Here is a 115,343-nt window from a genome sequence, read left to right on the forward strand (position 1 = left end):
GCGCGACCCTGGCCGCGCTGCTCGCCTGAGCCGACTCGTCAGAACCGTGTCGGTCATGATTCCCTGACATCGTCCCACCATCCGGACGCCGGGGGCCGCCGTGACAGCCAGGTCGCCCCTCGACGCGATCGCGCGGATCGATACCAATCGTTTGACGTATGACGTATTACCCGCTAATTTTCACCCCGCGGACCACCCGGTCACCGGGAGCCAGGACGTCGCATCGCCTGGGATCGGCGCGGCCTGCCACGAAGCCCGGATCGTGGCGTCGCCATCGCCATCGACGTACGCCGTTGACGGCGGGTTGCCCGCACGACACCCCCAGACGTGCTGACGCCACCACCACGACGCCGGCACGCACGCCAGGGCACGCGCGGGCGCTCTCGCTCGTGGGTGACCCCGATCGAAGGAGTGGACCATGAAAGCCCTCGGTGAGGCTCGTCCCGCCTCTCGACAAAGATCTCGCTGGCGGTCAGGGTTGGCTGCGGCGGCGGCCGCGGTCATGGCAGCCAGCACACTCGTCGCGGTCAACGCGGCACCCGCGGCGGCGGCAACCGTCGACACCAACGCCTCCTACGTGTTGGTGAATCGCAACAGTGGCAAGGCGTTGGACCTGTACGCGTCGGCAACCAACGACGGGGCGCGGATCAGCCAGTGGACGCGTAACAACGGTGCGAACCAGCAGTGGCAGTTCGTGGACTCCGGGGGTGGCTACTACCGGATCAAGTCGCGGCACTCGGGCAAGGTGCTCGACGTCAGTGGCTTCTCCACCGCTGACGGTGGCGCGATAGTGCAGTGGGCCGATCTCAACGGGACGAACCAGCAGTTCCGGCTGGCGGACTCCGACGGTGGTTACGTTCGGCTGATCAACCGCAACAGCAACAAGGCCGTCGAGGTGCAGGGCGCGTCCACCGCCGACGGTGCGAACGTGGTGCAGTACGCCGACTGGGGCGGCACCAACCAGCAGTGGCAGCTCGTCCGCGTCGACGGCGGGACCGACCCCACGACGCCACCCCCGTCGGGTGGCAGCGGGTGCGGCAAGGCACCGACGCTGGCCAGCGGCACACACACGATCCAGAGCAACGGCAAGAGCCGGACCTTCATCCTGCGGGTGCCCGCCAACTACAACAACAGCAACCCCTACCGGCTGATCTTCGCCTTCCACTGGCGGGGCGGCACCATGCAGGAGATCTCCTCCGGCGGCACCAGCGGAACCGCCTGGTCCTACTACGGGCAGCAGGAGCAGTCGAACAACAGCGCGATCCTGGTGGCGCCCCAGGGATTCGGCAACGGCTGGGGCAACTCCGGCGGTGAGGACATCACCTTCGTCGATGACATGATCAGCCGGATCGAGAGCAGCCTCTGCGTCAACCCGAGGCAGCGGTTCGCGCTCGGCTTCAGCTGGGGTGGCGGCATGAGCTACGCCGTCGCCTGCGCGCGAGCCAACGTCTTCCGGGCCGTCGCCGTCATCTCCGGCGCGCAGATCAGCGGGTGCAGTGGCGGTACGCAGCCGATCGCGTACTTCGGGCTGCACGGCATCACGGACAACGTCCTGAACATCTCCCAGGGCAGGGCGCTGCGGGACACCTTCGTCCGCAACAACGGTTGCACCGCCCAGAGCCCGCGCGAGCCGGCCGGCGGCAGTCGCACCCACATCACGACCGCCTACTCGGGTTGCCGGGCTGGTTACCCCGTGCAGTGGGCGGCGTACGACAACGGCCACATGCCCGGCCCGGTGGACGGCACCTACGCCGAGAGCGGCATCACCACCTGGACCAAGGGTGAGATCTGGAGGTTCTTCGCCCAGTTCTCGTGACCCTTGGCGGCCACGGCTGGCGGCGCCTGCTCCCGTACCTCGGGGGCGGGCGCCGTCCGTTTCCCGAGACGGTCAGCGTTCGAGGCGGACCGGGCTCCCCGAGCCACTGCGACGGACCAGCCAGGCCTCGGTGATGTGGGTGAACATCGCCTCGGCGGCGCCGTTGGGGTCGTGGGCCGCGATGCGTTCGTAGATGCGTCGGTGCCCCTGGTTGGACGCCACGCACAACGCCCGTTCGGTCCGGCCCATGTATCGCGCGGTGTTGATGACCTGGCTCTCCAGCGCGCGTACGACGCCGCGGGCGATGCGGTTCCCGGACGTCTGCATGATCGTGTCGTGGAAGGCCCGGTCATGGTCGTGGTAGGTGACGTGGTCGTCGACGAGTTCGTCCATCCGGTCCACCATGGCACGCAGTCGATCGACGGTCTCGCTGTCGGCGAGGCGGGCCGCGACGTTCGCCATGTCGGACTCCAGCACCCGCCGGGTGACGACCAGGTCGTCGAGGATGGCGAGGCTGTCGTCCACCGCGATGGTGGCCGCGAGGACCAGTTCGTCGAGCATGTCCCAGTGAGCCGGCGGGGTGACCATGGTGCCGGCGCCCTGGCGGACCTGCACCAGGCCCTTCTCCTGAAGGATCTTCACTGCTTCCCGGACGACGGTCCGGCTCACGCCGAAGGTCTCGCAGAGGATCGGCTCGGGGGGTAGAGACGTCCCGGACGGGTGTACGCCGCGGACGATGCGCTCCACCAGTTCGGCGGTGACCGCCCTGGCGAGGTTGGTCGGCCGACGCACCCACGCCGGGGTCGCCGGGCTGTTCAGGGCTGTCTCCTGCGGTGGCGTCATGTCCCCCTCCGAATGGCTCGCCGTGGCACGACGTCTGGGCCAGTGTACGGCCGACTGTTGACGTCACACGTCATACGAGTTACCTTCCGGTCAACATTTGGCTCGCGGGACACCCGCCGGCCACCCCCCATATAGAGGTGACAATCGATGAGACAGCGCGCAATATGGTCGGCCGTCCTCGTTGTGGGCCTGGCCCTGGCCGGTTGTGGAAGTGCTAGCGATTCGGGCAAGTCAACCAGCTCGGACGGCAAGTTGGTCGTGTGGGACTGGAAGTCCGGCGAGCCGTTCGCCAAATCCTATCTGGACAAGGCCAAGGCTGACTTCAAGAAGAAGCACAGTGACGTCGAGGTTGAGTTCGTCGCACAGCCCTTCGACCAGTACTACACGCTGCTCGGTGCGGCGATCCAGGCCGGCAAGGGCCCGGACGTCATGATGTTCAACGGCGGCGGACAGATCCGCGACCGGGTGGACGCGCTGGTGCCGATCACCGACTACGTGGCCGAGGACAAGCAGCGGCTGGCCGGCTGGGAGGCGTTCAGCAAGGACGGCAAGATCTACGCCACCCCGGTGACGCTGCAGGGCTACCCGATCTACTACAACAAGACGATCTACCAGAAGGCGAACCTCGACCCGGCGAGCCCGGCCACCACGTGGGACAAGTTCGTCGCCGACTGCGACGCCATCGCCAAGGCCGGCTCCAAGTGCTTCGCCCTCGGCAACAAGGAAGGTGTCGGCATCCAGTTCTGGATGTCGAGCATGGGCTCGACCACCCTCACCGCCGCCGAGTACGACGCCTGGATCGCCGGCAAGCGCGACTGGAACTCGCCGAACGTCAAGCGGCTCTTCCAGCTCTGGAAGGAGACCGGCGACAAGAAGATGAACAGCGACGGGGCCAACTCGACCGCCATGTTCAACGACTCCTTCGCGTACTTCCAGTCCGGTAAGGCCGCCCACGTCATGGGTCTGATGTCGGACGTCGGGCACTGGCAGGACTTCAACGAGTTCCTGACCCCGGAGAAGCTCGGCGTGATGAAGGCCCCCGTCGTCACCGCCGGCACCACGCCGAGCCTCCCGTACGACGGTGGCATCGGATACGCGGTCGCCAAGTGGACGAAGGACCCGAAGATGGCCGCCGACCTGGCGCGCTCCCTGAGCTCGGCCGAGGCGTTGAAGTCCTTCTACGCCGACGCCGGCGCGATCGCCGCCGACACCACCATCGACGTGTCGCAGGCCGGGCCGGCCGTCGCCACGATCGTGGGCGAGCTGAAGAGCGGCAAGCCGGCTCTGCACGTGGCGCTCTCCTCGAAGACGATCGACCTGATGGGGCGCCTCTCCCAGCAGCTGCTCAGCGGTTCGATCACCGTCGACGAGGTGGTGAAGCAGTTGGCCGCTTCCGACCAGGCGGGCTGACCTCGTGCCGATCGGAGACACGCAACCGTCGGTCCGTCCGGCTTCGGCCGGACGGGCCGGCGGGGCGGCGGTCGCCCCCGCCGCGCATCGCAGTGGCACACGACCCCGTCGCACCCGTGGCGGCCTTGGGGCCGAGCGCTACGCGCCCTACATCCTGGTCCTCCCGGCCGTCCTGATCATCGTGCTGCTGCGGCTCTACCCGCTGCTGCTGGGCGTCAACTTCTCCTTCACCGGTGACGGCGCGCAGAACGGGACCTCGGTCGGATTCGGCAACTACCGCGAGCTGTTCGGAGATCCGCTGTTCCGGACCGCGCTGAGCAACGTCGGCCTGCTGGTGCTGTTGCTGCCGGTGGCGGTGGCGATTCCCGGTCTGCTCGCGACGTTCATCTACCTTCGGGTGCCCGGCCACCGCTTCTACCGCAGCGTCTACTTCTTTCCCGCCGTGCTCTCGCCGGTCATCGTCGGGGCGATCTTCAACCTGTTGCTCGCCTTCGACGGCCCGCTCAACGCCGTGCTCGGGTCGTTCGGTGTCGGTCCGGTGGACTGGCTCGGGGACCCCGACATCGCGATGTTCATGGTGGTGGGAGTGCACATCTGGGCCACCTTCGGGATGGCGCTGGTGGTGTTCCTCGCCGGCTTTGCCACGCTGGACGCCGCGCTCCTGGACGCGGCCCGGGTGGACGGGGCGTCGCTGCGCCAGGTCGTCTGGCACGTGATCATCCCGAGCCTCGCCCGGACCATCCAGTTCGTCTTCGTGACCACGATGATCGGGATGCTGACCTCGATGTTCGGGCTGCTCTTCGTGATGACCAGCGGCGGGCCGGAGGGGTCGACGTACCTGCCGGAGTACTACATCTGGATCCAGCAGGGTCAGATGAACCGTCCGGCTCTCGCGTCGGCGGCCTCGACGATCCTCTTCATGATCATGCTCGTCGTGGGGCTGTTGCAGATCAAGTTGCTCGAACGATCCGGAAAGGAGGATTGATGTCTCGCCTCCGCCTGGGACGGTGGCTGATCGCCATCCCCATGTCGCTGCTCGCCCTGGCGACGATCTACCCCCTGTTGTTCACCGCCAACGTCGCGATGAAGACGCGGCGTGACTACATCCTCGACCGGTTCGGCCTGACCGACACGCTGCGCTGGGAGAACATCAGCACGGCGTGGACCAGCGTCGGCATGGGCCGCTACTTCGTCAACTCGCTGTTCGTGGTGACGATGTCGGTGCTCCTGCTGCTGCTGTTCGGCTCGATGGCCGGCTTCGCCCTGAGTCAACTGCGGTTCCGCGGCTCGTCGGCGTTGTTCCTGGGTTGCCTGGCGGGGCTCTTCATCCCGTTCCAGGTGATCATGGTGCCGCTCGCCCGGATCATGGCCGACACCGCGCTCATCGACACGTACCCGGGCCTGATCCTGGTCTATGTGGCCCAGTTCCTGCCCTTCACCGTCTTTCTCATGACGAGCTACTACAAGGGCATTCCGCCGGAGATCGTCGACGCCGCGCGGATCGACGGCAGCACGGTGTACGGCGTGTACCGCCGGATCATGCTGCCGCTGGGCACTCCGGCGCTGCTGTCGGTCGGCATCCTCAACGCCCTGTTCTGCTGGAACGACGTCCTCATGGCGCTGGTGATGATGCCATCGGCCGATCACCGGACGCTCATGATCGGGGTGACCTCGCTGCGCGGGCAGTACTCCGACAACATCCCCACGTTCGCCTCCGGGGTGCTGATCGCCGCGATACCCGTCCTGTTGGTCTACCTGTTCCTCCAGCGCCAAATTGCCGACGGCGTAGCCGCCGGTTCCACGAAGGGTTAACATGCGGATCACGGGATATCGGACGCTCTCCACGGTCCAGGAATGGGGCCGACCGGTCGGCGACGCCAACGGTGTGTTCGCCGACGGGGTGGTCCCGGTCTCGATCGTCATCGTCGACACCGACGAGGGCATCTCGGGAGTGGGCCTCGGGCCGCACGTCGAGATCGAGCGGATCTTCCCAGCCATCGAGGGCGAAGACCCCCGTGCCGTGACGTCCCTGTACGACCGCATGTTGCGGCACACCTTCAAGGCCGGCCACGCCGGGCCGGTGTTCGGCACCATCGGGGCTCTGGACACCGCACTCTGGGACATCAAGGCGCAGGCCGCCGGCGAACCGCTGTGGCGGCTGCTGGGCGGACGGGACCGGCGGGTGACCGCCTACGCGTCCGGTCTGGACATCGGGCTCACCGACGACGAACTCGTCGCGGAGTACGAGGTCTACGCGAGCCACGGCCTTCGGGCGGCCAAGCTCAAGGGCGGCCTCGACATCGAGCGCGATCGGCACCGCCTGAGCCTGGTCAGGGAGGTCCTGACCGAGGCCGGGCACGGCCGGCGGCCGGGCCTGATGCTCGACGTCAACGAGGCGTGGACCCGCAAGCAGGCCGTCCGGCACGTCTGCGAGCTGGAACGCACCCTGGACCTCATCTGGATCGAGGAGCCGGTCCGACGCTGGGACGCCGAGGGTCTGGCCGCGGTCAGCCGAGGCGTGTCCGCGTCGGTGGCCACCGGTGAGAATCTGACCGGGCTCGAACAGTACCGTCCGCTGATCGCGGCGGGCGCGGTCGACATCGTCCAGATGGCGGCCGTCTGGGGGGTCACCCACTTCCTGAGGGCGTCCGCGCTGGCCCACGCCCACGACCTGCCGGTCAGCCCGATCGGCAACAGCCCGGTCGGGCTGCTGCACGCCGCGACCTCGGTGCCGAACCACCTGACCAGCGAGTTGCAGGACCTGCACACACCAGTTGGCGTCTCCATCGACCTGCACGTCGAGGATGGCGCCTTCATCCTCGGCGACACACCCGGGCTTGGGGTCCGGGTGGACGAGGAGCGGATCCGGGCGGTCAACCGCCGCCCGCAGGCGCAGACGGCCGACAGCCCCAATGTTCGGCCGGAGCGGGCCGGACGACGGCTGCTGGCCGGAGTCGACGGGGTGATCCCCACCCGCCAGGTGCCTGTCGTGGCGCTGAACTCCCGCAACGAGGTGTCGCCGACCGTACGGCACTGAGCTGACCATTGGAACCGGAAGGGCGTGGGTGCATCGCGGCGGCGGTGCACCCACGGCCATGCCCGGTCGGCACGACCGACGTACCGACCGTCGAGACGGAGGAACGATGAAGGCAGTCGTCTACCGGGGAGCGCGAGACCTCGGGATCGAGAACCGCGACCCGGAGCCACCGGGCCCCGGCCAGGTACGGATCGAGGTGGCGTACACCGGGATCTGCGGTACGGATCTGCACATCTACCACGGGGACATGGACGCCCGGGTCGGTGACTCCGCGATCATCGGGCACGAGATGTCCGGTCGGATCGCGGCCGTCGGCGAGGGCGTGACCGGCTGGAACATCGGTCAGGCCGTCACCGTGATGCCGACCCGACCCTGCGGACGGTGCGCCGCCTGCCAGCGGGGCAACTCCCACGTCTGCCACGCCATGAACTTCCTCGGCATCGACTCACCGGGCGCCATGCAGTCCTCCTGGACCGTGCCGGTGGAGCTGGTTCTGCCGCTTCCGGAGGAACTGCCCCTCGACCACGCGGCGCTCGTCGAGCCGGTGGCGGTAGCCGTGCACGACGTACGCCGGGGGAACGTGAGCGCCGACGACCAGGTGGTGGTGGTCGGTGGTGGACCGGTCGGCGTCCTGATCGCCACCGTCGCGCGGGGTCGCGGCGCGCGGGTGCTCCTCGTCGAGCCGGACCCGTTCCGACGCGAGGTGGCCGAGGGGATCGGGATCGAGGCCGTCGATCCGCGAGCGACCGACGTGGTGGCGCTGGTGAACGAGCGTACCGATGGCGCGGGCGCCGACATCGCCTTCGAGGTGTCCGGCTCCCCGGCCGGCGTCACCACGGCGGTGGACGTCCTCACCACTCGCGGGCGGCTGGTCATGGTGGCGATCCACCCTCAGCCCCGCGAGGTCAACCTGCACCGGTTCTTCTGGCGTGAGCTGGAACTCCTGGGTGCCCGGCTGTATCAGCGCGACGACATGGTGGAGGCGATCCGGTTGGTCGCCTCGGGTGCGATCCCGGCACAGCAGCTGATCTCCCGGGTCGAGCCGGTCGAGGCGGCCAGCGCGGCCTTCGAGGCGCTGGAGGGTGGCGGCGTCATGAAGGTGCTGCTCGATGTGCGGGAGGGTAACAAGTGACGGCCCTGTTCGACCTGTCCGGTCAGACCGCTGTCGTGACCGGGGCCCGGCGCGGTATCGGCCTCGCCATGGCCGAGGCCCTGGCCGTGGCCGGCGCCGACATCGTGGGCGTCTCCGCCCAGCTCGAAGCGGAGGGCAGCGAGGTCGAACGCCGGGTGCGCGCCACCGGCCGCCGGTTCACCGCGCTGCGGGCGGACCTCGGCGACCGGGCGGCAGTGCACCGGTTGGCCAGCGACATCACCGCCCTCGGGCCGGTCGACATCCTGGTGAACAACGGCGGCACGATCGCCCGGACCCCGGCCGCGGAGCACCCGGACGAGATGTGGGACCACGTGATCGAGGTGAACCTCAGCAGCCAGTTCATCCTCAGCCGGGAGATCGGCCGGACGATGGTCGAGCGCGGCCGAGGGAAGATCATCTTCACCGCGTCCCTGTTGAGTTTCCAGGGCGGCATCACCGTCCCCGGCTACGCCGCGTCGAAGTCGGGCGTGGCCGGCCTCACCAAGGCGTTGGCGAACGAGTGGGCGGCCCGCGGGGTGAACGTCAACGCCATCGCACCCGGCTACATCGCCACCGACAACACCCAGGCGCTGCGCGACGACCCCGACCGCAACGAGGCGATCCTCGGCCGGATCCCGGCCGGGCGGTGGGGCCGGGCCGACGATCTCGGCGGCGCCACAGTGTTCCTGGCCTCGACAGCGTCGGACTACGTCAACGGCGTCGTGCTGCCCGTCGACGGCGGATGGCTGGGCCGATGACTGGGGCGCAGGGGCCCGGGCGAACCGGGATCGTCGACGCGCACCACCACCTCTGGGTCCGCGCCCGGCACCCGCAGCCGTGGATCGACCCGGTGACCATGGCGGCCATCGACGCCGACTTCGAACCCGCCGATCTCGCGCCACTGGCCCGGGCGGCCGGGGTCACCGCGACAGTGGTGGTGCAGTCCGTCGCCTCCGACGCGGAGACGGTCGACCTGCTGGGCGTGGCGGCCGAGGACACGATGGTCCGCGGAGTCGTCGGCTGGGTGGACCTGACCGCCGACGACGTTGCGGAGCGCCTCGACGCTCTGCGGGCAGCCCGAGGTGGGGAACGCCTCGTCGGCATCCGCCACCTCGTGCAGTCCGAGAGCGACCCGGCGTACCTGGACCGTCCCGACGTCCGCCGGGGGATCGCGGCGGTGGGCGCCGCCGGCCTCGTCTTCGACCTGCTGGTACGCCAACACCAGCTCCCCATGGCCACGCGTCTCACCCGTGACCTGCCCGAGGTGAGCTTCGTCCTCGACCACCTGGGCAAGCCCGCGATCGGTAGCCCGGAGATGGCCGGGTGGAGGCGGGACCTGCTGTCGTTGGCGGCCTCACCCAACACGACGGCGAAGCTCTCCGGGCTGGTGACCGAGGTGCCGCTCGCGCAGTGGACGCCGGCTGACCTTCGGCCCGCCGTCGAGGACGCCCTCGACGCGTTCGGGCCGGACCGACTGATGTTCGGCTCGGACTGGCCGGTTTGTCTGCTCGCCAGTTCGTACCAGCGGTGGGTCGACACAGTGGCGGAGCTGCTGGAGGGTCAGGACGGTCCCGGCCGGGCGTCGGTCTGGGGCGAGACGGCACGCCGCGTCTACGGGCTGGGGCCCTCATGATGGCGCGCGCACTGCCGCGCCGCCCGCAGCTACGGCTCACCGAGCTGGGCTTCGGCGCGGCCCAGGGGGGCAACCTGTACCGGACGACGACGGACGAGGAGTTCGCCTCGGCGGTCGACGCCGCGTGGGAGGCCGGCCTCCGGTACTTCGACACCGCGCCGCACTACGGTCTCGGGCTGTCCGAGCGCCGCCTCGGTGCCGCGCTGCGCCAACGGCCGCGCGACGAGTACGTGGTGTCGACCAAGGTCGGGCGACTCCTGGTGCCGTCGCCTCAGGACGCGCACCGGCGGGACTCCGACGGGTTCGATGTGCCAGCGGCCCACCGGCGGGTGTGGGACTTCAGCCGCGACGGCGTGCTCCGCTCCATCGAGGCCAGCCTGGAGCGGACCGGGCTGGACCGGATCGACATCGTCTACCTGCACGACCCGGACGACCACTGGGAGCAGGCCGCGTACGAGGCCGTACCCGCCCTGGTCGACCTGCGGGACCAGGGCGTCGTGGGTGCCATCGGCGCCGGCATGAACCAGTCGGCGATGCTGGCGCGGTTCGTCCGGGAGACCGACGTCGACGTGATGATGTGCGCCGGGCGGTACACCCTGCTCGAACAGGGAGCGGCCACCGACCTGCTGCCGGCCGCCGAGAACCGGGGGGTGGGCGTGGTCATCGCGGGCGTCTACAACTCGGGGCTGCTCTCGCGGGACCGGCCGCCGGCCGACGCCGTCTACAACTACCAGCAGGCCCCGGCGGCGCTGATCGAGCGGGCGCGGCGGATCGCCACCGTCTGCGAGACGTACGGGGTGACCCTGCCGCAGGCGGCCCTCGCCTTCGTCCGCCGGCACCCGGGGGTGGTGTCGACAGTGGTCGGCGTCCGCGACGAGGCGCAGGCGGTCGAGACGGTGCGACGCTCCGGGGTCGTCGTGCCGGAGGAGCTGTGGGACGACCTGGCGGCGGCCGGGCTGCTCGCCGCGTCGCCCGGTCAGCCTGCCTGATCGACGACGACGTCCCGGCCGGGACCGGCTCCGTTACTTGGATACCGGTCCCGACCGGGACGTCATCTGTTACCGCGACAGCCGCAGGTCAGAGCGCGGTGAAGCGCCACTGCTGGTTCGTCGCGTTGCTGCAGGTCCACTGCAACACCCGGGCGCCGTCGGCCGTGGAAGCGCCGTTGACGTCCAGGCAGAGCCCGCTCAGCACACTCTTCACCGTGTACACGCCGGAGGTGCCCGTCGCGGTGGCGGTGAACTTCTGCTGGTTGCCGTTGTTGCAGGTGGCCTGCTGGAGGAAGGCACCCGCCGCGGTGGAACTGCCAGTCACCTCGACGCACTTGCCGCTGTGCACCGCCTTGAGGTAGAGCGCGCCGTTACCGGCGTCGACGGCCTGCCACTTCTGGTTGTTGCCACCGGTGGACGCCCACTGGGTGATCTGGGCGCCGTCGGCGGTGGAGACACCGCTGACGTCCAACAGCTTGTTGCTGTGCTGCGCCGTGACCGTGTAGGTCTTGCCGGCCAGGCCGGTGCCGGTGCCGGTGCCGGGTGTCCCGACGCCGTTGCCGCCAAAGGTGTGCGAGTCCAGATCGAAAGAGTTGTTGCTGTTCTTGAACACCATGTAGAGCGTGTGCGTACCGCCGAGGGCGGTGACGCTCACCGGTGTCGTGGACTGGTAGTTGTCCCAGCCACCGGTGCTGGGCACCGTGGTGGTGGCCAGCAGGGTGCCGGTCGGCGAGTCGGCCCGCAGCTCGATCGAGCCGCCGCCGGACGGCGACGACAGCCGGTAGCTGACCGTCGAGATCCCCGACAGGTTCATCGGGTTGAACGCGATCCAGTCGTTGCTGGAGATGTCACCGACGCGCTTGGTGCTCTCCGCGGCAGCCTGGTCGACCACCCGGATGCCGGACTGGCTGCTGAAGTACTCGGACTGCTTGTGCTTCGGTTGCAGGATCGCCTGTGCGGTGCCGGTGAGCGGGGACCCGCCCCCCGAGCCGCCGTTGTCGGTGTACCGCGCGTTCAGCACGTAGAACAGGTTGGCGCCATCCGGGTGCCCACCGAGCAGGTCGGTGGAGATGGTGCCCGAGCAGCCCGGGTACTCGGTGGTCTCGTGCGCGTGGTCGTCGTGACCCAGCGCCGGGTTGAGGAACACCTTCGAGCAGTCGACGGTGCCACCGTCCGGGTCGGTAACGGTGATCTGGTACGACACCTTGTCACCGAAGGTCAGCATGCCACCGTTGCCCGGTGTGGTGATGGTGACCACCGGGGCGCTGTTGCCGACGGTGATCGGGACGTTGGCGAAGCCGGTCTTACCGGTGCTGTCGGTGACCTTCAACTGGGCCGTGTAGTTGCCGTTGGAGGTGTACACCTTCGACGGGTTGGCAGCCGTGGAGGTGGTGCCGTCGCCGAACGTCCACAGGTAGCTCAGCGTGTTGCCGTCCGGGTCGGACGTGCCAGCGCTGCTGAACTGGACGGTCAGCGGTGCGCTGCCGCTGGTGGGCGTGCCGGTGGCCTTGACGATCGGTGACCGGCCGCCCTGGATGTAGTCGATCCGGTAGAGCCCGGAGTCGCTGTTGCCGCCGCCGAAGTTGGTGCCCCACTCCAGCAGGTAGAGCGAGCCGTCCTTGCCGAACTCCATGTCCATCGGCTTGTTGAACCCGCCGCCGGGCAGGAACGGGTTGGTGCGGGTGACAGCCGTGGAGGAGTCGAAGTGCACCTCCTTGATGTAGTTGCGCGACCACTCGTAGAAGAAGTGCACCCCGTCGTAGTAGGGCGGGAACTTCGTCGCGGACGGGTTCGACGCGTCGTACCGGTAGACCGGGCCACCCATCGGCGCGGAGCCGCCGGAGCCGAGCTCCGGGAAGGTCGTCGAGGTGGGGTAGCCATACCAGATGTTGGGCATGACGACCGGCTTCAGGCTGGTCAGACCGGTGTTGTTCGGCGAGTTGTTCACCGGCGCCGAGCAGTTGAACTTCGAGCCGACCACGCCGGTGTCGGGGTTGTACGGCGCGTACGGCTGGTTGTTGCCGTGGCAGAACGGCCAGCCGTAGTTGCCGGGCGTCTTGATCACGTTGAGCTCGACCAGGCCCTCCGGGCCACGGTTGGTGGTGGGCGGGTTGCGGTCCGGCCCGTAGTCGGCCAGGTAGACCCAGCCGGTGGCCGGGTCGATCGAGAACCGGAACGGGTTGCGGAAGCCCATCGCGTAGATTTCCGGCTTGGTCTGCGCGGTGCCCTGGGGGTAGAGGTTGCCGGACGGGATGGTGTAGCTGCCGCTGGCTCCGGGGCGGATACGCAGCAGCTTGCCGCGCAGGTCGTTGGTGTTGCCAGCGCTGCGGGCCGCGTCCAGGTTGGACTTGCCCGAGCGCCAGTCCAGCGGGGCGTAGCCCTGCCAGTTGGGGTCGAGGTTCGGCGGCGTGTCGTCACCCGTGCCGATGTAGAGGTTGCCGTCCGGGCCGAACTCGATGTACCCGCCGGTGTGGCCGGGCTCCGGGAACGTGCGGTCCCGGTACGCCGGGATGTCGATGATCGTCACGCCGCTTGACGTGTTCAGCGTGTCGCCGCTCATCGTGAAGCGGGAGACCCGGTTGACGTCGGTGCTGCTGCTCGCCGGCGAGTGGTACAGGTACACGTACCCGTTGGTGGCGAAGTTGGGGTCCAGTGCCATACCGGTGAGCCCGTCCTCACCACCGGTGTAGACGCTCAGCGTGCCGGCGGTCACCGTGCTGTTCGTGGAGGGCTTGAAGATCTTCAGCTGCCCGCCGCGCTGGGCGTAGAACACGCGCCCGTCCGGGGCCACCGCCATCGCCATCGGGTCGACCGTGTTGTCGTCAAGGGTGCGCTTCTCGAAGTTGCCCCAGACGGTGCCGCCGCAGTCGCCGGGAGCGTTGCCGGCGGCCCACTTGATGCCACCGAGCACGTGGTTGCGGAAGTTCGTCTCGCTGTAGGAGTCGATCGCGTGGCCCATCGCGGTGGCCCACACCCGCCCGCCGGCGGTGTCCCGACACCAGGAGATCGGGTGGTCCGGGCCCATCGCCCGGGAGCCCGGGTTGTAGGTGCGCTCGTCGGCGGTCACCAGAACGTGCACCTTGCCGCGCGGGTTGGTGTCGAAGTTGTACCACTCCTCGCTGCGGTTCCACCGATCCGGCAGCCCGGCCGTCGACGGGTGCTGCTTGTCGGCGACGATAGCGGTGCCGGGCAGCACTCCGGGGGAGTGCTCGGGCATGTGCGCGCCGCCGTTGATGGTCTGGTCCCACCACGGGTACTCGGACTCGATGCCCATGTCGGTGGCGTTGTGGATGGCGACGATGCCCTTGCCGCTGGCGAGGTAACCCTCCACCGCCTGGCGTTGCGCCGCCGAGGTCCAGACCATGCCGGAGGTCTGGAGCATGACGATCACGTCGAAGGTCGCCAGGTTGGCGGCGGTGAAGACGCTCGAGTCCTCGGTCGCCACCATCTCGAAGTTGTTCGCGGAGGCCTGCTGCTGGAGCATGCTGATCCCAGCCGGGATCGAGTCGTGCCGGTAGCCGGTGGTCTTGCTGAACACCAGGGCCCGGAAGGCCGGGGCCGCCGAAGCGGGTGGAGCGAGTCCGAGCGCCAGCAACAGGCCGGCGATCACTGAGATGAGCAATGTGTTGCGACGCATGCCGTCTCCTAGGTTGGGCGGGCGTAGGGATTGCGACCACGGGCCCTACCACGCGTCAGGTCGGCCCTGGACACGTGCGGGGACACGGGCGCGCTGGTCTGTCCTCGTGCCGTTCGCCGCAACGGCAGTCAGACCTGCGAGACGTCACACAGCGTGATGGTGGCTGTGGTTCTCGTCCCGTGGTCCACGAGGTCAGGATGAGCCAGAGATCGAAGACTGTCAATCAACAAAGTAACGTCCGACGTCCTGCCCGGTGAACGACGTCCGTGCTCGGCTCCCTTGCTGCGGCGCCGCCTGTCGATCCCGGCCCGACCTGGCAGTCGGACTTGATCGAGGATTGCGGACCCGCATCCAAACATCTATCTTCATACGTGTGATGTTTCGTCGATGTCAAGGGAATGTTTGCACCGCAAGAACGTAAGTCGTGGTTGTTGCCACGAAAGCTTGTTGTTCAGCGCCTTGAAGCCGCCGTAGTGTGGCATCCAAATATATCTATAATTTACTGTCTGTGAGGGCCTTCGGGATGTCAGATCCGCCGCCGACGCCGCTTCTCACCCTTCGGGGCATCGGCAAGTCCTTCCTCGGAGTCCGCGTTCTCGACGGTGTCGACCTCGATGTCGCGCCGGGCGAGGTGCACGCCGTCGTCGGTGAGAACGGTGCCGGGAAGTCGACCCTCATGAAGATCGTCTCGGGCGGGTACGCCCCGGACGGCGGCACTGTCGAGTTCGCCGGTGCGACACGTACCTTCCGTGGTCCACGCGACGCGCAGCGGGCCGGCATCGGCATCATCCACCAGGAGTTCAACCTGCTCCCGGAGCGCACCGTCGCGGAGAACGTCTACCTGGGGCACGAGCCGGTCCGACGCGGGCTCGTCGATCGTCGCGCAATGCTCGACCGCACCACGCGGCTGCTGGCCTCGATCGGTGAGACCACGTTGCCGGCCGACGCCCGGGTCGGGCAGTTGGGCGTCGCGCAGCAGCAGGTCGTCGAGATCGCCAAGGCGCTCGCCCTGGACGCGCGGCTGCTCATCATGGACGAGCCGACCGCCGCGCTCGCCGACCACGAGGTCGAGTTGCTCTACGGGCTGGTACGCCGACTCCAGGAGCGGGGCATCGGGCTGCTGTACGTCTCGCACCGGCTCGCCGAGGTCTTCGACCTGTCCGGTCGGATCACAGTGCTCAAGGACGGCCGCCGGGTCACCACGGTGGACACCGCGAGTACCAGCGCCGACGAGTTGGTGCGGCACATGGTCGGCCGGGAACTGTCCAGCTACTACCCGGACCGGGCCGCCCCCGAGGACCGGGGCCCGGTGCGGCTCAACCTCCGCGACGCGGGCAACCGGAAGCTGCGGGACGTCAACCTCCAGCTGCGCGCCGGCGAGGTGCTCGGCATCGGCGGCCTCCAGGGTTCCGGACGCTCGGCGCTGGCCCGCGCGATCTTCGGGGTGTCGCCGTTCACGACCGGCGACGTCACGCTCGACGACCGGCCGGTCCGGCTGCGCTCACCCCGCACCGCCATGCGGGCCGGCATCGCCTACGTCACCGAGGACCGCAAGGGCGAGGGGATCGTCCCCCGGCAGTCGGTACTGGACAACGCGCTGCTCGCCAGCCGGGCCGTCTTCGCCGCCCGGTCCGGCCGGGCCGCGAGGACCGCCCGGGTACGCGAGTTGCTGGCCGCCGTGGAGATCCGCGGCGCCGGCGACGATCAGGAGATCCGCTTTCTGTCCGGCGGCAACCAGCAGAAGGTCGTGCTGGCCCGATGGCTCGCGCTCAACCCGCGGATCCTGCTCTTCGACGAGCCGACCCGGGGCATCGACGTGGGCGCGAAGTCAGCCATTCACGACCTCGTCCGCCGCCTCGCCCGTGACGGCGCGGCCGTGCTGATGATCTCGTCCGATCTACCGGAGCTGCTGGGGATGAGTGACCGGATCGTCGTCATGCGGGACGGCCACGTCGCGGGCGAGCTGCCCGCCGGCGCGACCGAGGAGGAGGTCGTCGCGTTGGCGGTCGGCGCGGTACGGGAGAAGGCCCAGTGAGCGCTCTGTCGCTGTTGCCGGCCCGGCGTTCCGTACCGGGCGTGTTCGTGGCCCTGACCCTGACCCTGGCGATCGGCTGGCTGGTCGTCCTGCTCGACGGTGGGCAGCTCTTCAACCAGTCGACGACTGTGAGCCTGCTGCACGTCGCCGCCGGCCTCGGTTTGGTCGCGGTGGGGCAGACCCTGGTCATCCTGGGGGGCTCGCTCGACCTCTCGGTGGCGTACGTGATCAGCCTCAGCACCCTCGTCGCCGCCGAGACGATGAACGGCAGCGACGGCGCGGTGCTGCCGGCGATCGGCCTGGTGCTCGTCGTCAGCGCTGGCGTCGGGCTGCTCAACGGGCTCCTCGTGACCAGGTTCCGGGTCAACGCGTTCATCGCCACCCTCGGCGTCGGGCTGCTGCTCAAGGGCTACCTCGACAACGGCTACGACGGTCCGGCCGGCACCACTGCGCCCTCGCTGGTGCAGGCGCTCGGTTACCAGCGCGTCGGGCCGGTGCCGGTGTCGTTCCTGCTGCTGATAGCGGTCACCGCGGCGGCCTGGTTCGCGCTCTCGCGGACCCGCTTCGGTCACCACCTGGTCGCCGTCGGCGGGGATCCGGAGGTGGCCCGGCTCTCCGGCGTCCGCAACGACCGGGTCCTCGTCACCGCCCACATGCTGTGCTCGATGTGCGCGGGGCTCGCCGGCATCTACCTCGCCAGTCGGCTCGGCTCGGGCGCCCCGCGCGTCGGCACCGAGGGCCTCTACGACCTGGAGTCGATCGCCGCTGTGGTGATCGGCGGTACCGCCCTCGCCGGTGGGCGTGGCGGTGTCATCGGCACTGTCGGTGGCGTGGTGCTGCTGGCCAGCATCGACGCCATCTTCAACCAGCTCGAGGTCGACGCCTTCTTCAAGCAGGTGATCCGGGGCGTCATCATCATCGCCGCGGTCGCCGTCTACGCCCGCCGGGCCATCCGAAAGGCGGCCTAGCCATGCAGACCGTCCAGCCCCGTTCCCTGCCGCTGCGCCTGCCGCGGGTGCGTCCCGGTGGTGTCCTGCCGATCCTCGCGATCCTCGCGGTGCTCCTGGTGCTCGTCGGCATCCGGCAGCCCGACTTTCTGGCCCCGCAGTCGCTGATGTCCTTCCTCGGCCGTTCGGCGCCGATCATCCTGCTCGCCGCCGGCCAGTACTTCGTGATCGTGTCCGGCGAGTTCGACCTCTCGGTCGGTTCCCTGGTCACCGCTCAGGTGGTGGTCGCCGCCCGGCTGATCGACAGCGACCCGTCGCGTACCTGGCCGGTGGTGCTGCTCCTGCTCGCCTTCGGGGCGCTGGTCGGGCTGGTCAACGGTCTGATCACGACACGGCTGCGGGTGCCGTCGTTCATCACCACCCTCGGCATGTTCCTGATCCTCGTCGGCGCTGTCTACCTGTGGTCCGACGGCGCACCGAAGGGCGGGCTCTCCGAGGAGTTCCGGCGGTTCGGCCGGCGGGCCTTCGAGGACGTGCCGCTGCTGGGCCGTGTGCCGTACGCGCTGCTGGTCCTGGTGGTCCTGGCGGTGGCGGCCGTGCTGCTGATGCGTTCCGACTTCGGCCGGACGCTGGTCGCCGTCGGCGACAACCCGCGTACCGCCGAACTCAGCGGCGTACGCGTGTGGCGTACCCGGACCTTCGCCTTCATCCTCAGCGGGCTCGCGGCGGCGGTGGCGGCGATTCTGCTGGGCGGCTACAGCGGCGTGTCGTTCCAGGCCGGCGCGGGTCTGGAGTTCGGCGCGATCACCGCTGTCGTCCTCGGTGGGGTGGCCCTCGGCGGGGGTCGCGGCGCTGTCGTCGGGGCGATGCTCGGCGCGCTGACCCTCGAACTGCTGTTCGCCCTCATGAATTTCTACGGCGTCTCCGGCGCCCTCAGATCGACCGTCCAGGGAGCGATCATCCTGCTCGCCGTGGCGGTCTCGGCAACGCGTTCTTCTTCGAGATAAAGGGGAAACCATAGTGCGACGTTCCATGGCGGCCATTGCCGCTGTCACAGTGCTGTCCCTCGCCGCCTGTGCCACCGACGAGCCGGCCGCCAGCCCGTCGGGAAGTGCGTCCGCAGCCACTGGCTCCGGCACCGGGGACCAGTCGAAGTTCTTCGTGCAGGCCGACTACGACGCCGAGTTGGCGCTGCTCGACGCGGCACCGACGGGCCCTGCCGACAAGCCGTGGGAGCAGGTGCTCAACCCCACGATGGTCGACACCGCCAAGTTCAAGAAGGCCGGTCCACACAAGATCTGTTTCTCGAACGCGGCGCTGAACAACCCCTGGCGGCAGGTCGGCTTCAAGACCATGCAGGCAGAGGTCGAGGCGCAGAAGAGCCGGATCAAGGAGTTCGTGCACGTCGACGCCGAGGGCAAGGACCAGAAGCAGATCGCGGACATCAACGATCTGCTCGGTAAGGGCTGCGACGCGCTCATCGTCTCGCCGAACACCACCGCCACCCTCACCCCGGCCGTCGAGGCAGCCTGCAAGGCCGGGCTGCCGGTCGTCGTCTTCGACCGTGGGGTCGACACGAAGTGCCCGGTGACGTTCATCAACCCCATCGGCGGTTACGGCTTCGGCCACGTCGGGGCCGAGTTCGTCAGCCAGAAGATGAAGCCCGGCGGCAAGGTCCTCGCCCTGCGGATCCTGCCCGGCGTCGACGTCCTGGAGACCCGCTGGTCGGCGGCGAAGGTGGCGTTCGACAAGGCGAAGGTCGACGTCGTCGGTGTCGAGTTCACCGATGGCGATCCGGCCAAGACCAAGAAGATCGTCGACGACTACATCCAGCGGTACGGCACCATCGACGGCGTCTGGATGGACGCCGGAGCGGTGGCCGTCGCGGCGGTCGAGGCGTTCCAGGACGCGGGCAAGCCGGTTCCTCCGATGAACGGCGAGGACCAGCTCGACTTCCTGAAGATCTGGAAGGACAAGAAGCTCACGGCGATCGCGCCGACCTACCCGACCTACCAGTGGCGTACGCCGATCATCGCGGCGCTGCGGATCCTCGACGGTCAGCAGGTGTCCAACCCGTGGAAGCTGCCGCAGCCGACCGTCACCCAGGACAACCTTGACCAGTACCTCGACGCGGGCATGCCGCCGCTGCACTACGCGATGTGCGGCTGCACCGACCTGCCCGGTTACCCGCAGCGCTGGAAGTAGGAGTCCGATGTACGCCATCGGCGTCAACCCCTGGGTCTGGGCCTCGCCGGTCGACGACGAGGCCCTGGCCGAGCTGATTCCGCGGATCGCCGCGTTCGGCTTCGACGCGATCGAGTTGCCGATCGAGCAGCCCGGCGACTGGGACCCGATCCGTACCCGGGACCTGTTGGCGGCGCACGGCCTCGTCGCCGCCGGTGTCTGCGCGGTCACCCCGCCGGGGCGGGACCTGGTCGACGCGGCACCGGCGGTCGTCGAGTCGACGGTGGCGTACCTCAAGGGCTGCGTGGCGAGCGCGGCGGCCGTCGGCGCTGGTTGCGTCGGCGGCCCCGCGTATGCCTCGGTCGGCCGCACCTGGCGGATGTCGGCGGCGGCCCGCGCGGCCTGCTACGCGGATTTCCGGCGGGCCCTGGCGCCGGTAGCCGAGCAGGCCGGCGAGGTGGGCGTGAGCATCGGTGTCGAGGCGTTGAACCGCTACGAGACGAGCGTCGTCAACACCATCGAGCAGACGATCGAGTTGATCGACGGGCTACCGCCGAACGTCGGCATCATGATCGATACGTACCACATGAACATCGAGGAGGCGGACCCCTACGCGGCCCTCGCGGTCGCCGGCCCGCACATCAAGCACGTCCAGGTCAGTGGCACCAACCGGGGCGCTCCCGGCGCTGACCACTTCGACTGGCCCCGCTTCTTCGCCGTCCTGCGGGACACCGGCTACCAGGGCGCGATCTGCATCGAGTCGTTCACTGCGGAGAACGATGCCATCGCCACCGCCGCGGCGATCTGGCGTCCGTTGGCCCCCTCGCAGGACCGTCTCGCCACGGACGGCCTGCGTTATCTCCAGGAGATCCTCGGATAACCGCCCCCGACCAGCCACCCCCCGCACTGGTCGGGGCCGTTGCACCACCCCCACCCCGTTCTCACGTCAGGAGCACCGTCCCGTGTCCTCGTCCCTTTCGTCGCTGCGCCGACTGCTGGCCGGCGCCGCCGCGACAGCGGTGACCGCAGTGGTCGCGGTGACCGCCTCGGCCTCCCCGGCCCTCGCGGCCACCACCACCCTCTACGCGTCGCCCTCCGGCACCGGCACCACGTGTTCCGCCAGCCAACCGTGTTCGTTGAGCGCCGCCCAGAGCGCGGTGCGGGCGATCAACAGCGCGATGTCCGGTGACATCGTCGTCGAGTTGGCGAACGGCGCCTACCGGCTCTCGTCGCCGCTGCGGTTCACAGCCGCCGACTCGGGCAACAACGGCTATCAGGTGATCTGGCGGGCGGCCTCCGGCGCACGTCCGACGATCACCGGCGCCCGGGCGGTCACCGGCTGGTCGCTCGTCGACTCCGGCAAGAACATCTGGCGGGCCAACGTTCCCGCCGGGCTCGACTCCCGTCAGCTCTACGTCAACGGGGCCGTCGCCACCCGGGCGCGCACCGCCGTGAACCGTTCCGACTTCACCTTCACCACGTCCGGCATGCGGTTCACCAACAGCGCGCTCAACTACCTCAACAACCTCGGCAACCAGAACCGGGTCGAGGTGGAGAGCGTCGGCTCGTTCACCGACCGGTACTCGCCGGTGCAGAGCATCAGCGGCAACTTCCTGACGATGCAGCAGCCCGCCTGGAACAACAACACCTTCGGCTTCGACACGCTGTCGCGCCCGCACCGGGCGGGCCCGTTCTACCTGGCCAACGCGTACGAGTTCCTGGACTCGGCGGGGGAGTGGTATCTCAACCCGAGTAACGGCCAGCTCAACTACATCCCGCTCAGCGGACAGAACATGAGCTCGGTCAGCGTGGAGCTGCCGCAGTTGCAGTCCCTGGTGAACGTCGGCGGCACCTACGACGCGCCCGCGCACCACATCTCGTTCAGCGGGATCACCTTCACCGGCACCAGCTGGCTCGGCCCGAGCAGCAGCAACGGCTTCGCCGACCAGCAGACCGGCGCGCACATCGTCGGTTCCTGGGCCCGCCCGTCGGACGCGCTGACCTCCTGCCAGGAGGGTTGCCCGCTGTTCGAGGCCACCCGCCCGAGCTGGGCGCAGATGCCGGCCGCGGTGCAGGTCTCCGCCGCCAACACCATCAGCTTCAGTGACTCCCAGTTCGTCAACCTCGGGCAGACGGCCATCGGCATCGGCAACGACGCCAACGCCCACGCCAGCGGCGTCGGCCTGGGGGCCAACAACATCACCGTCACCCGCTCGGAGATCGCCCGCAACTCCGCCGGTGGCGTCGTGGTCGGCGGCGTGCGCGCCGACGCCCACCACCCCAGCGACCAGCGGATGGTCAACCGCAACGTCACCATCAGCAACAACAAGGTGCACGATCTCGGTCTGGAGTACCGGGGTGTCGTCTCGATCCTGACGACCTACGTGAACACCTCGCTGGTCTCGCACAACGAGGTCTACAACATGCCGTACACCGGTCTGTCGGTCGGCTACGGCTGGGGCGCCAACGACGCCGGCGGTAGCCAGCACTACGCCAACCGTGGCCTCTACAACTACCAGCCGCGGTACACGACGGCGACCACCGCTGCCAACAACCAGGTCGTCGGCAACTACGTGCACGACGTCATGCAGCAGATGACCGACGGCGGGTGCATCTACACGCTGTCGGCGAACCCCGGTGGGTCCATCACCCAGAACTACTGCCTGCGGACCAACGGCTGGTTCGGGCTCTACTTCGACGAGGGCTCGCGCTACTACACCGCCCGTAACAACGTGTTCTCCTCCACCGGCACCTGGGCGACCGCCAACTACTACTACGCCGAGAACATGGGCAACTTCACCGTTACCAACAACTGGTCGACCAACGGCAGCACGAACGTGACGAACGGCGACCGCGGCAACGTGGTCAACAGCAACGTCACTGTCAGCAACGGCAGTTGGCCGTCGGGCGCGCAGACGGTGATCAACACGGCTGGCGTGCAGAGCGGCGGCAGCACCAACCCGACGAACGTGCAGATCGTGGGCGCCCAGTCGGGCCGCTGCGCCGAGATCGGCAACTCCAGCACGACAAACGGCACGCAGGCCCAGATCTGGGACTGCATCAGTAACGTCGCCAACCAGCGGTGGACCCACACCGCGAGCCGGCAGCTCATGGTCTACGGCACCAAGTGCCTGGACGCCTCCGGCCAGGGCACCACCAATGGCACCGCAGTGGTGATCTGGGACTGCAACGGCGGCACCAACCAGCAGTGGAACGTCAACGCCAACGGCACGATCACGGGAGTGCAGTCGGGTCTCTGCCTGGACGCCAACGGCGCCGCTACGGCGAACGGCACGAAGTTGATCCTCTGGGCCTGTAGCGGCGGCACCAACCAGCAGTGGCAGCTGCGCAGCTGATCCAGTAGCTGGACACCGACGGGTCCGGGCCGGGGCGTGACGCCTCCGCCCGGACCCGTCCGGTTCAGCGCGCCACGTTCGCCCTCGCCGGGTCCACCGTCAACCCGGTGGTGGCCTGGTAGCGGACCGGGATGGGATCGGTGATTTCCCCGACGAACGTTTCGTCGACGTGGTCGAGGAAGCCGATGAGGGACCAGCCGTCGGCGGGTCCGGGGACCAGCCGGGGCGCGTACAGGTGCGGGTGGGCGAACGGCTGGGCGGACTGGATGTCCCACGGCCCGAGGGTGGTCTCACCGGTCGCCACCCAGATCCGGTGCTCGTCGTGCCGAGCGCTGCCGGTGGCCTCGGCGGAGAAGAGCAGCAGCGGCTGCCCGTCGAGGACCGCCACCTGGGGCACCTCCAGGTGACCGAAGCCGGCCGGCGTCGACAGCGGCGGCGCGACGGTCCAGGTGACCAGGTCGGTGGAGGTGGCGTGGCCGACGACGCCACGGGTGTTCGCCGGACCGGTGTTGGCGCGGGCGGTGATGAGCATGTGCCACCCCTCGCCGTCGGGGTCGGGAAACACCCACGGGTCACGCCACGCCTGCTCGTACCACAGCTCCTTGTCCAGCAGCTCGTACCAGGTGGGGTCGGCCTGGACGACCGGTTCGGCGCCGTGCCGGTGCCAGGTCACGAGGTCGTCGGAGACAGCAAGTCCGATGCGTTGGACGAGCCCGTCCTCCGCACGACTGACCCCGGTGTAGAAGAGGTACCACCGTCCGTCCGGCCCGTGGACCGTGCAGCCCGTCCAGGTCGCCAGGTCGTCCCAGCTGGGCGCGTCGGCGGGGACCACGGCGTCGGAGACCAGGCGCCACGAGCGCAGGTCCGTCGAGACGGCGTGGCCGATGCTGGCCCGGCGGTGGCGGCGGTGCGGGTCGTGCAGGGCGCGGGACGCGCGCAGGAAGAACACGTGCCAGAGGCCGTTGTCGTCCCGCGCGTACCAGCTGTCCCACACCCAGTGGTCGGGTAGACGAAGCATGGACGGAAACCTAGCACTAAACCGTTTTAGCGTCGGTCAGAGCCAAACCGTCGGCACGGCTCGGAGGGCCGGTGGTCAGCCGGCCGGTGGCGCGAGGGACCGGCGTCGGCGCAGGGGCATCGAAACGAGCGAGGGTTCGGCGGCGCCCCCGTCCAGGAGCAGCTCGACAGCTCGCCGCCCCATCTGCTCGTGCGGTAGCGCGGTGGTGGCCAGGCTGGGACGCAACCAGGCGGCGATCGGGTCGTCGTCGAACGAGATGACCGAGATGTCCTCCGGGACGGTCAGCCCCGCCTCGCCGAGTGCCTGGTAGGCGCCGAAGGCCAGCCGGTCGTTCATGCAGATGATCGCGCTGGGTCGCTTCGGCTTGCCCAGCAGGCTGCGCATGGCCGCGTACCCGTGCTCGGGCAACCACTCGGTGCAGAAACACTCGGCCAGGAGGCGGACCTTCGCCTCGTCCAGCGTCTGTTGGATGCCGTGCAGGCGGGCGCGGGCGGCGAGGGAGACCTCCGGGTCGTCCTCCTTGAGTCGGTTGCGCCCGATGAGCGCGATCGCGTCGCGGTGGCCGAGCTCCAGCAGGGCGCTGGCGACGGAGCGCCCGGCCCCCTCGTCGTCGGGGACCACGCTGGGCAGGCCGTCGGGGCTGGTGGCGTTGAGCAGCACCACCGGGCCGCCGAGGATGGCCGCGGGCACCGTCAGCCGTCGGGTCGCCATCGCCGCGTAGATCACCCCGTCGACCTGCCGGTCCAGGACGGCCTCGATGGCGTACTGCTCGAAGGTGGCGTCGCCCTGCGTCTCGGTGATGAGCAGGACGTGGTCGCGTTCGCGGGCCGCGTCGAGGGCGCCGCGGATGAGGTCGCCGGCGAACCGGGTGGTGGCCACGATGTCGGAGACGAACGCGATGGTGGCCGTCTTGCGGGTGCGCAGGCTGCGCGCGGCGAGGTTGGGCCGGTAGCCGAGTTCCTCGGCGGCGGCGAACACCCGCTGGTGCGCCTCGGCCGAGAGTCGGGTGCCCTCCCTGCCGTTGAGCACCATCGACGCGGCGGTCTTGGACAGCCCGGCTCTGCGCGCGACGTCGGCGAGTGTTGCTCTGTTGCGGCCCATCAGTCCTCCGAATCAGGCGCGGTGCCACAGGCGCCGCTCCCGCCCATCATGATGCGTCGCCGTCCGGGAACGAGCGCCGGTCACGTCGGCATGGTGTGAACCCGACGTTTCCGCACCGTTGCCAAGTTGTCCTTGACAGCTCCCCGTGCCACGCGCATGCTCTGCTAAATCAGTTTAGCGACCACTTCTGGTGCATCCAGAGGCGCCTTCGGTGGCCGTGCCCGGTTCTTTTCTGCTGACGGTACGGGTGCTGCGCCCGGGCGACAGGTCACGGCGTACGTGTCGTGGCGGCCACCCGGTCGCGGTGGTCCCGGTGGAGCCGTCGCGCGGCCGTGGGTCGCGGGACGCGTGGAGATGTCAAGGAGTCATGAAATGGCAGAATTGCTGACAAAGTTTCCGCGACGGAGAACTGTGCTCCTCGCGTCGCTGCTCGCGGTCGGGATGACCGCGACGGCCTGCAGCGCGCCGGGCGAGGACCGGTCGTCGACCCAGAAGTCCGATGCCGCCGTCAAGACGGAGCTGGGCACCGACCCGATCACCCTGGACATGTACGCCGAGACCGGCTTCCCGCTGGCCAAGGCGTTGGCCGACGAGTTCTCCAAGCAGCACTCGAACGTCAAGTTCAACATCCGTGAGGACCAGTTCACGGTGATCGTGGAGAACGCGCCCCGGGTGATGGCCTCGGACAACTCGCCCGACATCATCCGGCTCCCGACCATGGTCGACCTGGTCAAGGACGACCTGCTGAAGAACCTCGACCCGTACTTCACCGCGTACGGCTGGGACAAGTTCCCCGCCTCGCAGCTGATGCAGTTGCGCGTCGGCGAGAACACCCGGGGCACCGGCTCGCTGTACGGCATGGGACTCGGCTACAGCGTCACCGGCGTCTTCTACAACAAGAAGCTGGCCAGCCAGATCGGCATGACCCAGCCGCCGGCCACTGTCGCCGAGTTCGAGGAGCTGCTGGCCAAGGCGAAGACCGGCGGGGTTCAGCCGATCATGCAGTTCAACAAGAACACCGCGGGCATCAACTTCCCGCACCAGGCGCTACAGAACCAGTTCGGCGACCCGACCCAGGTCGCCGACTGGATCTTCCAGAAGCCGGGCGCCACGTTCGACACCCCGGCCGCCCTGAAGGCCACCCAGACCATCCAGAAGTGGGCCCAGGCCGGCTACTTCACCAAGGACGCCAACGCCCTGGACTACGCGGGCATGGTGGGGGAGTTCCAGAAGGGCAACGGCCTGTTCATGTTCAACGGCGACTGGGAGTCGGCCAACCTCGACAAGTCGATGCCCGGCAACGTCGGCTTCTTCCTCTTCCCCACCGAGTCTCCCGGTGCGAAGCACGTGGCGATGTCCGCCCCCAACACATTCGGCGTCTCCGCCAAGGCCAAGAACCCGGACGCCGCCGCGTACTTCCTGAACTGGGTGCACACCAACGCCAAGGCCCGCGAGATCTCGGTGACCGTCGGCGGCTCCAGCCCCGGCGGCCCGAGTGACCTGCCGGTGCCGAGCGCCGCCCCGAACACGGTGCTGGCCGAGACCCTGAAGGCGTCGCAGCAACTCGGCGCGGAGAACGGCGCTGTGGACTTCACAGCGAACGCGACCGGCGGCATCTTCGCCGCCGCGATCACGCCGGAGATGCAGAAGCTGATCGCCGGTCAGCAGACGCCCGAGGGGTACGTGAAGGCGGTCCAGGCCGAGTATCAGAAGGAACTGTCCCGATGACGTCTGCCCTCGGCAGCGCACCAACCGGGCGTGACGATCGTCGGGCCCGCCCCACCCCCACGCGGGCCCACCGATTCCGGTGGGCCCGCGCGGCCGGGACCGGCTGGTTGTACGTCCTGCCCGCCCTGGTGATGTACGCGGTGTTCGTGCTGCGCCCGCTCGTCCTGACGCTTCAGTACTCGCTCTACGACTGGAACGGCATCGGGGTCGCCCGCTGGGTGGGCCTTGACAACTACCTCACCGTCTTCACCGACAGCGACCTGCTGAAAATCATCGGCAACGCGATAGTGCTGATCGTCTTCTTCAGTTTCATTCCCGTCGCGCTGGGGCTGTTGGTGGCGAGCATGGTTCGCCGGATCACCACCGGCGCGTTCGGCACCGTCGTCCGGACCATCCTGTTCCTGCCGCAGGTCATCCCCCTGGTGGCGGCGGGCATCGCGTGGAGCTGGCTGCTCTCGTCGAACGGCCTGGTCAACCAGGCGCTGCGCGCGGCCGGGCTGGGTGGCGTCGCCCGCGCCTGGCTCGGCGACTTCGACACGGCGCTGCCCGCCGTCGGCGTCATCGGGGCCTGGGTCCTGCTCGGCCTCTGCACGATTCTGCTGGTCACCGGCATGAGCAAGATCGATCCGGCGTTGTACGAGGCCGCCCGCCTCGACGGCGCCGGTCCGGTCCGCGAGTTCCTCGCCGTGACTCTGCCCAGCTTGCGCCAGGAGATCGGCGTCTGCCTGACCGTCACGATCATCGCGGCGCTGGCGAGCTTCGACATCGTCTACATCTCCACCAGCGGCGGCCCCGGCCTCCAGACCACAGTGCCGGGCCTGGAGATCTACCGGCTGGCCTTCTCGCAGCGGCAGGTGGGGCTCGCCTCGGCGCTCGCTGTAGTGCTCATGCTGCTCGTGCTGGCGTGTGTGCTGCCGATCCAGCGCCTGAGCCGAGGGGAGAAGCCGTGAACCTGAGCCGACGCGAACAGCTGACCGGCCGGGTGTTCCTGATCGCCCTGATCGTCGTCACCCTGCTGCCGTTCGTGAGCATGCTCTCGGCGGCGTTGCAGCCCCGGGGCACAGTGCCCAGCGGCCTGGAGTGGCCGTCGGACCCGCAGTGGGGGAACTTCGCCGACGCCTTCACCGCCGCGAACATGGGCGCTCTGCTCCGCTCCAGCCTGCTGATCGTGGCCGGTGTCGTACCGGTGTCGGTGCTCATCGCGACCATGGCCGGCTTCGGGCTCGGTCAGCTGCGGGTCCCCGGTGGCCGCCTCGTCTTCGGTCTCTTCCTGCTGGGTCTGACCCTGCCGTTCGAGGCCGTGGTCACGCCGCTCTACTACCAGATGCAGGACCTCGGGCTGCTCAACACCCGCTGGGCCATCATCCTGCCGCTGATCGGGCTGTACATGCCGTTCGCGGTGTTCTGGATGCGGGCGCACTTCACCAACGTGCCCGTCGAGTTGTCCGAGGCGGCCCGGGTCGACGGCAGCAGCACGTGGCAGTTGTTCTGGCGGGTCCAGGTGCCGCTCGCCCGGCCGGCGATCGCCTCGCTGACGATCCTGATGTTCCTCTGGACGTGGAACCAGTTCCTGCTCGCCATCGTCCTCGTGGACGACGCCAGCAAACGCACGATGGCCGGGGCGCTCGGAGCGTTCCAGGGCCAGTGGGGCACCGACCTGGTGCTGCTGTGTGCCGGGTCGCTGCTGATCCTCACCCCGACCCTCATCGTGTTCCTGATCTTCCAGCGACAGTTCATCAAGGCCCTGATCCAAGGGTCAGTGAAGGGGTAGGCAGTGGTCACACAGCCGCAGATCCACGGCGACGTCGACGATCGCTTCGGGCGCGTCGCCGACGTCTTTCGCGACAACTTCACCTCCCGGGGAGAGGTCGGCGCCGCGGTCACCGTCTACGCGCGGGGCCGCAGGGTCGTCGACCTGTACGGCGGGGTGGCCGACACCCGTACCGGGCGGCCGTGGGACGCGCACACGCCGGTCGTCGTCTTCTCCTGCACCAAGGGGATCCTGGCGATCTGCGCCTACCTGCTGGCCCAACAGGGCCGGCTCGACCTCGACGCTCCGGTGACGCGCTACTGGCCGGAGTTCGGACAGCACGGCAAGGCGGACATCCCGGTGCGCTGGCTGCTCACGCACCAGGCGGGTCTGCCCGCTGTGGACCGACCGCTGACCCTCGACGAGGTGCTGGCGTGGGATCCGGTGGTCAAGGCGATCGAGGCGCAGGCCCCGCTGTGGGAGCCGGGTACGGCGCACGGGTACCACTCGATGACCTACGGCTGGCTGGTCGGCGAGGTGATTCGCCGCATCACCGGCCAACTGCCCGGCGCGTTCTTCGCCGACACCGTCGCGGACCGGCTCGGGCTGCACACCTGGCTCGGGTTGCCCGCCGCCGAGAGCGACACCGTCGCCTGGGGCCTGGCACCGCCCCCGGACGCTGACCCGTTCGTGGACCCGGTCGCCGAACGCGGCATCACCATGGGGGGCGCCTTCGCCTTCCCCGCCGACGCCGACGGCCTGGTCAGCTTCAACGACGACGCCATCCGGGCCGCCGGTGTTCCCGGCGCGGGCGCGGTGAGCACCGCCGAGGGCCTCGCACGCCTGTACGCCGCCTGTGTGTCGGACCTTCAGGGTGGAGCACTGCTCACGGCGGCCTCGGTGGACGACGCGGTGGTCGTCCGCTCAAGTGGCCAGCAGCGACACGGCCCGCCGGACTCAGGGCAGCGCTGGGGGACCGGCTTCCTGCTGCACTCGCCACCGGCTCGGCCGTTACTGGGGGAGCGCAGCTTCGGTCACGACGGCGCGGGCGGGAATCTGGCCTTTGCCGACGCTGAGCACCAGGTGGGGTTCGGCTACGTGGTCAACCAGATGCGTGGGATGGGCGACGAGCGCGCCAACCGCCTCACCGCCGCCGTCCGCTCCTGCCTCGAAGCCTGACCTCCGGCGCCCCCGCGCCACCTCGGTTGATCATGAAGTTGTTGCCCTGACACGCCGTGGGCGGTGGCAACAACTTCATGATCACCGAGGCTGGGGGTGGTGCGGGGTGAGGGTCCACTGTGGAGGGTGGGTGGTGTTACGGGGATAGTTCGGGCACGTTTCATTGATAGTCTTGACAGGCGTTGTTAGCGATAACACTATGGCCTTCACGCCGCTCTCGCGTTTGGAGCTCGTCTTGGTCGTGTCGGTCCGCTCGGGTGTCCTGAACATCGCCCGCGAATCCGCTGTGAACAGCCTGAACGCCGCCACCAACCACGCCAGCACCACGTTGACCCGACTGGCGTCCACAGTGCTCGCGGATCGTCTCCGTTCACTGTGCGCGCTCGCATCGACGGCCGTTCTGGTCGGTGCGATCCTGGTGGCCACGCCCGCCGCCGCGCACGCTGCCGACGGATGGTCGCCCCGATCGTCGTACACCTCGACCGACACCGGCGCCGGCACCTACTCAGTGCCGCTGCTCAACGCCGACGTGCCGGACATCAGCGTCGAACGGGTGCCGGCCGCCGAGAACGACGAGGGCCGCGACATCTACTACATGATCAGTACGACGATGCACCTGAGCCCTGGTGCGCCGATCATGAAGTCGTACGACCTCGTCAACTGGGAGATCGTCAACTACGTCTTCGACCGGGCGAGCATCGGCGACTCCTTCTCACTGCGCAACGGCCAGAACTCGTACGGCCAGGGCCAGTGGGCGTCGTCGCTGCGCTACCACGACGGCACGTTCTACGCGGTCTTCAACACCAACAACCTCAGCGGGGCGTACCTCTACCGCACCGACGACATCGAGAACGGCCCGTGGCAGCGCACCGCCCTCGGCCGCGGCCTGCACGACCCGTCGCTCTTCTTCGACGTCGACGGCACCCCGTACATCTTCTACGGCTCCGGCGGCACCAGCGCCGTACGCCTCAACGCCGGCCTGACCGCCATCGCGCAGGACTACCCGAACATCTTCACCGCCGGCAACTACGCCGGGCAGCCGTTCATCGGCGGCCTGTTCGAGGGCGCCCAGGTCTACCACATCGACGGCTGGTACTACGCCGTCATCATCACCTGGCCGTCCGGGCAGGGCCGCCAGGTGGTGATGTTCCGGTCGAAGGACCTGCTCGGGCGCTACACCTCGGCCGGTGGGGTCAACACCTACGAGGCGCGCGGAGTGCTCAACTCCAACGGCTTCGCGCAGGGCAGCCTGGTGCCGATCAGCCGCGCGGGCGGCGGGACCGACTGGCACGGCATGTTCTTCCGGGACACCTTCCCCATCGGTCGGATCCCGGCACTCATCCCCGCCACCTGGCAGAACGGGTGGCCGACCTTCGGCACCAACGGGGTCGTACCCGTGAACGGCCTGTTCGACAAGCCGATCCGGCTCAGCCCGGCCGAGGAGCTGTTCGAGCGGCAGAAGAGCATCGTCGCCTCGGACGACTTCGCCAACGACGCGCCGCACAAGGCGTACCAGGACGAGCAGTGGACGGTCCCCGCGCCGCTCGACCCGGCGGAGATCGCCCCCAACGGGTCGCGGCTGGACCTGGCGTGGGAGTGGAACCATGCCCCGGACAACCGGTACTGGTCACTCACCGACCGCGACGGCTGGCTGCGGTTGACGGCCGGCTCCGTGGTCACCGGCCAGTACGTCTACACGAAGCTGTCCAACCGGGCCGAGCTGGCGTGGTTCGAGGAGGCACGCAACACGCTCTCGCAGCGGACGTTCGGGCCACGACAGTCGGTCCAGACCCGGATGGACATCTCCGCTATGAAGAACGGCGACGTCGCGGGCCTGGCGGCCTACAACCGCGGATTCTCGTACGTGGCGGTCAAGCGGGTCGGTGACGTCAACACCCTCGGCGTCGTGAACCGATCGCAGCCGTTCGCTGTCGACCTCGACCAGTCGACGCTGGAGAACTTCGTCGCCGGCACGACAGTGTCGCTGGGCGACGCGAGCGAGGTGCACGTGAAGGCGGACCTCGACTTCTCCTCGTCGGTCGGGCAACTGTGGACGACGTTCTACTACAGCCTCGACGGAATCCAGTGGACCCGGCTCGGCAACCGGGTGGGCCCGCAGACGCTCGACGGCAGCCTCGCCCACTTCATGGGTCACCGGGTGGGCCTGTTCAACTACGCGACCCAGGAGACCGGCGGGCATGTCGACTTCGACGACTACCTGCTCAGCGACGTGCTGACCGCGCAGGCCCGGCCGCTGGACACCACAGCCCTCGACGCGGCAGTCGCCCACGCGCAGACGCTCGACCCGCGCCACTACCCGGCCGACGCCTGGGCCGCGACGCAGTCCGCGCTGGCGGCGGCGACTGCGGCACGGGCCGGCCAGTTCGGCACCCAGAACCAGATCGACGCACCCGAGCGGGCACTCAGCTACCAACTGGCCCGACTCGCGGTGCTGGCGGCGCTGCCGGTGACGGCCACCGCCCAGGCGCGTTGCCTGAGCGGCAGGACCTACCTGGCGGTGCAGGCGCGCAACGACTCGGACGAGCCGGTCGACATCACCGTCGAGACCCCGTACGGAAACCGGTCGTTCGCCGCCGTCGGGCCGGGGGCGACCGTCTACCAGTCGTTCAACACCCGCGCGTCGTCGGTGCCGGCCGGCTCGGCGACGGTCCGGGCCACCGGGGCGGTCGCCGGCCGGGACGTGACCACCGTCCACGCCGCCCAGCACGCCGCCAACACCTGCCACGGATAACCCCACCACGAGCCCTCGGCTCACCGACCAGCACCACCGGCGACGGTCGCGCGGCGCGGAACAGCGGACCTGTCCCGCGCTGCCGGCCACTGTCGGACCGGTGGCGGCCGTCGACCCCCTGATGTCCGGACCACCCACGGAAGCGCACCCACCGATCCCCCGTACACCGATGACCGCACGTCAGAGATGAAGGAGGATGTCTCGTGGAACAACGAATGCGACGGGCGACCCGAGGACGGGTCGCAGCGCTCGCGACGGTCGGCCTGATGCTGACCACGGGGTTCGTCGCCCCGGCGGCGCCGGTCCAGGCCGCCGACACGAACCTCGTCGTCAACGGCGGGTTCGAGGACGGCCTGACCAACTGGTTCGTCAACAACGGAAACGCCGCCGACGGCGCCCAACTGTCGGCCACGTCGGACGCCTACTCCGGCGCGAACGCGGCGCTCGTCACCAGCCGGACGACCACCGGGTCCGGCCCGATGCAGGACCTCAGCGGCAAGGTGCAGGCCGGCCAGGCGTACACCCTCACGGCCCGCATCAAGTACGAGAACGAGAGCGGACCGGCGACGAAGCAGTTCTTCGCCACCATGCACTACGGCGGCGGCACCTACACCAACCTCGTCAGCGTGACGGCGACGAAGGGCCAGTGGGCGCAGTTCAACGGAACGTTCACGATCCCGACGACGCAGAGCGTGTCAACGGCGCGCCTGTTCTTCGAGACCCCGTGGACGAGCACGCCGTCCACCGACCCGGCGGTGCACCTGATGGACTTCAAGCTCGACGACGTGTCAGTGATCGGCGCCGCGCCGCCCGCGCCCGCGTCGAAGACCATCGAGGTGGTCGGCAAGCTGCCCGGGGAGCACAACCCGTTGATCGGGCACAAGTTCGGGGCTGACGGTTTCGGCCTCGTGCACGACGGCCGGGTCTACATGTACATGACCAACGACACCCAGGGCTACGCCCCGAACCCGAGCACTGGCGTCTCGCCGGGGATCAACTACGGCGACATCAACCAGATCACGGTGATCTCCTCCGAGGACCTCGTGAACTGGACGGACCACGGTGAGATCCAGGTCGCCGGCCCCAACGGGGTGGCCCCGTTCACCGCCAACTCGTGGGCGCCGGGCATCACCAAGAAGGTGGTGAACGGGGTGGAGAAGTTCTTCCTCTACTACGCCAACGGCGGTGGCTCCAGCAACGTGATCACGGGTGCGTCGCCGCTCGGCCCGTGGACCAGTGAGCGCACCAGCACGCTCATCGACGGTCGTACCCCCGGCGCCGAGGCCGTCGCGTGGAAGTTCGACCCGGCCCCGTTCGTCGACGACGACGGCCAGCCGTACCTGTACTTCGGTGGTGGTCCCGCGTCGACGAGCATGCCGCCGGCCGAGCGCTTCAACAACCCGAAGAACATCCGGTCGATCGAACTCGGCGACGACATGGTCTCCACCGAGGGAACGGCCGCTGTGGTCGACGCCCCGGTCGCCTTCGAGGCGGGCCACGTCTTCAAGCGCCAGGGCAAGTACTACTTCTCGTACTCCTCGCACTTCGGCGGGAACGACTTCGGCGGCAGCCAGCAGCCGCTCCCCGGTTACCCAGGGGGTGGCCAGATCGGCTACATGATCTCCGACGGGCCGATGTCGTGGCCGAAGGAGACGTACGCCGGGGTGCTCTTCCCCAACCAGTCGCAGTTCTTCGGGGCCGGCACCGGTGGCAACAACCACCAGTCGGTGTTCGAGTTCGGGGGCAGGTACTACTTCACGTACCACGCCCCGACACTGAACAAGCGCATCAACGGCAACACCACCCAGGGGTACCGCAGCCCGCACATCCAGGAACTGACCTTCAACCCGGACGGCACCATCCAGCAGGTCGTCGGCACCTACGCCGGCGTCGAGCAGGTCCGCGACTTCGACCCGTACCGCGTCTTCGAGGCCGAGACCTTCGGCTGGAGCAAGGGCGTCGCGACCACGAAGGTCGAGGGCAGCTCCGCCCAGTTCGGCGGCGCGGCACCCAACCTCGTGGTCCGGGACATCGACAACGGGGACTGGACGGCGCTGTCCTCGGTGAACTTCGGCGACAACGGCGCGCAGAGCCTGACGGCGCGGGTGCGTGCGCTCGCCGCCGGCGGGCAGATCCAGGTCCGGTTGGACGACGTCGACGGTCCCGTCGTCGGCACTGCCACTGTGGACAGCCCGGTCGGCCAGTGGGCCGAGGTGACCGCCGAGCTTGCCGGTGTCAGCGGCGTGCACGACGTCTACTTCACCTACACCGGCCCGGCCGGCGTCGACCTCTTCGAGATCGACAACTGGGCCTTCGCGGCCGCCAGCCTCGACCTGCCCGTCACGGTCACCGCCTCCACGCGGTGCGTGGGCGGCAAGGCGTACGTGACGGTGCAGGCGCGCAACGACCACGACGCGCCGGTGGGCATCACCCTTGAGACGCCGTACGGCGAGCGGTCGTTCACCGCCGTCGCGCCGGGCGCGAACGCGTACCAGTCCTTCAACACCCGGGCCGTGTCGGTGCCGGCGGGTTCGGCGAACGCCCGGGTGACCGGAGCGATCGGCGGACACGACGTGACGACGGTCCGCACCGTGCAACACCCCGCCGGCAGCTGCGGCGGATAACCCCCTCATGGCGGAGAACGGAGATCACATGAACACATACAAACGGCGGCAGACACTCGCGGCCGGCGTCGTCGGCGCCGTGCTGACCGGGGCGGCGGTGCTGCCGTCGCCCGCGCTGGCCGAGCCCGGTGACGACGCCAGCGTGCGGGTCACTGTCGACATCGACGAGATCAGGGAACCGGGCGTGCTCGCCCTGTCGATCGCCGGCGACGCCGTCGCGCTGTCCGAGGACGGCTCGACACTGCTGGTTCGCCAGTTCGTCGGCACGCTGCCGACGGTGACTGTCACCGACACCCGGGTCGCCGACGAGGTGCCCGACGGCGCCAACTGGGCGGTGCTCGGCAGCGCCACCGACTTCGCGGGCGCCACCGGTCAGGCGCCGATCACCGCCGACCACTTCGGCTGGAAGCCGCGCCTGCTCGACGGCGGGGAGACCGGCCTGGTCACCGAGGGCGAGGAGGTGGTGACCAGCCTGGACGAGGCGACCCAGCCGGGCAACAATGTCGGCCTCGTCGACCAGGAGCTGCTGGTCTCGGCCTTCGACTCCGAGGCCGTCGCCAGCGACTCGTACTCGGTGAACGCCGACCTGTACCTGCGGACCCCCGCTGAGGTCGCCGCCGGCGCGTACAGCTCCACGCTCACGCTCTCACTGTTCGAGTAGTGGCCTGGGCGGGGGCCCGGATCGGGCCCCCGCCCAGCCCCGTGCCGAAGGGCCGTCTCATGACCGTCACCCCGCTGCGCCGCGCGCTCGTCGTCCTCGCCGTCGCGTCCCTCGCGGTTGCGGCCGCGCCGAGCGCGGCGGCGGCGGAACCGGACCCGAAGGCCCTGACCTGGACGGTCCAACCGGCCACCGCGAGCGGGCCGGACCAACGCCGATGGATCAACGCCAGCCTCGACCCGGGGCAGGCGGTGACCGAACACCTGGCGGTACGCAACTTCAGCCGCACCGCCGTCGCCTTCTCCCTGAAGGCCGCCGACGGCTACCTCACCGACAAGGGCCGTTTCAACATGCTGTCGTCCGAGCGCCCCTCCGTCGACGGCGGCACCTGGATCGACGTGCAGGAGAAGGTCACCGTCGGCCCCAACGAGACACGGGTGGTGCCGTTCACCATCACGGTGCCCCGGGGCGCCACACCGGGCGACCATCCGGCCGGCATAGCCGCTACCGTCACCAGCACCGGCGGGACTGTCAACGTCGAGAGCCGCGTCGGCTTCCGGGTGATGCTTCGGGTGAACGGCTCCGCGCAGGCCGCCCTGGCCGTGCGGGGCCTACGGGCGACGTACTCCCCGTCGTGGAACCCCTTCGCCGGTGGCACGGTGCGGGTCCGCTACACAGTCGAGAACGACGGCAACGTCTGGGTCAGCGGAACGAGTCGGGTGGCGATCTCCGACCTCCTGGGCCGGAGCGGCCACGACGCCACCAGCGCCGTCGAGGAGTTGCTGCCCGGCGGCGCTCGGACGGTGCAGACCCGGGCCGACGGCGTCTGGGCCCTGGGGCGCCTGCGCACCACAGTCAGCACCTCGCCGACGCTTCTCGGCGACGGCCAGGCCGGGGCCGACCTCCGACCGGCCTCCGCCACCGTCACCACCTGGGTCGTACCGTGGGCGCAGCTCGCACTGTTGGCCCTGCTCGCCGGCCTGCTCCTGGGGCTGCGGGCGGCCTCCCGGCACCGGCGGCGTCGGCTGGCCGGGCTGCTGGCCCGCGCGAGGCAGGAGGGCCGGCAGGAGGGTCAGGAGTCAGTGCTCGTCGGGGGCGCGCCCGCTGCTGTCGAGCCCGACGCGGGCGACGCCCGCCGGTGACCCGTCGGCGCGAGGACACCACGCTGCCGGGTCGCGGCGAGGCGTCGCCCGGTCCACGGCCTCAGGGCCTGGACTGGTCCAGCAGCCAGCGCAGGATGCCGGCGTCCTCGTAGGTCGGTCCGAACGCCGCGTGGTAGTCCGGCAACGAGAAGGCAGCGTCGGCGTACTCGGTGTAGCGCACCAGGTCGGCTGCCTGCTCCGGCGTCTTGCCCCGGGCGGCGTACGCCTGGCGCAGCACTGACGTGGAGTTACGCGCGCCGGAGACGTTGAGCAGGTGGTCGTGCTCGCCGTGCGTGATCCACACCGGCACCTCGGCCGCCGCGATGGCGCTCGCCTGGGTGGCATTGACCGGGAAACCACCGGTCACCAACCCGCCGGCGAACAGGTCGGGACGCTTGGCGAATGCCTCCCAGAGCAGCTGGGAGCCGTACGAGACGGTTGTCGCGTACACCCGACGGGTGTCCACCGAGAACTGCCCGACGAACTGGTCGAGCAGCTTGACCAGCAGGTCCGCCTCGGCGACACCACCGACCCGCTGGTGCTGGGGTGCCAGGACGATCACGTCCTCGCCGCTGCCGGTCCACCGCGGCTGGAGCCACGCTGTCGCCGGGATGTCGGCGGCGAGTTGGACGCCGAGGTTGTCACCGTCCCAGCCCATGCCGTGGCCGGGTAGGACGACCATCAGTGGGTATCTGCGGCCCGGCTGGTAGTTCTTCGGCAGGTGGTAGTGGTACGGCAGCACCATTCCGCCACTCAGGAGCGAGCCGTAGGTGAACTCGTCGACCAGTTGGTTGACCGGCTTCTCGGTGACCGGACGCGATTCGCGCGGGGTGGCCCGGGCGAGCACCGGCCCCTTGCCGGCCCCACGGCCGGGCTGGCCGTGCACGTCCTTGCGCTGCACGACCCGGGTCGGCAGCTCCGGATTGACTTTCACGGTGCAGAGGAACGTCGGGCACTTGGAGACGATGACCGTCGAGCCGCCGGTGTCGGCGGGGTCGAGTTCGACGATGACGTATCTGCCCGGCGCCGATCGGTGGTCGGCGCGGGTGCCTGGTGTCCCGTTGGTGTAGGTGTGGGTGACGGTCCGGTCGGCGAGCTTCGGCAGGTCCTCGATGGGGTTGAAGCGGAAGTTGTAGATGGTGTCGGTCACCGAGAAGGTGGCGGTGTCGAGGGTGCGGGGGTTGACGGTGGCCCCGTACTCGATCGCCACCGCCGAGACCTTCTGGCCGTAGGTGTAGACGGTGGTGATCGGGGTGATGCTGCGGATTCCGTCGGTGGCGCCCCGGCTGTCGCTCGGGCTGCCGTACGCGGTGCCGGAGGCGCCGGCCAGGACGAGGGTGGCGGCGAGCGGGATCAGTGACTTTCGCAGTCTCATGCGGGTCCTTTCTCGGGGGGTGGAGCCCTCAGCAAGCGATCCGCCCGGGGACCGGGAGTGGGACGGGTCGGAGTCAGCCGGTCGCTAAACTGATTTAGCAGAGCATCGGTGGCGGGCTCGGCGGTGTCAATACCGAGCGCTGCAACAAACCTGCAAGCGTCAGCTATTGCGTTCAGGGAAACCGCTTTCCTACGATTGCGTTACATCGATGTTTCATATGACGGTCGGGCGAGCGATGTCACCGGACACACTCCGCTCACACGACACAACCCTGCTTCTACCAGGGCGCGAGAGACGTTGATGAAGACTCCGCGATTGACTGCCGCCAATTCCTGAATGCCGTCCGCAGGCGGGTGTGGTCGCGATGTCCGTCGATTAGAAGCCGGTAACGAGACGAATGCGAAGGTGAGACGACATGAGACGACCAGTTGTGCTGCGACGCCAGGCAGTGCTGGCCGCAGCGGCCGTGGTGATCGCGGTCGGGGTGGTGGCCCTGCCGACCCCGCAGGCCTCCGCGGCCGTCGGCAGCGCCACCGGCTACGCCACCCAGAACGGCGGGACCACCGGAGGCGCGGGCGGGCAGACGGTACGGGCCACCACCGGCACGGCGATCCACGCGGCTCTGTGCGGTCGGACCAGCAGCAGCACCCCGATCACCATCGAGGTCAGCGGGACCATCAACCACGGCAACACCAGCAAGGTGTCGGGGTCGAGCTGCAACACAGCGGCGGGCGTGATCGAGCTCAAGCAGATCAGCAACGTCACCATCATCGGGGTCGGCAGCGCCGTCTTCGACCAGCTCGGCATCCACATCCGCGACTCCAGCAACATCATCATCCAGAACGTGACGGTGCGGAACGTCAAGAAGTCGGGCTCGCCCACCTCCAACGGTGGGGACGCCATCGGCATGGAGAGCACTGTCCGCAACGTCTGGGTCGATCACGTCACCCTGGAGGCCTCGGGCGGCGAGTCCGAGGGGTACGACGGCCTCTTCGACATGAAGGACAACACCCAGTACGTGACGCTGTCCTACAGCATCCTGCGCAACTCCGGGCGCGGCGGCCTCGTCGGGTCCAGTGAGAGCGACCTGTCGAACGGCTTCATCACGTACCACCACAACCTCTACGAGAACATCGACTCCCGTACGCCGCTGCTGCGCGGCGGGGTCGCCCACATCTACAACAACCACTACGTGAGCCTGCACGAGTCCGGGATCAACTCCCGGGCGGGGGCCAGGGCCAAGGTGGAGAACAACTACTTCCGCGACTCCAAGGACGTGCTGGGCACCTTCTACACGAACGAGCGCGGTTACTGGCAGGTCGCCGGCAACGTCTTCGACAACGTGACCTGGTCCAGCGCCGGCAGCGAGAACTACCCCGCCGGCCCCAACCCGACCTCCAACACCACTGTCAGCATCCCGTACTCGTACCGCCTCGACGGGGCGAGCTGTGTGCCGGACATCGTCCGTCAGACGGTCGGCGCCAACACGGGCCTGAAGGTGTCAGACGGCAGTTGCTCGCCGCAGACCCCGCCGCCCACCACCGCGCCGCCGACCACGCCGCCGCCCACGACCCCGCCGCCCACCACGCCGCCGCCCACCGGCGGGACCAACCTGAGCCTCGGCGCGGGCGCCGACGGCTCCAGCAAGGCCAGCGGGACCAGCTACGGCAACGTGCGGGACGGCGATCTGAGCACCTACTGGTCGCCGGCCGGGTCGACCGGCACGATCTCGATCAAGTGGGGCTCGGCCACCAGGGTGTCCCGGGTGGTGATCCGCGAGCCGTCCGGAACCCAGGGCTCCATCGGGTCCTGGCAACTGGTCAACAACGACAACGGGGCCGTCCTGGCCTCCGGCAGCGGAGCAGGTTCGATCACCTTCCCGGCCACCGCGATGAGCAAAATCAACTTCAGGATCAACAGCTCCAGCGGTACGCCCCGGGTCGGTGAGTTCGAGACGTACGCCAGCTAGACGGATGTGGCTCGGCCGACCGCTGTCGGTCGACCCTCGTCGGGGCCGGATGCGCTGCTGAGCGGTATACCCCAGAGGCATATTCATGCCGCTGAGGTATACCGCTCCTCGGCGGATCCAACCGGGCGGGTCAGCCGAGCGCGTCCGTCACGAGTCAGTGGACGCCAGGGTGTCCATGAAGGAGCTGACCGAGAAGACCGCCCGTCCGGGCCCGGCCGGGCCGTACCCGGGCGGGCTGGACAGGCCGTGGGCGTCCATCGTCGCCCGGTACGCCTCCAGCAGCCGGACGTGGTATTCGAGCGGCGCGCCCTGCGGGTTCGTCCGGCCCAGCGGGGTGGTGGGCTCCGGGCACCAGGTGGTGAACCGGGGCGTGATCCCCCGGGACATGAAGTAGTCAAGCCCCTCCGTGGTGGAGTCGATCGCCTCGTCGACGCTGGTGAAGCCGTGCGGGGCGGCCATCTCCACGCCCGCCACGAAGTTCGGGATCACGTTGCGCGGGCCGAACACCTCGGCGGAGTCGAGGATGCGCCGGTGCCACTCCTCCCGACCGACGTAGCGCTCCTTGCCCGGGCAGTACAACTCGAACAGCCGCTTGTCCCACACCTCGTAGTTGGGGTGGTAGATGCGGATTCCGTAGTCGTGGAACCGCTGCACATCGGCTCGGGGCAGCGCCTGGGCCACGACCTTGCCGATCCACCGTCCCGGAAAACGCTCCTCGATGGCCTGCGCGTACCGGCCGTAGAAATCGGCCTCGGCCAGCCCGTTGACCTGCGAGGTGATGCTGCCACCGGTCAAGGTGTACGCCTGCGACGCGCGATCGACGTCGTGCCGGTCGATGATCTCCAGGGCCTCGAGGACCTCGTCGACGGGCTTGACCCCGGTGTAGGGCCGGCCGGCCTGCTTGTGCTGGCGCCAGTTGTGGTTGATGTCGCAGTACTGGCACTCCTCCTTGGCGCCGAAGTACTGGCAGACCCGGAACGCGGTCAGGTAGATCAGGTAGCCCCACTGGATCGTCGGGGCGACCTCCATCACCGACTTGCCGTTGGCGAGCGTGTGGCGGTAGTACGCCGGCATGGGGGGCAGCCCGACATCGGCGATCGGCCGGCCGTCCAGGAACAGGCGCAGTCGACCGTCGCTGTCGGTGCCGACGCGGTACGGCGAGCTGGGGTTGGTGCGGACCGACACGACGGTACGACGCAGGTCGTACGGACCGCCGGTGAGCACGATCTCCTCCGGTGGCCGGCGCAGCGCCGCCGTCCCCAACTCCGGGAGCGTGCGGTGGTCGAAGGAGAAGATGAAGTACGACTTCGGCTTGACGTCGCCGTGCTCGTTGTCGGTCAGTGCCGCGTCGTCGAAGGCGAGCCCGCCCCGCAGCAGGTCCTCCTTGAGGACCGCCTCCCGTGGCACGTGTGGGAAACGGCCCATCAACTCTTCGACGAGGTCGGTGCGCGACGTCATGCGGTTCCTTTCGGACGCGGTACGCCGGACCGGGTGGCAGGTGCCACCCGGTGCCGGTCGATCAGCTCTGCTTGGTCTCCCAGAAGATCTTCGAGATCTCCTCGATCTTGCCGAGGAGCTGCTCGGCGACCGCCGGGTCCGCGGCGCCCTTCGCGCCGCCGGCACCCGCCAGCTTCGTCGCCTCGTTGAAGAGGCTGTGCAGCTGGGGGTACTTCTCGAAGTGCGGCTGCTTGAAGTAGTCGGTCCACAACACCCAGAGGTGGCGCTTCACCAGCTCGGCGCGCTGCTCCTTGATGAGCAACGCGCGGGTGCGAAACTCCGGGTCGTCGCTGGCCTGGTACTTCTCGGAGATCGCCTTGATCGACTCTGCCTCGATGCGGGCCTGCGCCGGGTCGTAGACGCCACAGGGGAGGTCGCAGTGTGCGCTCGCGACGGTACGCGGGCGCAGAAGGCGGGACAGGTTCATCGGGATCCCTTCGACGGTGGTGCTCAGCTGACGTGGGTCCGGGCGCGGCGGCCCTGACGTGATCATCTAGGGACGCTAGAACCTCAACCGCACTTCATGTCAAGGCCGGGTCGATCGCGAGCCCTGTTTCCGGACGAGCGTCAGCAGGGCGGCGTGCGTCCGCTCGTCGGCGGCCACGACGAGACCGTCCCCACCGGTGTGCAGCGGCTGACCGTCGAGCCCGGTGACCACACAGCCGGCCGCTTGGCAGAGCGCGATTCCGGCCGCGAAGTGGACGCTGTTGCGCAGGTCGTGGCGGTCCGTCAGATAGGCGGCGCGGCGACCGGCGGCGACCCAGGCCACGGCCAGGCTGGTGGAGACCACCCGGGGCCGGAACTGCTCGAGGAAGCCCTCGTCCGTGAGCAGACGGGCGGCCAGGAAGACGTCCCGGTTGGGAAAGGGCGGGTCGAGATTCAGGTCGACGAGCGTCGACTCGGCCGAGGGGACGAGTCGCTCGTCCGTGCCGGCGCCCCGGACGTACGCGGCGGTGCCGTCGGTCCAGAACACCTCGGCGGCGAACGGGTCCACCGAGGCCGCCACCGTGACGTCCGACCCGACCCGCAGGGCTACGTTGACCGAGGCCAGCATGGTCCGCGCGGCGAAGTTCAACGTTCCGCACAGCGGATCGACCAGCCAGGTGCGCCCGTTGTCGCCGGTACCCGTACGCCCGCTCTCCTCGGCCACCACCGCGTCGCCCGGACGCGCCGCGCGCAGCACGTCGAGGATGGCCCGCTCGGCCTCGACGTCGGCAGCGGTGGCGAAGTCAGCGCCGGCCTTCATGACGCGCGTCAGTTCCGAGCCGTACCGCAAGCGGACGACTGCGCCCCCAGCTTCCGCCGCCTCGATGGCCAGCGCCTGGTCTGTGATCGACATGCCCGAACCATAGGAGCCGTGCAACGTCGATGACAGCCCCGCACCCGGGCCGTGGGCCACCGGGCCGGTCAGTCCGACAGTTCGATGATCGGTAGGTGACTGACGACCGCTGTCATGATCATGGGAGCGTCACCGTCACACTGGTTGACCGAGACAGCTACCCACCGGCCCTCGGTCACCGTCGGCCCCCAGACCGTCAGATCGCCGAAGCAGTCCCTGTCGCTGAGCGACTGGAACAGCGCCGGCATTGGCGCGCCGGCCTGATGCCGAAACAGCGGCACCCGCATGGAGACCCTGCGGTGCGCACCCCACCTCCGGTCCAACTCCGCTACGACGAGGGCCAGGTTCGCCTCGGCGGCCTCCTCGGCCTGGTTCCATTCGGCGCCGTACACACCGGTCAGCGCCTCGCTCTCCCAGAGCGGGGCGATCCGGAAACCCGCACCCCGGGTGCCGGTCCACTCACCGGTGGCCGGGTCGCCCTCGTCGACCGCGACACCGTCCGTGGGCAGGTCCGCGGCGAGCAGCGACTCGATGTCGGACACCGTCCGACCGGCGTCGAACGCCTCGCCGGCCCGGCCGGTCACCGGGGGACTCCTCGTAGCGCTGGCGGCCCGTACCGCATCGTCCGCACCACCCGTCTCCGTCGGCTCTCCGGCCCTCGATCATCGCACCGTGGGCCAGCCGACGAGGGGGCGGGCGTCGGTCAGGAGATCGCCTTCTGCACCAGCTCGGTGAGCTTCTTCTCCACGGCCGGGCTCCACTGCTGCAACGCGTACGCCACCGGCCAGAGGTCCCCGTCGTCGAGGTTGGCCGGGTCCTGGAAGCCCACTGTCGAGTACCGGTAGTTGAACTTGCCGGAGTCCTGGAAGAAGACGACGATCTTGCCGTCCTCGTTCGCGTAGGCGGGCATCCCGTACCAGGTCTTCGGCGTCAGGTCGGGGGCGGCGGCGGTCACCGTCACGTGCACGCGCTCGGCGAGCGCGCGGTCCTCCGGCTCCATCTGCGCGATCCGGTCGAGGACGGCTTGCAGCCCGTCCGCCTTCTTGGCGCCCTTCTTGCCCTCGGCGCGCAGCTCGGCGGCGCGCTCCTTCATCGCGGCCCGCTCCTCGGCACTGAAGCCGTCGGACCCGGTCGTGGTGGTGGTCTTCGCGGACATTGTCGGGCTCCTCTCGTCATCTGGCCCGGCGCGCTGCCGACTGCCTGGGGAAAGGCTAGGCCGGGCGGCTCTCGCGAGCTTCTCGATTCCTGACCGTTCGACGACCGCCCTCCTGCCGGTGAGGTGCAGCTGCGGGGTGACCTCGGCCTCTCGAAGGTGCTCACCAACCCGCCCGGTGGCTAAGTTGCTGGGCGAGGGCGAGCAAGCGTTCCGGGGGGAACCAGACATGAGCACCACCACAGCCGACCGGATGGCGACGGCGTACTTCGACGCGATCCACCTCCTCTGCCAGCTGACGCCGAAGGGCTGGTACGCCGAGCGGGGCACTGCTCGTGCGTTGCTTACCCACGCCAACGTTCCGACGCTCAACGGGGTCCTCGAGACGGCCACCGAGCCGGATCTCGCGGCCATCGACGAGTTGGCGACCGAGGTCAGCCGGCAGACACCGCACTGGTCGATCATCATTCGCGGTGCGGCGAGCGACGACGTCGCCGAACTAGCGGCCCGGCACGGGCTGCGCGCACGCAGCGACCTCCCCCTGATGGCCTGCGCCACCGACGAGATCGTCTTCCGGGCCGGCTCGGCCCAGCAGGCGCTGGTCCGCCGGGTCGGCACCGCCGAGAGCGACAGGTACACCGACGCGCTCACCTGGAGCTTCGAGGCGCCCGACGGCGCCTTCGGCCCGCTGATGGGCGGCGCGGTGCTCGATAGCGACACCATCACCGGGTATCTGGCGGAGGAGTCCGGAAGCCCTGTCGGCACCGGGCTCGGAATGCACACATCCGGCGTGATCGGGGTGTTCAACATCGCCGTCGTACCGTCCGCCCGGGGTCGTGGGCTGGGCCGGGCGCTCACCGAGGCGGCGCTGCGCGACGGCATCGCCGACGGCGCGGACGCCGCGTACCTGCACGCCAGCCCGATGGGTCGACGGCTCTACGAGGCGATGGGCTTCGCGCTCGTGGAGACCTGGACCGTCTTCCAGGCGGCCTGACGGGCGAGACCGGCCAGAGGGAAGAGGAAGACCTGTGACCTTCAGCGAGAACGTCCGCTCGGCCTTCCGGCGGGGCGAGACCGACGCCGTGGTGCGGATGAGCGAGGCCGAGATCGAGCGGGCCCAGGCGGCCGGTGACCCGGCGGGTGAGGTCGAGGCCCGGTACAGCCTCGCCCGGGTCGCCATTCGCGGCGGTGACCTGCCGGGCGGAGCGGCCCGGGCGCGGGAGGCACTGGAGGTGGCGCTGCGCTCCGGCGACCGGGCCCTGGAGGAACGGCCGAGGCACGTGCTGGCTGGCGTCGCGCGGATGTCCGGCGACCTGCTCCGCGCCCGGGACCTGTACCGGGAGAGCATCGCGCTCAACGAGGCGCTCGGCCAACCCGAGACGGTCAACTCCGAATATCACAACCTCGCGTTCTGCGAGCTGGGGCTGGGCAACCTCGACGTGGCGCGGACGCTGTTCGCCGAGAACCGCGAGCGGGTGTTCGACAACGGGTGGGCCGACTTCGTGCCGTACGTCTGCGTTGCCGGCGCCGCGCTGGCGACCGCCGAGGGGGATCACTCCCGCGCGGCCCGGATGATCGGCGTCGCGGATGCCGCGTTCGCGGCGCTCGGCCAGGTGCCGGACCCGGACGACGCGGCGGACCTCGCCCGGATGCGCGCCGCCGCGACCGAGGTGCTCGGCCCGACCGACTTCGACGAGAAGTACGCCGTGGGCCAGCGCCTCGAACCGCGGGCAGCGTTCGGCACCGACTGACCGGCACCGACCGTCGCCTACTCGTTCGACAGCGGTCCTGCCTCGTTCGGGACAGATCCGCACCGTTCCGTACACGGTGCTGGCTTGTTGAGCGTGTGTGGCGATGATTGGTTCGCCTCATGTCAGTCAAGAGAGCAACACGCCCAGCTTTCATCGTGGCCCTGGCGGCCCTCTTCGTCCTGCTCGCCGGCGCGCCGGCCGCAGCTACCATCGCGACGCCGGCCGGCTGGCCGCCCGACGTCGTGGACTGCGTCGACGCGCCGGGCGCCTCCGCCAGCTCGTCCTCGCCGGCCCAAGCCTGCTTCCGGGCTTACGGCGACCAGATCTGGGTCTACGACCGCGACACGCCGTACGCGGCCATCGGGATCTGGGAGAACCAGCTCTACTACGGCGGGACCTGGCACAACTACCGCAGCGGGGACTGCCAGAACCTCGAAGGCGAGGGCGAATGGGGAGTCTGCAACTACGACTTCTACGAGGACGGCACGACTCACCGCTACAACGATCAAGGCAGTCGCGTGCGGTTCCGGGCGTGTGGGGCCTGGGGCTGCTCCGGATGGTCGTCCTGGTGGCGTAACAACAACTAGTGCCGGCAGGCGATGACGATGATCGGGTCGGAGGGCGGGTTACCGGATCCCGGCGACCCGATCATCTCTGACCCTGAGCGGACGCGCACGACGTCTACGACGCCGTGCGGGCGGCGGTGATGGTCCGCCCCCGCTCCGACTCCGGGAAGCGGTCGAGCATGGCGCGTACCTCGTCGGCGCTCACGTTCGCGCCGAACAACTCGCTGCCCGGTTCGAGTCGTACCCCCTCGGCCAGCGGTCCGGCGACGACCGGATCGAAGCCGAGCGCATCCACCAGGGCCGCGACCTCGGTGAGGTCGGCGCTGTCGTCACCGGCGATCGCGATGGCCTTGCGGCCGCTCGTCCCGGCCGGCCGGGCCTCGTCCTCCAGGTCGTGATAGCCCATGTGGTTGAACGCCTTCACGACGCGTGAGCCGGACAGGAACGCCTGGACGGTCTCGCTCGACGAGGTACGCGGGTTGGTGAGGTCGTCGCGGATGCCGTCGATCTCCCACCAGTAGTTCATGGCATCGACGACGAGCTTGCCGCGCAACGCCTCGACGGGAACGCCGCGGTACTTGCTCAGGGGCAGGGCGAGGACGACGACGTCGGCGTCGGCTGCCGCGTCGACAGCCGTGGTGGCCTCCGCCCCCGGGGCGAGGACCTCGACGGTGAGGGCGATCTTCGCCGGGTCGCCGGAGCCGGCCACCCGTACCCGGTAGCCGGCGGCGACGGCGAGCCGGGCGAGCACCGTGCCCACCTTGCCGGCCCCGAGGATGCCGATGGTCGCCGGCCGGCTCCGGTCGTTGTCGAACATGGTCGTCCTTTCGCGTGGGCAGTGCTGATCAGGCCAGCAATTCGCGGACCATGGGGATCACCTTCGAGCCGTAGAGTTCCACGGCGCGCATCCGGGCGCTGGCCGGTTGCGCTCCGGCCGAGTAGATGAGGTCGAACCGTCCGACGCCGAGACTGCGGATCGCACGGGCCATCCGGCGGGCCACCGTCTCCGGTGAACCGATGTAGAGGGAGCCGTTCTCCACCTCGGAGTCGAACTCCTGACGGCGGATCGGCGGCCAGCCCCGCAGTTTGCCGATCCGGTCCCGCATGATCCGGTAGTGCGGCCAGTAGATCTCCTTGGCCTGCTCGTCGGTGTCGGCGATGAAGCCCGGCGAGTGCATGCCGACCGGGTGCGCGGTCGTGCCGAGCTGATCGGCCGCCCGGCGGTACAGGTCGATGTAGGGCGCGAAGCGCTCGGGGGCGCCGCCGATGATGGCCAGCATGAGCGGCAGCCCGTACTGGGCGGTGCGGACGACCGACTGCGGTGAGCCACCCACACCGACCCAGGTGTCCAGGTGACCCGATTCGGTCTTCGGGAACACGTCGGCGTTCTCCAGCGGGGCACGCAGGGTGCCGCTCCAGGTGACCGGCTTCTCGTCCAGCAACTTGACGAACAGTTCGATCTTCTCCTCGAACAGCGTGTCGTAGTCGCGCAGGTCGTAACCGAAGAGCGGGAAGGACTCGGTGAACGAGCCGCGACCGAGGATGACCTCGGCTCTGCCGTTCGACAGTGCGTCCACTGTGGCGAAGCGCTGGAAGACCCGTACCGGGTCGTCCGAACTCAGCACTGTCACGCCGGAGGCCAACCGGATCCGTGAGGTACGGGTGGCGATCCCGGCCAGCACCGTCTCCGGCGTGGAGACCGAGTACTCCGGCCGGTGGTGCTCGCCCAGGGCGATGACGTCGACCCCGAGTTGGTCGGCGAGCACCGCCTCGTCGACGACCTGCCGGATCGCCGCCGCGTGGGAGACGAGCTTGCCGGCGTCGTCCTCCGGTACGTCGCCGAACGTGTCCAGGCCGAACAGCAGATCAGACATGGTTGGGCTCCTTAGCCAAAAGCTCCCGGACCCGCGGCGCGACCTCACTGCCCAGCAGTTGGATGGTGCGCGCGCGTGCCTCGCGGGGCAGGTGCATGATGTCGTACTTCAGGTCGAAGCGGCTCAGCCGCAGGTCGCGAGCGACAGTGGCGATCTTCTGCGCCACCGTCTCGGGTGAACCGACGAAGAGCGCCCCGTTGTCGATTTCGGCCTCGTAGCGCGCGCGGTCCGGTTTGTAGAAGCCGCGTTCGGCGGCCAGGGCCGCCACGACCGGCTGCCAGTATCGCCACCACGTCTCCACCGCCTCCTCGTCGGTGTCTGCGACAAGGCCGAGTGAGTGCTGCCCGATTGGCTGCAGGGTATGCCCGAATTGTTCGAGCGCCCTGGTGTAGAGGTCGACGTGGCCGGCGAAGCGCTGGGGGCGCCCGCCGATGATCGCGAGCATGAGCGGACGTCCGTGCCGGGCGGCGCGGATCACCGAATTCGGGCTTCCCCCGACACCGATCCAGGTCGGGATGCCGCCCGGCTGCATCCGTGGGTGCAGCCGCTGGGCGGTCAGCGGGCTTCGTACCGTGCCGGACCAGGTGACCGGTTCGTCCTGCTGGAGTTGCAGGAAGAGGTCCAGCTTCTCCTCGAACAACCGCTCGTAGTCGGCCAGGTCGTAACCGAACAGTGGAAACGACTCGGTAGCTGATGCGCGCCCGAGGACAATCTGGGCGCGGCCGCCGGAGACGGCGTCGAGGGTGGAGAACTCGTGGTAGAGCCGTACCGGGTCGTTGGTGCTGAGCACTGTGACCGAGGTGCCGAGGCGAATTCGCTCGGTCGCCGTCGCGGCCGCGGCCAGCAGCACCGGTGTGGCGGAGTCGTTGTGGCCCTCGCGGTAGTGCTCACCGACGCTGAACACGTCGAGTCCGGCCGACTCGGCGAGCCGTGCCTCGTCCACCAGTAGCCGTACGGTCTCGGCGTCGCTCAGGATCCGGTCGCCGTCGGTGGCCACCTCCCCGAACGAGTTGAGCCCCAGCTCGAAGTCCGCAGCTGCCATCGTCTCCTCCTCGTGCAATCCGCCGGCGACCCACGGGAGCGGACCTACCGGTTGACGTGTCAATGATGCTAACTTGGTGGTTGACACGTCAATTCCCGGGAGAGTGAGATGACGGAGGCCACACCTGGCCGGCGGGGCGGACGCCAACTCCCGACCGCCGACGAGCTACGAATCTGGCGGAACTTCATCGAGACGACGGCAGCCCTCGGCTCCCGGCTCGAGTCCCGCCTGCAGGGCGACTCCTCGCTCTCGACCGGGGACTACTCGGTGCTCCTCGCCCTCAGCGAGGCGGAGGGCGGGGCGATGCGGTCGTCCGAGCTCGCCTCGCACATCGGGTGGGAGCGGAGCCGGCTCTCCCACCACCTCGGGCGGATGGAACGGCGCGGCCTCATCCGCCGCCAGGAGTGCGCCACAGTTCCCCGCGGAGCGGAGGTGCTGCTCACGACGACCGGCGCCGAGGCGTTCAGGGGAGCCACCTTTCCCCACCTGCGCGCCATCCGGGAGCTCTTCGTCGACGCCCTCACGCCGGAGCAGGTCGTCGCGGCGGGCGAGATCGCCACGGCGCTGAAAGCGCGACTCGACGCTCTGCGCACGCGGTGACGCACCGGGGTGCCTTCCCGGTGATATCGCATCCATAACGGCGAGTGTTCAGGCAATTGCCGAGAGCTATGTTCGGGTGGTCCAATCCTCCAGAAAGCCGCCACCCCGCCAGCCCGGCCGGACATGGCGACGGCTGCGCCGCCCGGAGGTACGTCGATGAGCGAGACCGCCACCGCAGAGGCCCGCCGCGTTCGACCTGGCCGACCCGGCCCCGGGCGTACGGAGTCGGTGCTGCCGGAGCTGCGGGAGATGTGGTGGGAGACGGGGGTGCGGGCGCGCGCGGAGGCTGGCGTCTTCGCCGTCTTCGCGGAGCTGCCCAGGCTCGTCTGGACAGCCATCGGTATCAGTTGGCGCGCGGACCGGCTCCGTACCGGTGTGGTGGCGGTGGCCACCGTCGGCGCGGGGGTGATGGCCGCCTTCGGCCTGTTGGCCACGCAGCGGGTGTTGGTGGAACTGTTCGCCGGCGGACCGACCGCGGACAAGGTGCGGGCGGCGCTGCCCGCGCTGGCCGTGCTGGCGGCGACGGTCGCGCTCCGCGCCGGAATGGGCATCGCCACCGGGTACGCGCAGAACGGCTTGACGCCACGGGTGAGCCGTGAGGTGGAGCGGGGCCTGTTCGAGGTGTCCACAGCGGTCCGGTTGGAGGCGTTCGACGCCGACGCGTTCGCCGATGACATGGAACGCGCCTCGCGGGGCACCGAGTCGACGATCGGGCTGGTACAGGCGTCGATGAACCTGCTCGCCGGGCTGGCCGGGCTGCTCGCCGTGGCGGCCGCCGTCATCGTCATCCATCCGCTGCTGCTGCTGGCGCTGCTGGTCGCCACGGTGCCCAACGCGTGGGCGTCGCTGCGGGCCGGGCATCTGCGCTACCAGACGTACACCGCCGGATCGGTGCGCCGACGTCGGCTGTGGCTGCTGCACAAGTTGATGGCCGAACGTGCCTCGGCCCCGGAGCTGCGCTCCTACGGGCTGCGCCGTTTCCTGCTCGACCAGTACGACCGGGTGATGCAGGTGGAGACCGACATCCAGCTCGCCCTCGCCCGACGGGTCACCACGACCACCACTGTCGGCGCCATCGTCGGGGGCCTCGCGACCGGCACCGTCTACGCCCTGCTCGGAATGCTGCTCCTGGACGGGCAGATCCCGCTCGCCGCCGCCGCGACCTGCGTCATAGCGGTGCAGTCCGCGCAACGGTCCCTGGCCATCGCCACCTTCCAGGTCGACCACGTCTACACCGAGGGGCAGCACTTCGGCGACTACACCGGTTTCATGACCCGTGCCGACGCCTACCTACCGACCGGCACCGGGCCCGTTGCCGCTGCCGATCCGGATCGGCTGCGGGAGTTGACGGTCGACGAGGTCAGCCTGCGCTACCCCGATCGGGACGACACCGCCGTCGATGGCGTCACGTTGACGATCACCGCCGGGCAGACTGTCGCGTTCGTCGGGGAGAACGGCTCGGGCAAGACGACACTCGCCGCGATGATCGCCGGCCTCCGCGCCCCCACCGAAGGCAGCATCGAGTGGAACGGCCGACCGTTGTCGGACTGGAACGTCGACGGGCTGCGTGCCCGGATCGCCGTGGTGACGCAGGAATACCACAAGTGGCCGTTCACCGCGGCCACCAACATCGCCATCGGGGACGTCGACAGTGAGGCCCGGCAGGATCGCATCGAGGCCGCCGCCGGCCGCGCGGTCGCCCACGACATGATCAACGAGCTTCCGCACGGGTACGAGACACTGCTCGACCGGACCTTCGCGCGCGGCCAGGACCTCTCCGGTGGGCAGTGGCAGCGCATCACCGCGGCTCGCGGGTTCCTGCGCGACGCCGAACTGCTGATCATGGATGAGCCGTCCTCCGCGCTCGACCCCCGGGCCGAGGACGCCCTGTTCCAGACCATTCGGGACCGCAGAGGTCGGGCCACCACGATCCTCATCACGCACCGGCTCGCCAACGTCCGGCACGCCGACCGGATCTTCGTCCTGCACCACGGCCGGCTGGTCGAGGCCGGCACACACGCCGACCTGGTAGCCACCGGCGGTCGGTACGCCGAACTGTTCGCCCTCCAGGCTGCCGGTTACGACGCGAACCTGGCCGAGGGCGACCGGCACCCCTGAACCGTCCGGTCGGACCTTCTTCCGCTGGATCGCGGGAGGCTAGGCTTCGGCCCATGTCAGGGTGGCGGGGCCGGACGGCGGACGTGGCCCTGGTGCCCGCCGTGGGTCTGGTCGCCGTCACGGGCTTGGTGGTGCAGGCGCGCGGCATCGACACCGCCGCCGAATGGGCGGCGCTGCTGGCGGTGCTGCTCTCCACCGGCGCGCTGTACGTGCGGCGGCGTCACCCGGTGCCGGTGGGCGTCGTGGCGCTGGCCGCCATCGGCGCGTACGGGGCGTTGCTGCACCGGCCTGGTCCGATCATGGTGGTGTTCGTCGTGGCGCTCTACACAGTCGTCGACGAGGGACACCTCGCGGTCGCCATCGGGCTCGGTCTCGCCTCGGTGATCGCCTTCGCCGTTGCGGACAGCTACAACCGGTCCCCGAACACCATGAACGGGGCGACGCTGCTGCACGCCGGCTGGCTCGTCGCGGTCATCGTCGGCGTGACCCGCAATCGCCGCGCCTACCTCGCCGAGGCACAGGCCCGAGCGGTCGTCGCCGAGCAGCGGATGGAGGAGGAGGCCCGGCGACGGGCCACCGAGGAGCGGCTGCGCATCGCCCGCGAGTTGCACGACGTGCTCGGCCACCACCTGTCGTTGATCAACGTGCAGGCCAGCGCCGCGTTGCACAGACCCGACCCGGTGCGGTCCGAGCAGGCGCTCAGCGCGATCAAACAGACCAGCAAGGAGACGTTGAGCGAACTGCGCGCGACGCTGGGCGCGCTGCGGCAGGCCCCGGCGGTGATGCCCGCACCCGGTCTGCACCGCCTCGGTGATCTGATCAGGACGGCCGCTCGGCCGGAGTTGGAGATCCGCGCCGAACTGGCCGAGACGCGGTCGCTGCCGCCGGAGGTCGACCTGGCGGTGTATCGGATCGTCCAGGAGGCGCTCACCAACGTGGCGCGTCACGCGCGGGCCAGCACCGCTGTGGTCCGGGTCCGGCCCGATCGCGACGACGTGCTCGTGGAGATCGAGGACGACGGCACCGGCCAGCCGGGTTCGCCGGGCAGCGGGATCCTCGGAATGCGGGAGCGGGTGCAGGCCCTCGGCGGTTCGCTGACGACTGGCGCGCAGCCGGACGGGGGCTTTCGGGTCCGCGCCCGTCTGCCGATGCGACAGGACCCGGCGCCGGTGGGGGAGCAGAGGTGATCCGGCTGCTGATCGTCGACGACCAGACCCTGGTACGCGCCGGCTTCCGGTCCATTCTCGACGGTGAGGACGGTTTCGAGGTGGTCGGCGAGGCTGCCGACGGGTTCGAGGCGGTGCGGCTGGCCCGGCAACTGCGACCGGACGTCGTCCTCATGGACATCCGGATGCCCGGGCTCGACGGCCTGGCCGCCACTGGTGAGATCGTCGCGCACTCCGATGCCCGCGTCATCATTCTGACCACGTTCGACCTGGACGATTACGTCTATGACGCGCTGCGGGCCGGGGCCAGCGGCTTCCTGGTCAAGGACACCGAGCCGGCGGAGTTGATCCACGGGGTGCGGGTGGTGGCCCGGGGCGACGCGCTGATCGCGCCGTCGATCACCCGACGGTTGATCGCCGAGTTCGCGGCCCGGGCCAGGCATCCCGACCCCGGGCCACGACTGGGTGTGCTCACCGAGCGGGAGCGTGAGGTGCTGACGCTGGTCGCCGCCGGCCTCTCCAACGACGAGATCGCCGCGCGGTTGGTGCTGAGCCCGGCGACCGCCAAGACACATGTCAGCCGGATCATGACCAAGGCCCATGCCCGGGACCGAGCCCAGTTGGTGATCCTCGCCTACGAGTCCGGTCTGACCGTGCCTGGTTGGCTCGCTCGCTCCTGACCACTGCCGCCGGGGCGTCCGCGACGACCACCAGCGGGGCAGCCTCCGGGCGGCACGGGATCAGCCAGGCCCGATCCGGTCAGCGTCAGCCCGCCAGGCGGCCGTTGCGGCGCGCGCGAAGCAGGGCCAGCCCACCGAGCACCACGCCGGCCAGCCCGACCACAAGCGCCAGGTAGGCCCCGCCCCGCCCGTTGCCCGTGCCGATGCCACTGTCCGAGGTGGCCACCACCAGCCCGCCGAGCGCCATGCCGATCAGCCCCGTCGCCAGGGCCAGGACGCCGCCGAAACTTCCCGAGCCGGTACCGAGGCGACTGGCGGGGCGGGCCAGGGCCAGTCCTCCGATGACCGTGCCGACCAGCCCCAGCAGGGCGGCCACACTGGCACCGACACGCCCGGCACTCATGGAGAGAGCAGTTGCGGCGCTCGGCTGGGCGGAGAGGTGCGTGGCTGCCGGTGCGGCCAGCTCGATCACTGCGAGCGGAGCGGTTGCGGCGGTGGCGAGCAGGTGACGGACGGACATCGTGGATCCCCTCGGTCGCGTGACGGGTACGGGAGGCAGCCTAGGAAGCAAACCCCTGCTGAGTCGTCATGCCGGAGTTGCCGAGGGGCCTACCACCCGGGATGTACGCGCTCGGGACGTCGTACCGCCGCAGTTGTCGCTACCGGCCAGCGCATCACGGCGTTGGGGAGTCGCCCTCCGGTCTGGGCTCCAGCACCACCACTGTGGTTTCCGACGATCGCCGCGCCGCGTGGGCGTCGAAGTTCTTGTCGGCCTCGCGCCAACGTGGCCACAGTCGGGTCCGCTCGTCGGCGGTGGCGGCACGGGCGCGGACCAGCCGCCGCCCGTCGGCCAGTTCGACTGACGCGTCCGGGCGGGCCTGCAGGTTGAGCCACCAGGCGGGGGCGCCCTCGCCCCACCCGTTCATCGCCACCCCGACCAGGTTCGGGCCGTCCTCGAAGTAGGCGATGATGACGCTGCGCCGCTGGCCGGTGCGGCGGCCGACAGTGGTCAGCCGCAACGTGCCCCACCGGTGCTCGCGCGGTCGCCACAAGCCGACCCGGCTGCCGGTGACCCGGTACAGGCCCCGGTGCACCGACCAGGCCAGCCGGATGAACCACCGCGGCGGAAGCCACGGTGCCTTCGTTGCCTGACCGTCCGACATGACGACCTCCTCCACCGACCGACGTTGACGGCCCGACTGGCTGCCGCCGCGGTCGGCGGCCCCCACTGTGGACCGTGATCCTCAAGTCTTCCGGCGGGAGCGCGACTCGCGTCCGGGTGTCCATGATTCGACCGAGGATCGAACCGATCGGTGGAAGCCCCGCTTCGGTGGCGGGCGGGTCACCCCTGCCAGGCGTCGATGGCGCGGACGCCGTCGCGGACGACCCGGTCCAGGATGGCCGGGTTGCCGCCGGTGCCCTCCCACCCCTGGTCGTCGAAGACCGTCACCGCGCTGTCGACCCGGGCCACGGCGATCTGGCTGGACGCGGTGCCGCCGGTGCGTTCGCCGTTCAGGCTCGTCTCGGGCCAGGTACGGGTCAGCAGCAACGCCTCGTCGCCGACCCCGGGCAGCGCCTGACTCTTGACGGTGACGCGGTTTCCGGACTGGTCGTACGACGGGCACGCCTGCACAGCGGTGCGCAGCCGGCCCAGGTAACCCGAGCCGCCGTCGCCGTCGAAGGTGAAGATCGTCTGGTGGATCATCCCCTGCGGCACGTTGCTGGAGGGCTCGCCGGCCTTCTGATAGGTGACTGTCATCGCGGCGCTCGCGGTGACCTGCCGGCCGCCGGTGCCGAACTCGTTGCCGCACAGCTTCGGCAGGGCCTGCTCGACCGGCGTCGTCCGTCGCGGAGACTTCCGCAGCTCGGCGGGCAACTCGACGAAAGCCGAGGTCGGGATGGTCACCGGGGTGCTCGCGCTCGGCGTTGGTGGCTCTGTCGGGGGCGCTGACGCCGTCGCGGTCGCCGGTGCGGTGGTCGCCGGGGCAGAGCCGGGCGGATCCTCGGTGGCGGTGCAGGCGGCGGCCAGCGCGACGGCGCCGAGCAGCGCGAGCGCGCGTCGCGTACGGGCCATCGGCAGTGGTGTGTATCGGCTCATCATCACCCCTCGCGTTGTCCCGAGGCAGTTCCCTGCGCCGAGTCGACCGAAACGACCAACCGACGCCTCGGGCGTCGCCGGAGCACGAAAATTCCTCTGCCGTCGCGTCGTCCGGGCCACTAGGCTGCCCGCATGACCAGTGTGATCGCCCAGTGCACCACCGGACCGTCGTGTGACGTCCAGGTCGGTGCGGGGCGACGCCGGCGATCCGTCGCCCGCCCGCGCTGACCTGTTTCCTGCGACCGGCGGATCGAGCCGCCGGTCGTTCGTTGGTCGTCCTCGGTCCGCCCGTGTCTCCCCCCGTCAACGGCTCGCGTCACAGCGCGGGTCCGAGCGAGATCGGCGTACTCATGGATCTTGAAAAGTTGTTGTCCGACCGGCTGGCACCGGCGTTCGCGGCGGTGGCCGGCGGCCCGGTCGACCCGCTCGTGCGGCGGTCTGCGCGTGCGGACTTCCAATCCGACGCGGCGCTGGCGCTGGCCCGGCGGCTCGGCCGCCCGCCGCGGGACATCGCCGCGGCGGTGCTGGCGCACGCCGTGCTCGACGATGTCGGCGTGTCGGCGGCGGTCTCCGGGCCGGGCTTTCTCAACCTGACCGTCACCGACCGGGCCCTGGCCGACCTGGTCGCCGGGCTGGCCGGTGACGCCCGGCTCGGCGTGCCGCCGACGGCGACGCCGCAGACGGTGGTGGTCGACTACTCGGCGCCCAATGTGGCAAAGGAAATGCACGTCGGGCACCTCCGCTCCACAGTCATCGGTGATGCGGCGGTGCGGCTGCTGGACTGGCTCGGGCACCGGGTGGTGCGGGTCAACCACCTGGGTGACTGGGGGACACCGTTCGGCATGCTGATCGAGCACCTGATCGACCTGGGCGAGGCCGAAGCCGCGCAGAACCTGTCGATGGGGGACCTGGACGGCTTCTACCGGGCGGCCCGGGTGAAGTTCGACGCCGACGAGGCGTTCCAGGAACGGTCGCGGCTGCGGGTGGTCGCGTTGCAGGGCGGTGACGAGCGGACCCGCCGGTTGTGGCAGCTGCTGGTGACCCAGTCCGAGCGGTACTTCCTGACCGTGTACGACCTGCTCGACGTGACCTTGTCCGGGGCCGACTTTCGGGGCGAGAGTGCCTACAACGACCTGCTCGCGGGCGTCGTCGAGGACCTGGACCGGCTGGGGCTGCTGCTGCCCAGCGGTGGGGCCGAGTGCGTCTTCCCGCCCGGGTTCACCGGCCGCGACAGCGAGCCGTTGCCGCTGATCGTGCGCAAGAGCGACGGCGGGTACGGGTATCCGGCCACCGACCTGGCCGCGTTGCGACAGCGCGTCGGCGGGCTGGGCGCGACCCGGCTGCTGTACGTCGTCGGCCTACCGCAGCGGCAGCACTTCGCGATGGTGTTCGCCGTCGCCGAGGCGGCCGGTTGGCTCTGCCCCCCGGCGCGGGCCGAGCACCTCGGCTTCGGGTCCATCCTCGGCGCCGACGGGCGGATGCTGCGCAGCCGGAGCGGTGAGTCGGTGAAGCTGGTCGGGCTGTTGGAGGAGGCTGTCGCCCGCGCCACCGATCTGGCCCGGAGCAGGAACCCGGATCTGGACGCCGGGACCGCCGAGGAGATCGGCCGCGCGGTGGGCATCGGCGCCATCAAGTACGCCGACCTGTCCGTCGACCGGGCCAAGGACTACGTGCTGGACTGGGAGCGGATGTTGGCGCTGGACGGCAACACGGCGCCCTACCTTCAGTACGCGTACGCTCGGATCCGGTCCGTGCTGCGCCGGGCCGGGACCGCCGGGCGCCCGGACGCGCCAATCGTGGTGGCGCAGCCGGCGGAACGGGCGCTCGCGGTCGAGCTGCTCGGCTTCGCCGCTGTGGTTGGCGAGCTGGAGCGGAGTCTCGAGTTTCATCAGCTCGCCGGTTACCTGCACCGACTCGCTACCGCGTTCAACGCGTTCTACGAGCGCTGCCCGGTGTTGCGTGCCACGGATGAGCTGCGGGAGAGCCGGCTGCTGCTGGCCGAGCTGACCGCCCGGACCCTGCGGCAGGGGCTGCACCTGCTGGGCATCCGCACGTTGGAGCGGATGTGACGAGCCGGCCTTCCGGCCCGGTCAGCGGGCCCTCTTCGTGGCCCGCTTCCGGGGCGGCGTCAGGAGGTCGGCGATCTGCGCGATCGCGGCGGGCACCAGGCGGTAGTACGCCCAGACCCCGCGCTTGTCGCGTTCGAGTAGGCCGGCCTCGGTGAGGATCCGAAGGTGGTGACTCACCGTCGGCTGGGAGAGATTGAGCGCCGCGGTGAGGTCACTCACTGACGCCTCACCTTCCGGCGCGGACTGGATCAGGCTGAGCAACCGGAGTCGCGCCGGATCGGCGAAGGCCTTCAGCACCCCCGCTAGCCGCTCGGCATCGGCCCGCTTGATGGGATCGCCGGTGAGCGGCGAGATCGCAGGCATGGCAGTTTTCGCAGTTCCCACGCCTGCCATAGTGACACCAACACCATCAATAAACCGGCAGATCCGGCACCAGCCCTCCGATGGCGTCCGGATGGCGCGACGGAAGCACCGAACGTGAGTCGAACCTCGACGTCCGTGGTGGCACACGGGCCGTGTGGAGCTTCGAGAAGCTCCACACGGCCCTACGGTGACCTGCGCGTCAGCGGCGGGGTTTGGGTGCGATGCGGGGCAGGACGTACGGCGGCCCCGCGAAGATCAGGTCGGACTTCAACTCCTGGTACGCGCGCTTGGGCTGGTAGTTCTCGTCGTAGATGGTCGCCAGGCCCTCCGGCGGGTCGTCGAACCAGCCCGGCACCCACGAATGGTTGTCACTGAAACCCCAGACCGTGTACGACAGGCAGCTCCGCACGGCGAGGCACGCCTTCATCAGCACACTGAAGTTGGCGGCCGACGCCTGTAGCCGGGGGTTGATCTCCTCCGAGTTGCCGGCCTGGACGCCCTCGGTCAGCTGGCTGCGGACGTCCACCTCGGTGAACGCGGTCGCGACGCCGAGCCCGCTGAACTTCTTCAGCGCGGCGGTCACCTGGAGGGTGTCGAAGTTGCCGTACTGGGTGCCCAGGTGGCCCTGGGAGCCGACGCCGTCGATCGGGACGCCCTGGGCGCGCAGGCTCTTGGTCATGTCGTACACGAACTGGGTCTTGTCGTCCGCAGGGTTGCCCGAGCCGAACGCCTCGATGTTGTAGTCGTTGTAGAACAGCAGCGCCTTGGGGTCGGCGGCCCGCGCCCAGCGGAACGCGTCGGCGATGTAGCCGGGCCCGAGGTTCTGCGCCCAGAAGCCCTTGTAGTGCAGGGTCGACGGGGTGTCCCACGGATCGCTGACCGCCTCGTTGACCACGTCCCACTGCCAGATCTTGCCCTTGTAGCGGTTCACGACTGTGGTGATGTGCTTGCGCAGCAGCTCGCGCAGCTCCTGCTTGCTGATGGAGCCGTCGGCGACGCCGCTGGTCAACCAGGCGGGCAGCTGGTTGTGCCAGACCAGCACGTGACCGCGCACGCTCTGCCGGTTGCGCTTGGCGAAGTCGACGAACTGGTCGGCCGGCCCCCAGTTGTAGCTGCCGCGGGTCGGCTCCAGGCTCTCCCACTTCATCACGTTCTCGGCGGTGACCGAGGCGAACTCGGAGGAGACCAGCTTGCGGTACTGCGGGTCGCTGGCGTCGTTGAGGGCATCCATGTTGACCGCGGTGCCGACGTGCAGGCCGTGGCGCAGGCCGAGGGTGCCGAGGCTCTGCGTGGTGGGGTCGTACTGTCGACTCGCTGTCGCCGGCACCGTGTTCAGCGTGGCGATGGTCGCGACGGCGACCAGGCCGACTGTCGACCACTGTCTCAACTTCATGTGCCTTCCCTTCCAGACGATCAATAGATAGATGTCAATCTAGGAGGTGAGGGTCCGGTATTGGTGGGGTGGAGACGCGAGCTGGTGGGGTGACGCCGGTAGTTCCGGCCGGAAACCGGAAACTCGCTCGAAACGTTAAGCCGATCTATGTCTGGGCGTCAACGCTGAAAACTTCCGGAAATTCATCACATGACCTGCGTACCGCCGAGCGGCTGGCGGTCGAAACTTCCGGACGCCGGCGATCGGCGACGGGTTCGCGTGATGAGGTCGACGCGGCGCACGCCACCAGGCACCGCCGACCCGGTGGCCGACGGTGCCTGGTGACGCTAGGAAAGAGTGATCAGCGCAGACCGGCGAAGAGGTCGTCCTCGGGGGTCGGCGCGCCCGTCCGGTCCCGGACCCGCACGAAGGTCTCCACGCCCATCAGCTCGGTGAACCGCTCCTGGCCCAGTTGCAGGAAGAAGATGTTCTCGGTCTGACTGGCGTGAGTGGCCAGCGCGTCGAACTTCTGCGCGCCGTACTTGCTCGTGTCGACCCAGGTGGTGATCTCGTCGTCGGGCAGGCCGAGCTGCGGCACCGGCTCCCCGGCCGCGTCCGGCTCGGCCCACTCGACGCCGAGCTCCTTCATGATCCGACCGAACTCCGCGAACGCCGTACGCGGCACCGTGGTCCAGTAGACCTTCGCCGGGACGTCCGTCTGCTCGACGGCGGCCATGGTGATCCGATGGGCCTGGATGTGGTCCGGGTGGCCGTAGAAACCGTTCTCGTCGTACGTGACGATCACGTCCGGCTGGTACTGCCGAATCAGCTCGGCGAGCCGGGCCGCCGCCTGCGCCACCGGCGTCGTCCAGAACGCGCCGGGCTGGTCGTTGGTCGGCCAGCCCATCATCCCGGAGTCGGCGTAGCCGAGGGTCTCCAGGTGGGTGACGTTCAACGTGGCGCAGCTGGCCTCCAGCTCGGCCTGGCGCATCGCCACCACAGCGGCCGGGTCGTGCCCCTCCTCGCCCGGCTTGACCCCACCCGGACCGTCCCCACATCGCCCGTCGGTGCAGGTCACAAGCACTGTGGTGACCCCCTCGGCGGCGTAGCGGGCAAGCACGCCGCCGGTGCTCGTCGCCTCGTCGTCGGGGTGGGCGTGCACCGCCATCAGGGTCAGAGGTCGCTCAGCCATGCCACCACCCTACGGTCATCCGGCTACGGCCCACGACCTGCACCGGGAACGTCCGCAGGAGCGGGATCCTAGCCAGCTCGGCAGCCGCTGGGCGGTCATTGTCCAAACGCTGATCAAGCCCCCGGCAGGTCGCTAGGTTCAGCCGTGATCGGCACATCCGAGCAGGTCCGGACGCGGGGGGAAGTCGATGGCAAGGACCGCTGGCGGGTTCACCGACCTGCGACAGGTCGAGGCCGGTGTGCTGAACGTCGGATACGTGGACGCCGGGCCGCCCGACGGGGACGCGGTGATCCTCCTGCACGGGTGGCCCTACGACATCCACAGCTTCGCCGACGTCGTGCCGCTGCTCACCGCCGCCGGTCACCGGGTCGTCGTGCCGTACCTGCGGGGCTACGGCACGACCCGGTTCCTCTCCGACGACACCATCCGAAACGGCGAACCGGCGGCCATGGGTCTCGACCTCATCGCCCTGATGGACGCCCTGCACATCGACACCGCGAAGCTCGCCGGGTTCGACTGGGGCGCGCGGACCGCCGATGTCGTCGCCGCGCTGTGGCCCGAACGCTGCCGAGGGCTGGTCTCGGTCAGCGGCTACCTGATCGACGGGCAGAAGTCGGGTACGGTCCCGTTGCCGCCGAAGGCAGAGTTCGCGTGGTGGTACCAGTACTACTTCGCCACCGAACGCGGTCGGGAAGGCTACGACAAGAACCGACGCGACTTCGCCAAGCTGATCTGGCACACCGCGTCGCCCCGATGGACGTTCGACGACGCGACGTTCGACCGCAGCGCGGCGGCGTTCGACAACCCCGACCACGTCGACATCGTCATCCACAACTACCGCTGGCGGTTGGCCCTCGCCGACGGCGAGCCGCAGTACGAGGAGATCGAGGAGCGCCTGGCCGCGAAGCCGAAGATCACGGTGCCCAGCATCTCCCTGGAGGGGGACGCCAATGGTGCGCCGCACCTGGAGCCCACCGTCTACGGTAAGCAGTTCGCCGGCCCGTACCAGCACCGGACCGTCGGGGGCGGTGTCGGGCACAACCTGCCGCAGGAGGCACCGCAGGCATTCGCGGACGCGGTGCTGGAGGTTTGAGTCGCTAGCCTCCCGGTCGCCGGGGCGTTGGACGTTCCACCCGCACCGGATCGCCGCGAACCAGCCCGTCGTGGATGCGCCAGCGGGCGGTGGTGACGGCACGCCGCGCCGCCTCGTCGCCCTGCTCGAGGCGGTGGCGCAGCAGGTCGAGGGCGATCCGGCGGTTCAGGCTGAACTGCCGCTCGTCGTCGACCACGACCACCAGGCCCGAGGGGCGGTGCGTCGCGCGTACCGCAGTGCTGGCCTTGTTCCGGTGCTGACCACCCGGCCCGCCGGTGCGGCAGGCGACGATGTCGACGTCCGCCTCGCGCAACGTCGTCGGCCGAGCGGCGCGTTCGGGCGGCTGGGCGGTGACGTACCAGTTCTTCCGGCCGATGCCCGACCGGTACGGGCTCGGGGCCTGCCAGCACAGCGTCCCGGTCCACGAGGCCGCGAACGCCTCGGCGTCGACGCCGGAGATCCGGATCAGCACCGACCGGTAGGTGCCGGCGCGGTCGCCGGGGACCGCCTCAACCTGCTGGATCGTCAGACCTCGGCCGACGCCCTCGCCCCGCAGACGGTGCAGCAGTTGACTCAGTGCCCAGGTGCACTCCTGCGGCCCGCGCCCGGCCGACAACAGCAGCAACGCGGTCACGAGCGGCCTCGCCGGCCGCGGTGGCCCCGCCGCTTGGAGCGTGCGGCGGACCCGAGGGCGGGCGTCTTGTAGGTGACCACTGGCGTCGTGCTGACCACCGCAGTGGCCAGCCGGTGGTCGACCAGGTCGGCGATCACCTGCTCGATGCGCTTGTACGCGGTGGGCGCCTCCTCGAAGAGCAACTGCCGGTCACCGCACACCACCAGAGAACCCACCGGGGTACGGCGTAGCTCCTCGACCGTGTGCTTGGCCCGGCCCCGCCGCAGGGCGTCGGCGCGCGACATCTTGCGGCCAGCGCCGTGGGCCACCGAGTAGTTGGCCTCCGCCCCGGCGTGCGCGGCCACCAGATAGGACGCCGTTCCCCGGGTACCGGCGATCAGGACATCGCCCCCGTCACCCGGCGCCGCTCCCTTGCGGTGCAGGTAGACCCCGTCCCGGACCTCGACCAGGTTGTGGCACTGGTCGACGATCGGCGCGGTGGGCTCGGCCCCCAACGCGTGCGCCACCCGGGCGGCCAGCACCCGTCGGTTGAGCGAACCCCAGCGCACGGCGTCGTCGTGCATGCCCAGGTAGACGGCGGGGTCGGGTGCCGCCCCAGCGCCGTGGACCTCGGTGTGCGCCCGCAGGATCCGCTCGCCCAGGCCACGGGAACCGCTGTGGACGATCAGCACGAGATCGCCCTCGTCGAGCCCGAGCCGTCCCGCGTGCCGTACGTCGAAGACGGTGTCGACGCGGGCCAGCTCCACGAAGTGGTTGCCCCGGCCCACCGTCCCGAGGCCGTCCAGGTGACCGGCCGGAACGTCACCGTCGACGGCGGCCCAGGCGGGGTCGTCGGCGTCGCGCACCGGGTCGAGCGCCTGGTCGAGGTCGGGGAACCGGGTGGCGAGCCGTTCCGGTACGGCCCGCTTGAGCTTGATCGGAAACACGGCGATGCCGCAGCCGATGTCGGAGCCCACCAGGAACGGGTACAGCACTGTCGACGCCATGGCCGCGCCGATGGGGGCGCCCTTGCCGGGATGCAGGTCCGGCATGGCGGCGACGTGCCGCATGCCGTCCAGGGCGGCGACCTGTTGGCACTGTGCGAGCGCATCGGACTCGATCCAGCTCGCGGGGGAGGCGAACACCGTGACGGTGGCCGGGGCGGACGGGGGCAGGGGCTCCCGAGGGAGGTGGTGCTGGGACAAGGAGAGAGGCTCATCTCTGGCTGCGAACGTCAAAGCGGACGGCGTCGCGGCCCCCGGGAGGCATCACCGGTGGCGCGGAGCAGGGGGTGGAGTCCGTCAGTACGTCATGGACGTCACTCTGGCCGAGGCGCGCCAGGCACGACAACCGATTTTCCTTCACGACGTACGCTGCCGCGATGAGCGCACCGCGGCGCATCCTGGTCTACGGGGTGTACGGCTCCGGCAAGTCCACTCTCGCGGCGCGGTTGGCCGAACACCTCGGACTGCCCTGGTATCCGGTGGACGATCTGCTCTGGCAACCGGGCTGGGTCGAGGTGCCGGTCACCCAGCAACGTGGCCGGATCGAGGAGATCTGCCGACGGGACCGCTGGATCGTCGACGGGGCGTACCACGGCTGGCGGGACGTCCCGATGGCCCGCGCCGATCTGGTCGTCGGCCTGGACTATCCACGGTGGCGTTCGTTCGGGCGGTTACTCCGCCGTACCGTTCGCCGGGTGGTCACCGGCGAGGTGATCTGCAACGGCAACCGCGAGTCGCTGAGCAGCGTGCTGTCCCGGGACTCGATCCTGGTCTGGCACGTCACCGCGTTCGGCCGGGCCCGACGGCGGATGCGGGCCTGGCAGGCCGACCCGTCCGCGCCGCCGGTGGTGTTGCTGCGCTCCCCGGCGGAGCTGGACGTCTGGCTGGCCGGGCTGCCCCGCCGGTGAGGCCGTGCGAGGCGCGGACGGCCGCCGCGACAGTCAGTGGCGAACGCGTCGTCGGCCCGCTACCGGTGGGGAGCGGGCCGACGACGTGACGTGGCCCGGCCGGGATCACACCGGCCGGGCCACCGATCAGGATTCCAGGCGTCGACGCCGGGCCAGGAAGAACGCGAACGCGCCCAGCACGACCAGCACACTCCCGACGCCGGTCAGGGCCGGGACCGCGCCGCCGCCGGTGACAGGCAGGATGGGGCGCTCGCCGCCACCGCCAGGTCGACCGGGTGCGCCAGGGCTGCCGGGTGCTCCGGGGGGCCCGGGTGCTCCGGGTGCTCCGGGTGCTCCGGGTGCTCCAGGTGCTCCGGGGGGCCCGGACGGACCGGGCGCTCCGGGGCTGCCGGGTGCGCCGGGTGCTCCGGGGCTGCCGGGTGCGCCAGGCGCTCCCGGGCTGCCGGGTGCTCCGGGGCTGCCGGGTGCTCCGGGGCTGCCGGGCGCTCCGGGGCTACCGGGTGCTCCGGGGCTGCCGGGTGCTCCGGGACTGCCGGGCGCTCCGGGGCTGCCCGACGGGCCGGGCGGACCGGTGGGCCCGGGCGGGCCGGTCGGTCCGGGCGGGCCCGTCGGCCCGGCGCAGATCGGCGCGGTGATGACGTTGGTGTCGAGGGTGACGGCGGCGGTGCGCGCCAGCGCGCGGCCCTGGAGGGTCGCGCCCGTGGCCATCGTGATCGCGGCCTGAGCCATGATGGTGCCCACGAAGGTGGTGCCGGTGCCGATCGTCGCCGAGCTGCCGATCTTCCAGAACACGTTGCAGGCCGAAGCCCCATTGATCAGGACCACGCTGCTGTTCGACGCCGTCGTCAGCGAGGAGTCGACCTGGAAGATGAACACGGCCGACGGGTCACCCTGGCCGTTGAGCGTCAACGGTCCGGTCAGTTGGGCGGCCCCGATCCGGTAGACCCCTTCGTTGAGCGTGTTGCCACCCAGCTCCGCCGGGAGGTTGGTGAACGGGGTCCGGCCGGCGGCGTCGTTGAAGGCGATGGTCAGGTCGCTCTGAGCCTGGAGCGCGACCGCGTCGCCGAGGTGTACCTCGCCGCCGATGGTCGCCGTACCGAAGCCGGCCGCGGTGTTTCCGGGGAACCGCCCGAGGCTCTGGGCCAGGAAGCTGGGACCGGTGTTGGTCGGCTCCGCTCCGGCCAGGACGGAGAAGTCGGCCGCCGTCCCCAGGTTGACCGGTGCCTCCTGCGCGTTGGCGGCGGTCGAGCTGAAGAGCAGCAGGCTGGCTGCCACTGTGGCGGCTGCGCCAGCCGCGAGCGACGGCAGCACGACTCGCCGCCGTAGCCAGTGTTTGGGTTTAGCTGTCACAGAACACCCTCCGTGGGTACTACTCGCAGGAGACGTCCAGCGAGTGGCGTCCTGCGTGATACGGCCTGTATGGCGCCGAGAAGCGCGCTGATTACCACATCACGTCAGGTGTTCAAATGAGAGCGAAACGGGACAATAGCCGACGGCATCTATCTGAATTGGACCGACATTCGCGTTCGTGTTCGCCGCTTGCGCGACAGGCGGGCGGGTGCGGCCAGGCGGTTGAATGAACCTCGGCAAATCATCGGGCCGTCGGGACCGGCCTGATCGCGCGGCCGAGGACGCAGGGGGAGGCGGGGCTGTTACTGGTGGCCGGGAAACGGAACCTGCGCAGCTGCTCCACCTCGAAGCCGGCCGCGCCGATGGCGGCAACGGTGTCGCGGTTGGTGTGGCAGCCGGCGAACAGCTTCGGCCACAGTGTGGCGTCGAGCAGTCGTTGGGCGCGGTGCAGGCCGGTGGCCTCCTCGGCAGCCACGTGCTCGAAGAACCGCACCTGGCCCGCGGGGCGCACCACCCGGCTGATCTCGGCCAACGCGCTCGCCTGATCGGGCACTGTGCACAACACCAACGCGACCACCGCCGCGTCGAACTCGCCGTCCCCGACAGGCAGTGCCTCGGCCAGACCGTCGACGACAGTGACCGGAACCGGCGCGCTCGACGCAGCGCGCTCGGCGGCGGCACGCAGACGCCGCTCCGGCTCGATCGCGAGGACCTGGGTCACCCCCGGCGGGTAGTGGGCGAACATCCGCCCGTTGCCCGCGCCGATCTCGATCACCCGGCCGGACAGGCCGGCGACCAGGTCCCGCCGGAACGCCGCCGTGCCGGCACGGTCCATGGCGACGCTGAGCCGCTCGTAGACCCGAGCGAACACCGGGTGGGACACGACGGCCACGTCGACCTCCTCATCTCCGTCGAACTGTTCTCCGGCGATTGTCCTGCATCTGTGCACGCTTTCCGTCTTACTGGTTGGCAGCACGATTCAACCCAGTGCAGACAGGACGTGGTGCGACCATGAAGATCGTCGTCATCGGGGGCAGCGGCCTCATCGGTTCCAAGCTCGTGGACCGTCTCGCCGCTCAGGGCCACGAGGCGGTGCCGGCATCGCCGAAGACCGGCGTGAACACGTTGACCGGCGAGGGAGTTGCCGATGCGCTCACCGACGCCGAGGTCGTCGTCGACGTGTCGAACTCGCCGTCGTTCGAGGACGCCGCCGTACTGGAGTTCTTCGAGACCTCGACCCGGACGCTCCTCGCCGCCGCGTCGGAGGCCGGGGTGAACCACTACGTGGCGCTCTCCATCGTGGGGTGCGACCGGATCCCGGACAGCGGGTACATGCGTGCGAAGGTCGCCCAGGAGCGGCTCATCGTCGCGTCCGGACTCCCGTACTCGGTGGTGCACGCCACCCAGTTCTTCGAGTTCCTTCAGGGCATCATCGACAGCGCCACGGACGGCGACACCGTGCACCTCGCGCCGGTGCTCATTCAGCCGATGGCCGCTGACGACGTCGCGGCCACGGTCTGCGAGGTCGCGCTCGGCGCGCCGACGAACTCAGTGGTCGAGGTCGCCGGCCCGGAGCAGTTCCGCCTCGACGAACTGGGTCGATCCCTGCTCGCCGCCACGCAGGACCGTCGGTCGGTGGTGGCCGACCCCGACGCCCGGTACTTCGGTGCCAAGCTGGGCGAACGCTCGCTCGTCCCGGCCGACGGCGCCCGCCTCGTCGGCACATCCCTGGACGACTGGCGCACCCGGGCGGGCCGGGGACACTGACCCAGCCCGCTACCCCGGTGTCCCGGGCGGACCGGCCCGCCCACCGAGGCGCCGCACCAACTCCGCTACCGCCTTGGTGAACGGCTCGTCGGACTCGCCCTGCCAGTGCCCGTGGATGGGTGGGGCGACGCTGTCCCCCGGGGGTGCCACCACGTCACAGGGGTCACGCTGTCGACGATCCACAGCGGCGGCCGGGTCGCCGGTGGTGGCCGGCGCGGGTGCGGAATGCGGCGAGAAGATCCAGCCACCGATGGGATCGGTGTCGCGCCACAGGTTCACCCAGCGCCAACCCACCCGCCGGCCGATCTCGTGCAGTGCCGCGCCGTCGACGTACGCGGGGAAGAGCCGTGCGTAGAGGCGGCGCAGCGGGGATCCGTGGGTGAGCAGGGCGACCCGGGCGCCGACCTGCGGTGGCAGTTGGAGCACCGTGGCGGCGAGCAGAACCGAGCCGTGGCTGTGCCCGGTGAGCAGCACCGCGTCGCCGCGCTCGACCAGGTAGGTGATTCGGCGGGCCAGCTCCGGCACGGCCCGCTCCGAGTAGCAGGGCGGCGCGAACGGGTGGGCGGCCCGGGGCCAGAAGGTGCCGAGGTCCCAGAGGACGCCGACGTGTCGGCGGTACGGCTCGGTGCGGTACGCGAAGATTCCGCCGATGATCAGACCGAGGATGATCGCCGCGATCACCCAGCTACCGAACGCGATGGTGAACGTGACCGCCGCCGCCGGCAACCCGATGTTCGGCTCGATGAGGTCGCCCGGGAGGTGCGCGAGCAGGCCGATCGTGGTGGTGGCCGTGCCGAGTCCGGCGAGGCAGCTGTAGACCACTGCCAACGGCATCAGCTTCTCGGTGAAGCGAGCCCGGGCTATCGCGTCTCGGACCTGTCGCAGTCGGGGTCCTGCCCCGGCCGGCGGGTTCGGGAAGTCGCGCGCGACGATCGCCGCCGCGGCCCGGCGTCGACTCCGGCGGGAGAGCAGGATGACGGGGCCGGCGACGATCGCGGTGCCCAACAATGCGCGGAAGAAGCCGTGGATCGCCCAGGTGTAGGCCGCAGGCGGTCCGGTGGCGATGCCCTCCCCGGTCGGCACGTCGCGATCCAGGAAGTCCGCCACCCGGTAGACCAGCTCGGCGGAGTACGCCACCGCCATGCTGATGCCGGTGGCGACGACAACGAGAGCGCCCAGCCCGAACAGCGGGGTGGCGCCGCGTTCGCGGCGCCGGTGCCAGAGCAGCACCACGCCCAGGGCGGCCAACAGTGTCGTCTGAGCCGCGAACAGACCGGTAAGGGTCCGGTCGTAGCCGGGAAGCCCGTGCTGCTGCGACCACGGCCGCGAACTGGTCGGCGCGTGTGCCACGACGACCACGGTCAGGATGATGGCAGCGTTCCGGAGGGTGCCGGTGATCCGGTCGAGCCGCCGGTCGCCGGGGGACCGGTCCATCAGCGGTGGTGTGCAGAGCAGCCCCACGCACCCCGTCAGGATCACCCCCGTGATCGCCGTCAGCGCGAGCGTGGCCGCTGACGCGTCATTCGCGCCCTGGGCCAGGAGCAGGACGAGGTCCAGCGTCGCGAACGCCGCGGCGACGTGGATGGCGCGCAACCGTCCCACCAGCGGCTCGGCGTCCCACTGACCGACGGTGCCGAGCCGAGGCGCGGCGCTGCCCTGGTCGGGTGCCCGAAACGCCTCGAAGGTCCGCCCCGGCCGGCAGCTGACCCGCCAGATCAGGCCGATCGCGGCGACCGGGACCAGCGCGAGCACCGCCAACCGCAGGCCGACCGGCCGCCCACTCAGCCAGGACAACCAACTGCGTCCGGAGTGGCAGTCCGGCGAGGCCAGGCACTGCCAACCAACGAGATCCAGGGCGACGCCGGCGACGGCGAGCACGTAGAGCACGGTGAGCGTGAGCGCCAGCACCCGGCACAGGGACTTGACCGCCGCCTCCGACCCGGGGTTCGCCGGGCGCATCCAGATCGCGACGTTGACCAGCATGAAGGGGAGCAGGAAGACCACCGCCAGGGTGCGAGCCACGGTTCCGGAGGGCAGATCACCCCAGCGGTACGCCTCAAGCGTCACACCGTGCGCGCCGGTGTCCTGCGAGTACGGGGGGCGCGGCCGGTAGAAACCGCCACTGCGGTCACCGGCGACCTGCCCGATCTGTTGCAGGTCCAGAACCTGTGCGGCGCTCGCGCCGGAGACCCCGTGCACCCGCAGCTCCACGACGTTGCCGGAGTCGTCCGGCCCGCTCAACCGCGCTGATCCATCCGACGTCCCCCCGAGGCGTCTTGCAGCCCTCGTCCCGCGACCCGGCCCGACGTCACGCTCGGGGCTGCAGAGCCGGGTCTACCCGATCCGGCTGCCCTCAATCTCGGCCGGGTGGGGCGCTACCGCCCAAGCCGTGCTCGACCGGCGGTCACTGTCGGTTCGGGTACGTCGTTCCGGCCCGCCTTCGCCAGCTCGGTGCGGTAGGCGCGTGGCGAGAGGCCGGTGGTGCGCTTGAAGGCCACGCTGAGCGCGCTCTCCGAGCCGTACCCGACGGCCTGGGCGATGGTGGCGACAGTGTCGGAGCTGTGCCGGATGCGATCGGCCGCGAGTTCGATCCGCCACCCGGTCAGATACTCCAGTGGGCCCACCCCGACGACCCTCTTGAATCGGGCCGCCAGCGTCGACCGGGAGACGGTGGCCGCGCGGGCGACCTCGTCCACCGTCCACCCGTGCGCGGGTCGCGCGTGCATCACGCGTAGCGCGGGGGCGACAACCGGGTCGGTGAGGCCGGCCAGCCACCCGGTGGTGGGCTGTTCGTCGCGGGCCAGGTGCAGCCGCAGGACTCGGATCAGCAGGACCAGCGCCAGGTGCTCGGCGACGAGGTGGGAGCCGAGTCGCGTGGACCGCAGTTCCTCGTCGATCTCGCCGAGGGCCCACCGGACGGTACCGGCCTCCGGGGTGTCGGCGGGGACGTGGATGACCGGCGGGAGGTTGTCCAGCAGGAGGCTGCGCGCCCGTCCGCCCAGGGTGAAGGCACCGCCAATGAGGAACACGTCGTCACCGTCGCCGACGTGCGCCACACCGTCGGTGGCGGCGGCGAAGATCGGGTACGCGGGCTGGACCGGCACATCGGGATCGCTGAAGAGGGTGTAGGCCGCCGGTCGGGTCAGCAGGAAGCAGTCGCCGGTACCGAGGTTGATCGGCTCGGCGTGGCCGTCGACCCGTAGCGAGCATCGGCCCCGCCGGACGGCGTTGAACTTGGCCCCGGCGGGAGGGTCGAAACCCACGGCCCAGCGTCCGCCCCCGACCAGGCCGGCGGAGACGTGGCTCGTCGCGCCGAGCAGGGCCAGCACATCCTCCAGCGGATCCATCCCCACCTTTTCTGGACGCTCACGAAAGTATGAAGGACCCCAGACTATAGGCAGTCCGGTCCGAGCGTTCGTAGCCTGGGTTTCATGACAGCGAACGCACGCCTCACCACCCCGTTCAACGCCCGCACCACCGCCGCCGAGGTCCTCGACGGTGTCGACCTCACCGGACGCCGGATGATCGTCACCGGGGGTGCCTCCGGCATCGGCGTGGAGACGGTGCGCGCGCTGGCCGGGGCCGGCGCCGAGGTCACCATCGCGACCCGGAATCCGCGGGCGGCCGACCGGCTCGCCGAGGAGTTCGCCACCGGTGCCAGACCTGGCACGGTCCGGTCGTCCGCCCTCGATCTCTCCGACCTGGCGTCGGTCGACGCCTTCGTCGCGGCCTGGCAGGGCCCGCTCGACGTGCTGGTGGCCAACGCCGGAATCATGGCGATCCCGACCCGCCAACTGACCGCCGTGGGCTGGGAACTCCAGCTCGCGACGAACCACCTCGGCCACTTCGCGCTGGCCCGGGGCCTGCACGACAGCCTGCGGGCCGCCCACGCGGCCCGGGTCGTGATGGTCAGCTCCGGGGCACACCTTGCCGCGCCGTTCGACTTCGACGACCCGCAGTTCGAGCGGCGCCCCTACGACCCGTGGTCGGCCTACAGCCAGTCGAAGACCGCGGAGGTCCTGCTCGCGGTCGGCATCACCCGCCAGTGGGAGAGGGACGGGATCACCGCGAACGCCCTCAACCCCGGGTACATCTTCACCAACCTCCAGCGCCACATCGACGACGACACGATGCGCGCGATGGGCGCGATGGACGAAGCGGGCAACCTCATCGAGGCGGAGTACTACAAGAAGCCCGACCAGGGCGCGTCGACCACAGTGCTGCTCGCCGGCTCACCCCTGCTCGACGGCGTCGGCGGCCGGTACTTCGACGACAACCAGGAGGCCGAGGTCATTCCCGGTGGCCCCGACGCCACCGGCGGAGTCGCCGCCCACGCGCTGGACCCGGCTGCGGCCGACCGGCTCTGGGCGTACGCCGAGAAGACCCTCGCCTCGCGCTGAGGACGGCCGGGCCGTGCCGGCGATGATTGATCCGGTCGTGGCGGGGTAGGTGCCGCCATGGTCGCTGCCGGTCGGCGCGGAGCGGACGCGGGCCCGTCGACCGTCGCCCGGTGGGGGGACCGCTTGGTGGTCGCGTTGCGCGACCGGGTCCGTCGGGTCCGAACCATCGGCGGCCTCGCCCTACAGGCCGGCCTGGCCGCGGCGTTGTCCTGGCTGGTGGCGCATTCGCTGCTGCATGTGTCGCAGCCGGTCTTCGCGCCGATCTCCGCCGTCTCGACCCTCGCCGCGTCAGTCGGCCAGCGGTTGCGTCGCACCGTCGAGCTGATCATCGGTGTCACCGTCGGGGTGCTGATCGGCGACCTGCTCCTCCTGGTGATCGGCACCGGGTGGTGGCAACTCGCCCTGATCGTCGTGCTGGCCATCGTCGTCGCGCTCTTCCTCGCGGGTAGCGCGGCGGTGGTCATCCAGGCGGGGGCGACGGCGGTGCTCATCGTCACGCTCAGCCCGGCCGTCCGGGACCTGGAGATCCCCCGGTTCGTGGACGCGCTCATCGGGGGAGGGGTGGCGCTGCTGGTCACCGCCGTGTTGCTGCCGTTGAACCCGCTGCGGGTGCTCAACCGGGCCGCGCGGCCGGCGTTGGATCTCCTCGCGACCCAGCTCGACGCCACCGCCGAGGCGCTGACCGAGCGGGATGCCGCTCGGGCCCGTACCGCCCGGGGTGAGCTGCGGCAGAGCGCGGGCCGGTTGAAGGCGTTCGTCGAGGCGACCCAGGGCGCCCGGGAGGCGAGCACCCTGTCACCCGTGTACCGGCATCAACGGCGCGGGCCGGTGGGCCGCTACGCGCAGGCGGCGGAGCCGATCGACCGGGCGGTGCGCAACAGCGGCACCCTGATCCGACGGTCGGTGACGCTCATCGAGGACGGCGAGCCGGTGCCGGAGTCGTTGCCGACGGCGGTGGCCGATCTCGCCGAGGCGGTCCGCCTGCTCAAGCGGCAGTTCGCCGCCGGCGCCGAGCCGAACCGGGCCCGGGAGCAGGCGCTGCGGGCGGTCCGCACGGCTGGGCACGCCTATCGGGACGGCGTCGGCTTCTCCGGCGCGGTGGTGGTGGCACAGGTCCGGACGACAGTCAGTGACCTGCTGGTCGCCACCGGGCTGAGCCAGGAGGACGCGAATCATCTGGTCCGGAGGCTCTTCGGTGACCTGTGAGAGCGAGCTGACCTCGGCGGAGCCAGGTAGCGGCGTCTCCCTGAGCCACGCTGTAGCGTTCTGAGCCAAAGTGATGCCATGATGGTGCCATGGAACTGAGGTCATACGTCGAGAACCTGCGTGACGAGTTCGCCGTGGCCGCTGAGGGCGTGGACCCGGAGGCCCGGGCGCTGGCCGAGCGACTTTTCGCGCAGTTGGAGGCGGCCACCCGTCTCACCCTCCTCGAAGCGCTGTCCGACGCGGCCGACGAGATCACCCGTGACCTCGCGCCGGGTTCGGTGCACGTTCGGTTGCGCGGGCGCGAGCCCGACTTCGTGGTGACGCCGGCCAGCCCGCCGGTCGAGGTGGCGAGTGAGCCCAGTGGCCCACCACCGCTGTCGGTGCCGGTGACCGCGCCCGACGGTGACGACGGCGGCACCTCGCGGATCAACCTGCGGCTCCCCGACCATCTGAAGGCCAGCGTCGAGGACGCCGCCGGCCGCGCCGGGCTGTCGGTCAACGCCTGGCTCGTGCGCGCCGTCGCCGGCGCCATCGGGGCGGGCGACGCGCAGCGTCGTCCATCCCGCCGGGTGGAGCCGATCTCCGGCCAGCACTTCACCGGCTGGGCCCGCTAACTCCCCCGTACCCCTTCCACCACCACGCCGCTGACCAGCGGCGACCTCCGCCGACCACCTTTCGGGAGACCACCATGCCTGTTTTCGAGACACCAGAACCGATTTCCGTCCAGATCGAGCTGCCGATCGGCGATGCCTGGATCGCCGCTAGCGACCGCACCGACACTGTGGTGACGGTGCGGCCCCGCGACCCGTCGAGCAAGGCCGACGTGAGCGCCGCCGAACAGAGCACAGTCGAGTTCGCCGCCGGACGACTGGTGATCCGGGTGCCGAAGAGCTGGCGCCGCTACGGGTTCGGCCCCGGGCCGTCGGTCGACGTCCAGATCGAGGTGCCGACCGGGTCACGGGTGTACGCCGAGGCGGGGTGGGCGGCGTTCCGCTGCGAGGGTCGGCTCGGCGAGTGTCGGATCAAGACCGGCAGCGGCATCCGACTCGACGAGACCGGTCCGTTGGAGATCGACAGCAGCCACGGCGAGGTTGCGGTCGAGCGTGTACTGGGCTCCGCCCGGGTGAAGGCATCGTCCGGCAAGGTGCGCATCGGCGCGGTCGACGGCACCGCCGAGATCAAGAACTCGTCCGGCGACTGCTGGATCGGCCGCAGCGGTGGCGACGTCCGGATCAACACCGCCTACGGCGACATCACGGTGGACGCCGCGCAGGCTTCGGTGACGGCGCGCACCGCCTACGGCAACCTTCGGCTGGGTGAGGTCACCCGCGGCGCTGTCGACGCACAGACCTCCTACGGCGCGATCGAGGTCGGCATCCGTCGGGGGACCGCCGCCTGGCTCGACGTCAGTTCCAAGCACGGCCGCGTGCACAACGCGCTGGAGTCGACCGACAGCCCGGCGCAGACCGACGAGACGGTCGAGGTCCGGGCGAACACCTCCTACGGCGACATCATGATCCGCCGCGCCTGACCCACCGCCCCGCCGACCACAGAGGAGGAGACCATGACCAGCTCCATGAACCCCGCAATCGTCGCCACCGACCTGCGCAAGTCCTACGGCGACAAGGTCGTGCTGAACGGCATCGACCTGATGATCACCGAGGGCACCATCTTCGCGTTGCTCGGTCCGAACGGCGCCGGCAAGACCACCACGGTGCAGATCCTCTCCACCCTGATCGACGCCGACGGCGGTAACGCCCGCGTCTTCGGCCACGACCTGACCCGGGAGCCCGACGCGGTACGCGCGCTGATCGGCGTCACCGGCCAGTTCTCCGCGGTCGACAGCCTGCTCACCGGTCGGGAGAACCTGACCCTGATGGCCGACCTGTGTCACCTGGAGAGGGCCGCCGGTCGGCGGCGGATCGCCCACCTGCTCGACCAGTTCGACCTGACCGACGCGGCGGGCAAGCCGGTGTCCACGTACTCCGGCGGCATGCGTCGCCGGCTCGACCTCGCGATGACTTTGGTCGGCGAGCCCCGCGTCATCTTCCTCGACGAGCCGACCACCGGCCTCGACCCGCGCAGCCGCCGGGCAATGTGGCACATCATCCGCGCGCTCGCCGCCGAGGGCGTGACCATCCTGCTCACCACGCAGTACCTGGAGGAGGCCGACCAGCTCGCCGACCGGGTGGCGTTCCTCGACCACGGCCGGCTGATCGCCGAGGGCACGCCGCGCGAACTCAAGCGGCTCATCCCGGGCGGCCACGTCGTCCTGCAGTTCGCCGACCAGGAGGGTCTCGACTCCGCGGCGCGGACGTTCGAGGCCGCCACCCGGGACGACGCGGCACTCACCCTCCAGGTGCCGAATGACGGCGGGGTCGGGTCGCTGCGATCCCTGCTCGACCAACTCGACCGCGCCTCGATCAGCGTGGCGGGCCTCTCCGTGCACACCCCCGACCTCGACGACGTCTTCCTCACCCTCACCGGTCAGCCCGACACCCGGGCCGGCCGACCCGACCACGAAAGGGCTCCCGCGCGATGAGCACCCTCTCCCTCGCCGTCCGCGACTCGAGCACCATGTTGCGGCGCAACCTGCTGCACATGCGGCGGTACCCGTCGATGACGTTCCTGCTCATCGGCATCCCGATCATCATCCTGCTGCTCTTCGTCTACGTCTTCGGCGGCACGCTCGGTGCCGGTCTCGGCCCGTCCGGCGACCGTTCCCAGTACGCCAACTACGTCACCCCCGGCATCCTGCTCATCACAGTGGTCAGCGCCGCGCAGGGCACCGCCATCTCGGTCGCGATGGACATGACCGAGGGGATCATCGCCCGGTTCCGCACGATGGCGATCTTTCGACCGTCGGTGCTGACGGGTCACGTACTGGGCAGCCTGGTCCAGACCATGCTCAGCCTCGCGGCGGTCACCGTCGTGGCGCTGCTGGTGGGGTTCCGGCCCACTGCCAACCCGGTTGAATGGCTCGCCGCGATCGGCGTCCTCGCCATGATCACCTTCGCGCTGACCTGGCTGTCCGTCGCCCTCGGTCTGGTCAGTGACAGTGTCGAGACGGCCAGCAACCTGCCCATGCCGCTGATCCTCCTGCCGTTCCTCGGCAGCGGGTTCGTCCCCACCGACTCCATGCCGACCGCCGTACGGGTGTTCGCCGACTACCAGCCCTTCACGCCCGTCATGGAGACCCTTCGCGGCCTGCTCCTGGGTACCGGGATCGGCGCCAACGGGATCATCACGGTCGTCTGGTGTGCCGTCATCACGGTGGGCTGCTTCCTGTGGGCCAAGGCCCTGTACAACCGCAACCGGAAGGCCTGATCCGACCGGCGCGTCTCGTCAGCACCGCAACGGAGAGCCGGCGGCTCGGCCCACAGGGGTCGGGCCGCCGGCTCGTGGCGTCCTGCGAGCGGCGGGCGAGAGCGCGTGGTGGGGCGGCGGGTCGGTGGCGCGGGCGCGTGGTGGGGCGGTGGAGCCGGTGGCGCGGGCGCGTGATCGACTCGGATTTCGTGAAGTCGGCCGATCACTGCGCCGCGGACCCCGCGACTCCGGTGAGCACTAGTAGATCTTGCTTTCGGGGCCGCGCGACGCGCCGTTGGGCGCACGGGCCGACCGGGCGGCGCGGGCGCACCCAGACGTTGAATGTTATCGATAACACCGGGCCGCCGTCCGGCTTCACGCCGGGCGCGTCGCCCTCCGGGGCGCTCAGTCAGGAGCGCGCACGGTCGTCGATGGCTGCCTGGCCGATTCGAGTACCCGGCCGCGACGGCACGGGAATTTTATCGCTGCCATCATCGCCGGGGGAGAAGTGGTCGCTATCGGACGGCGTTGTCGCAATGTGCGGCGCACTGGGCCTGTCGCGCCGCCGGTCGGCGGGTCTCCGGGTGGCACTCGTACCCGACTCGGACCCCATTCGTCGGATGGTTACCGCAGTTGAGGGCGGAATGTCGAGGTTTGCACCGGTCCGCTATCTACCCTCCCGACTCGGTGCGCCTTTCGCGTTCCGTTACGGAGCTGTTGCGGGTAGATGTCTTGACGAGCCTGGATGTGAGCGTTAACACTATCCCCGTTAACGGTGGAGGTGAACATGAACCGTGTGGACGGAGCTGACGACCGCTACGTCGTCGGTGTCGATTACGGCACCCTGTCCGGGCGAGCTCTGGTGGTCCGTGTCGGCGATGGTGCCGAGTTGGGGACCGCGGTGCACGAGTATGGCGATGGCGTGATCAGCACGGCGCTTCCGGGAGGTCGAACGCTGCCCCCGGACTGGGCCCTGCAGAACCCGCAGGACTACCGCGACGTTCTGCGCTACGCCGTCCCGGCGGCGGTGTCCGCCGCGGGGGTGGACCCGGCGGCGGTGGTCGGCATAGGCATCGACTTCACCGCCTGCACCGTGCTGCCGACGCTCGCCGATGGCACCCCGCTGTGCGAGACCCCCGAGCTGCGCGACCGCCCGCACGCCTGGGTCAAGCTGTGGAAGCATCACGCCGCGCAGCCGCACGCCGACCGGATCAACGCGCTCGCCCATGAGCGGGCCGAGCCGTGGATCGGCCGGTACGGCGGCAAGATCTCCGCCGAGTGGCAGTACGCCAAGGGCCTGCAGATCCTGGAGGAGGACCCGGAGGTCTACGACCGGGCCGAGCGCTTCATCGAGGCGGCCGACTGGATCGTCTGGCAGCTCTGCGGCACCGAGACCCGCAACGTCTGCACGGCCGGCTACAAGGGCATCCTGCAGGACGGTCACTACCCCTCGAAGGGCTTCCTGACCGCGCTCAACCCCAACTTCGGCGACTTCGTGGCCAAGCTTGACGGCCCGTTGCTGCCCCTCGGGGCCAGGGCCGGCGCGCTCACCGCCCAGGCCGCCGCCTGGACCGGCCTCCCGGAGGGGATCGCGGTGGCCGTCGGCAACGTCGACGCGCACGTCACCGCGGCGTCCGCGCAGGCGGTGCAGCCCGGTCGGCTGGTCGCCATCATGGGCACCTCGACCTGCCACGTCGTCAACGGCGCGGAGGTCGCCGAGGTGGCCGGCATGTGCGGTGTGGTGGATGGCGGCATCAGCCCCGGCGCGTGGGGTTACGAGGCCGGGCAGAGCGGTGTCGGCGACATCTTCGGCTGGTTCGTCGAGCACGCCGCCCCGGCCGGCGTCGACTCACACGTTCGCCTCACCGAGCTGGCCGCGAGTCAGCCCGTCGGCGCGCACGGCCTGATCGCCCTGGACTGGTGGAACGGCAACCGTTCCCTGCTTGTCAATCACGACCTCAGCGGGATGATCGTCGGCATGACCCTGGCCACCCGGCCAGCGGACATCTACCGGGCCCTGCTGGAGTCCACCGCGTACGGCACCCGGATGATCATCGAGGCGTTCGTCGACGCCGGAGTTCCGGTGAACGACCTGGTGATCGCCGGTGGTCTGACCAACAACGCGCTGCTGATGCAGATCTACGCCGACGTGACCAGGCGACCGCTGAACATCATCGCCTCGGCGCAGGGGCCGGCGCTCGGCTCGGCGATCCACGCCGCCGTCGCCGCCGGTGAGTTCCCCTCGATCCACGAGGCGTCGCAGGCGATGGGTCGGGTGCACGAGGCCGTCTACCGTCCGGACCCCGAGCGGGCCAGCGCCTACGACGCCCTCTACGCCGAGTACCGGGCGTTGCACGACCACTTCGGACGTGGCGGCAACGACGTCATGCTCCGACTGCGGGCGATCCGCAACGCGGCGGTCGAGACCGCCGCGACCCCGCACGAGGCCCCGCTGGAGGTGGTGGCGTGAACGCCGAGGTGACCCGACAGATCGCCGAGCTGCGCGAGACCGTCGCCCGCCTGCACGCCGAGTTGACCCGGTACAACCTGGTCGCCTGGACGTCCGGCAACGTCTCCGCGCGTGTCCCTGGCCAGGACCTGATGGTGATCAAGCCGAGTGGGGTGAGCTACGACGACCTCACCGCGGCCACCATGGTGGTGTGTGACCTCGACGGTGTTCTCGTCGAGGGCGACTTCGCCCCGTCCAGCGACACCGCCGCCCACGCCTATGTCTACCGGGCCATGCCCGAGGTCGGCGGGGTCGTGCACACGCACAGCTCGTACGCGACCGCCTGGGCCGCGTGTGGGGAGTCGATCCCCTGCCACCTCACCGCCCAGGCCGACGAGTTCGGTGGGGAGATCCCGATCGGGCCGTTCGCGCTGATCGGTGGTGACGACATCGGCAAGGGCATCGTCGCCACGCTCTCCGGGCACCGCTCGCCAGCGGTGCTGATGCGCAACCACGGCGTGTTCACGATCGGCCGGGACGCCCGCGCGGCGGTCAAGGCGGCGGTCATGTGCGAGGACGTGGCCCGTACCGCACACCTGGCCCACACCCTCGGGCAGCCGGTCCCGATGGCGCAGGCCGACATCGACTCGCTCTACGACCGCTACCAGAACGTCTACGGCCAGCAACCAGTCGCACCGACGGGCTCCTGACCCTGCACCGATAAACCCGGGACCCGTCGGTCTGCACCACGACGCACCAGCACGCACCACCCGCGTACGCCGCTCTTTCGCACCTCGGCGGTTGGCGCGGTTACCCACCACATCCAGCCAAGGAGATTCGATGGGAAAGATGCGAACGCAGTCCGCTCCGTGGCGCGCTGCCGCGGTCCTCGCCAGCGTGCTGCTGGTCGGCGGCGTGGCGGCCTGCGGCAATAGCGACACCGGCGGCGGCGGGTCCAAGGACGACGGCAAGATCACGATGGGCTTCTCCCAGGTCGGTGCCGAGAGCGGGTGGCGTACCGCGAACACCACCTCGATCAAGGAGTCCGCCACGGCAGCCGGAATCGAGCTGAAGTTCGACGACGCGCAGCAGAAGCAGGAAAACCAGATCAAGGCGATCCGCAACTACATCCAGCAGAAGGTCGACGTCATCGCCTTCTCGCCGGTGGTGGAGTCCGGGTGGGACACCGTGCTCAAGGAGGCCAAGGACGCCGACATCCCGGTCATCCTGACCGACCGCTCGGTGGACTCGGCCGACAAGTCGCTGTACAAGACCTTCCTCGGCTCGGACTTCGTCAAGGAGGGCCGGCTCGCCGGTGAGTGGCTGGTCGAGCAGAAGAAGACCGCCTCGGGCCCGGTGAACATCGTCGAGCTGCAGGGCAACACCGGTGCGGCGCCGGCGAACGATCGCAAGAAGGGCTTCGGTGAGGCGATCGCCGCCAACCCGAACCTGAAGATCATCGCTTCCCAGCCGGGTGACTTCACCCGGGCCGGCGGCAAGCAGGTCATGGAGCAGTTCCTCAAGGCCAACCCGAAGATCGACGTGTTGTTCGCGCACAACGACGACATGGGTCTGGGCGCGCTTGAGGCGATCACCGCCGCCGGCAAGGTGCCCGGCAAGGACATCACCATCATCACCGTCGACGCGGTCAAGGACGGCATGCAGGCTCTCGCCGATGGGAAGTTCAACTTCATCGCGGAGTGCAGCCCGCTGCTCGGCCCGCAGCTGATGGACCTGGCCAAGAAGGTCCACGCGGGCGAGGAGGTGCCTGCTCGGATCGAGACCGAGGAGACCACCTTCACGACCGAGCAGGCCAAGGAAGCTCTGCCCAACCGTAAGTACTGATTGACGACGGGGCCGCCGCGTTCACGTGGCGGCCCCGCCGCGTCGCTCTCCTACCCGAAACGGACCGGGCTTGGCCCGCGACCACCCCCGTACCACGCCCGCCCGAACGGCCCCCCGGGGACGACCGGGCGGGCGTGGCGGGAGCGTAGCGGCCCTTCCGTGTCGACAACCCAGAAGAGGTCTGATGGGATGACGGATAGCCGTCCGGTCCTGACGATGACCGGGATCAGCAAGTCCTTCCCCGGGGTGCGCGCACTCCACGACGTCAACTTCCGGCTCTTCCCCGGCGAGGTGCACGCCCTGATGGGCGAGAACGGCGCCGGCAAGTCCACCCTCATCAAGGTGCTCACCGGCGTCTACGACACCGATGAGGGCGCGATCACCCTCGACGGCGAGCCCGTGTCGTTCACCGGGCCGATGCAGGCGACCGCCGCCGGTGTGAGCACCGTTTTCCAGGAAGTCAACCTCTGCACCAACCTCTCGGTGGCGGAGAACATCTTCATCGGTCGTGAGCCACGGGTCTTCGGCGCCGTCCGTTGGGGTGAGGTTCGGCGCCGCGCCCGAGCCCTGCTGGCCCGCCTCGACCTCGACCTCGACGTCAGCGCGCCACTCGGTTCGTACTCGCTGGCGATCCAGCAGATGGTCGCCATCGCCCGCGCCATCGACATCAAGGCTCGGGTGCTGATCCTGGACGAACCGACGTCCAGCCTCGACGCCGGCGAGGTGGCGCAACTGTTCCGCATCATGCGCCAACTGCGCGACGAGGGCATCGCGATCCTGTTCGTGACCCACTTCCTCGACCAGGTCTACGAGATCTCCGACCGGATCACGGTGCTGCGCAACGGCGGGCTCGTCGGCGAGTACCTCACCACCGAGCTGCCCCAGCTCTCCCTGGTCGAGAAGATGATCGGCAAGGAGCTCGACGTCCTGGAGGGCATCGAGGAGCACTCCCGGCGGGACCTGGCCGCGCTGGAGGAGGGCACCCCCCTGGTGGCGGTGTCGAACTTCGGTCGGGCGGGTGCTGTCGAGCCGTTCAGCCTCACCATCCACGCCGGCGAGGTGGTGGGCCTGGCCGGCCTGCTGGGCTCGGGGCGTACCGAGGTCGCGCGGTTGTTGTTCGGTGCCGACCGCACCGACGGCGGTCAGGTGGCGATCGACGGCACGGCGAGCAGCCTGCGCACCCCCGCGCAGGCCATCGACCACGGCGTGGGCTTCTGTTCGGAGAACCGCCGGGCCGAGGGGATCGTCGCGGACCTGTCGGTCCGCGAGAACATGATCCTCGCCATGCAGGCGGCCCGTGGCTGGCTGCGTCCCATTCCGCGTCGCCGCCAGGACGAGCTGGTCGACAAGTACGTCAAGGCGCTCAACATCCGGCCCGCCGACCCGGAGGTGCCGGTACGCAACCTCTCCGGCGGTAACCAGCAGAAGGTGCTGCTGGCCCGGTGGCTGATCACCGAGCCGCGGCTGCTGATTCTCGACGAGCCGACCCGGGGCATCGACATCGGGGCGAAGACCGAGATCCAGAAGCTCGTGACGCAGCTGTCCGACGGTGGCATGGCGGTGCTGTTCATCTCCGCCGAGCTGGAGGAGGTGCTGCGCCTCAGCCACAAGGTGGCAGTGATGCGGGACCGGCAGATGGTCGCGCAGCTCGCCAACGACGAGAGCCTGGACGCCGACCGCGTCATGCAGACCATCGCCAGCGGATCCCACCGGGAGGAGGCAGACCGATGAACGACACCATGAGCCGCTATCGGACGATGATCGGTCACCGGCTGTTCTGGCCCGCCGCCGTGCTGTTCGTCATGCTCGCCGCCAACACGATCTACCGGCCTGGCTTCCTGTCCATCGAGCTCAAGGACGGGCACCTGTACGGCACGCCGATCGACATCCTGCGGCTGAGCGCACCGCTGATCCTCGTCGCGCTGGGCATGACCCTGGTCATCTCCACCGGCGGCATCGACCTGTCGGTGGGCTCGCTCTGCGCGATCAGCGGCGCGATCGCCTGCATGTACATCAGCAAGCAGCCCGACCAGAACAGCCTTGGCGTGGTGGTGACCGCCCTCGCGATGGCGATGGGCGTCTCGCTGGTGCTCGGCGCCTGGAACGGGGTGCTGGTGGCCGTCATCGGGATCCAACCGATCATCGCCACCCTGATCCTGATGGTCGCCGGCCGGGGTCTCGCCCAGCTGATCACCGAGGGTCAGATCATCACCATCAACTCGGAGCCGTACCGGGCGATCGGCCTGGGCCACGCGTTGACACTGCCGCTGGCCATCTTCATCGCGCTCGCCGCGGCTCTGCTGGTCGCCGCGTTCACCCGTCGGACCGCACTTGGCATGATCATCGAGTCGGTGGGTGGCAACGCCATGGCCAGCCGGCTCGCCGGCATCCGGTCCGGTCGGGTCATCTTCCTCGCGTACGTGATCAGCGCCGCCTGTGCCGCGGTCGCCGGTTTCATGATGACCGCCAACGTCTCCAGCGCCGACGGCAACGCCGCCGGCCTCTGGGTCGAGCTGGACGCGATTCTCGCTGTCGTCATCGGCGGTACGTCCCTCGCGGGCGGCCGGTTCTTCCTGAGTGGCACGATCATCGGCGCGCTGATCATCCAGACCCTGACCACCACTGTGTACGCCATGGACATCTCGCCGCAGACCTCGCTGCTGTTCAAGGCGGTCGTCGTCATCGCCGTCTGCCTCATCCAGGCGCCGGCCTTCCGGGCCCGGTTCAGCCGACGGAGGCGCAACGTCCCGCCGCCCGCCACCATCGCCGACAAGCCGAAGGAGCAGGTGCCGGCATGACCACTGGAACGCTTACCGCCGCCGGTCGGACCCGGTTCCGGCTGCCGAGGAAGCAGATACCGGTCCTGGCGACGCTCGCCCTGCTGCTGGTGATGTACGGCATCGGCGTCTCGCAGTACACGGCGTTCTCCAACGTCCAGGTCATCTTCAACGTCTTCATCGACAACGGCTTCCTGCTCGTCGTCGCGGTGGGCATGACCTTCGTGATCCTCACCGGTGGCATCGACCTGTCGGTCGGTTCGGTGGTCGCCATGACGGCGATGGTGTCGGCGGCGCTGCTGCGGGACGGCATGCCGGCGGCGCTGGTGCTGGTCATCGCCCTGCTCATCGGTCCGACGCTCGGCCTGTTGATGGGCTGCGTCATCCACTTCTTCGAGATCCAGCCGTTCATCGTCACGCTCGCCGGGATGTTCTTCGCCCGGGGTATGTGCACCTTCATCTCCGGCGCGTCGATCCCGATCACCGACGGGTTCTGGACCTCGATGTCGCAGGAGCGGATCGGGGACCCGCGGGGCAACTTCGTGTCGATCAGCGTGCTGATCGCCTTCGTGGTGGTCGTCATCGCCGCGTACACGCTGGCCTACACCCGGCTGGGACGCAACGTGTACGCCATCGGCGGCAACCCGCAGTCGGCGCTGCTGATGGGCCTGCCGGTGGGGCGGACCCGGATCGCCGTCTACACGATCAGTGGCCTGTGCTCGGCCATCGGCGGGATTCTGCTGTCCTTCTACACCCTCTCCGGCGCGCCGCTGATCGCCGTGGGGATGGAGCTGGACGTCATTGCCGCCGTCGTCATCGGTGGCACGGTGCTCACCGGCGGCGCGGGTTACGTCTTCGGCACGGTGCTGGGCGTGCTGGTCCTCGGCGTGATCCAGACCCTCATCACCTTCGACGGGAGTCTCAACTCCTGGTGGACCAAGATCGTGATTGGTGGTCTGCTCTTCGCGTTCATCCTCCTTCAACGCCTCATCGGAATCCGTTACAAGTGACCGCCCCTCTCGCGGAAGGCAACTCCATGGCACCACACACCGAACCCGAGATCTGGTTCCTCACCGGCAGCCAAGGCATGTACGGCGAGGAGACGCTCCGCCAGGTGGCCGAGCAGTCTCGCCAGATCGCGGCAGCGCTCGACGACTCGCCGCAGATTCCCGCCCGCGTGGTCTGGAAGCCCGTCCTGACCAACAGCGGTGAGATTCTGCAGGTCTGCCGGGACGCCGCCGCTCAGGGTGCCGTCGGGGTCATCGCCTGGATGCACACGTTCTCACCGGCCAAGATGTGGATCTCCGGTCTGGACGCGTTGCAGACACCGCTGCTGCACCTGCACACCCAGGCCAACGTTCTGCTGCCGTGGAACGACATCGACATGGACTTCATGAACCTGAACCAGGCCGCCCACGGCGACCGTGAGTTCGGGTACATCCAGACCCGTCTCGGTGTGGCCCGTAAGACGGTGGCCGGGCACGTCAGCGACCCGCGGGTGACGACTCGGATCGGGGCCTGGGCCCGCGCCGCGCTGGGCTGGTCGGCGATGCGGTCGCTGCGCCTGGCCCGCTTCGGTGACAACATGCGCGACGTCGCGGTCACCGAGGGCGACAAGGTCGAGGCCGAGCTGCGGTTCGGGGTCTCGGTCAACACCTACGGCGTCAACGACCTGGTCGAGGTGGTCGGCGAGGTCACCGACGCGCAGGTGGACGACCTGGTCAAGGAGTACGAGGACACCTACCGCATCGTCGGCGAGCTGCTGCCCGGCGGCGAGCAGCACGACTCGCTGCGGTACGCCGCGCGTGTCGAGTTGGGCATGCGCGCCTTCCTGGACGCGGGCGGGTTCCGGGCCTTCACGACGAACTTCGAGGACCTCGGCGGGCTGCGTCAGCTGCCGGGCATCGCCGTGCAGCGGTTGATGGCGGACGGCTACGGCTTCGGCGGTGAGGGCGACTGGAAGACCTCGGTCCTGGTTCGCACCCTCAAGGCGATGTCGGTGGGCGTGAGCGGCGGCACGTCGTTCATGGAGGACTACACCTACGACCTCACCCCGGGCAACGAGCTGGTGCTCGGCGCCCACATGCTGGAGGTCTGCCCGACGATCGCCTCCGACGTGCCCAACGTGGAGATCCATCCGCTGAGCATCGGTGGCCGTGAGGACCCGGTCCGGCTGGTGTTCGACGCCGCACCCGGTCCGGCCGTGGTGCTCGGGTTGTCCGACATGGGGGAGCGGTTCCGACTGGTGGCCAACGAGATCGACGTGGTGGCCCCGCCGCAGCCGCTGCGCCGGTTGCCGGTTGCCCGTGCCGTCTGGCGTCCGCGCCCCGACCTGCCGGTCTCGGCCGAGGCGTGGATCACCGCGGGCGCGCCGCACCACACAGTGCTGTCACAGGCGGTGGGCGTGGAGGAGCTGCACGACCTGGCGGAGATGAGCCGCACCGAACTCGTCGTCATCGACGCCGCCACGGAGCCCCGCCGTTTCGCCGACGAGCTGCGCTGGAACCAGGCCTACTACCGGCTGGCCCGCGGCTTCTGATTCGCGCGGTCGGATCGTCCGGAAAACGGGTGGTCCACCCCTGCCTGCGGGCGGGGGTGGACCACCCGTTCGCGTGTGCGCCAGCCGGGTCACGAGGCGGTTGTGTTACGCCTTGACTAACAGCATGTTATCGCTCACAGTCTATAACCAAGATGGTCGATGTCGTTGGCTGGTCCGGCCGCGCGCGCGTCCTACCCCGCGGTTTCGGCACCTCGTCACCGCGACGGCCGGGCGATCGGTGTTAGCGATCACATGGCCGGGCGTGGTCAGCTCGGTGCCCCGCCCGGTGCCGCGGACGCCGACCCAGACCGCACGGTTCGCGTCAGCAGAGGAGGATCATGCTTTCCATCGGTCGGGTTCCCCGGGGTGCGCCACGACGGCGCGGGTGGCTGTCGAGACTCGCCGTCGCCGCGATGGTGCTGGTGGTCGGTGGCGCGGCTGTGGCCGTCGCCTCGTCGCCCGCGTCAGCGGCCACCGTCGACACCAACGCCTGGTACGTGTTGGTCAACCGCAACAGTGGCAAGGCCGTGGACGTGTACAACCTGGCCACGAACGACGGCGCGCGGATCACCCAGTGGACGCGCAACAACGGCAACCAGCAGCAGTGGCAGTTCGTGGACTCCGGAGGCGGCTACTACCGACTCAAGTCGAGGTTGTCGGGCAAGGTGCTGGACGTCTCCGGCCGCTCGACCGCCAACGGTGCCAGCGTCGTGCAGTGGAGCGACAACAACGGCACCAACCAGCAGTTCCGGCTGGCCGACTCGGACGGCGGCTACGTTCGGTTGATCAACCGCAACAGCAACAAGGCGATGGAGGTGCAGGGCGCCTCGACCGCCGACGGTGGCAACATCGTGCAGTACGACGACTGGAACGGCACCAACCAGCAGTGGCAGCTCGTCCGCATCGACGGCGGGACCGACCCCACGACGCCACCCCCGTCGAACGGCACGTACTCGAACCCGGTGGTCTGGCAGGACTTCGCCGACGTCGACATCATCCGGGTGGACAACGCCTACTACATGTCGGCGTCCACCATGCACTACTCGCCCGGCGCGCCGGTGCTGCGCTCGTACGACCTGGTCAACTGGGAGTTCGCCGGTCACTCGGTGCCCAAGCTCGACTTCGGGTCGAAGTACGACATGAGCGGTGGTAACGCCTACGTCGATGGCATCTGGGCGTCGACGTTGAACTACCGGCCGAGCAACCGGACCTACTACTGGGCCGGGTGCATCGACTTCGCGCAGACCCACATCTACACGGCGTCCGCCGTCGACGGCACCTGGAGCAAGCACACCACCATCCCCAACTGCTACTACGACGCCGGGATGCTGATCGACGACAACGACACCATGTACGTGGCGTACGGCAACGGCACGATCAGCGTGGCGCAGCTGTCCGCCGACGGGAAGTCCCAGGTCCGCGCCCAGCAGGTGTACCAGACGCCGTCGAGCATCGGGACGCTGGAGGGCGCGCGTTTCTACAAGCGCAACGGCGCCTACTACATCTGGCTCACCCGCCCGGCCAACGGCCAGTACGTGCTCAAGTCGACGAACGGCCCGTTCGGCCCGTACGAGCAGCGGCAGGTGCTGCTCAACCTGCCCGGCCCGATCTCCGGTGGCGGTGTGCCGCACCAGGGTGGGCTTGTGCAGACCCAGAACGGCGACTGGTACTACATGTCCTTCGTCGACGCGTACCCCGGTGGTCGGATGCCGGCCATGGCACCGATCACCTGGACCGGCGACGGCTGGCCCGTGCTGCAGACGGTGAACGGCACGTGGGGCAGCTCGTACCCGAAGCCGAACCTGCCCGCGCCGCCCCGGGCCGTCAAGCCACTCACCGGCACCGACACGTTCGCCGGCACCACGCTCGGGCCGCAGTGGGAGTGGAACCACAACCCGGACAACAGCAAGTGGTCGGTGAACAACGGGCTGAACCTGCAGACCGCCACCGTCACCGGCGACCTGTACAAGGCGCGCAACACGCTGACCCACCGCATCCAGGGCCCCACCTCGACCGCGACGATCGAGTTGGACTACTCCACGATGCGCGACGGTGATCGCACCGGCCTGGCGGTGCTGCGTAACTCGTCGGCCTGGATCGGAGTCCGACGGGACAACGGATCCACCCGGCTGGTCATGCAGAACGGGCTGACGATGGACGGCAGTTGGAACACCACAAGCACCGGCAGCGAGGTGGCGAGCACCGCCGTCTCCGGTGGCCGGATCTGGTTGCGGGCCAACGCCGACATCAGACCCGGATCCGGTCGGCAGGCCCGTTTCTCGTACAGCACCGACGGGGTGAACTTCACCTCGTTCGGCAACGCCCTGACGCTGGCGAACAACTGGCAGTTCTTCATGGGCTACCGGTTCGCCATCTTCAACCACGCGACACAGTCGCTCGGTGGCGCCGTCACAGTGCGGCAGTTCAGCCTGACCACGCCGTGACGCCGGTCACACGACGATCGCTCTGACCGGTGGCGCTGGCGACGCAGCCCTTGCGGCAGGTGAAGTCCGCGCCACCGCGTCAGCTTCTCGCCGGCCTGTTCCACGCTCTGTGAAGGAGCGAGGGCAGGCCGGCGTACCACACCAGGACCGTGTCCCGGGTGGGTTGGTTGGGGACTCCGGACGGGTGCCGCGGCGTACGGCCGCGGCGCGTCGAGCGAACCCCACACAGGCGTGCCGTGTTCGGGGTCGTTGCTGGCGTAGACTGTCGGCGATCCAGCGCTGGTCACCTGGGATTCAGCACCGGCGTGGTGACTGAGCGAGGGGGATCGGGCCGGGCCGCTCCAGTCGACGTCGACGGGCTGCGGGCCGGCGATGTAGCGGGGGGAGTGAAATGGCCGTCCACGGTCCCGCGATGACGGACGTCGCCCGTCTCGCCGGTGTCTCCCATCAGACGGTGTCGCGGGTGCTCAACGGGCACCCCAACGTCCGTGAGCAGACCCGGCTTCGGGTACGCGCGGCGATCGCCGAACTCGGCTACCGCCCCAACGGCGCGGCCCGCGCCCTGGTGACCGGTCGATCACAGGTCATCGGTGTGGTCGCGCAGAACACGACGCTCTACGGTCCGGCGTCGCTGCTGGCCGCACTGGAGCAGACCGCCGCCGAAGAGGGCTTCGCGGTCAGCGTCGGCAGCGTGCGAAACCTTGACCACCGCTCCATCTCGGCGGCCGTCGAGCGGCACCTGTCGCACCGGGTCGCCGGCATCGTGGTCATCGCCCCGGTCGAGTCGGCCGGTGAGGCGCTGGAGCGCCTTCCCAAGGATGTCCCGCTGGTCACTGTCGACGGTGACCCGAGCCGGCCGGTGCCGCTGGTGACTGTCGACCAGGTGGCGGGCGCCCGGGCGGCGACGCAACATCTGCTCGACGCCGGGCACCGCACCGTCTGGCACGTCTCCGGGCCGACCGACTGGTTCGACAGCGTGGGGCGGATCGACGGCTGGCGGCAGGCGTTGCTGGCCGCCGGGCTGGATCCGCCGCCGCCGATGCCGGGGGACTGGTCCGCGGCGTCGGGTTACCGGTGCGGGCAGATGTTGGCGCGGATGCCGGAGGTCACCGCGGTCTTCACCGCCAACGACCATCTCGCGCTGGGCGTGCTGCGGGCGCTGCACGAGTTCGGTCGACGGGTGCCGCACGAGATCAGCGTGGTCGGCTTCGACGACGTACCGGAGGCGGCGTACTTCATTCCGCCGCTGACCACCGTCCGACCGGACTTCGACGCGGTGGCGCGAGCGAGCCTGCAGATGCTGCTGTCCCAGATCGAGTCGGGCACCGGTGGGGCGCTGCGGCAGACCATCGCCCCCGCTCTGGTCGCCCGCGAGAGCGTCGCTCCACCTCGCCAGTGACTGTCGACCAACCGTAGGTCGCCCCGCATGCGGGTAGTGGTCCCGCCGCCGTCCCCGCCCAGGGTGCCGGCGCGTGCGGGGTAAGCGCCAGCGCGCCACTTTTCGGCGTCCTCACCCGATAAGACGCGACTCGATGGGTGGATGAGCGTCACCAATCGATGGCAAGCGATACGGCGCGGTGAAGGTATTGAACCTCGTGAAATGTCGCCGTAACATGATGGGCGTCTCTGTTAACGCTAACAAAAATGGCGTCCAACTATCGGCGTACCGACCAGAGATCGTAATCACGGGCGGGCGTCACCGACAAGGAGGCTCGATGAACCGCAATACCCGAGGTCGTCGCTGGGGGAGCGCGCTGGCGGCCGGAATTCTGCTCGCCGGTGCCCTGGTCGGCCTTCGCGCTCCGACGGCGCAGGCACTGGACAACGGCGTGGCGCGCACTCCCCCCATGGGTTGGAATTCGTGGAACTCGTTCGGCTGCAACATCAACGAGGGGCTGATCCGGCAGACGGCGGACGCGATCGTCAGCAGCGGCATGCGGGACCTGGGCTACAACTACGTGGTGGTCGACGACTGCTGGTTCAACCCCAACCGGGACAGCTCCGGCAACATCCAGGGCGACCCCGGCCGGTTCCCCAGCGGGATGAAGGCGCTCGGCGACTACCTGCACGCCCGGAACCTGAAGTTCGGCCTCTACCAGGTGCCTGTCGACAAGACCTGCGCGCAGTACTTCGGCTCCTACCCGGGCGCGACCGGCAGCCGTGGTCACGAGGTGCAGGACGCGCGCCAGTTCGCCGCGTGGGGTGTCGACTTCCTCAAGTACGACTGGTGCTCGCCGGAGGGCAGCATCAACGACCAGGTGGCCACCTTCGCCAAGATGCGTGACGCGCTGGCCGCCACCGGCCGACCGATCGTCTACAGCATCAACTCCAACAGCATTCACGCCAAGACCGGCCCGCAGCGCAACTGGGGCGACGTGGCGAACATGTGGCGAACCACCGAGGACATCACCAACGCGTGGGACACCGGCCAGAGCAACGGGTACCCGATGGGCATCCAGAACATCATCAACGTGACAGTTCCGCTGGCGTCCTACGCGAGGCCGGGTGGGTTCAACGACCCCGACATGATGGAGGTCGGCCGCGGCGGCATGAACGACACGGAGATGCGCAGCCACTTCGCGATGTGGGCGATCATGGCGTCTCCGCTGATCGCCGGCAACGACGTGCGGAACATGAACGCCGCGACGCAGACCATCCTCAAGAACGCCAACCTGATCGCGATCAACCAGGACTCGCTCGGGTTGCAGGGAACGCAGGTGTCGTTCGACGGCACGCGTCGGGTGCTGGCCAAGCGGCTCGCCAACGGTGACGTCGCCGTCGCCCTGCTCAACCAGGGCGGCTCGACGACGACGATCTCGACCACGGCCGCGGCCATCGGCAAGTCCGGCTCGTCGTTCACCCTGGTGGAGGCGTGGACCGGTGGCACCAGCACCAGCAGCGGGACCATCAGCGCCAGCGTCCCCGCGCACGGCACCGTGGTGTACCGGGTCAGCGGTGGTGGAACGACTCCGCCGACGACGCCGCCGCCGAGCACGTCGAGCGCGTACGCCAGCGCCGCCTCCGGCCGCTGCCTCGACGTGCCGAACAGCAACACGACCAACGGCACGCAGCCGGTCATCTGGGACTGCAACGGCGCCGCCAACCAGCGCTGGACCAGCAGCGGTCAGACCCTGCAAGCCCTGGGCAAGTGCCTGGACGCGCCGCTGAACGCCGCGGCCGGCGCCAAGGTGCAGCTCTGGGACTGCAACGGCGGGACCAACCAGCAATGGACGGTCAACGCCAACGGCACGATCAGCAACGCGCAGTCGGGGCTCTGCCTGGACGTCAACAACAACGCCACTGCCAACGGCACCACGGTGATCCTCTGGACCTGCACGGCGGCGGCGAACCAGCGGTGGTCGCAGCGGTAGCCGACCGGGGTCGCCGATCGTCGAGGTCGCGGCGACCCGCCTGATCCGACGGTAGTGCCGGTGCCCGTGGACGACAGACGTCGTCCACGGGCACCGGTCTGTAGAGTGCTGCGGACGGCCACGCTGAGTCGCCGTGTCCTACCCTTCCGACAGATCGGCCACATGGCTACGCTCGCCTGGATGCTCCGTTACGAGACCGTGACACCGGTATTTCGGATCTGGTGTTGACGCAATCTATGTGAGCGCTAACACTACCCGAAAGATGATACTTGGCCCCGGCAGTCGGCGGGGGAGTCCAGAGAGGAGAAGCCCGTGGGCAGGAAATTCCTGGTTGCTCTCGGCGGCGCGGCACTCGCGCTGAGTTTGGCGGCGTGCAGCGGCGGGGGTGCCGGCAGCGGCGAGAAGTCCGGCGACGAGAAGCCGAGCGATCTGACCATCGGTGTCTCGATGCCGACGCAGACCTCGGAGCGGTGGATCGCCGACGGCAACGCGGTGAAGTCGAAGCTGGAGGCCAAGGGCTACAAGGTCGACCTCCAGTACGCCGGCGACGACATCCCCACGCAGTCGCAGCAGGTCGACCAGATGATCACCCAGGGTGCCGATGTTCTGGTCCTCGCGGCGATCGACGGCACCGCGCTCAGCAGCCAGCTGCAGGCCGCCGCGGCCGCGAAGATCCCGGTCATCTCCTACGACCGGCTGATCCGTGGCAGCAAGGACGTCGACTTCTACGTCAGCTTCGACAACTACAAGGTCGGCGTCGCCCAGGGCACCGCGCTGCTCGTCGGTCTCGGCCTGCTGAACAAGGACGGCTCGAAGGGCACGGCCAAGGGGCCGCTGAACGTCGAGCTCTTCGCCGGGTCGCTGGATGACAACAACACCCAGTACTTCTTCGGCGGCGCGATGGACACGCTGAAGCCGTTTATCGAGAACGGCACGCTGGTCGTCAAGTCCAAGCAGACCACCCCCGAGCAGGTAGCCATCCTGCGGTGGCAGCAGGAGACCGCGCAGAAGCGGATGGAGAACCTGCTCACCTCCAGCTACAACGACGGCTCGAAGGTCGACGGGGTGCTCTCGCCGTACGACGGCATCTCCCGCGGCATCATCACCGCCCTGCAGAACGCCGGTTACGGCAAGGGCGCGAAGAAGCTCCCGGTGGTGACCGGCCAGGACGCGGAGATCGCCTCGATCAAGCTGATCAACGACGGCGTGCAGAGCTCCACCGTCTTCAAGGACACCCGGCTGCTGGCCGAGCAGGCCGTGAACGCCGCCGAGGCGTTCCTGCAGAAGAAGCAGCCGCAGGCCAACGACACCCAGACGTACAACAACGGCGTCAAGGTCGTCCCGGCGTACCTGCTGCCGATCGCGACCGTCTACAAGGACGACATCAAGGCGACGCTGATCGACTCCGGCTACTGGACCGCGGACGAGGTCGCCGCCGGTCAGGCCAAGAAGTAAGCCACTCGTCGGGCCCGGCGGTCACCCGCCGGGCCCGACGCCTGGGCGCGTACCACGTCCAGACCTGACGGAGGACAGTGACAATGGACGACACCATCCTCGAGATGCGTCGCATCACCAAGACCTTCCCCGGCGTGACCGCGCTGGAGGACGTCACCCTCGCAGTGCGCCGCGGGGAGATCCACGCCATCTGTGGTGAGAACGGCGCCGGCAAGTCCACCCTGATGAAGGTGCTGTCCGGCGTCTACCCGTCCGGCTCGTACGACGGCGAGATCCTCTTCGACGGCAAGCCGATGCAGTTCCGTGGCATCCGCGACAGCGAGGCCAACGGCATCGTCATCATCCACCAGGAGCTCGCCCTGGTGCCGTACCTGTCGATCGCGGAGAACATCTTCCTCGGCAACGAGCGGCGCGGCCGCAGCGGGCTCATCGACTGGAACTTCGCCAACGCCGAAGCGGCGAAGCTGCTGGCGTCCGTCGGGCTGCACGAGAACCCGGTCACCCCGGTCATCCAGCTCGGCGTCGGCAAGCAGCAGCTCGTGGAGATCGCCAAGGCGCTGTCGAAGAAGGTGCGCCTGCTCATCCTGGACGAGCCGACGGCCGCGCTCAACGACATCGACTCGGCGCACCTGCTCGACCTGTTGCGGGCACTCAAGGAGCAGGGCATCACCTGCATCATGATCTCGCACAAGCTCAACGAGATCACCGCCATCGCCGACTCGACCACCGTCATCCGCGACGGGCGCGCAGTGGAGACCCTCGACATGAGGTCCGACGAGGTGACCCAGCAGCGGATCATCCGGGGCATGGTCGGGCGCGACCTGGACAGCTTCTACCCCGACCGCGAGTCGTCCCCCGGTGACGAGGTCCTGCGCATCGAAGACTGGACGGTGCGGCACCCGGTCCAGGACCGGATGGTCGTGGAGGGCGTCGGCCTGTCCGTACGCGCCGGTGAGGTCGTCGGCATCGCCGGCCTGATGGGGGCCGGACGGACCGAGCTGGCCATGAGCGTCTTTGGTCGGTCCTACGGGCGCGACATCCGGGGCCGACTCTTCGTCCACGGGCGGGAGGTGCAGGCACGCACCGTCGCCGAGGCGATCGACAACGGCATCGCGTACGTCACCGAGGACCGCAAGCGCTACGGCCTCAACCTCATCGACGACGTGCGGCGCAACGTGTCCGCCGCCGCGTTGGACCGGCTGTCCCGCCTGGGCTGGGTGAACGGCAACGAGGAGATCAAGGTTGCCGAGTCGAGCCGCAAGGAGATGAACATCCGGACGCCGAGCGTGATGGCGGTGGTCGGCAAGCTCTCCGGCGGCAACCAGCAGAAGGTCGTGCTGTCGAAGTGGCTGTTCACCGACCCGGACGTGCTGATCCTCGACGAGCCCACCCGCGGGATCGACGTCGGCGCCAAGTACGAGATCTACACGATCATCAACCGGCTGGTGGCCGCCGGTAAGGCGGTGATCGTCATCTCCTCCGAGCTGCCGGAGCTGCTCGGAATGTGCGACCGCATCTACACCCTCGCCGCCGGCCGGATCACCGGCGAGATGCCGGTGGCCGAGGCGACTCAGGAGAGCCTCATGGAGCTGATGACCAAGGACAAGGAGCTCGTCGGATGACCAGCATCAAGACCCCTTCGACGGAGCGCCCCACGCCCCCGGAGAGCCCGCCCACCGCCGCCCTGCACAGCGGGACGAGCGACCTGCGGGCGCTGGTGTTGAACAACCTGCGGCAGAGCGGGATCTACGTCGCCCTGGTCGTCATCGTCGCGCTCTTCGCGGTCCTGACCGACGGGGTGTTGCTGAGCCCCGGCAACATCACCAACATCGTCCTCCAGTACTCGTACATCCTGGTCCTCGCGATCGGGATGGTCATCCTGATCATCGGCGGGCACATCGACCTGTCGGTCGGATCGGTCGTCGCGCTCACCGGAGCGGTCTCCGCCGTCCTGGTGATCCAGCAGGGTCACCCCTGGTGGATCGGCGTCGTGGCCGCGCTGGTCGTCGGCGTGGCTGTCGGCGCGTGGCACGGGTTCTGGGTGGCGTACGCCGGCATTCCGGCCTTCATCGTGACCCTGGCCGGCATGCTGCTGTTCCGGGGTCTGACCCTGCGGGTGCTCGACAACATCTCGCTGTCGCCGTTCCCGTCCGAGTACCAGCAGGTCGCGGCGGGCTTCCTCAACGGCCTGCTCGGCGGGCAGGGCTTCGACGCCTTCACGTTGCTGATCGGCGCGATCGCCGTGGCCGGCTACGCGGTCAGCGGCTTCCGTACCCGGGTGGCGCGGATCCGCTACCAGCAGCCCGTCGAGTCGTTCCCGCTCTTCGTCGCCCGGGTCGTGCTGGTCGGCGCGGTCCTCATGTACTTCGCCTGGCAGTTGGCGCACGCCCGAGGGCTGCCGATCGTGCTGATCATCCTCGCGGTCCTGGTGCTGGTCTACGGCCTGCTCACCCGGCGTACCGTCTTCGGTCGCCAGGTCTACGCGATCGGCGGCAACCTGTCGGCGGCGGCGCTGTCCGGGGTGAAGGTCCGCACCGTCAACTTCTGGATGTTCGTCAACATGGGCTTCCTGGCCGCGGTGGCCGGCGTCATCTACTCGTCGCGGTCGAATGGCGCTCAGCCCGCCGCCGGCAACATGTTCGAGCTGGACGCGATCGCCGCGGCCTTCATCGGCGGCGCGGCGGTAACCGGCGGCGTGGGCACCGTGGTGGGCGCGATGGTCGGCGGTCTGATCATGGCGGTGATGAGCAACGGCATGCAGCTGATGGGCATCGACCAGTCGACCCAGTCGGTGGTGAAGGGTCTCGTCCTGCTCGTCGCGGTCGCCTTCGACGTCTACAACAAGCGTCGCGCCGGCACGGCCCGCTGACGCCTGACGGTTCGAACGTGCCCCCTGCCCGCCTCGCGGACAGGGGGCACGCGTCCGTCAGTGGCAGGTGGTGCTGCCGCTGTCGGTGTACGTCTGGCCGGCCACCGGCACGAACTGCCAGTCGTAGCTGTTGGAGTGCAGGGTGAACTTCAGCAGACCCCACGCCGAGCTGTTACGCGCCTCGCTGTTGGGCTGGATGGTGCCGAAGCCGTAGTGGCTGGCACCGCCCATCCCGGCGACGAAGCTGCGCAGACCCCGGCTGGAGTCGGCGCCACCGGCCGGGTTCATCGGTGCGAACCGCTCGTACACGTGGTTGTGCCCCCAGACCACGACGTCGGCGTTGTAGTCGTAGAGGGCCTGGTACAGCGGGCGCGTCGACGTCGACGGCGCGTGGTTGGAGCTGGACGTGAACAGCGGGTGGTGCCAGTACGCGATGGTGCACGGCTTGCTGCTGGCGGCCAGGTCCGCGCGCAGCCACTGCTCCTGCGTCGAGCCGGCCGACATGCTGATGTTCGAGTTCAGCGACACGACGTGCCAGTTGCCGAGGTCGAACGAGTAGTAGCCGCGACCGCTCGGGCCGGCCGACGTACCGAAGTAGTTGTAGTAGCCGGTCGCGCCCGACGTGTTGTAGTCGTGGTTGCCCGGCGACGGGCGGGTGCGGGACTTGTGCCGACCCCAGGTGGGCTCGTAGTAGTTGTTGAACTGCGACGCCGTCCCGCTGTCGTAGACGTTGTCGCCGGTGGTGAAGACCGTTCCCGGGATGCTGTCGAGCAGAGTCGCTGTCGCGCTGTCGCCGGAGCCCGAGTCGGCGATGTCGCCGGCACCGACGAACACCGGGTCGCCCGACGGGGGTGGCGTGGTGCTCCCGGTGCTGACCACCAGTTGCGGAGCGTCGGCGCCACTCTCGCGGGTGTCGTAGTAGGCGCCGTCGCCGCTGGTCGAGGTGGCGCCGAAGCTGTACGTGCCGTTGCCGGTGACCGCGGCCGTGACGTCGACCTCGTACCAGGTGTTGCCGCTGACCGCGCCGATAGTGCCGAGCGTGGCCCCGTCGATGGTCGGCTGGTTGTTCCAGGTGGTGCCGGTCTCCGACCAGGTCGTGTTGGACATCCGGCGGAACGTGCCGCCGGCGTCGCTGCCGCTGTTGCCGCTGATCGTGCGCAGTCGCAGCTTGGCGCCGGTCACAGTGCCGCTGACACCGCTCACAGTGAAGCGCAGGAACGAGCGCCGCACTGGCGAGTTGTCGACAACGACCTGCGTGGACGTGCCGTAGTTGGTGGTGGCCGCGTCGCTCTGGACGTAGGTGTCGGCGACGGGCGTGAAGGTCACGCTGGCCGCCGACGCCGCGCCGGCGCTTGTCACGACGACGGCGGCGGTCGCGGCGACGATCACCGTGACCACCCCCAGCGTCACCGACGGACGGGGGAATCGAATGTCCATCAGGACTCCTTGCCTCGTGGGAAGAGCGCAAGGAATGTAGGAAGGTCGATGAGCCGGGAGGCGACGGCCGGATGAACACCACGTCCCGGCAGGCGAACACCTCGCTGTTGGGAGCTCGTTCACCCGACCCACGCCCGGACGCCACTCGCGGTCCGTTGTGCGCCCTGCACCGAGTACGGACGATGGCAGCCCGTCGACTGCCGATCAGAGGAGATGCTCGTGTACCTGTCGACCGTCTCCCGACCGGTCGCCGACCAACCGGGATCGGGGCCTCGACGCCGCCGGCTCGCGATGGTCAGCGGCAACGTCGTAGCGCTCGGCGCCGTCAGTCTGATCACCGACGTGTCGGCCGAGATGGTGGCCGCGGTCCTGCCGCTCTATCTGGTGCTGGGCCTGCACCTCAGCCCGGTGGCGTTCGGTGTGCTGGACGGCGTGCACACCGGCGCCACCGCGCTGCTGCGGGTCGTCGGCGGTTTCGCCGCCGACCGGTTCCGGCGGCGCAAGCTGATCGCCGGCCTCGGGTACACGCTCTCGGCGGTCGCGAAGCTCGGCCTGCTGCTCGCCGGTCGGTCGATTCCGGCGATCGGTGCCGTCATCGCCGTCGACCGGCTCGGCAAGGGGGTGCGGAGCGCGCCACGCGACGCGCTGATCACGCTCTCCACGCCACCCGAGGCGCTGGGTCGCGCGTTCGGAGTGCACCGGGCGATGGACAGCGTCGGCGCGTTCCTCGGGCCGCTCGCCGCGTTCGCGGTCCTGCTGGTCGTCGGGCAGTCGTACGACGCGGTCTTCGTCACCAGCTTCTGCATCGCGGCCCTGGCCGTCGTGGTGCTGGTGCTCTTCGTCCGGGAGCGACCGCCCGGCGAGGCGGCGGACGGGAACAACGACCCGAAGGTCTCCGTCCGCGAGGCGCTCGGGCTGCTGCGCCGCGGACGGCCCCGGCGGTTGGTGCTGGCCGCCGCGCTGCTCGGGCTCGCCACCATCGGCGACGGCTTCGTCTACCTGCTGCTGCAACGCCGAATGGACCTCGGCCTGCGCTGGTTTCCGCTGCTCGCGGTGGGAACCAGCCTGGCGTACCTGCTGCTCGCCGCTCCGCTCGGCGTGCTCGCCGACCGGATCGGTCGCCTGCCGGTGGTGATCGGCGGCTACACCGCCCTCGGTGCGACGTACCTGCTGCTGGCCGGCCCGGTCGACGGTTGGCCACTGATCGCCCTGGCGCTGACGCTGTACGGCGCCTTCTACGCGGCCACCGACGGGGTGCTCATCGCGCTCGCCGGTCCGGTGCTGCCGGCGCGCCTGCGGACCACCGGGATCGCCTTGGTGCAGACCGGGCAGGCGCTCGCGTACCTCGTGTCCTCGGTGCTGTTCGGTCTGGCCTGGCAGGCGTGGGGGCCCCAGACCGCGATCCGCGTGGCGGCCGTGGCCGTCGCCGGTGTTCTCGTCGGCACGCTGCTCCTGCTGGCCACCCCATCCCGACTCACCACCCGGAAGGTGCCCCGATGACAGCGATGCCGACCCGAGCGAAGCTCGGCGTGGTGGTCGCCTCGACAGTGCTGTTGGGCGCGGTGGCGGTCGGCTACGCCGCCACCGCCGCGGAGGCGCCCGGGACGCCGCCGCCCGCCAGCGGCGCGCAGGCGGTCACCCTGGCACCCGGGCCGCGCCTGCTGGCGATCACCGACCGGCACGTCTCCACCGTCGCCGCGACCGACCCCGGCGGGCCGCGCACCGTCGCCGGCCTGGAATGCCTGCGGGTGTACGCGGCGGCCGGCACCGGCGTCTGCCTGAAGCCGGAGACCGCCTGGTCGTACCAGGTTGTCGTGCTCGACGCGACGCTGCGCCAGACGAGGGCGGTCAGTGTGCCGGGGCTGCCCAACCGGGCCCGGGTCTCGGCCTCCGGCCGGATGGTCTCCTGGACGACGTTCGTCGGTGGCGACTCGTACACCGCCAGTGGCTTCTCCACCCGCACCGGCATCCTCGACACCCGCATCGGCGCCACGGTGGCCTCGCTCGAGGAGTTCGCCATCACCCGGGACGGGCGGGGCTACCGCAACGCGGACGTCAACTACTGGGGTGTCACCTTCACCGCCGACGACAACCGCTTCTACGCGACGATGGCGACCGGGGGTAGGCGATACCTCGTCCGGGGTGACCTCGCGGCTCGAACGGTCGAGACGCTGAAGGAGAACGTCGAGTGCCCGTCGCTGTCACCGGACGGCACCCGGCTCGCGTTCAAGGAGGCGGTCGACGCCGACCCGGCGAAGGGCTGGCGGCTGTCGGTCCTGGACCTGTCGAGCATGCGGGTCACCGCGACCGCCGAGGTCCGCAGCGTCGATGACCAGGCCGCGTGGCTGGACAACGGGAAGCTGGCGTACACCCTGCGCCGGGACGACGGCCAGCCCGACGTCTGGAGCGTCAGTGCGGACGGGGCCGGCACACCGACGCTGGTGATCCCCGGCGCCGAGTCGCCGTCTCCGCTCACCTGAAAGTCCGGCCCCGGCCCCGGCGGTCCGGACACCTGAACGCCTTGGCGAGGACAGCATTCCGTCATGTCGGATTCCGCTGCGCAGCCATCGCCGTTCATCGACGTTCCCGAGGCTGTTGACCATGACAAGGCTGAGCCGTCGCATATTCGTCCTAGGTGGACTGATGACCGCCGGAGTCGCGGTGACACCCCTCCAGGGTGCCCGCGCCGCGGTGCCGTACCCCTTCAAACTCGGTGTGGCGTCCGGTGACCCGGCGCCCGACAGCGTGGTCCTCTGGACCCGGCTGGCACCATCCCCGCTCAACGCCGACGGGCAGGGCGGCATGGCCAACGCCGACGTGACAGTGGAGTGGCAGGTGTCCGCCACCGACCGGTTCACCTCGCTGGTCGCCTCCGGCTCGGTGGTCGCCCGGTACGCCGACGCGCACTCCGTGCACGCCATCGCGGGCGGGCTCGCCGCCGACTCCGACTACTACTACCGGTTCCGGGCCCAGGGTCAGATCTCGCCGGTCGGGCGGACCCGGACCGCCCCGGCGCCCAGCGCCTTCGGCCGCGACCTGGTGATGGCCTTCGCCTCCTGCGCCCACTACGAGGCCGGCTACTACACCGCGTACCGGCGGATGGCCGAGGACAACCCCGGGCTGATCCTGCACCTCGGCGACTACATCTACGAGGGTGGCGTCGGCACCTCCTCGGTGCGACAGCACGTTGGCGCCGAGATCGTGTCGCTGGCCGACTACCGCCGCCGGTACGCGCTGTACAAGTCCGACCCGGACCTGCAGGCGGCCCACGCGGCGGCACCCTGGCTGGTGGTGCCGGACGACCACGAGGTGGAGAACAACTACGCCAACATGGTCCGCAACGACAGCAGCCCGACGCTGACCGCAGCCCAGTGGACCGCCAGGCGCACCGCCGCGTACCGGGCCTACTACGAGAACATGCCCCTGCGACCCGCGTCCGCCGCCACCGGCAACAGCATCCCGCTGTACCGGCGGGTCCGGTGGGGGCAGCTCGCGACCTTCCACATGCTCGACACCCGGCAGTTCCGCGACGACCAGGCGTGCGGGGACGGCTGGAAGGTCTGCGCCGACGCGGACCTGGCCTCCCGGTCGCTGACCGGCGCCAGCCAGGAGGCGTGGCTGCTCGACGGGCTGGCCCAGCGCTACGGCACCTGGGACATCCTCGGCCAGCAGGTCTTCTTCGCCCAGCAGCTCGACGCGAACGGGGCGGCGAGCATGGACGCGTGGGACGGCTACCGGGCCTCCCGCAGCCGGATCCAGACCGGCTGGCAGCAGCGTGGGGTGCGCAACCCGCTGGTGCTCACCGGCGACGTGCACCGCTCGTGGGCCAACGATCTCAAGGCCGACTACGCCAACCCTTCCTCGGCCACCATCGGCACCGAACTGGTCTGCACCTCGATCAGTTCCACCGGCAACGGCAGCGGCAGCACCACGGTCCCGAACGCGGCAGCCAACCCGCACCTGAAGTTCTACTCGGACCGGCGCGGCTACGTCCGTACCACGATCAGCCGCAGCCAGGTCCGCGCGGACTTCCGCGCGGTGAACACCGTGACCGAGCATGGCGCGGCGGCGTCCACAGTGCGCTCGTTCGTCATCCTCGACGGCCAGCCCGGCCTGCAGGCCGGGTAAGGGAGAAAACCATCATGACCGTGATCACCGCACTGCTCACCGCGTCCCTGCTGGTCCCGAACGTGGTTCCCGGCCCGACCGCGATGACCGCCGAGGCGGTCACCTGGACCACCGCGAACAGCGTCGCCACCGGCGACCAGGACCTGCCCTCCATCGCCATGAACCGCAACGGCCACGTCGCCGTGGTCTGGGAGGACGACCGGGACGGCGCCGCCCCGGAGGACGACACCCACAGCGAGATCTACCTGCGGCTGTTCCGCGACAGCACCCCCACGTACGAGCTGAAGCTCTCCACCGGGGGGACCAGCGGAGCCGCCTGGCGGCACCTCAGCCCCGACGTCGGGCTCGACGACAAGGGCAACGCCGTGGTGGTCTGGGCCGCCGACGGCGACGGCAACGGCGTCTACAACATCCAGTACCGGGTGGTGTCACCCGCCGGCGCGGTGCTCGGCTCGGGACAGGCCAACGCCAGCGACGCCGGACAGCAGATCTGGCCGAAGGTCTCGGTCGACCCGGACGGCGCGCCCACCACCGCCGCCGTCGCCTTCACAGTCGTCTGGGAGGACGTGCAGGGAACCGCGCCGGCCACCGTGAAGGCCGCCGGCTTCACCGCGCCCACCACCAAGGCGTACGAGGTGACCGCCTCACAGACGACGGGCACGCACCACCGTCCCGACGTGGCGGTGTCCGCCGCCGGCGAGGCGCTGGTGGTCTGGGACGAGGACGCCGACGCGAACGGCTCGTACAACATCGGGCTGACCCGGCTGGCCCGGTCCAACGGCGCCGTGGCGCTGTCGCGGCGGACGGCCAACGCCCAGAGCGGCGGACAGCAGCAGCGTGCCTCGGTCGCGGCGAACTTCGCCGGTGACTTCACCGTCGGGTGGGAATCCGACCACCTCGGCACCCGGGGTGTCTGGGCCCGATCGTTCACCGCGACGGGTACGGCCCGGCACGACGAGGTGCCGGTCTCCGCCGGCACCGGTGCCATCGCTCCCGCTGTCGGCATCGACGACCAGGACAACGTCGTGGTGGGCTGGACGGTGTCCGGCACCAACCCGGACGTCTGGGCGCGCGGCCTCAACCCGGACGGCACGTCCACCGGCCGGCTGGTGGCCCAGGCGCTGAGCCAGACCACTACCGGTCGCCAGGAGCACTTCGCGGTCGCCGCGTCGCCCTGGGGTGAGGTGAGCGTCTGCTACACCGACGACAACGACGGCAACTCCTTCGACCAGGTGCTCCTCGGCCTGGGGACGACGAACTCCACCTGGCTGATGTCCGCCGACGAGCTGCGCCGACTGAAGGCGCGGGGCATCCCGACCCACTGAGCCGGGCGTGATCCACTCGGGTTCGGTGAAGTCGCGGTGTCCCCGGCAGCGGGACACCGCGACTTCGGCAGAATCAGAGCAGGAGCAGCAGCCCCTGGTAGAGGGGGAGCGGGTCCAACGACTCCGCCGTGAAACCGATGAGCCGCGTCGGCGCGAACACCAGGACCAGGTCGAAGAAGATCTCGAAGGCGCTGGCCCGGTGCGCCTCCTCGACCAGGACCGGCCGGGACCGGTGGACGCGGCTCATCGGCTCATCCTGGTCTGCCGACCACCCTGGCCGGGGGGCCAACGCCAAGCTGCGACCGGATCAGCCGAAGAGCAGGTCGAGGTGGGCGTCCAGCGCGCCCAGCGCCTGTTCGGCGGTGTACTGCCCACCCAGCAGGTAGACACCGAGCCCCTCCATCAGCGCCAGCAGGCCGGAAGCGGCGGCGGTGCCGTGGCGGTCGGGCAGGATGCTGGCGATGAACCCGGTGAACTGTGCCGTGTCCTCGTGCAGGCTGGGCGCGGCCGACGGTCGCACCGCCGTGTAGGCCAGGAACGCGAGCGCCACCCGTCCGTTGTCGCGGGTGCCCTCGTCGAGCGGCAGCAGCGCGGCGAGCATCGTGCGCAGCAGCAGTCGAGGCGACGGGGTCTCGCCCAGTCGTGCCACCGCCTCGGTGACCCGGAGCTGGCTGCGCTCACGCACCACGCTCAACGCGAACGCCATCATCTCGTCCTTGGTCCGGAAGTAGTGCTGGACCATCCCGGCGGACACCCCGGCCTCGGCAGCCACGTGTCGGAGGCTGACTGCCTCCAGGCCCTGATCCGCGGCGACCCGCATCAGCGCGTCCGCGATGAGGGTGCGTCGCTCCTGGTGATCGACCTTCTTGGGCATGGCCTCGATCGTTTCACAGTGGGTGGCCCGGAGACTCCGCCAGCGCGGCGGTCACCGGCTGACGGTCCGGCTGACCGGGGTGCCCCGCGCGCTGCGCAGCAGGCCGTCCGGGTCGTCGGCGTACAGTCGCAGCTCGTTCACCGGCGTGGACCCGGTCTTGGGCAGGTCGAAGGTCAGCGGCCGGCGCAGCAGGACGTCGATGCTGGTCTGGCTGCCGACCGAGATGGACACCACCCGCCGGTCGCCGTCCTGCTCGACCTGCACCGATCTGCTCGACGGTAGCGTTCGGTAGCGCTTGCGCAGCGCCTCGACGTCCGTCCACGGGATCCAGATGTCGATGCCCCAACTGAGCCGCACCCGCAGGCCGCGGTCGCCCACGACGTGGGGGTGGATCGTCATGCTGGCGAACAGGCCGATCATCCAGAGCAGACCCCAGATGCCGAGGCCCAGCACAATCCAGCGGGCGGGCCGCCACGGCACCACGTGGGTGACCACCACGTCGAAGATCGGGATCTCCACTACCGACAGGCCGATGAAGATGCCCAGGATCGGCTTGACCACGCCGAGATAGCCGAACGGCTCGTCGCCGGGCCCCAGCGGCAGTGGACGACGCCGCGCCCACACGTACAGGCTGCGCCACGTCGCGGCCTCGACCTCGGCCGCCCGACGCAGCAGCGGGCCCACCCGCGCCCTGGTCGGTGTCTTCGTGTCGGTCATTGTCGTCCTTCTTGATCGGGGGCTGCCGGTCCGTGCGGCGTGACGGTTCCGGCGCCGCCGTCCACCGTGACGAGCTGCCCGGTGGTGATGGTCCGGGTGGCGTCCGGCACGCAGATGACCGCGGGAATGCCGTACTCACGGGCCACCGTCGGGCCGTGCGCCATGATCGCGCCGGTCTCGGTGACCAGCGCCGCCGCGGTGAGGAACAGCGGGGTCCAGCCGGGGTCCGTGGTAGCGGCCACCAGGACTTCGCCGGGCTCGATGTGGGCGGTGCCCGGGTCGTGCACGACCCGGGCGGGGCCGGTCACCCGACCCGCCGACGCACCCACTCCGGCGAGCGTCCCGTCGCCTGTCGATGCCACCGGCAGGACGGTCTCGACATCCGTACCGTCGGAGAGCAGTGCCACCGGCACCGTCCGACGCCGCAGCTCCCGGCGGTGCACGGTCCGTCGGGCGGTGACGGTGCCGCGCAGATCAACACCCTGGTGTACGCAGCCGTGCACCTCGTCGAGGGTCAGGAACATGATGTCGTCGGGCTGGTCCAGCAAGCCGCGGCCGTGCAGATCGGCGCCGATGAGCAGCAGTTGGCGACGGGTCTCGCGCAGCGGGTACAACCCGGCGAACTTGCCGGCCTCGCGCAGGCCGGCCAACGACCGCGCCCGGCGCAACAGGAAACCGGCGATCCTGCCCCGCACCGGCCGCCGACGGCGAGCCCGGGTGACCAGTTCCTCCAACGCTGTCTCCGCGGTCGATGCGGCCCGCTGGAAGCGCTGGTCGGGACCCTGTTGCGGATCGGTGACCCGTAGGTAGTTGGCGATCGCGGCGAAGACCGGCGTGGGGTCCTCCGCCCAGCGCGGCACCCCGAGGTCGACTTCGGCGACGCCCCGGTGCCCGTAGGCGTCCAGGAAAGCCGTCATGCCGATGTCGGGCAGCGTCCCGCGCAGGTGGCGGGCGGCCAACTCGGCCGGCGGGGTGTCGAGGAGAAGCTGGCGGTGGTCGCCCACGCCCTGGGCGAGCCGCCACAGGGCCAGGTCCATCTCGATTGTGACGTTGTGCGGCATGCCGCCGAGCACCGTGTGGACCTCGTCCGGGCCGGCGATGCCCTTGAGCAGGGCGGTCGGCAGGGCGGCGGCGAGCATCCCGGCGACGATCGGCCACATGATCGCGTCGGCGCTGTCGTCGGTGTCGTCGGTGTCGTCGTCCTGCGCCTGCACGAAGCGCAGCCGGTCGGCGGTGGTGAGCAGCTCGGCGGGGGCGGCTGAGCTGACCTTCAGCCGCTCGATCGCCTCGAACATCCGGGTCCGCGCGGCCTCGGGACGGGCCAGCGCCCGCAGGATCCCCACCACCGCGCGGCGGGCCGTCCGCAGCGACGCGCCCCCGGACGCCCCACCGCGCCGGACCCCGCCGCTGGTCGGGGCGAACCGGGGATCGGCCAGCACGTGCTGCATCACCGCCTGGGCGCGCGGCCCGAAGTCGACAGCCAGGAGCTTCACCAGTCGCTTGCGGGACGACCGGTCGCGCGCCAGGTCGGTCAGGTCGCCGTAGAGGCGGCCGCCGATGTCGACGATCTCGACCCGCACCCCGAGCGCGGCGAGCATCGCGGCGATCTGCGTCCGCAGTGTCGACATGCCCATCGGGGTGACCGGTTGCAGCATGCCCTGAACGTGCCCGAACTCCAGGTAGACGCGGGGGAGGGGCTTCTCGCTGACCGGCGGTGCGGGGAACAGGCTGGTGATCGGCCGGGACTGGAGGAGCCACAGCACGTCGTCAGCGTCGATCGCCCACTCGACATCCTGCGGGCAGCCGAAGTGGGCCTGCAACCGCTCGCCCGTGGCGCGCAGGCCTGCCAGCTGTGTGGACGTCAGGCACCCGGCCTCGGTGCGCGTGACGCCGTCGAGGGTGTAGTGGTCGACGGCGGCGGCGCCGTCCACCACCGTCGTGCCGAGGCCGGGGGCGGCGTCGACGGCCATCTCGTCGCGACGCCCGGTCAGCGGGTTCGCCGTGAACAGCACTCCCGCCACGGCGGGTGTGACCATGCGCTGCACGACGACGGCCATCCGCACCGTCTGGTGATCGATGCCGCGGGCGTCGCGGTAGGCGGTCGCGCGGTCGCCGTGCAGCGAAGCCCAGCATTTCTCGACGGCGGCGATCAGCTCGGCGGTGCCGGTGACGTTGAGGACGGTGTCCTGCTGCCCGGCGAAGCTCGCGTCCGGCAGGTCCTCGGCGGTGGCGCTGGAGCGCACCGCCACCGGGCCCGCGCCGAGCCGCTGGTACGCGGCGACGATCTCGGCAGTGGGCACGACGCCGAGCCGGTGTGCCTCGGTGGTGACGCAGAAACCGTCGGGGACCCGCTCGCCGTGCCGAATCAGCTCGCCCAGCCCGGCCGCCTTGCCGCCGACCAGGGCGCTCATGGCGGCCGTCGCCTCGGACAATGCGATCACCTGCATGACAGCCCACTCTCGTTGCAATACAACTGCATTGCATCCGACGGTATCTCGTTTGCGATTCGACTGCAATGTCAAGGCTGTGTGAGGGCGACCTCGGAGCCGGGATGTTGCCGCTGTCTGCCATGCTCGGGCCGGTGACGACCGGTCGCCCCACCAGATCCCGCTCCCACCGCCGCCCCCGAAGTCGTGCCATCCGCGTCCTGCTCGTGCTCGTCGCGGTGGCGGCCGTTCTGGGCGTCGTGGTGGTCGCGGTGCCGATGCTGCGACCGCCCGGGCCGCGTCCGCTCTTTCAGATGCCGGTGACCTGCGGCGAGACGTGGCAGCTCAGCACCTACCCCGGTCACGACGACTACGACGTCGATTTCTTCCCGGTCGAGGGCGAGACGTGGGGGCGGCCCGTGCTCGCCTCGTACGCGGGCACGGTGACCGTGGCGGGCATCAACGGCTCGCTGGGCGGCCGGACCCCGCAGGACCCGGACGGCCCACGGGGGCGCGGTGGCGGCTACTGGGTGAAGATCGACCACGGCGGCAAGTGGGAGACGCAGTACCTGCACATGCTCGAACCGCCACTGGTCTCTGTCGGTCAGAAGGTCGCCCAGGGTGACCAGATCGGGCGGCTCGGCAGCACCGGCAACTCCGGGGCCCCGCACCTGCACTACGAGCAGCGCCGCGGCTGGGACAAGGTGGAGACCCACTTCGACGGCAAGCCGTCGGGCATCACCACCGACGAACGCGAACAGATCCTGCGGCGGGTGAGCAACAACTGCCCGGCCGTCTCCTGAGGACCGCGGTTTGCCCGGCCCGGCTCGGGGCACTGATTGGGGGGACAGTGCAGACGCAGGGAGGGAGCCGGCCATGGCCAAGGGTGATGTCGACACGTACCACGAGGACGGGCAGTGGAAGAACAAGCCGGAGGGCCAGGAGCGGGCCAGCAGCACGCATGACGTGAAGGCTGACGCGCAGGCCCAGGGCCGCGAGATGGCGGCCGACCGGGGCGTCGAACACGTGGTCAAGAAGCAGGACGGCACGATCGGGGAGAAGAACACCTACCCCCGCAGCCGTGACCCTCGGGACATCGAGGGCTGACCGCCTCCACTCTCAGCGGACCGACCTCCTCGGCGTGACCGAGGGGGTCGGTCCGCTTTCGCGTGATCCGGTACCGCAGTCGGCTTTATCCCCGTACGAGAAATATGGGTGTTTTTGGGAGATATAGTCCAGATCGAGACTGGAGTGAAAACTGGGAGTTGGACATGTCGTTTCGGGGCCGGCGTCGTCCGAGCAGCATCGCCGCGCTGGCGACAGCCGCGACAGTGGGAGTTCTCGCTGTCGCGCCACTTCCAGCCTCGGCGGCCGGTTCCGTGCTGTTCGACCAACCCTTCCGCAACAACACAGCGAACGGCATCGGCGCCGTGGCACTGCCAACGGTGCCCGGCGTCCTCGCCACGAACGCCGCCTGCCTGACCGCTGCCGGCAACTCCACCACCGGCCCGCTGCTCAGCTGCACCAGCTCCACCGACCCGCAGGGCTCCGGCAAGCTGCGCCTCACCCCGGCCACCGTCACCCGCCAGGGTGGCGTGTTCGGCGCGGTGAGCGTGCCCACCTCGCAGGGCCTGCACGTCACCTTCAACACCTACCAGTACGGGGGCACGAACCCGGGCGCCGACGGTCTCGCCTTCGTCCTGGCCGCCGTCGACCCGGCCAACCCGAGACCCCCGACCACCCTCGGCCAGCCGGGCGGCTCACTGGGCTACTCGGCGGCGTTCGGCGGGGTGTCGGCGGGCCTCTCCAACGGCTACCTGGGCGTCGGGCTGGACGTCTTCGGCAATTACAGCAACAGCACCTACCAGGGCACCGGCTGCACGAACCCGCCGTACATCTCGACCACCGGCGGGCGCGTCCCCGGCCAGGTCGTGATCCGCGGGCCGGGCCGAAACGGCGTCGGCTACTGCGCGATCAACAGCACCGCCACCACCACCTCGTCGGCGGCCCTGGCGTTGCGGGCCAGCACCCGAGCGGCCTCGCTGGTGCCGGTCGAGGTGGTCGCCAACACCACCGCGTCGCCGTTCACCACCGACACCGGGATCACCGTTCCGGCCGGCGAGTACCGGGTCAGGTTCACGCCGGTCGGCGGGTCGGCGCGGACCCTGTCGGGCAGCCTCCCAGTCGTGTCACCCAGCCTGTACCCGTCGCCGACCTGGCTGAACGCCAGCGGCTACCCCCGGCAACTCGCCTTCGGCTGGGTGGGCTCGACCGGCTCGGTCACCGACTTCCACGAGGTCGACAACGCTCGGGCGGTCAGTTTCAACCCGGTGCCGGACCTGAATGTGGCGCAGACCAGTTCGGTCGGCACCTCCCCCCAGCCCGGTGACCCGGTCACCTACTCGATCACCGCGGGGGTCGATGCGGGGGCCACCGAGACGTCGCCGATCTCGGTCACCCAGACCGTCCCCACCGGTGTCGTCCCCCGCGCCGCCTACGGTTCCGGCTGGGTCTGCGCCGCACCGTCCGGACAGACCATCACCTGCACCAACAGCAACGCGCCGTTCGCCGGCGGGACCTCCCTGCCACCCATCACCGTCGTCGCCACAGTCACCGGCACCGGCGTGACGCCGACGCAGATCCAGACGGCGACGGTGGCGACCTCGTCGTCGATCGACGCGAACCCGGGTCTCGCCACCAGCACCACGCCGGTCGCGCCGGCCACCGCGCCCAGCGGCGTCACAGTCACCCCCGACCAGAGTTCGGTCTCCGGAGGCATCGGGGTCACCGTCGGCGGCAGCAACCTCACCGGGGCGACAGCGATCACCATCGGTACGGCCGCCGAACAGCAGGCCGGCACGTCGGTGCTGCTGGTGCCGTGCACCTCCGGCCCGGCCGCCGGTTGTTTCACGGTGAACTCCAACGGCACCCTGGCCATCTCCGCCATGCCCGCCCGCTCCAGTCCGGCGACGGTCACTGTCAGCGTCGTCACCCGGGGCGTCGCCGGGTCGGCGAACTTCGTCTACGCGTCCACCCCGGGCACGCCTACCGTGCCCACCGCTGTCGCGGGCATCACCAGCGCCACAGTGAGCTGGACCGCGCCGGAGAACAACGGCAGCCCGATCACCAGCTACCTGATCACCCCGATCCGGGACGGCGTCACCCAACCGACGCTCACCTTCGACGCCTCCACCACCAGCCGCACCCTGACCGGGTTGACAGCGGGCTCGTCGTACACCTTCCGGGTGGCGGCGGTGAACGCGTTCGGGACCGGCGCGGCCAGCCCGCCCTCGGCGGCCGTGGTCCCGTACACGCTGCCGGGAGCGCCGACGAACACCTCGGCCACCGCCGGGACCAACGCCGCCACTGTGAGCTGGACGGCCCCGGCCAACGGGGGGTCGCCGATCACCGGTTACACGGTGACGCCGTATCTCAGCGGGGTGGCGCAGACACCCCGGGTCTTCAGCGCAACCGCCACGACCCAGATCGTCACCGGGCTGACCGCGGGCGCCACGTACACCTTCCGGGTGGCCGCGACGAACGCCGGCGGCACCGGCCCGCAGTCGGCTGCCTCCGGGTCGGTGACCGTGAACGCGTCGCCGACGCTGACCTTCCCACCGCCCCCACCCGGCAAGGCGTATGAGCCGTACCAGTACCAGCTCACTGTGAACGGCGGCACCGGCCCGTTCGCCTGGTCGGTCAGCGCCGGGAGCCTGCCCGCCGGGTTGGCCCTCGACCCGGTGACCGGCCTGCTCTCCGGCACCCCCACCGTCGCCGGCACGTTCCCGTTCACAGTGCGGGTGACCGACTCGTTCAACCAGTCCGCCACCCGACCGGTCAACCTGGTCATCACCCCGCTCGGCGGGCTCTCCATCAGCGTTCCGGCGATCTCGGCGCTCGGCACCGTCACCTCGGGCACGACCGGCGTCTCGGGCCAGCTCGGTCCGGTGACCGTCATCGACGACCGTGGGCCGTTCTCCGGTAACTGGGTCAGCGTCGTCTCCAGCACGAGCTTCAGCACGGGCTCCGGCTCGGGCGGCGAGACCATCCCCAACGGCAACATCACGTACGCCTCGGGGCCCGCGCTTGCCAGCACCGGTGTCGGATCCTTCGTCCCGCAGCCCGGGGCGGTGCTGAACACGCCGCGTACTGCCGCCGGGTGGTCCGGCCAGACCGGAGGCCCGAACTCCGCCACCTGGAACCCCACCCTGTTCGTGACCCTCCCGTCCGGGGTGGTGGTGGGCGACTACGTGGCAGTGGTAACCCACTCCGTCATCTAGCCCCCACCCCCCACCCCCGCACCCCCGACCGTGTCGATCATGGGGTTGTGGTGGGTGTCGGTCTCAAGTCGGGCACCCACCACACGTGCATGATCGACTCGTCGGACGATGCTGCCCGGCCGTTCCGGGGGGAACGGCCGGGCAGTTTCTTGTCGGGTGACGTCAGGCCAGTTGGGTCCGGTGCCGGCGGACGAGGTACCAGCCGCCGAGGGTGACCAGCACCAGCAGGGCGACCCCGCCGACTGTGTAGACGAGCCAGCTCGGCCCGCTGGACGTCGCCACCGTCATCGGCGCCGCGACGGGTAGGACGATCTTCCCGGTCGCGGTGCGTTCCACGGTGCCGCTGGCGAGCTTCGCGTGCACGTTCCAGGTCCCGGCGGGCAGAGCCTGGTTGATCTCGACCCGCACCTGACCGCTCTGGCCAGGCAGGATCGTCACACCGTTTGTCACCTTGAACGGGCCGGCCTGGACCGCCGCCTTGGTCAGCGCCAGGGTGCCGGTCATGTCCAGTGCGCGTTCGCCGGTGTTGGTGACCTTCGCGGTGACTACCGGGAACTCGCCGGCGCCGGGCTCCGCGGCCAACCCCTCGATCCGGAAGTCCGTCGGCGGCTCACCGCCCGGACCGACGTCGAGGTAGACCCGGATGCCCACCCGGTGGATCTGGGTGACGTTGCCGGTGCGTTCCTTCGCGCTGGTGACCTGCGCCCAGATGGCCGCGTACCGCTCGCCCTTCGACGCCTTCCTCGGCACCGCGAGCTCGACCTCGACTGGCCGTCGCTCACCCGGGTCGAGCTGCATCGTGGCGGTCTTCAGCCGGATCCACCCGCTCAGTTCGTTCCCGGTGCGCCCCTCGGGCACCGCGAAGGCGTTGTTCTCGACAGACGCGGCGCCGGAGTAGAACTCGATCTTCTGCGTCTCGGGGGAGGTGTTCTGCACCTCGACCCGGCGGTGGATCGTCGTGCCGGGCTTCAGGTGATCCACTATGTAGACCTGGGCCCGGGGATCCTGCACCCGACTGGCGGGGATGTCCAACATCCGGATGCTGATGGCGGCTTCCTCGGCCGGGTCCTGTCGCTGCTCCCGCACGGCAACGGCTGGTGCCGCCGAAACCCCGAGCGCCACGAGGGCGACCGAGGCCAGCAGCACCAGCCGGCCGAGCGGCTCAGAACACCGAATGTGTCACCGTCCCGGTGTAGACACCCTGGACGGTGCCGACGGGGATGTTCACCACCAGGGTGGGGTTCCAGGTGGCGAAGTTGTTGCCGGTGCCGCCGGTGTGGCTCATCGCCGTCCGGGGGACATTGATGATCACCTGCTGGGCGGCGGTGGGCTGACCCGGTGTGAAGGTGCCACCACCGGCGGTCGCCGTGGCGGGGCCGGACCAGTACAGCACGTTGATGTTCGGGATCGTCTCTCCGGAGGAGCCACCGCCGGTGACGAAGTCGGTGGAGATGACGGTTGCGGTCCAGTTGGGGGTGAGCGACCCGCGCTGGTCCAGCACGGTGACCGGGCCGAGCTGGCCGGTGACGGTCGAGCCCTCCACGCCGTGGCCGATGTTCGCCGACGCCGGTACGGTGATCGACAGGCCACCGGCGGCGTCGACGGTGAGGGTCACGATCGTGTCGCCCGTGGTGTCCGCGGCGGCCGGTCCGGCGAGCGCGACGACGGCGGCGACACCGGCCAAGCCCGCGAGAATCTTTCTACGCATCGAGTCTCCTTTGTCCTAAAAAACCCTGGAAAGCACTTACAAGACTAACTACGCAAAACGCCCATACAGGCCCGAATGACGCGAGCGTCACCCGGTGGGCGTCCGATGAGCGCGCGCGGTCCTGGATGTGGCGCCGTCACCTGGGCGGAAGAGGCCTCTTTCCTGCGTCGAGCACGATCATGGATGGCCCGTCAGGCGCGCTCGGCCTCGTGCAGGGCGCGCACGGCAAGGGCCCGGCGCCGTGTCGGCCGCCGAGCCCCGCGAGCAGATTCAGGCCGCGACCACGTACGGGAACGTGGCGGAGCGGGCGGCCTTGGTGACCTCCGAGGTGAGGCCGGCCGTGGTGCCGGTGTTGAGAATCAGGGAGAACATCACCTCGGCCACGTTGTCGGCCAGGGTGCGCCCGTTGCGGACCGCGAAGCCGAAGTTCGCTGCCGTGCCGACCTTGTACGACAGCAGGTCCGGGTAGAGCTGCCGGGCGACGCTCCAGCCGTACGCCTGCGGATCCGGTGCGGTGCCGTTGGCCTTGACCACCCCGGCGACCGCGTTCGCGATCTCCTCCCCGCCCTCGGTGAGGTCGTTGCTGGGGTGCCGGAAGTTGGCGGGGTTGGAGAAGTCGGTGTCGTGGGGCCAGAAGATCGGCCACATCATGGGGTGGCCGGCGCGGTTGATCTGGCGCCATCCGCCGGCGTCGGTGGCCAGCATGGTGCGACACCACACGCCGATCTCGGTGCCGTCACGCAGCAGTGGCTCGTCGTGCGAGACCTCAAGGACGATCGACTCGACTGTGGTGCCGGCGAAGCTGTTCCTGGCCTGGTCGACCCGCCACGCCGAGCGGTCCACCGCCGAAGCGTTCTTGACCGCGCCGTTGATGGTGGCGAGTTCGTCGAGGTCGATGAAGAAGGGGTCGGTGATCCGGCCGGCCCAGATCCGGACGTTGCCGCCGGTCGTCACCTCGCCGGTTCGCCCCTCGGCGATGGGGGTGCCCATCGCGGCGTCGTCGCGGGCGTCCGCCCCGGTGAGCTCGTACAACTGGAGGGCCTGCCGGGCGTCGCCGTCCGGCTCGCCGAAGGCGAACCGGTAGGTCAGGTCCTCCATCTCGGTGCCGTTGACGTGAATCTTGATCTCGTAACGCGCCTCGGCGTGGAAGCCGCGCTTGATGTCGGCCTTGGTCACCGAGCTGTTGACGTCCATGACGAACACCGTGGCGCGGTCACCGTTGAAGACGTACAGGTCGTCGATGTACAACTGGCCGCCCTGGGCGGCCAGGGGCGTATCGAGGTGGTGCGACATTGGCTCACTCCCGGAACTGCCGGATTATGGACTAATCCGAACATAGTGGGCATGAACCTGGCCTCCCTGCCCATCGAGTCAATCCGGTTCGACGAGGTGGGCGGATGGCCCAACGGCTGTGGGCCGCCCGAGTCTTTCCTCGGCCGGCCCACGCTTCCGTGCCCGATGGTCAGATGCGAGACCACTTCTGGTTGGCGGCGCCGAGGCAGTCCCACAGGTGCAGCTTGCCGCCGTTGTTGGGGTTGGCCTCCCGGACGTCCACGCACTTGTTGGCGTTGAGGTTGACCAGGTCGCCGGCGGCGTTGAGGGTGAAGCGTTGGGCCGTGTTGCCGTTGCAACTGACCAGGTTGACCTCGGTGCCGTTTGCGGTGCCGGCCCAGGCCGGGTCCATGCACTTGCCCATCGCGCGGATGGTCCCGTCGGAGGCGAAGGTCCAGCTCTGGGCCGCCGTGGTGTTGCAGTCCCAGATCTGGAGCTTGGCGCCCTCGACCGGGTTGGCGCCGGGGATATCGATGCAGCGACCGCTCTGCGCACCCCGGATCCGGTTGGTGCCGGGAGTCGGGT

Annotated in this window: 94 protein-coding genes and 1 pseudogene (1 of these 95 running past the window's edge); 61 read left to right on the top strand and 34 right to left on the bottom strand. The window is 69.7% G+C overall.

Features of this window, described 5'->3' with window-relative positions:
* Nucleotides 1–418 precede the first annotated feature (418 nt).
* Nucleotides 419–1,816, top strand: a complete 1,398-nt coding sequence (locus AB0B94_RS22030; RefSeq protein ID WP_357283033.1) for an RICIN domain-containing protein — start codon at nt 419–421, stop codon at nt 1,814–1,816.
* Between the two features lie 72 nt (nt 1,817–1,888).
* On the opposite strand, the gene AB0B94_RS22035 is transcribed toward AB0B94_RS22030, so the two are convergent.
* Nucleotides 1,889–2,659 carry a FadR/GntR family transcriptional regulator gene (locus AB0B94_RS22035; protein ID WP_238666848.1) on the bottom strand — a complete coding sequence of 257 codons (771 nt, stop codon included), beginning with the start codon at nt 2,657–2,659 and terminating at the stop codon, nt 1,889–1,891.
* Nucleotides 2,660–2,806: 147 nt separating this feature from the next.
* Here AB0B94_RS22035 and AB0B94_RS22040 point away from each other — a divergent pair, with 147 nt between their 5' ends.
* From AB0B94_RS22040 to AB0B94_RS22075, 8 genes are all read left to right on the top strand, one after another.
* The gene (locus AB0B94_RS22040) at nt 2,807–4,069 is read left to right on the top strand and encodes an extracellular solute-binding protein (RefSeq protein ID WP_357283036.1); all 1,263 of its coding nucleotides are present in this window, start codon (nt 2,807–2,809) and stop codon (nt 4,067–4,069) included.
* 4 nt (nt 4,070–4,073) lie between these two features.
* Nucleotides 4,074–5,054: a sugar ABC transporter permease gene (locus AB0B94_RS22045; RefSeq protein ID WP_357283039.1), complete on the top strand. Its 981-nt coding sequence runs from the start codon at nt 4,074–4,076 to the stop codon at nt 5,052–5,054.
* Nucleotides 5,054–5,881 (top strand): carbohydrate ABC transporter permease, encoded by an 828-nt coding sequence (locus AB0B94_RS22050; protein ID WP_357283041.1) that lies wholly within the window; start codon nt 5,054–5,056, stop codon nt 5,879–5,881. The genes AB0B94_RS22045 and AB0B94_RS22050 overlap by 1 nt, the downstream gene beginning before the upstream one ends.
* Before the next feature lies 1 nt (nt 5,882).
* Nucleotides 5,883–7,106 carry a mandelate racemase/muconate lactonizing enzyme family protein gene (locus AB0B94_RS22055; RefSeq protein ID WP_357283043.1) on the top strand — a complete coding sequence of 408 codons (1,224 nt, stop codon included), beginning with the start codon at nt 5,883–5,885 and terminating at the stop codon, nt 7,104–7,106.
* A 106-nt stretch (nt 7,107–7,212) separates the two neighbouring features.
* On the top strand, nt 7,213–8,238 hold the full coding sequence (locus AB0B94_RS22060) for an alcohol dehydrogenase catalytic domain-containing protein (RefSeq protein WP_357283046.1): 1,026 nt from the start codon (nt 7,213–7,215) through the stop codon (nt 8,236–8,238).
* The gene (kduD, locus tag AB0B94_RS22065; protein WP_357283050.1) at nt 8,235–8,996 is read left to right on the top strand and encodes a 2-dehydro-3-deoxy-D-gluconate 5-dehydrogenase KduD; all 762 of its coding nucleotides are present in this window, start codon (nt 8,235–8,237) and stop codon (nt 8,994–8,996) included. The genes AB0B94_RS22060 and kduD overlap by 4 nt, the downstream gene beginning before the upstream one ends.
* Entirely contained in the window at nt 8,993–9,871 is an 879-nt protein-coding gene (locus AB0B94_RS22070; protein WP_357283052.1) for an amidohydrolase family protein, read from the top strand. Before kduD ends, AB0B94_RS22070 begins: the two co-directional genes overlap by 4 nt.
* A complete protein-coding gene (locus tag AB0B94_RS22075) occupies nt 9,868–10,860 on the top strand; it encodes an aldo/keto reductase (RefSeq protein ID WP_357283055.1) in 993 nt (330 codons plus the stop codon). The genes AB0B94_RS22070 and AB0B94_RS22075 overlap by 4 nt, the downstream gene beginning before the upstream one ends.
* An 88-nt stretch (nt 10,861–10,948) precedes the next feature.
* On the opposite strand, the gene AB0B94_RS22080 is transcribed toward AB0B94_RS22075, so the two are convergent.
* Nucleotides 10,949–14,497: a ThuA domain-containing protein gene (locus tag AB0B94_RS22080; protein WP_357283057.1), complete on the bottom strand. Its 3,549-nt coding sequence runs from the start codon at nt 14,495–14,497 to the stop codon at nt 10,949–10,951.
* Between the two features lie 523 nt (nt 14,498–15,020).
* Here AB0B94_RS22080 and AB0B94_RS22085 point away from each other — a divergent pair.
* From AB0B94_RS22085 to AB0B94_RS22110, 6 genes are all read left to right on the top strand, one after another.
* The gene (locus AB0B94_RS22085) at nt 15,021–16,532 is read left to right on the top strand and encodes a sugar ABC transporter ATP-binding protein (protein WP_357283059.1); all 1,512 of its coding nucleotides are present in this window, start codon (nt 15,021–15,023) and stop codon (nt 16,530–16,532) included.
* Nucleotides 16,529–17,500 (top strand): ABC transporter permease, encoded by a 972-nt coding sequence (locus AB0B94_RS22090; protein WP_357283062.1) that lies wholly within the window; start codon nt 16,529–16,531, stop codon nt 17,498–17,500. The genes AB0B94_RS22085 and AB0B94_RS22090 overlap by 4 nt, the downstream gene beginning before the upstream one ends.
* A 2-nt stretch (nt 17,501–17,502) precedes the next feature.
* Nucleotides 17,503–18,486, top strand: coding sequence for an ABC transporter permease (locus AB0B94_RS22095; RefSeq protein WP_357283065.1), 984 nt, complete (start codon nt 17,503–17,505; stop codon nt 18,484–18,486).
* Between the two features lie 25 nt (nt 18,487–18,511).
* A complete protein-coding gene (locus AB0B94_RS22100) occupies nt 18,512–19,684 on the top strand; it encodes a substrate-binding domain-containing protein (RefSeq protein WP_357283068.1) in 1,173 nt (390 codons plus the stop codon).
* A 7-nt stretch (nt 19,685–19,691) separates the two neighbouring features.
* Nucleotides 19,692–20,543 (top strand): sugar phosphate isomerase/epimerase family protein, encoded by an 852-nt coding sequence (locus AB0B94_RS22105; protein ID WP_357283071.1) that lies wholly within the window; start codon nt 19,692–19,694, stop codon nt 20,541–20,543.
* An 82-nt stretch (nt 20,544–20,625) separates the two neighbouring features.
* A complete protein-coding gene (locus AB0B94_RS22110; protein WP_357283074.1) occupies nt 20,626–23,019 on the top strand; it encodes an RICIN domain-containing protein in 2,394 nt (797 codons plus the stop codon).
* A 64-nt stretch (nt 23,020–23,083) separates the two neighbouring features.
* Here AB0B94_RS22110 and AB0B94_RS22115 read toward each other — a convergent pair.
* Both AB0B94_RS22115 and AB0B94_RS22120 read right to left on the bottom strand, forming a co-directional pair.
* Nucleotides 23,084–24,058 (bottom strand): annotated as a pseudogene (locus tag AB0B94_RS22115) (family 43 glycosylhydrolase); the annotation flags it as partial.
* A 54-nt stretch (nt 24,059–24,112) separates the two neighbouring features.
* Entirely contained in the window at nt 24,113–25,138 is a 1,026-nt protein-coding gene (locus AB0B94_RS22120; protein ID WP_357283076.1) for a LacI family DNA-binding transcriptional regulator, read from the bottom strand.
* 372 nt (nt 25,139–25,510) lie between these two features.
* Between AB0B94_RS22120 and AB0B94_RS22125 the strand changes: the two genes are divergently transcribed.
* The 8 genes from AB0B94_RS22125 to AB0B94_RS22160 all read left to right on the top strand — a co-directional run bounded on the left by AB0B94_RS22125 (nt 25,511) and on the right by AB0B94_RS22160 (nt 36,971).
* A complete protein-coding gene (locus tag AB0B94_RS22125) occupies nt 25,511–26,866 on the top strand; it encodes an extracellular solute-binding protein (RefSeq protein WP_357283080.1) in 1,356 nt (451 codons plus the stop codon).
* Entirely contained in the window at nt 26,863–27,816 is a 954-nt protein-coding gene (locus AB0B94_RS22130; protein ID WP_357283083.1) for a sugar ABC transporter permease, read from the top strand. Before AB0B94_RS22125 ends, AB0B94_RS22130 begins: the two co-directional genes overlap by 4 nt.
* Nucleotides 27,813–28,637: a carbohydrate ABC transporter permease gene (locus AB0B94_RS22135; RefSeq protein WP_238666868.1), complete on the top strand. Its 825-nt coding sequence runs from the start codon at nt 27,813–27,815 to the stop codon at nt 28,635–28,637. Before AB0B94_RS22130 ends, AB0B94_RS22135 begins: the two co-directional genes overlap by 4 nt.
* 3 nt (nt 28,638–28,640) lie before the next feature.
* Nucleotides 28,641–29,795 (top strand): serine hydrolase domain-containing protein, encoded by a 1,155-nt coding sequence (locus AB0B94_RS22140; RefSeq protein WP_357283087.1) that lies wholly within the window; start codon nt 28,641–28,643, stop codon nt 29,793–29,795.
* A gap of 223 nt (nt 29,796–30,018) precedes the next feature.
* On the top strand, nt 30,019–32,547 hold the full coding sequence (locus tag AB0B94_RS22145) for a glycoside hydrolase 43 family protein (protein ID WP_357283089.1): 2,529 nt from the start codon (nt 30,019–30,021) through the stop codon (nt 32,545–32,547).
* A gap of 203 nt (nt 32,548–32,750) precedes the next feature.
* On the top strand, nt 32,751–35,171 hold the full coding sequence (locus AB0B94_RS22150) for a family 43 glycosylhydrolase (RefSeq protein WP_357283093.1): 2,421 nt from the start codon (nt 32,751–32,753) through the stop codon (nt 35,169–35,171).
* Nucleotides 35,172–35,199: 28 nt separating this feature from the next.
* The gene (locus AB0B94_RS22155; protein WP_357283095.1) at nt 35,200–35,832 is read left to right on the top strand and encodes a hypothetical protein; all 633 of its coding nucleotides are present in this window, start codon (nt 35,200–35,202) and stop codon (nt 35,830–35,832) included.
* A 59-nt stretch (nt 35,833–35,891) separates the two neighbouring features.
* Nucleotides 35,892–36,971, top strand: a complete 1,080-nt coding sequence (locus AB0B94_RS22160; RefSeq protein WP_357283097.1) for a hypothetical protein — start codon at nt 35,892–35,894, stop codon at nt 36,969–36,971.
* A 61-nt stretch (nt 36,972–37,032) separates the two neighbouring features.
* Here AB0B94_RS22160 and AB0B94_RS22165 read toward each other — a convergent pair whose 3' ends face one another.
* Nucleotides 37,033–38,346: a hypothetical protein gene (locus AB0B94_RS22165; protein ID WP_357283099.1), complete on the bottom strand. Its 1,314-nt coding sequence runs from the start codon at nt 38,344–38,346 to the stop codon at nt 37,033–37,035.
* Between the two features lie 415 nt (nt 38,347–38,761).
* Between AB0B94_RS22165 and AB0B94_RS22170 the strand changes: the two genes are divergently transcribed.
* A complete protein-coding gene (locus AB0B94_RS22170) occupies nt 38,762–40,315 on the top strand; it encodes a polysaccharide lyase family 1 protein (RefSeq protein WP_357283102.1) in 1,554 nt (517 codons plus the stop codon).
* A 147-nt stretch (nt 40,316–40,462) separates the two neighbouring features.
* Here AB0B94_RS22170 and AB0B94_RS22175 read toward each other — a convergent pair whose 3' ends face one another.
* The 5 genes from AB0B94_RS22175 to AB0B94_RS22195 form a co-directional block, all read right to left on the bottom strand.
* Entirely contained in the window at nt 40,463–41,773 is a 1,311-nt protein-coding gene (locus AB0B94_RS22175; RefSeq protein WP_357283105.1) for a radical SAM protein, read from the bottom strand.
* A 61-nt stretch (nt 41,774–41,834) separates the two neighbouring features.
* Complete coding sequence (gene sodN, locus AB0B94_RS22180; protein ID WP_357283698.1) at nt 41,835–42,239, bottom strand: superoxide dismutase, Ni; 405 nt, start codon at nt 42,237–42,239, stop codon at nt 41,835–41,837.
* A 99-nt stretch (nt 42,240–42,338) separates the two neighbouring features.
* Complete coding sequence (locus tag AB0B94_RS22185) at nt 42,339–43,151, bottom strand: inositol monophosphatase family protein (protein ID WP_357283108.1); 813 nt, start codon at nt 43,149–43,151, stop codon at nt 42,339–42,341.
* 68 nt (nt 43,152–43,219) lie between these two features.
* Nucleotides 43,220–43,735, bottom strand: a complete 516-nt coding sequence (locus AB0B94_RS22190; RefSeq protein WP_357283110.1) for a hypothetical protein — start codon at nt 43,733–43,735, stop codon at nt 43,220–43,222.
* Between the two features lie 119 nt (nt 43,736–43,854).
* The gene (locus AB0B94_RS22195) at nt 43,855–44,307 is read right to left on the bottom strand and encodes a hypothetical protein (protein WP_357283112.1); all 453 of its coding nucleotides are present in this window, start codon (nt 44,305–44,307) and stop codon (nt 43,855–43,857) included.
* A 226-nt stretch (nt 44,308–44,533) separates the two neighbouring features.
* Between AB0B94_RS22195 and AB0B94_RS22200 the strand changes: the two genes are divergently transcribed.
* The 3 genes from AB0B94_RS22200 (at nt 44,534) to AB0B94_RS22210 (ending at nt 46,642) form a co-directional block, all read left to right on the top strand.
* Complete coding sequence (locus AB0B94_RS22200; RefSeq protein ID WP_357283115.1) at nt 44,534–45,298, top strand: GNAT family N-acetyltransferase; 765 nt, start codon at nt 44,534–44,536, stop codon at nt 45,296–45,298.
* Nucleotides 45,299–45,332: 34 nt separating this feature from the next.
* Complete coding sequence (locus tag AB0B94_RS22205; protein ID WP_357283117.1) at nt 45,333–46,055, top strand: tetratricopeptide repeat protein; 723 nt, start codon at nt 45,333–45,335, stop codon at nt 46,053–46,055.
* Between the two features lie 119 nt (nt 46,056–46,174).
* Nucleotides 46,175–46,642, top strand: coding sequence for a hypothetical protein (locus tag AB0B94_RS22210; protein WP_357283120.1), 468 nt, complete (start codon nt 46,175–46,177; stop codon nt 46,640–46,642).
* A gap of 94 nt (nt 46,643–46,736) precedes the next feature.
* Here the strand turns inward: AB0B94_RS22210 and AB0B94_RS22215 are convergent, their stop codons facing one another.
* The 3 genes from AB0B94_RS22215 to AB0B94_RS22225 are packed head-to-tail and all read right to left on the bottom strand — an operon-like array spanning nt 46,737 to nt 49,537.
* Nucleotides 46,737–47,438 carry an NAD(P)-binding domain-containing protein gene (locus AB0B94_RS22215; protein ID WP_357283123.1) on the bottom strand — a complete coding sequence of 234 codons (702 nt, stop codon included), beginning with the start codon at nt 47,436–47,438 and terminating at the stop codon, nt 46,737–46,739.
* 28 nt (nt 47,439–47,466) lie between these two features.
* On the bottom strand, nt 47,467–48,495 hold the full coding sequence (locus AB0B94_RS22220; protein ID WP_355421463.1) for an LLM class flavin-dependent oxidoreductase: 1,029 nt from the start codon (nt 48,493–48,495) through the stop codon (nt 47,467–47,469).
* Nucleotides 48,488–49,537 (bottom strand): LLM class flavin-dependent oxidoreductase, encoded by a 1,050-nt coding sequence (locus tag AB0B94_RS22225; RefSeq protein ID WP_357283126.1) that lies wholly within the window; start codon nt 49,535–49,537, stop codon nt 48,488–48,490. The genes AB0B94_RS22220 and AB0B94_RS22225 overlap by 8 nt, the downstream gene beginning before the upstream one ends.
* Nucleotides 49,538–49,645: 108 nt before the next feature.
* Here AB0B94_RS22225 and AB0B94_RS22230 point away from each other — a divergent pair, with 108 nt between their 5' ends.
* The 4 genes from AB0B94_RS22230 (at nt 49,646) to AB0B94_RS22245 (ending at nt 54,101) form a co-directional block, all read left to right on the top strand.
* Complete coding sequence (locus AB0B94_RS22230) at nt 49,646–50,137, top strand: MarR family transcriptional regulator (protein ID WP_357283129.1); 492 nt, start codon at nt 49,646–49,648, stop codon at nt 50,135–50,137.
* 249 nt (nt 50,138–50,386) lie between these two features.
* Complete coding sequence (locus AB0B94_RS22235; protein WP_357283703.1) at nt 50,387–52,255, top strand: ABC transporter ATP-binding protein; 1,869 nt, start codon at nt 50,387–50,389, stop codon at nt 52,253–52,255.
* A gap of 53 nt (nt 52,256–52,308) precedes the next feature.
* Complete coding sequence (locus tag AB0B94_RS22240; protein ID WP_357283137.1) at nt 52,309–53,442, top strand: sensor histidine kinase; 1,134 nt, start codon at nt 52,309–52,311, stop codon at nt 53,440–53,442.
* Complete coding sequence (locus AB0B94_RS22245; protein ID WP_357283140.1) at nt 53,439–54,101, top strand: response regulator transcription factor; 663 nt, start codon at nt 53,439–53,441, stop codon at nt 54,099–54,101. Before AB0B94_RS22240 ends, AB0B94_RS22245 begins: the two co-directional genes overlap by 4 nt.
* 85 nt (nt 54,102–54,186) lie before the next feature.
* Here the strand turns inward: AB0B94_RS22245 and AB0B94_RS22250 are convergent, their stop codons facing one another.
* The 3 genes from AB0B94_RS22250 to AB0B94_RS22260 form a co-directional block, all read right to left on the bottom strand.
* Nucleotides 54,187–54,621, bottom strand: a complete 435-nt coding sequence (locus AB0B94_RS22250) for a DUF6223 family protein (protein ID WP_357283143.1) — start codon at nt 54,619–54,621, stop codon at nt 54,187–54,189.
* A gap of 154 nt (nt 54,622–54,775) precedes the next feature.
* Nucleotides 54,776–55,264: a nitroreductase/quinone reductase family protein gene (locus tag AB0B94_RS22255; protein WP_357283147.1), complete on the bottom strand. Its 489-nt coding sequence runs from the start codon at nt 55,262–55,264 to the stop codon at nt 54,776–54,778.
* 179 nt (nt 55,265–55,443) lie between these two features.
* Nucleotides 55,444–56,199 carry a hypothetical protein gene (locus AB0B94_RS22260; RefSeq protein ID WP_357283149.1) on the bottom strand — a complete coding sequence of 252 codons (756 nt, stop codon included), beginning with the start codon at nt 56,197–56,199 and terminating at the stop codon, nt 55,444–55,446.
* A gap of 350 nt (nt 56,200–56,549) precedes the next feature.
* Between AB0B94_RS22260 and argS the strand changes: the two genes are divergently transcribed.
* Nucleotides 56,550–58,268 (top strand): arginine--tRNA ligase, encoded by a 1,719-nt coding sequence (argS, locus tag AB0B94_RS22265; protein ID WP_357283152.1) that lies wholly within the window; start codon nt 56,550–56,552, stop codon nt 58,266–58,268.
* 21 nt (nt 58,269–58,289) lie between these two features.
* Here the strand turns inward: argS and AB0B94_RS22270 are convergent, their stop codons facing one another.
* The 3 genes from AB0B94_RS22270 to AB0B94_RS22280 all read right to left on the bottom strand — a co-directional run bounded on the left by AB0B94_RS22270 (nt 58,290) and on the right by AB0B94_RS22280 (nt 61,195).
* Nucleotides 58,290–58,631: a metalloregulator ArsR/SmtB family transcription factor gene (locus AB0B94_RS22270; protein ID WP_112585316.1), complete on the bottom strand. Its 342-nt coding sequence runs from the start codon at nt 58,629–58,631 to the stop codon at nt 58,290–58,292.
* A gap of 199 nt (nt 58,632–58,830) precedes the next feature.
* A complete protein-coding gene (locus AB0B94_RS22275; protein ID WP_357283154.1) occupies nt 58,831–60,024 on the bottom strand; it encodes an endo-1,4-beta-xylanase in 1,194 nt (397 codons plus the stop codon).
* A 340-nt stretch (nt 60,025–60,364) separates the two neighbouring features.
* Nucleotides 60,365–61,195, bottom strand: a complete 831-nt coding sequence (locus tag AB0B94_RS22280; protein WP_357283157.1) for a PIG-L family deacetylase — start codon at nt 61,193–61,195, stop codon at nt 60,365–60,367.
* Between the two features lie 187 nt (nt 61,196–61,382).
* Here AB0B94_RS22280 and AB0B94_RS22285 point away from each other — a divergent pair, with 187 nt between their 5' ends.
* Complete coding sequence (locus tag AB0B94_RS22285) at nt 61,383–62,288, top strand: alpha/beta hydrolase (RefSeq protein ID WP_357283161.1); 906 nt, start codon at nt 61,383–61,385, stop codon at nt 62,286–62,288.
* Nucleotides 62,289–62,292: 4 nt separating this feature from the next.
* On the opposite strand, the gene prfH is transcribed toward AB0B94_RS22285, so the two are convergent.
* Both prfH and AB0B94_RS22295 read right to left on the bottom strand, forming a co-directional pair.
* Entirely contained in the window at nt 62,293–62,922 is a 630-nt protein-coding gene (prfH, locus tag AB0B94_RS22290) for a peptide chain release factor H (protein ID WP_357283164.1), read from the bottom strand.
* Entirely contained in the window at nt 62,919–64,106 is a 1,188-nt protein-coding gene (locus AB0B94_RS22295) for an RNA ligase RtcB family protein (RefSeq protein WP_357283166.1), read from the bottom strand. The genes prfH and AB0B94_RS22295 overlap by 4 nt, the downstream gene beginning before the upstream one ends.
* A gap of 176 nt (nt 64,107–64,282) precedes the next feature.
* Between AB0B94_RS22295 and AB0B94_RS22300 the strand changes: the two genes are divergently transcribed.
* Nucleotides 64,283–64,813 carry an adenylate kinase gene (locus AB0B94_RS22300; RefSeq protein WP_357283168.1) on the top strand — a complete coding sequence of 177 codons (531 nt, stop codon included), beginning with the start codon at nt 64,283–64,285 and terminating at the stop codon, nt 64,811–64,813.
* 126 nt (nt 64,814–64,939) lie between these two features.
* Here the strand turns inward: AB0B94_RS22300 and AB0B94_RS22305 are convergent, their stop codons facing one another.
* Complete coding sequence (locus tag AB0B94_RS22305) at nt 64,940–66,163, bottom strand: ice-binding family protein (protein ID WP_357283171.1); 1,224 nt, start codon at nt 66,161–66,163, stop codon at nt 64,940–64,942.
* Nucleotides 66,164–66,404: 241 nt separating this feature from the next.
* Nucleotides 66,405–67,055 (bottom strand): methyltransferase domain-containing protein, encoded by a 651-nt coding sequence (locus AB0B94_RS22310; RefSeq protein ID WP_357283173.1) that lies wholly within the window; start codon nt 67,053–67,055, stop codon nt 66,405–66,407.
* 119 nt (nt 67,056–67,174) lie between these two features.
* Here AB0B94_RS22310 and AB0B94_RS22315 point away from each other — a divergent pair, with 119 nt between their 5' ends.
* Nucleotides 67,175–67,930: an SDR family oxidoreductase gene (locus AB0B94_RS22315; protein WP_357283176.1), complete on the top strand. Its 756-nt coding sequence runs from the start codon at nt 67,175–67,177 to the stop codon at nt 67,928–67,930.
* A 9-nt stretch (nt 67,931–67,939) separates the two neighbouring features.
* Here AB0B94_RS22315 and AB0B94_RS22320 read toward each other — a convergent pair whose 3' ends face one another.
* On the bottom strand, nt 67,940–70,171 hold the full coding sequence (locus tag AB0B94_RS22320; RefSeq protein ID WP_357283178.1) for a hypothetical protein: 2,232 nt from the start codon (nt 70,169–70,171) through the stop codon (nt 67,940–67,942).
* A gap of 134 nt (nt 70,172–70,305) precedes the next feature.
* Nucleotides 70,306–71,277, bottom strand: coding sequence for an AraC family transcriptional regulator (locus AB0B94_RS22325; RefSeq protein WP_357283182.1), 972 nt, complete (start codon nt 71,275–71,277; stop codon nt 70,306–70,308).
* An 84-nt stretch (nt 71,278–71,361) separates the two neighbouring features.
* On the opposite strand from AB0B94_RS22325, the gene AB0B94_RS22330 reads away from it, so the two are divergent.
* The 19 genes from AB0B94_RS22330 to mmsB all read left to right on the top strand — a co-directional run bounded on the left by AB0B94_RS22330 (nt 71,362) and on the right by mmsB (nt 96,591).
* Nucleotides 71,362–72,330 (top strand): SDR family NAD(P)-dependent oxidoreductase, encoded by a 969-nt coding sequence (locus AB0B94_RS22330; RefSeq protein WP_357283184.1) that lies wholly within the window; start codon nt 71,362–71,364, stop codon nt 72,328–72,330.
* A 57-nt stretch (nt 72,331–72,387) separates the two neighbouring features.
* Nucleotides 72,388–73,536 (top strand): FUSC family protein, encoded by a 1,149-nt coding sequence (locus AB0B94_RS22335; protein WP_357283186.1) that lies wholly within the window; start codon nt 72,388–72,390, stop codon nt 73,534–73,536.
* Between the two features lie 89 nt (nt 73,537–73,625).
* Nucleotides 73,626–74,150, top strand: coding sequence for a hypothetical protein (locus AB0B94_RS22340; RefSeq protein ID WP_357283189.1), 525 nt, complete (start codon nt 73,626–73,628; stop codon nt 74,148–74,150).
* A gap of 74 nt (nt 74,151–74,224) precedes the next feature.
* A complete protein-coding gene (locus AB0B94_RS22345; protein WP_357283191.1) occupies nt 74,225–75,067 on the top strand; it encodes a DUF4097 family beta strand repeat-containing protein in 843 nt (280 codons plus the stop codon).
* A 33-nt stretch (nt 75,068–75,100) separates the two neighbouring features.
* On the top strand, nt 75,101–76,078 hold the full coding sequence (locus AB0B94_RS22350) for an ATP-binding cassette domain-containing protein (protein ID WP_357283193.1): 978 nt from the start codon (nt 75,101–75,103) through the stop codon (nt 76,076–76,078).
* Entirely contained in the window at nt 76,075–76,863 is a 789-nt protein-coding gene (locus AB0B94_RS22355; RefSeq protein ID WP_357283196.1) for an ABC transporter permease, read from the top strand. Before AB0B94_RS22350 ends, AB0B94_RS22355 begins: the two co-directional genes overlap by 4 nt.
* Nucleotides 76,864–77,629: 766 nt before the next feature.
* Nucleotides 77,630–79,312 carry a ribulokinase gene (gene araB / locus AB0B94_RS22360; RefSeq protein WP_357283198.1) on the top strand — a complete coding sequence of 561 codons (1,683 nt, stop codon included), beginning with the start codon at nt 77,630–77,632 and terminating at the stop codon, nt 79,310–79,312.
* Nucleotides 79,309–80,001 carry an L-ribulose-5-phosphate 4-epimerase gene (locus AB0B94_RS22365; protein ID WP_238669237.1) on the top strand — a complete coding sequence of 231 codons (693 nt, stop codon included), beginning with the start codon at nt 79,309–79,311 and terminating at the stop codon, nt 79,999–80,001. Before araB ends, AB0B94_RS22365 begins: the two co-directional genes overlap by 4 nt.
* Nucleotides 80,002–80,140: 139 nt before the next feature.
* Nucleotides 80,141–81,136 (top strand): ABC transporter substrate-binding protein, encoded by a 996-nt coding sequence (locus AB0B94_RS22370; RefSeq protein WP_357283708.1) that lies wholly within the window; start codon nt 80,141–80,143, stop codon nt 81,134–81,136.
* 189 nt (nt 81,137–81,325) lie between these two features.
* Nucleotides 81,326–82,867 carry a sugar ABC transporter ATP-binding protein gene (locus AB0B94_RS22375; protein ID WP_357283202.1) on the top strand — a complete coding sequence of 514 codons (1,542 nt, stop codon included), beginning with the start codon at nt 81,326–81,328 and terminating at the stop codon, nt 82,865–82,867.
* The gene (locus AB0B94_RS22380; RefSeq protein WP_238669239.1) at nt 82,864–83,934 is read left to right on the top strand and encodes an ABC transporter permease; all 1,071 of its coding nucleotides are present in this window, start codon (nt 82,864–82,866) and stop codon (nt 83,932–83,934) included. The genes AB0B94_RS22375 and AB0B94_RS22380 overlap by 4 nt, the downstream gene beginning before the upstream one ends.
* On the top strand, nt 83,931–84,923 hold the full coding sequence (gene yjfF, locus AB0B94_RS22385) for a galactofuranose ABC transporter, permease protein YjfF (RefSeq protein WP_357283205.1): 993 nt from the start codon (nt 83,931–83,933) through the stop codon (nt 84,921–84,923). Before AB0B94_RS22380 ends, yjfF begins: the two co-directional genes overlap by 4 nt.
* Nucleotides 84,924–84,949: 26 nt before the next feature.
* Entirely contained in the window at nt 84,950–86,452 is a 1,503-nt protein-coding gene (araA, locus tag AB0B94_RS22390; RefSeq protein WP_091401160.1) for an L-arabinose isomerase, read from the top strand.
* Nucleotides 86,453–86,790: 338 nt separating this feature from the next.
* A complete protein-coding gene (locus AB0B94_RS22395) occupies nt 86,791–88,896 on the top strand; it encodes a family 43 glycosylhydrolase (RefSeq protein ID WP_357283209.1) in 2,106 nt (701 codons plus the stop codon).
* A gap of 412 nt (nt 88,897–89,308) precedes the next feature.
* Nucleotides 89,309–90,295 (top strand): LacI family DNA-binding transcriptional regulator, encoded by a 987-nt coding sequence (locus AB0B94_RS22400; protein WP_357283211.1) that lies wholly within the window; start codon nt 89,309–89,311, stop codon nt 90,293–90,295.
* Nucleotides 90,296–90,611: 316 nt separating this feature from the next.
* On the top strand, nt 90,612–92,267 hold the full coding sequence (locus tag AB0B94_RS22405) for a ricin-type beta-trefoil lectin domain protein (protein WP_357283213.1): 1,656 nt from the start codon (nt 90,612–90,614) through the stop codon (nt 92,265–92,267).
* Between the two features lie 312 nt (nt 92,268–92,579).
* On the top strand, nt 92,580–93,722 hold the full coding sequence (gene chvE, locus AB0B94_RS22410; RefSeq protein WP_112624825.1) for a multiple monosaccharide ABC transporter substrate-binding protein: 1,143 nt from the start codon (nt 92,580–92,582) through the stop codon (nt 93,720–93,722).
* An 83-nt stretch (nt 93,723–93,805) separates the two neighbouring features.
* Nucleotides 93,806–95,344 carry a multiple monosaccharide ABC transporter ATP-binding protein gene (gene mmsA / locus AB0B94_RS22415; protein ID WP_238669243.1) on the top strand — a complete coding sequence of 513 codons (1,539 nt, stop codon included), beginning with the start codon at nt 93,806–93,808 and terminating at the stop codon, nt 95,342–95,344.
* A complete protein-coding gene (mmsB, locus tag AB0B94_RS22420) occupies nt 95,341–96,591 on the top strand; it encodes a multiple monosaccharide ABC transporter permease (protein ID WP_357283216.1) in 1,251 nt (416 codons plus the stop codon). Before mmsA ends, mmsB begins: the two co-directional genes overlap by 4 nt.
* A gap of 57 nt (nt 96,592–96,648) precedes the next feature.
* Here mmsB and AB0B94_RS22425 read toward each other — a convergent pair whose 3' ends face one another.
* Entirely contained in the window at nt 96,649–98,028 is a 1,380-nt protein-coding gene (locus AB0B94_RS22425) for a DNRLRE domain-containing protein (protein WP_357283218.1), read from the bottom strand.
* Between the two features lie 219 nt (nt 98,029–98,247).
* Here AB0B94_RS22425 and AB0B94_RS22430 point away from each other — a divergent pair, with 219 nt between their 5' ends.
* From AB0B94_RS22430 to AB0B94_RS22445, 4 genes are all read left to right on the top strand, one after another.
* Nucleotides 98,248–99,528 (top strand): MFS transporter, encoded by a 1,281-nt coding sequence (locus tag AB0B94_RS22430; protein WP_357283221.1) that lies wholly within the window; start codon nt 98,248–98,250, stop codon nt 99,526–99,528.
* Nucleotides 99,525–100,508, top strand: a complete 984-nt coding sequence (locus tag AB0B94_RS22435) for a hypothetical protein (protein ID WP_357283223.1) — start codon at nt 99,525–99,527, stop codon at nt 100,506–100,508. The genes AB0B94_RS22430 and AB0B94_RS22435 overlap by 4 nt, the downstream gene beginning before the upstream one ends.
* Before the next feature lie 163 nt (nt 100,509–100,671).
* Complete coding sequence (locus tag AB0B94_RS22440; RefSeq protein ID WP_357283225.1) at nt 100,672–102,156, top strand: alkaline phosphatase D family protein; 1,485 nt, start codon at nt 100,672–100,674, stop codon at nt 102,154–102,156.
* Between the two features lie 14 nt (nt 102,157–102,170).
* Nucleotides 102,171–103,481, top strand: coding sequence for a hypothetical protein (locus AB0B94_RS22445; RefSeq protein WP_357283227.1), 1,311 nt, complete (start codon nt 102,171–102,173; stop codon nt 103,479–103,481).
* A gap of 73 nt (nt 103,482–103,554) precedes the next feature.
* On the opposite strand, the gene AB0B94_RS22450 is transcribed toward AB0B94_RS22445, so the two are convergent.
* The 4 genes from AB0B94_RS22450 to AB0B94_RS22465 are packed head-to-tail and all read right to left on the bottom strand — an operon-like array spanning nt 103,555 to nt 107,519.
* The gene (locus AB0B94_RS22450; RefSeq protein ID WP_357283229.1) at nt 103,555–103,728 is read right to left on the bottom strand and encodes a hypothetical protein; all 174 of its coding nucleotides are present in this window, start codon (nt 103,726–103,728) and stop codon (nt 103,555–103,557) included.
* A gap of 60 nt (nt 103,729–103,788) precedes the next feature.
* Nucleotides 103,789–104,355 carry a TetR family transcriptional regulator C-terminal domain-containing protein gene (locus AB0B94_RS22455; RefSeq protein WP_357283232.1) on the bottom strand — a complete coding sequence of 189 codons (567 nt, stop codon included), beginning with the start codon at nt 104,353–104,355 and terminating at the stop codon, nt 103,789–103,791.
* 51 nt (nt 104,356–104,406) lie between these two features.
* On the bottom strand, nt 104,407–105,072 hold the full coding sequence (locus AB0B94_RS22460; protein ID WP_357283234.1) for a hypothetical protein: 666 nt from the start codon (nt 105,070–105,072) through the stop codon (nt 104,407–104,409).
* Complete coding sequence (locus AB0B94_RS22465) at nt 105,069–107,519, bottom strand: PEP/pyruvate-binding domain-containing protein (RefSeq protein WP_357283237.1); 2,451 nt, start codon at nt 107,517–107,519, stop codon at nt 105,069–105,071. Before AB0B94_RS22465 ends, AB0B94_RS22460 begins: the two co-directional genes overlap by 4 nt.
* Before the next feature lie 134 nt (nt 107,520–107,653).
* On the opposite strand from AB0B94_RS22465, the gene AB0B94_RS22470 reads away from it, so the two are divergent.
* From AB0B94_RS22470 to AB0B94_RS22480, 3 genes are all read left to right on the top strand, one after another.
* On the top strand, nt 107,654–108,301 hold the full coding sequence (locus AB0B94_RS22470; RefSeq protein WP_357283239.1) for a M23 family metallopeptidase: 648 nt from the start codon (nt 107,654–107,656) through the stop codon (nt 108,299–108,301).
* A 73-nt stretch (nt 108,302–108,374) separates the two neighbouring features.
* On the top strand, nt 108,375–108,605 hold the full coding sequence (locus AB0B94_RS22475; RefSeq protein ID WP_357283241.1) for a DUF2188 domain-containing protein: 231 nt from the start codon (nt 108,375–108,377) through the stop codon (nt 108,603–108,605).
* A 164-nt stretch (nt 108,606–108,769) separates the two neighbouring features.
* Nucleotides 108,770–111,778 carry a fibronectin type III domain-containing protein gene (locus tag AB0B94_RS22480; protein ID WP_357283244.1) on the top strand — a complete coding sequence of 1,003 codons (3,009 nt, stop codon included), beginning with the start codon at nt 108,770–108,772 and terminating at the stop codon, nt 111,776–111,778.
* 162 nt (nt 111,779–111,940) lie between these two features.
* Here AB0B94_RS22480 and AB0B94_RS22485 read toward each other — a convergent pair whose 3' ends face one another.
* The 4 genes from AB0B94_RS22485 to AB0B94_RS22500 all read right to left on the bottom strand — a co-directional run.
* Complete coding sequence (locus AB0B94_RS22485; RefSeq protein ID WP_357283246.1) at nt 111,941–112,864, bottom strand: hypothetical protein; 924 nt, start codon at nt 112,862–112,864, stop codon at nt 111,941–111,943.
* Between the two features lie 76 nt (nt 112,865–112,940).
* Entirely contained in the window at nt 112,941–113,486 is a 546-nt protein-coding gene (locus AB0B94_RS22490) for a hypothetical protein (protein ID WP_357283248.1), read from the bottom strand.
* A gap of 270 nt (nt 113,487–113,756) precedes the next feature.
* Nucleotides 113,757–114,779, bottom strand: coding sequence for a DUF4331 family protein (locus AB0B94_RS22495; RefSeq protein ID WP_357283250.1), 1,023 nt, complete (start codon nt 114,777–114,779; stop codon nt 113,757–113,759).
* Nucleotides 114,780–114,948: 169 nt separating this feature from the next.
* Nucleotides 114,949–115,343, bottom strand: partial view of a family 16 glycosylhydrolase gene (locus tag AB0B94_RS22500; protein WP_357283253.1) — the 3' portion only. It continues 865 nt past the right edge of the window; only the last 395 of its 1,260 coding nucleotides appear in the window; its start codon lies beyond the right edge, outside the window — the gene reads right to left on this strand; the stop codon is at nt 114,949–114,951.

The sequence above is a fragment of the Micromonospora sp. NPDC048986 genome (assembly GCF_040649335.1).
Taxonomy (GTDB): Bacteria; Actinomycetota; Actinomycetes; order Mycobacteriales; family Micromonosporaceae; genus Micromonospora; species Micromonospora alfalfae.

Coding starts and splice junctions, on each gene's coding strand:
- AB0B94_RS22030 (WP_357283033.1), top strand. CDS start 419: ATGAAAGCCCTCGGTGAGGCTCGTCCCGCCTCTCGACAAAGATCTCGC.
- AB0B94_RS22035 (WP_238666848.1), bottom strand. CDS start 2,659: ATGACGCCACCGCAGGAGACAGCCCTGAACAGCCCGGCGACCCCGGCG.
- AB0B94_RS22040 (WP_357283036.1), top strand. CDS start 2,807: ATGAGACAGCGCGCAATATGGTCGGCCGTCCTCGTTGTGGGCCTGGCC.
- AB0B94_RS22050 (WP_357283041.1), top strand. CDS start 5,054: ATGTCTCGCCTCCGCCTGGGACGGTGGCTGATCGCCATCCCCATGTCG.
- AB0B94_RS22055 (WP_357283043.1), top strand. CDS start 5,883: ATGCGGATCACGGGATATCGGACGCTCTCCACGGTCCAGGAATGGGGC.
- AB0B94_RS22060 (WP_357283046.1), top strand. CDS start 7,213: ATGAAGGCAGTCGTCTACCGGGGAGCGCGAGACCTCGGGATCGAGAAC.
- AB0B94_RS22070 (WP_357283052.1), top strand. CDS start 8,993: ATGACTGGGGCGCAGGGGCCCGGGCGAACCGGGATCGTCGACGCGCAC.
- AB0B94_RS22075 (WP_357283055.1), top strand. CDS start 9,868: ATGATGGCGCGCGCACTGCCGCGCCGCCCGCAGCTACGGCTCACCGAG.
- AB0B94_RS22080 (WP_357283057.1), bottom strand. CDS start 14,497: ATGCGTCGCAACACATTGCTCATCTCAGTGATCGCCGGCCTGTTGCTG.
- AB0B94_RS22085 (WP_357283059.1), top strand. CDS start 15,021: ATGTCAGATCCGCCGCCGACGCCGCTTCTCACCCTTCGGGGCATCGGC.
- AB0B94_RS22095 (WP_357283065.1), top strand. CDS start 17,503: ATGCAGACCGTCCAGCCCCGTTCCCTGCCGCTGCGCCTGCCGCGGGTG.
- AB0B94_RS22100 (WP_357283068.1), top strand. CDS start 18,512: ATGGCGGCCATTGCCGCTGTCACAGTGCTGTCCCTCGCCGCCTGTGCC.
- AB0B94_RS22105 (WP_357283071.1), top strand. CDS start 19,692: ATGTACGCCATCGGCGTCAACCCCTGGGTCTGGGCCTCGCCGGTCGAC.
- AB0B94_RS22120 (WP_357283076.1), bottom strand. CDS start 25,138: ATGGGCCGCAACAGAGCAACACTCGCCGACGTCGCGCGCAGAGCCGGG.
- AB0B94_RS22125 (WP_357283080.1), top strand. CDS start 25,511: ATGGCAGAATTGCTGACAAAGTTTCCGCGACGGAGAACTGTGCTCCTC.
- AB0B94_RS22130 (WP_357283083.1), top strand. CDS start 26,863: ATGACGTCTGCCCTCGGCAGCGCACCAACCGGGCGTGACGATCGTCGG.
- AB0B94_RS22155 (WP_357283095.1), top strand. CDS start 35,200: ATGAACACATACAAACGGCGGCAGACACTCGCGGCCGGCGTCGTCGGC.
- AB0B94_RS22160 (WP_357283097.1), top strand. CDS start 35,892: ATGACCGTCACCCCGCTGCGCCGCGCGCTCGTCGTCCTCGCCGTCGCG.
- AB0B94_RS22165 (WP_357283099.1), bottom strand. CDS start 38,346: ATGAGACTGCGAAAGTCACTGATCCCGCTCGCCGCCACCCTCGTCCTG.
- AB0B94_RS22170 (WP_357283102.1), top strand. CDS start 38,762: ATGAGACGACCAGTTGTGCTGCGACGCCAGGCAGTGCTGGCCGCAGCG.
- AB0B94_RS22175 (WP_357283105.1), bottom strand. CDS start 41,773: ATGACGTCGCGCACCGACCTCGTCGAAGAGTTGATGGGCCGTTTCCCA.
- sodN (WP_357283698.1), bottom strand. CDS start 42,239: ATGAACCTGTCCCGCCTTCTGCGCCCGCGTACCGTCGCGAGCGCACAC.
- AB0B94_RS22185 (WP_357283108.1), bottom strand. CDS start 43,151: ATGTCGATCACAGACCAGGCGCTGGCCATCGAGGCGGCGGAAGCTGGG.
- AB0B94_RS22195 (WP_357283112.1), bottom strand. CDS start 44,307: ATGTCCGCGAAGACCACCACCACGACCGGGTCCGACGGCTTCAGTGCC.
- AB0B94_RS22200 (WP_357283115.1), top strand. CDS start 44,534: ATGAGCACCACCACAGCCGACCGGATGGCGACGGCGTACTTCGACGCG.
- AB0B94_RS22210 (WP_357283120.1), top strand. CDS start 46,175: ATGTCAGTCAAGAGAGCAACACGCCCAGCTTTCATCGTGGCCCTGGCG.
- AB0B94_RS22215 (WP_357283123.1), bottom strand. CDS start 47,438: ATGTTCGACAACGACCGGAGCCGGCCGGCGACCATCGGCATCCTCGGG.
- AB0B94_RS22220 (WP_355421463.1), bottom strand. CDS start 48,495: ATGTCTGATCTGCTGTTCGGCCTGGACACGTTCGGCGACGTACCGGAG.
- AB0B94_RS22225 (WP_357283126.1), bottom strand. CDS start 49,537: ATGGCAGCTGCGGACTTCGAGCTGGGGCTCAACTCGTTCGGGGAGGTG.
- AB0B94_RS22230 (WP_357283129.1), top strand. CDS start 49,646: ATGACGGAGGCCACACCTGGCCGGCGGGGCGGACGCCAACTCCCGACC.
- AB0B94_RS22235 (WP_357283703.1), top strand. CDS start 50,387: ATGTGGTGGGAGACGGGGGTGCGGGCGCGCGCGGAGGCTGGCGTCTTC.
- AB0B94_RS22240 (WP_357283137.1), top strand. CDS start 52,309: ATGTCAGGGTGGCGGGGCCGGACGGCGGACGTGGCCCTGGTGCCCGCC.
- AB0B94_RS22250 (WP_357283143.1), bottom strand. CDS start 54,621: ATGTCCGTCCGTCACCTGCTCGCCACCGCCGCAACCGCTCCGCTCGCA.
- AB0B94_RS22255 (WP_357283147.1), bottom strand. CDS start 55,264: ATGTCGGACGGTCAGGCAACGAAGGCACCGTGGCTTCCGCCGCGGTGG.
- AB0B94_RS22260 (WP_357283149.1), bottom strand. CDS start 56,199: ATGAGCCGATACACACCACTGCCGATGGCCCGTACGCGACGCGCGCTC.
- argS (WP_357283152.1), top strand. CDS start 56,550: ATGGATCTTGAAAAGTTGTTGTCCGACCGGCTGGCACCGGCGTTCGCG.
- AB0B94_RS22270 (WP_112585316.1), bottom strand. CDS start 58,631: ATGCCTGCGATCTCGCCGCTCACCGGCGATCCCATCAAGCGGGCCGAT.
- AB0B94_RS22275 (WP_357283154.1), bottom strand. CDS start 60,024: ATGAAGTTGAGACAGTGGTCGACAGTCGGCCTGGTCGCCGTCGCGACC.
- AB0B94_RS22280 (WP_357283157.1), bottom strand. CDS start 61,195: ATGGCTGAGCGACCTCTGACCCTGATGGCGGTGCACGCCCACCCCGAC.
- AB0B94_RS22285 (WP_357283161.1), top strand. CDS start 61,383: ATGGCAAGGACCGCTGGCGGGTTCACCGACCTGCGACAGGTCGAGGCC.
- AB0B94_RS22300 (WP_357283168.1), top strand. CDS start 64,283: ATGAGCGCACCGCGGCGCATCCTGGTCTACGGGGTGTACGGCTCCGGC.
- AB0B94_RS22315 (WP_357283176.1), top strand. CDS start 67,175: ATGAAGATCGTCGTCATCGGGGGCAGCGGCCTCATCGGTTCCAAGCTC.
- AB0B94_RS22325 (WP_357283182.1), bottom strand. CDS start 71,277: ATGGATCCGCTGGAGGATGTGCTGGCCCTGCTCGGCGCGACGAGCCAC.
- AB0B94_RS22330 (WP_357283184.1), top strand. CDS start 71,362: ATGACAGCGAACGCACGCCTCACCACCCCGTTCAACGCCCGCACCACC.
- AB0B94_RS22335 (WP_357283186.1), top strand. CDS start 72,388: ATGGTCGCTGCCGGTCGGCGCGGAGCGGACGCGGGCCCGTCGACCGTC.
- AB0B94_RS22340 (WP_357283189.1), top strand. CDS start 73,626: ATGGAACTGAGGTCATACGTCGAGAACCTGCGTGACGAGTTCGCCGTG.
- AB0B94_RS22345 (WP_357283191.1), top strand. CDS start 74,225: ATGCCTGTTTTCGAGACACCAGAACCGATTTCCGTCCAGATCGAGCTG.
- AB0B94_RS22350 (WP_357283193.1), top strand. CDS start 75,101: ATGACCAGCTCCATGAACCCCGCAATCGTCGCCACCGACCTGCGCAAG.
- AB0B94_RS22355 (WP_357283196.1), top strand. CDS start 76,075: ATGAGCACCCTCTCCCTCGCCGTCCGCGACTCGAGCACCATGTTGCGG.
- araB (WP_357283198.1), top strand. CDS start 77,630: ATGAACCGTGTGGACGGAGCTGACGACCGCTACGTCGTCGGTGTCGAT.
- AB0B94_RS22370 (WP_357283708.1), top strand. CDS start 80,141: ATGCGAACGCAGTCCGCTCCGTGGCGCGCTGCCGCGGTCCTCGCCAGC.
- AB0B94_RS22375 (WP_357283202.1), top strand. CDS start 81,326: ATGACGGATAGCCGTCCGGTCCTGACGATGACCGGGATCAGCAAGTCC.
- AB0B94_RS22380 (WP_238669239.1), top strand. CDS start 82,864: ATGAACGACACCATGAGCCGCTATCGGACGATGATCGGTCACCGGCTG.
- yjfF (WP_357283205.1), top strand. CDS start 83,931: ATGACCACTGGAACGCTTACCGCCGCCGGTCGGACCCGGTTCCGGCTG.
- araA (WP_091401160.1), top strand. CDS start 84,950: ATGGCACCACACACCGAACCCGAGATCTGGTTCCTCACCGGCAGCCAA.
- AB0B94_RS22395 (WP_357283209.1), top strand. CDS start 86,791: ATGCTTTCCATCGGTCGGGTTCCCCGGGGTGCGCCACGACGGCGCGGG.
- AB0B94_RS22400 (WP_357283211.1), top strand. CDS start 89,309: ATGACGGACGTCGCCCGTCTCGCCGGTGTCTCCCATCAGACGGTGTCG.
- AB0B94_RS22405 (WP_357283213.1), top strand. CDS start 90,612: ATGAACCGCAATACCCGAGGTCGTCGCTGGGGGAGCGCGCTGGCGGCC.
- mmsA (WP_238669243.1), top strand. CDS start 93,806: ATGGACGACACCATCCTCGAGATGCGTCGCATCACCAAGACCTTCCCC.
- mmsB (WP_357283216.1), top strand. CDS start 95,341: ATGACCAGCATCAAGACCCCTTCGACGGAGCGCCCCACGCCCCCGGAG.
- AB0B94_RS22425 (WP_357283218.1), bottom strand. CDS start 98,028: ATGGACATTCGATTCCCCCGTCCGTCGGTGACGCTGGGGGTGGTCACG.
- AB0B94_RS22435 (WP_357283223.1), top strand. CDS start 99,525: ATGACAGCGATGCCGACCCGAGCGAAGCTCGGCGTGGTGGTCGCCTCG.
- AB0B94_RS22440 (WP_357283225.1), top strand. CDS start 100,672: ATGACCGCCGGAGTCGCGGTGACACCCCTCCAGGGTGCCCGCGCCGCG.
- AB0B94_RS22445 (WP_357283227.1), top strand. CDS start 102,171: ATGACCGTGATCACCGCACTGCTCACCGCGTCCCTGCTGGTCCCGAAC.
- AB0B94_RS22450 (WP_357283229.1), bottom strand. CDS start 103,728: ATGAGCCGCGTCCACCGGTCCCGGCCGGTCCTGGTCGAGGAGGCGCAC.
- AB0B94_RS22455 (WP_357283232.1), bottom strand. CDS start 104,355: ATGCCCAAGAAGGTCGATCACCAGGAGCGACGCACCCTCATCGCGGAC.
- AB0B94_RS22460 (WP_357283234.1), bottom strand. CDS start 105,072: ATGACCGACACGAAGACACCGACCAGGGCGCGGGTGGGCCCGCTGCTG.
- AB0B94_RS22465 (WP_357283237.1), bottom strand. CDS start 107,519: ATGCAGGTGATCGCATTGTCCGAGGCGACGGCCGCCATGAGCGCCCTG.
- AB0B94_RS22475 (WP_357283241.1), top strand. CDS start 108,375: ATGGCCAAGGGTGATGTCGACACGTACCACGAGGACGGGCAGTGGAAG.
- AB0B94_RS22480 (WP_357283244.1), top strand. CDS start 108,770: ATGTCGTTTCGGGGCCGGCGTCGTCCGAGCAGCATCGCCGCGCTGGCG.
- AB0B94_RS22490 (WP_357283248.1), bottom strand. CDS start 113,486: ATGCGTAGAAAGATTCTCGCGGGCTTGGCCGGTGTCGCCGCCGTCGTC.
- AB0B94_RS22495 (WP_357283250.1), bottom strand. CDS start 114,779: ATGTCGCACCACCTCGATACGCCCCTGGCCGCCCAGGGCGGCCAGTTG.